General features: G+C 38.1%; 102 protein-coding genes, 3 tRNA genes and 2 rRNA genes (1 of these 107 running past the window's edge). 48 read left to right on the forward strand and 59 right to left on the reverse strand.

The window, feature by feature from the left end; all coding sequences use genetic code 11:
* The 4 genes from P256_RS06490 to P256_RS06505 all read right to left on the reverse strand — a co-directional run.
* Positions 1-2004: ribosomal RNA gene (locus P256_RS06490) — 23S ribosomal RNA — on the reverse strand; the annotation flags it as partial.
* 371 nt (positions 2005-2375) lie between these two features.
* Positions 2376-2451: transfer RNA gene (locus P256_RS06495), tRNA-Ala, on the reverse strand.
* A gap of 41 nt (positions 2452-2492) precedes the next feature.
* Positions 2493-2569 (reverse strand) — tRNA-Ile (locus P256_RS06500).
* A 59-nt stretch (positions 2570-2628) separates the two neighbouring features.
* A 16S ribosomal RNA gene (locus P256_RS06505) occupies positions 2629-4165 on the reverse strand.
* 559 nt (positions 4166-4724) lie between these two features.
* Here P256_RS06505 and P256_RS06510 point away from each other — a divergent pair.
* The 6 genes from P256_RS06510 to polA all read left to right on the forward strand — a co-directional run bounded on the left by P256_RS06510 (position 4725) and on the right by polA (position 12095).
* On the forward strand, positions 4725-5606 hold the full coding sequence (locus P256_RS06510) for an MlaA family lipoprotein (RefSeq protein WP_023272890.1): 882 nt from the start codon (positions 4725-4727) through the stop codon (positions 5604-5606).
* Positions 5607-5712: 106 nt separating this feature from the next.
* Positions 5713-6681 carry an RsbU family protein phosphatase GigA gene (gigA, locus tag P256_RS06515; RefSeq protein WP_023272891.1) on the forward strand — a complete coding sequence of 323 codons (969 nt, stop codon included), beginning with the start codon at positions 5713-5715 and terminating at the stop codon, positions 6679-6681.
* A gap of 117 nt (positions 6682-6798) precedes the next feature.
* The gene (gene gigB, locus P256_RS06520) at positions 6799-7302 is read left to right on the forward strand and encodes an anti-anti-sigma factor GigB (protein WP_023272892.1); all 504 of its coding nucleotides are present in this window, start codon (positions 6799-6801) and stop codon (positions 7300-7302) included.
* Positions 7303-7546: 244 nt separating this feature from the next.
* Positions 7547-8368, forward strand: a complete 822-nt coding sequence (locus P256_RS06525; RefSeq protein WP_023272893.1) for a hypothetical protein — start codon at positions 7547-7549, stop codon at positions 8366-8368.
* Between the two features lie 8 nt (positions 8369-8376).
* A complete protein-coding gene (locus P256_RS06530; protein ID WP_023272894.1) occupies positions 8377-9255 on the forward strand; it encodes a mechanosensitive ion channel family protein in 879 nt (292 codons plus the stop codon).
* 77 nt (positions 9256-9332) lie between these two features.
* A complete protein-coding gene (gene polA, locus P256_RS06535; RefSeq protein WP_040331982.1) occupies positions 9333-12095 on the forward strand; it encodes a DNA polymerase I in 2763 nt (920 codons plus the stop codon).
* A gap of 188 nt (positions 12096-12283) precedes the next feature.
* Here the strand turns inward: polA and P256_RS06540 are convergent, their stop codons facing one another.
* Positions 12284-13300 (reverse strand): metallophosphoesterase, encoded by a 1017-nt coding sequence (locus tag P256_RS06540; protein ID WP_023272896.1) that lies wholly within the window; start codon positions 13298-13300, stop codon positions 12284-12286.
* A gap of 81 nt (positions 13301-13381) precedes the next feature.
* Here P256_RS06540 and P256_RS06545 point away from each other — a divergent pair, with 81 nt between their 5' ends.
* Positions 13382-15001 carry a phospholipase D-like domain-containing protein gene (locus P256_RS06545; RefSeq protein ID WP_040331931.1) on the forward strand — a complete coding sequence of 540 codons (1620 nt, stop codon included), beginning with the start codon at positions 13382-13384 and terminating at the stop codon, positions 14999-15001.
* A gap of 7 nt (positions 15002-15008) precedes the next feature.
* On the opposite strand, the gene P256_RS06550 is transcribed toward P256_RS06545, so the two are convergent.
* Positions 15009-15815 (reverse strand): lysophospholipid acyltransferase family protein, encoded by an 807-nt coding sequence (locus P256_RS06550; RefSeq protein WP_040331983.1) that lies wholly within the window; start codon positions 15813-15815, stop codon positions 15009-15011.
* Between the two features lie 173 nt (positions 15816-15988).
* On the opposite strand from P256_RS06550, the gene P256_RS13235 reads away from it, so the two are divergent.
* Together P256_RS13235 and hflX are read left to right on the forward strand one after the other, a co-directional pair.
* A complete protein-coding gene (locus P256_RS13235; RefSeq protein ID WP_023272899.1) occupies positions 15989-16126 on the forward strand; it encodes a hypothetical protein in 138 nt (45 codons plus the stop codon).
* Between the two features lie 80 nt (positions 16127-16206).
* A complete protein-coding gene (gene hflX / locus P256_RS06555) occupies positions 16207-17541 on the forward strand; it encodes a ribosome rescue GTPase HflX (RefSeq protein WP_023272900.1) in 1335 nt (444 codons plus the stop codon).
* 27 nt (positions 17542-17568) lie between these two features.
* Here the strand turns inward: hflX and P256_RS06560 are convergent, their stop codons facing one another.
* The 3 genes from P256_RS06560 to pdxA are packed head-to-tail and all read right to left on the reverse strand — an operon-like array spanning position 17569 to position 20229.
* Positions 17569-18414, reverse strand: a complete 846-nt coding sequence (locus tag P256_RS06560) for a symmetrical bis(5'-nucleosyl)-tetraphosphatase (RefSeq protein ID WP_023272901.1) — start codon at positions 18412-18414, stop codon at positions 17569-17571.
* Position 18415: 1 nt separating this feature from the next.
* A complete protein-coding gene (gene rsmA / locus P256_RS06565) occupies positions 18416-19228 on the reverse strand; it encodes a 16S rRNA (adenine(1518)-N(6)/adenine(1519)-N(6))-dimethyltransferase RsmA (RefSeq protein ID WP_023272902.1) in 813 nt (270 codons plus the stop codon).
* Positions 19229-19245: 17 nt separating this feature from the next.
* A complete protein-coding gene (gene pdxA / locus P256_RS06570; protein ID WP_023272903.1) occupies positions 19246-20229 on the reverse strand; it encodes a 4-hydroxythreonine-4-phosphate dehydrogenase PdxA in 984 nt (327 codons plus the stop codon).
* 260 nt (positions 20230-20489) lie between these two features.
* Here pdxA and rplM point away from each other — a divergent pair, with 260 nt between their 5' ends.
* From rplM to P256_RS06590, 4 genes are all read left to right on the forward strand, one after another.
* Complete coding sequence (gene rplM, locus P256_RS06575; RefSeq protein ID WP_023272904.1) at positions 20490-20918, forward strand: 50S ribosomal protein L13; 429 nt, start codon at positions 20490-20492, stop codon at positions 20916-20918.
* 12 nt (positions 20919-20930) lie between these two features.
* Positions 20931-21317, forward strand: coding sequence for a 30S ribosomal protein S9 (gene rpsI / locus P256_RS06580; protein ID WP_023272905.1), 387 nt, complete (start codon positions 20931-20933; stop codon positions 21315-21317).
* Positions 21318-21478: 161 nt separating this feature from the next.
* The gene (locus P256_RS06585; RefSeq protein WP_023272906.1) at positions 21479-22150 is read left to right on the forward strand and encodes a glutathione S-transferase N-terminal domain-containing protein; all 672 of its coding nucleotides are present in this window, start codon (positions 21479-21481) and stop codon (positions 22148-22150) included.
* Complete coding sequence (locus P256_RS06590; protein ID WP_023272907.1) at positions 22143-22571, forward strand: ClpXP protease specificity-enhancing factor; 429 nt, start codon at positions 22143-22145, stop codon at positions 22569-22571. The genes P256_RS06585 and P256_RS06590 overlap by 8 nt, the downstream gene beginning before the upstream one ends.
* A gap of 93 nt (positions 22572-22664) precedes the next feature.
* Here P256_RS06590 and P256_RS06595 read toward each other — a convergent pair whose 3' ends face one another.
* The 3 genes from P256_RS06595 to dxs all read right to left on the reverse strand — a co-directional run bounded on the left by P256_RS06595 (position 22665) and on the right by dxs (position 27741).
* The gene (locus P256_RS06595) at positions 22665-24482 is read right to left on the reverse strand and encodes a DEAD/DEAH box helicase (RefSeq protein WP_023272908.1); all 1818 of its coding nucleotides are present in this window, start codon (positions 24480-24482) and stop codon (positions 22665-22667) included.
* Positions 24483-24874: 392 nt separating this feature from the next.
* Positions 24875-25705: an inositol monophosphatase family protein gene (locus tag P256_RS06600; RefSeq protein WP_040331933.1), complete on the reverse strand. Its 831-nt coding sequence runs from the start codon at positions 25703-25705 to the stop codon at positions 24875-24877.
* Between the two features lie 116 nt (positions 25706-25821).
* On the reverse strand, positions 25822-27741 hold the full coding sequence (gene dxs, locus P256_RS06605; protein WP_023272910.1) for a 1-deoxy-D-xylulose-5-phosphate synthase: 1920 nt from the start codon (positions 27739-27741) through the stop codon (positions 25822-25824).
* A gap of 297 nt (positions 27742-28038) precedes the next feature.
* Here dxs and ribA point away from each other — a divergent pair, with 297 nt between their 5' ends.
* Together ribA and hemF are read left to right on the forward strand one after the other, a co-directional pair.
* The gene (ribA, locus tag P256_RS06610; protein WP_023272911.1) at positions 28039-28647 is read left to right on the forward strand and encodes a GTP cyclohydrolase II; all 609 of its coding nucleotides are present in this window, start codon (positions 28039-28041) and stop codon (positions 28645-28647) included.
* A 103-nt stretch (positions 28648-28750) separates the two neighbouring features.
* The gene (gene hemF, locus P256_RS06615) at positions 28751-29689 is read left to right on the forward strand and encodes an oxygen-dependent coproporphyrinogen oxidase (protein WP_023272912.1); all 939 of its coding nucleotides are present in this window, start codon (positions 28751-28753) and stop codon (positions 29687-29689) included.
* A 483-nt stretch (positions 29690-30172) separates the two neighbouring features.
* Here the strand turns inward: hemF and P256_RS06620 are convergent, their stop codons facing one another.
* The gene (locus tag P256_RS06620; protein ID WP_023272913.1) at positions 30173-31672 is read right to left on the reverse strand and encodes an OmpA family protein; all 1500 of its coding nucleotides are present in this window, start codon (positions 31670-31672) and stop codon (positions 30173-30175) included.
* Between the two features lie 271 nt (positions 31673-31943).
* Here P256_RS06620 and aroE point away from each other — a divergent pair, with 271 nt between their 5' ends.
* Positions 31944-32741 (forward strand): shikimate dehydrogenase, encoded by a 798-nt coding sequence (aroE, locus tag P256_RS06625; protein ID WP_023272914.1) that lies wholly within the window; start codon positions 31944-31946, stop codon positions 32739-32741.
* Between the two features lie 48 nt (positions 32742-32789).
* Here the strand turns inward: aroE and P256_RS06630 are convergent, their stop codons facing one another.
* Positions 32790-33707 carry a Dyp-type peroxidase gene (locus tag P256_RS06630; protein ID WP_023272915.1) on the reverse strand — a complete coding sequence of 306 codons (918 nt, stop codon included), beginning with the start codon at positions 33705-33707 and terminating at the stop codon, positions 32790-32792.
* 178 nt (positions 33708-33885) lie between these two features.
* Positions 33886-35043 carry a radical SAM family heme chaperone HemW gene (hemW, locus tag P256_RS06635; RefSeq protein WP_040331985.1) on the reverse strand — a complete coding sequence of 386 codons (1158 nt, stop codon included), beginning with the start codon at positions 35041-35043 and terminating at the stop codon, positions 33886-33888.
* A gap of 246 nt (positions 35044-35289) precedes the next feature.
* On the opposite strand from hemW, the gene P256_RS06640 reads away from it, so the two are divergent.
* A complete protein-coding gene (locus P256_RS06640) occupies positions 35290-36642 on the forward strand; it encodes an MATE family efflux transporter (protein WP_023272917.1) in 1353 nt (450 codons plus the stop codon).
* Positions 36643-36670: 28 nt separating this feature from the next.
* Here P256_RS06640 and coaBC read toward each other — a convergent pair whose 3' ends face one another.
* Positions 36671-37927, reverse strand: a complete 1257-nt coding sequence (gene coaBC / locus P256_RS06645; protein ID WP_023272918.1) for a bifunctional phosphopantothenoylcysteine decarboxylase/phosphopantothenate--cysteine ligase CoaBC — start codon at positions 37925-37927, stop codon at positions 36671-36673.
* Positions 37928-38003: 76 nt separating this feature from the next.
* Here coaBC and radC point away from each other — a divergent pair, with 76 nt between their 5' ends.
* Positions 38004-38696: a RadC family protein gene (gene radC / locus P256_RS06650; protein WP_023272919.1), complete on the forward strand. Its 693-nt coding sequence runs from the start codon at positions 38004-38006 to the stop codon at positions 38694-38696.
* 63 nt (positions 38697-38759) lie between these two features.
* Positions 38760-39671, forward strand: a complete 912-nt coding sequence (locus P256_RS06655; protein ID WP_023272920.1) for a bestrophin family protein — start codon at positions 38760-38762, stop codon at positions 39669-39671.
* Between the two features lie 5 nt (positions 39672-39676).
* Here the strand turns inward: P256_RS06655 and P256_RS06660 are convergent, their stop codons facing one another.
* On the reverse strand, positions 39677-40528 hold the full coding sequence (locus tag P256_RS06660; RefSeq protein WP_023272921.1) for a PHP domain-containing protein: 852 nt from the start codon (positions 40526-40528) through the stop codon (positions 39677-39679).
* A 44-nt stretch (positions 40529-40572) separates the two neighbouring features.
* Between P256_RS06660 and P256_RS06665 the strand changes: the two genes are divergently transcribed.
* The 4 genes from P256_RS06665 to P256_RS06680 are packed head-to-tail and all read left to right on the forward strand — an operon-like array spanning position 40573 to position 43895.
* On the forward strand, positions 40573-41184 hold the full coding sequence (locus P256_RS06665) for a septation protein IspZ (RefSeq protein WP_023272922.1): 612 nt from the start codon (positions 40573-40575) through the stop codon (positions 41182-41184).
* Between the two features lie 35 nt (positions 41185-41219).
* Complete coding sequence (locus P256_RS06670; protein WP_023272923.1) at positions 41220-41522, forward strand: YciI family protein; 303 nt, start codon at positions 41220-41222, stop codon at positions 41520-41522.
* Between the two features lie 6 nt (positions 41523-41528).
* Positions 41529-42023, forward strand: coding sequence for an SH3 domain-containing protein (locus tag P256_RS06675; protein ID WP_023272924.1), 495 nt, complete (start codon positions 41529-41531; stop codon positions 42021-42023).
* A 15-nt stretch (positions 42024-42038) separates the two neighbouring features.
* Complete coding sequence (locus tag P256_RS06680) at positions 42039-43895, forward strand: bifunctional tRNA (5-methylaminomethyl-2-thiouridine)(34)-methyltransferase MnmD/FAD-dependent 5-carboxymethylaminomethyl-2-thiouridine(34) oxidoreductase MnmC (protein WP_023272925.1); 1857 nt, start codon at positions 42039-42041, stop codon at positions 43893-43895.
* A 9-nt stretch (positions 43896-43904) separates the two neighbouring features.
* On the opposite strand, the gene P256_RS06685 is transcribed toward P256_RS06680, so the two are convergent.
* On the reverse strand, positions 43905-44210 hold the full coding sequence (locus tag P256_RS06685; RefSeq protein ID WP_023272926.1) for a rhodanese-like domain-containing protein: 306 nt from the start codon (positions 44208-44210) through the stop codon (positions 43905-43907).
* Between the two features lie 91 nt (positions 44211-44301).
* On the opposite strand from P256_RS06685, the gene P256_RS06690 reads away from it, so the two are divergent.
* Positions 44302-44790 (forward strand): YajQ family cyclic di-GMP-binding protein, encoded by a 489-nt coding sequence (locus P256_RS06690; protein ID WP_023272927.1) that lies wholly within the window; start codon positions 44302-44304, stop codon positions 44788-44790.
* Positions 44791-44848: 58 nt separating this feature from the next.
* Here the strand turns inward: P256_RS06690 and trpB are convergent, their stop codons facing one another.
* Both trpB and P256_RS06700 read right to left on the reverse strand, forming a co-directional pair.
* Positions 44849-46075: a tryptophan synthase subunit beta gene (gene trpB, locus P256_RS06695; RefSeq protein ID WP_023272928.1), complete on the reverse strand. Its 1227-nt coding sequence runs from the start codon at positions 46073-46075 to the stop codon at positions 44849-44851.
* A complete protein-coding gene (locus tag P256_RS06700) occupies positions 46059-46700 on the reverse strand; it encodes a phosphoribosylanthranilate isomerase (protein WP_023272929.1) in 642 nt (213 codons plus the stop codon). Before P256_RS06700 ends, trpB begins: the two co-directional genes overlap by 17 nt.
* Positions 46701-46852: 152 nt before the next feature.
* Between P256_RS06700 and P256_RS06705 the strand changes: the two genes are divergently transcribed.
* Complete coding sequence (locus tag P256_RS06705; RefSeq protein ID WP_023272930.1) at positions 46853-47566, forward strand: glycerophosphodiester phosphodiesterase; 714 nt, start codon at positions 46853-46855, stop codon at positions 47564-47566.
* A gap of 168 nt (positions 47567-47734) precedes the next feature.
* Positions 47735-48910 (forward strand): acyl-CoA desaturase, encoded by a 1176-nt coding sequence (locus P256_RS06710; protein WP_023272931.1) that lies wholly within the window; start codon positions 47735-47737, stop codon positions 48908-48910.
* A gap of 200 nt (positions 48911-49110) precedes the next feature.
* Here P256_RS06710 and P256_RS06715 read toward each other — a convergent pair whose 3' ends face one another.
* Positions 49111-49305 carry a hypothetical protein gene (locus P256_RS06715; protein ID WP_040331935.1) on the reverse strand — a complete coding sequence of 65 codons (195 nt, stop codon included), beginning with the start codon at positions 49303-49305 and terminating at the stop codon, positions 49111-49113.
* A 251-nt stretch (positions 49306-49556) separates the two neighbouring features.
* On the opposite strand from P256_RS06715, the gene P256_RS06720 reads away from it, so the two are divergent.
* On the forward strand, positions 49557-50999 hold the full coding sequence (locus P256_RS06720) for a protein adenylyltransferase SelO (protein ID WP_023272934.1): 1443 nt from the start codon (positions 49557-49559) through the stop codon (positions 50997-50999).
* A gap of 1 nt (position 51000) precedes the next feature.
* Here the strand turns inward: P256_RS06720 and P256_RS06725 are convergent, their stop codons facing one another.
* Both P256_RS06725 and baeS read right to left on the reverse strand, forming a co-directional pair.
* Positions 51001-51690 carry a response regulator gene (locus P256_RS06725; protein ID WP_023272935.1) on the reverse strand — a complete coding sequence of 230 codons (690 nt, stop codon included), beginning with the start codon at positions 51688-51690 and terminating at the stop codon, positions 51001-51003.
* A gap of 12 nt (positions 51691-51702) precedes the next feature.
* The gene (gene baeS, locus P256_RS06730) at positions 51703-53448 is read right to left on the reverse strand and encodes a sensor histidine kinase efflux regulator BaeS (RefSeq protein ID WP_023272936.1); all 1746 of its coding nucleotides are present in this window, start codon (positions 53446-53448) and stop codon (positions 51703-51705) included.
* Positions 53449-53643: 195 nt separating this feature from the next.
* Between baeS and P256_RS06735 the strand changes: the two genes are divergently transcribed.
* On the forward strand, positions 53644-54126 hold the full coding sequence (locus P256_RS06735; protein ID WP_023272937.1) for a phosphate-starvation-inducible protein PsiE: 483 nt from the start codon (positions 53644-53646) through the stop codon (positions 54124-54126).
* Positions 54127-54172: 46 nt separating this feature from the next.
* Here the strand turns inward: P256_RS06735 and P256_RS06740 are convergent, their stop codons facing one another.
* The gene (locus P256_RS06740) at positions 54173-55636 is read right to left on the reverse strand and encodes a phospholipase D-like domain-containing protein (protein ID WP_023272938.1); all 1464 of its coding nucleotides are present in this window, start codon (positions 55634-55636) and stop codon (positions 54173-54175) included.
* 73 nt (positions 55637-55709) lie between these two features.
* Positions 55710-57761, reverse strand: a complete 2052-nt coding sequence (znuD, locus tag P256_RS06745) for a zinc piracy TonB-dependent receptor ZnuD (RefSeq protein ID WP_023272939.1) — start codon at positions 57759-57761, stop codon at positions 55710-55712.
* Between the two features lie 424 nt (positions 57762-58185).
* Here znuD and P256_RS06750 point away from each other — a divergent pair, with 424 nt between their 5' ends.
* From P256_RS06750 to P256_RS06780, 6 genes are all read left to right on the forward strand, one after another.
* Positions 58186-58419 (forward strand): hypothetical protein, encoded by a 234-nt coding sequence (locus P256_RS06750; RefSeq protein WP_023272940.1) that lies wholly within the window; start codon positions 58186-58188, stop codon positions 58417-58419.
* Between the two features lie 320 nt (positions 58420-58739).
* Positions 58740-60518: an aspartate--tRNA ligase gene (gene aspS / locus P256_RS06760; RefSeq protein WP_023272941.1), complete on the forward strand. Its 1779-nt coding sequence runs from the start codon at positions 58740-58742 to the stop codon at positions 60516-60518.
* A 100-nt stretch (positions 60519-60618) separates the two neighbouring features.
* Positions 60619-60843 (forward strand): hypothetical protein, encoded by a 225-nt coding sequence (locus P256_RS06765; RefSeq protein ID WP_023272942.1) that lies wholly within the window; start codon positions 60619-60621, stop codon positions 60841-60843.
* 103 nt (positions 60844-60946) lie between these two features.
* On the forward strand, positions 60947-61813 hold the full coding sequence (locus P256_RS06770; protein WP_023272943.1) for a lysophospholipid acyltransferase family protein: 867 nt from the start codon (positions 60947-60949) through the stop codon (positions 61811-61813).
* A gap of 100 nt (positions 61814-61913) precedes the next feature.
* A complete protein-coding gene (locus tag P256_RS06775) occupies positions 61914-62633 on the forward strand; it encodes a glycosyltransferase (RefSeq protein WP_023272944.1) in 720 nt (239 codons plus the stop codon).
* 87 nt (positions 62634-62720) lie between these two features.
* A complete protein-coding gene (locus P256_RS06780) occupies positions 62721-63482 on the forward strand; it encodes a glycosyltransferase family 25 protein (RefSeq protein ID WP_023272945.1) in 762 nt (253 codons plus the stop codon).
* A 98-nt stretch (positions 63483-63580) separates the two neighbouring features.
* Here the strand turns inward: P256_RS06780 and P256_RS06785 are convergent, their stop codons facing one another.
* The 10 genes from P256_RS06785 to P256_RS06830 form a co-directional block, all read right to left on the reverse strand.
* Positions 63581-64498 (reverse strand): glycosyltransferase family 8 protein, encoded by a 918-nt coding sequence (locus tag P256_RS06785; protein ID WP_023272946.1) that lies wholly within the window; start codon positions 64496-64498, stop codon positions 63581-63583.
* A 30-nt stretch (positions 64499-64528) separates the two neighbouring features.
* On the reverse strand, positions 64529-65302 hold the full coding sequence (locus P256_RS06790) for a glycosyltransferase family 25 protein (protein ID WP_023272947.1): 774 nt from the start codon (positions 65300-65302) through the stop codon (positions 64529-64531).
* A gap of 18 nt (positions 65303-65320) precedes the next feature.
* Positions 65321-66130, reverse strand: coding sequence for a glycosyltransferase family 25 protein (locus P256_RS06795; RefSeq protein ID WP_023272948.1), 810 nt, complete (start codon positions 66128-66130; stop codon positions 65321-65323).
* Between the two features lie 5 nt (positions 66131-66135).
* The gene (locus tag P256_RS06800; protein WP_023272949.1) at positions 66136-67764 is read right to left on the reverse strand and encodes a glycosyltransferase family 2 protein; all 1629 of its coding nucleotides are present in this window, start codon (positions 67762-67764) and stop codon (positions 66136-66138) included.
* Positions 67764-68522 (reverse strand): hypothetical protein, encoded by a 759-nt coding sequence (locus P256_RS06805; protein ID WP_023272950.1) that lies wholly within the window; start codon positions 68520-68522, stop codon positions 67764-67766. Before P256_RS06805 ends, P256_RS06800 begins: the two co-directional genes overlap by 1 nt.
* A 120-nt stretch (positions 68523-68642) precedes the next feature.
* Positions 68643-69569: a branched-chain amino acid transaminase gene (locus tag P256_RS06810; protein ID WP_023272951.1), complete on the reverse strand. Its 927-nt coding sequence runs from the start codon at positions 69567-69569 to the stop codon at positions 68643-68645.
* Between the two features lie 26 nt (positions 69570-69595).
* On the reverse strand, positions 69596-72346 hold the full coding sequence (gene glnE / locus P256_RS06815; protein ID WP_023272952.1) for a bifunctional [glutamate--ammonia ligase]-adenylyl-L-tyrosine phosphorylase/[glutamate--ammonia-ligase] adenylyltransferase: 2751 nt from the start codon (positions 72344-72346) through the stop codon (positions 69596-69598).
* Positions 72347-72427: 81 nt separating this feature from the next.
* Positions 72428-73696, reverse strand: coding sequence for a sensor histidine kinase (locus tag P256_RS06820; RefSeq protein WP_023272953.1), 1269 nt, complete (start codon positions 73694-73696; stop codon positions 72428-72430).
* Positions 73697-73893: 197 nt separating this feature from the next.
* Positions 73894-74403 (reverse strand): GNAT family N-acetyltransferase, encoded by a 510-nt coding sequence (locus P256_RS06825; protein ID WP_023272954.1) that lies wholly within the window; start codon positions 74401-74403, stop codon positions 73894-73896.
* 84 nt (positions 74404-74487) lie between these two features.
* Complete coding sequence (locus tag P256_RS06830) at positions 74488-74955, reverse strand: helix-turn-helix domain-containing protein (protein WP_023272955.1); 468 nt, start codon at positions 74953-74955, stop codon at positions 74488-74490.
* 235 nt (positions 74956-75190) lie between these two features.
* Here P256_RS06830 and P256_RS06835 point away from each other — a divergent pair, with 235 nt between their 5' ends.
* On the forward strand, positions 75191-76495 hold the full coding sequence (locus P256_RS06835; RefSeq protein ID WP_023272956.1) for an MFS transporter: 1305 nt from the start codon (positions 75191-75193) through the stop codon (positions 76493-76495).
* A 46-nt stretch (positions 76496-76541) separates the two neighbouring features.
* Here the strand turns inward: P256_RS06835 and P256_RS06840 are convergent.
* Positions 76542-76628 (reverse strand) — tRNA-Leu (locus P256_RS06840).
* Between the two features lie 160 nt (positions 76629-76788).
* On the opposite strand from P256_RS06840, the gene queA reads away from it, so the two are divergent.
* The 5 genes from queA (at position 76789) to secF (ending at position 82564) form a co-directional block, all read left to right on the forward strand.
* Positions 76789-77826: a tRNA preQ1(34) S-adenosylmethionine ribosyltransferase-isomerase QueA gene (gene queA / locus P256_RS06845; RefSeq protein WP_040331942.1), complete on the forward strand. Its 1038-nt coding sequence runs from the start codon at positions 76789-76791 to the stop codon at positions 77824-77826.
* 252 nt (positions 77827-78078) lie between these two features.
* Positions 78079-79209 (forward strand): tRNA guanosine(34) transglycosylase Tgt, encoded by a 1131-nt coding sequence (tgt, locus tag P256_RS06850; protein WP_023272958.1) that lies wholly within the window; start codon positions 78079-78081, stop codon positions 79207-79209.
* Between the two features lie 89 nt (positions 79210-79298).
* Positions 79299-79628 (forward strand): preprotein translocase subunit YajC, encoded by a 330-nt coding sequence (yajC, locus tag P256_RS06855; protein ID WP_023272959.1) that lies wholly within the window; start codon positions 79299-79301, stop codon positions 79626-79628.
* Between the two features lie 55 nt (positions 79629-79683).
* Positions 79684-81585: a protein translocase subunit SecD gene (secD, locus tag P256_RS06860; RefSeq protein ID WP_023272960.1), complete on the forward strand. Its 1902-nt coding sequence runs from the start codon at positions 79684-79686 to the stop codon at positions 81583-81585.
* A 10-nt stretch (positions 81586-81595) separates the two neighbouring features.
* On the forward strand, positions 81596-82564 hold the full coding sequence (gene secF, locus P256_RS06865) for a protein translocase subunit SecF (protein WP_023272961.1): 969 nt from the start codon (positions 81596-81598) through the stop codon (positions 82562-82564).
* A gap of 41 nt (positions 82565-82605) precedes the next feature.
* Here the strand turns inward: secF and P256_RS06870 are convergent, their stop codons facing one another.
* The 15 genes from P256_RS06870 to P256_RS06940 all read right to left on the reverse strand — a co-directional run bounded on the left by P256_RS06870 (position 82606) and on the right by P256_RS06940 (position 96775).
* On the reverse strand, positions 82606-83220 hold the full coding sequence (locus tag P256_RS06870) for a 4'-phosphopantetheinyl transferase family protein (RefSeq protein ID WP_023272962.1): 615 nt from the start codon (positions 83218-83220) through the stop codon (positions 82606-82608).
* A 77-nt stretch (positions 83221-83297) separates the two neighbouring features.
* On the reverse strand, positions 83298-84707 hold the full coding sequence (der, locus tag P256_RS06875) for a ribosome biogenesis GTPase Der (protein ID WP_023272963.1): 1410 nt from the start codon (positions 84705-84707) through the stop codon (positions 83298-83300).
* Positions 84708-84710: 3 nt separating this feature from the next.
* Positions 84711-85865 (reverse strand): outer membrane protein assembly factor BamB, encoded by a 1155-nt coding sequence (gene bamB, locus P256_RS06880; RefSeq protein WP_023272964.1) that lies wholly within the window; start codon positions 85863-85865, stop codon positions 84711-84713.
* On the reverse strand, positions 85866-86573 hold the full coding sequence (locus P256_RS06885) for a YfgM family protein (RefSeq protein ID WP_023272965.1): 708 nt from the start codon (positions 86571-86573) through the stop codon (positions 85866-85868).
* 30 nt (positions 86574-86603) lie between these two features.
* On the reverse strand, positions 86604-87893 hold the full coding sequence (gene hisS, locus P256_RS06890) for a histidine--tRNA ligase (protein ID WP_023272966.1): 1290 nt from the start codon (positions 87891-87893) through the stop codon (positions 86604-86606).
* On the reverse strand, positions 87890-89008 hold the full coding sequence (gene ispG, locus P256_RS06895; protein WP_023272967.1) for a flavodoxin-dependent (E)-4-hydroxy-3-methylbut-2-enyl-diphosphate synthase: 1119 nt from the start codon (positions 89006-89008) through the stop codon (positions 87890-87892). Before ispG ends, hisS begins: the two co-directional genes overlap by 4 nt.
* A gap of 23 nt (positions 89009-89031) precedes the next feature.
* A complete protein-coding gene (locus P256_RS06900) occupies positions 89032-89817 on the reverse strand; it encodes a helix-turn-helix domain-containing protein (RefSeq protein ID WP_023272968.1) in 786 nt (261 codons plus the stop codon).
* Positions 89808-90602, reverse strand: coding sequence for a type IV pilus biogenesis/stability protein PilW (gene pilW / locus P256_RS06905; RefSeq protein ID WP_023272969.1), 795 nt, complete (start codon positions 90600-90602; stop codon positions 89808-89810). The genes P256_RS06900 and pilW overlap by 10 nt, the downstream gene beginning before the upstream one ends.
* Positions 90603-90622: 20 nt before the next feature.
* The gene (gene rlmN, locus P256_RS06910; RefSeq protein WP_023272970.1) at positions 90623-91852 is read right to left on the reverse strand and encodes a dual-specificity RNA methyltransferase RlmN; all 1230 of its coding nucleotides are present in this window, start codon (positions 91850-91852) and stop codon (positions 90623-90625) included.
* A 119-nt stretch (positions 91853-91971) separates the two neighbouring features.
* A complete protein-coding gene (gene ndk, locus P256_RS06915; RefSeq protein WP_023272971.1) occupies positions 91972-92403 on the reverse strand; it encodes a nucleoside-diphosphate kinase in 432 nt (143 codons plus the stop codon).
* 104 nt (positions 92404-92507) lie between these two features.
* Positions 92508-92708: a Fe-S cluster assembly protein IscX gene (iscX, locus tag P256_RS06920; RefSeq protein WP_023272972.1), complete on the reverse strand. Its 201-nt coding sequence runs from the start codon at positions 92706-92708 to the stop codon at positions 92508-92510.
* 79 nt (positions 92709-92787) lie between these two features.
* Positions 92788-93339 carry a phosphatase PAP2 family protein gene (locus tag P256_RS06925; protein ID WP_023272973.1) on the reverse strand — a complete coding sequence of 184 codons (552 nt, stop codon included), beginning with the start codon at positions 93337-93339 and terminating at the stop codon, positions 92788-92790.
* 170 nt (positions 93340-93509) lie between these two features.
* Entirely contained in the window at positions 93510-94526 is a 1017-nt protein-coding gene (gene ilvC, locus P256_RS06930; RefSeq protein WP_023272974.1) for a ketol-acid reductoisomerase, read from the reverse strand.
* A gap of 33 nt (positions 94527-94559) precedes the next feature.
* Positions 94560-95051, reverse strand: coding sequence for an acetolactate synthase small subunit (gene ilvN / locus P256_RS06935; RefSeq protein ID WP_023272975.1), 492 nt, complete (start codon positions 95049-95051; stop codon positions 94560-94562).
* Positions 95048-96775 (reverse strand): acetolactate synthase 3 large subunit, encoded by a 1728-nt coding sequence (locus tag P256_RS06940; RefSeq protein WP_023272976.1) that lies wholly within the window; start codon positions 96773-96775, stop codon positions 95048-95050. The genes ilvN and P256_RS06940 overlap by 4 nt, the downstream gene beginning before the upstream one ends.
* 490 nt (positions 96776-97265) lie before the next feature.
* Here P256_RS06940 and P256_RS06945 point away from each other — a divergent pair, with 490 nt between their 5' ends.
* The 7 genes from P256_RS06945 (at position 97266) to P256_RS06975 (ending at position 106707) form a co-directional block, all read left to right on the forward strand.
* Positions 97266-97598: a DUF4124 domain-containing protein gene (locus P256_RS06945; protein ID WP_023272977.1), complete on the forward strand. Its 333-nt coding sequence runs from the start codon at positions 97266-97268 to the stop codon at positions 97596-97598.
* A 131-nt stretch (positions 97599-97729) separates the two neighbouring features.
* Positions 97730-100357, forward strand: a complete 2628-nt coding sequence (gene leuS, locus P256_RS06950) for a leucine--tRNA ligase (protein WP_023272978.1) — start codon at positions 97730-97732, stop codon at positions 100355-100357.
* Between the two features lie 15 nt (positions 100358-100372).
* A complete protein-coding gene (locus tag P256_RS06955; protein WP_023272979.1) occupies positions 100373-100882 on the forward strand; it encodes an LPS-assembly lipoprotein LptE in 510 nt (169 codons plus the stop codon).
* A gap of 13 nt (positions 100883-100895) precedes the next feature.
* Entirely contained in the window at positions 100896-101882 is a 987-nt protein-coding gene (holA, locus tag P256_RS06960; RefSeq protein WP_023272980.1) for a DNA polymerase III subunit delta, read from the forward strand.
* A gap of 113 nt (positions 101883-101995) precedes the next feature.
* Positions 101996-103291 (forward strand): efflux RND transporter periplasmic adaptor subunit, encoded by a 1296-nt coding sequence (locus P256_RS06965; RefSeq protein WP_023272981.1) that lies wholly within the window; start codon positions 101996-101998, stop codon positions 103289-103291.
* Positions 103292-103293: 2 nt separating this feature from the next.
* Positions 103294-105297, forward strand: coding sequence for a MacB family efflux pump subunit (locus P256_RS06970; RefSeq protein ID WP_023272982.1), 2004 nt, complete (start codon positions 103294-103296; stop codon positions 105295-105297).
* Positions 105298-105300: 3 nt separating this feature from the next.
* On the forward strand, positions 105301-106707 hold the full coding sequence (locus P256_RS06975; RefSeq protein ID WP_023272983.1) for an efflux transporter outer membrane subunit: 1407 nt from the start codon (positions 105301-105303) through the stop codon (positions 106705-106707).
* Between the two features lie 45 nt (positions 106708-106752).
* Here the strand turns inward: P256_RS06975 and P256_RS06980 are convergent, their stop codons facing one another.
* The 8 genes from P256_RS06980 to orn all read right to left on the reverse strand — a co-directional run bounded on the left by P256_RS06980 (position 106753) and on the right by orn (position 114325).
* The gene (locus P256_RS06980) at positions 106753-107556 is read right to left on the reverse strand and encodes an enoyl-ACP reductase FabI (protein WP_023272984.1); all 804 of its coding nucleotides are present in this window, start codon (positions 107554-107556) and stop codon (positions 106753-106755) included.
* A gap of 160 nt (positions 107557-107716) precedes the next feature.
* The gene (locus P256_RS06985) at positions 107717-108448 is read right to left on the reverse strand and encodes a Bax inhibitor-1/YccA family protein (protein ID WP_023272985.1); all 732 of its coding nucleotides are present in this window, start codon (positions 108446-108448) and stop codon (positions 107717-107719) included.
* 101 nt (positions 108449-108549) lie between these two features.
* Positions 108550-109431, reverse strand: a complete 882-nt coding sequence (locus P256_RS06990; protein WP_023272986.1) for a metallophosphoesterase — start codon at positions 109429-109431, stop codon at positions 108550-108552.
* 3 nt (positions 109432-109434) lie between these two features.
* On the reverse strand, positions 109435-110259 hold the full coding sequence (locus P256_RS06995; protein ID WP_023272987.1) for a carbohydrate ABC transporter permease: 825 nt from the start codon (positions 110257-110259) through the stop codon (positions 109435-109437).
* Positions 110259-111164, reverse strand: coding sequence for a carbohydrate ABC transporter permease (locus tag P256_RS07000; protein WP_023272988.1), 906 nt, complete (start codon positions 111162-111164; stop codon positions 110259-110261). Before P256_RS07000 ends, P256_RS06995 begins: the two co-directional genes overlap by 1 nt.
* 9 nt (positions 111165-111173) lie before the next feature.
* A complete protein-coding gene (locus P256_RS07005) occupies positions 111174-112442 on the reverse strand; it encodes an ABC transporter substrate-binding protein (protein ID WP_023272989.1) in 1269 nt (422 codons plus the stop codon).
* Positions 112439-113551: an ABC transporter ATP-binding protein gene (locus P256_RS07010; RefSeq protein ID WP_023272990.1), complete on the reverse strand. Its 1113-nt coding sequence runs from the start codon at positions 113549-113551 to the stop codon at positions 112439-112441. Before P256_RS07010 ends, P256_RS07005 begins: the two co-directional genes overlap by 4 nt.
* A 216-nt stretch (positions 113552-113767) precedes the next feature.
* Positions 113768-114325 carry an oligoribonuclease gene (orn, locus tag P256_RS07015; protein WP_023272991.1) on the reverse strand — a complete coding sequence of 186 codons (558 nt, stop codon included), beginning with the start codon at positions 114323-114325 and terminating at the stop codon, positions 113768-113770.
* Positions 114326-114442: 117 nt separating this feature from the next.
* Between orn and rsgA the strand changes: the two genes are divergently transcribed.
* A protein-coding gene (gene rsgA, locus P256_RS07020) for a ribosome small subunit-dependent GTPase A (protein ID WP_023272992.1) crosses the window boundary here: on the forward strand, positions 114443-115343 show its 5' portion. The gene runs 158 nt beyond the window's last position; only the first 901 of its 1059 coding nucleotides appear in the window; the start codon lies at positions 114443-114445; its stop codon lies off the right edge, out of view.

Consider the following 115343-nt stretch of genomic DNA (forward strand, 5'->3'; position numbering starts at 1 on the left):
ATTTCACTGAGCCTCTGCTGGAGACAGCGCCGCCATCATTATGCCATTCGTGCAGGTCGGAACTTACCCGACAAGGAATTTCGCTACCTTAGGACCGTTATAGTTACGGCCGCCGTTTACTGGGGCTTCGATCAAGAGCTTCGCTTACGCTAACCCCATCAATTAACCTTCCAGCACCGGGCAGGCATCACACCCTATACGTCCACTTTCGTGTTTGCAGAGTGCTATGTTTTTAATAAACAGTTGCAGCGGCCTGGTTTCTGAGGCTGCCGACAGCTCAGGAAGCAAGTTCCATCACCATCAGCAGCGTACCTTCTCCCGAAGTTACGGTACCATTTTGCCTAGTTCCTTCAGCAGAGTTCTCTCAAGCGCCTTGGTCTACTCGACCTGACCACCTGTGTCGGTTTCGGGTACGATTCCTGTGTAACTGAAGCTTAGAGACTTTTCTTGGAAGTATGGTATCAGCCACTTCGTAGGTAAACCTACTTGCTATCGACTCTCAGCATAGAGCACCCCGGATTTGCCTAAGATGCATGCCTACTGTCTTCCACCTGGACAACCAACGCCAGGCTGACTTAACCTTCTCCGTCCTCTCATCGCATTACACAGAAGTAATGGAATATTAACCATTTTCCCATCGACTACGCCTTTCGGCCTCGCCTTAGGGGTCGACTCACCCAGCCCCGATTAACGTTGGACTGGAACCCTTGGTCTTTCGGCGAACGGGTTTTTCACCCGTTTTATCGTTACTCACGTCAGCATTCGCACTTCTGATACCTCCAGCATGCTTCTCAACACACCTTCATCGGCTTACAGAACGCTCCCCTACCACTTACGCTAATGCGTAAATCCGCAGCTTCGGCACATAGTTTTAGCCCCGTTACATCTTCCGCGCAGGCCGACTCGACTAGTGAGCTATTACGCTTTCTTTAAATTATGGCTGCTTCTAAGCCAACCTCCTAGCTGTCTATGCCTTCCCACATCGTTTCCCACTTAACTATGATTTTGGGGCCTTAGCTGGCGGTCTGGATTGTTTTCCTCTTGACTACGGACGTTAGCACCCGCAGTCTGTCTCCCGGATAGTACTCATAGGTATTCGGAGTTTGCATCGGTTTGGTAAGTCGGGATGACCCCCTAGCCGAAACAGTGCTCTACCCCCTATGGTATTCGTCCGAGGCGCTACCTAAATAGCTTTCGGGGAGAACCAGCTATCACCAGGCTTGATTAGCCTTTCACCCCTATCCACAAGTCATCCCCTGGCTTTTCAACGACAGTGGGTTCGGTCCTCCAGTTAGTGTTACCCAACCTTCAACCTGCTCATGGATAGATCGCCTGGTTTCGGGTCTATACCCAGCAACTAAACGCCCTATTAAGACTCGATTTCTCTACGGCTCCCCTATACGGTTAACCTCGCTACTGAATATAAGTCGCTGACCCATTATACAAAAGGTACGCAGTCACATAATAAATATGCTCCCACTGCTTGTATGCATGCGGTTTCAGGATCTATTTCACTCCCCTCACAGGGGTTCTTTTCGCCTTTCCCTCACGGTACTGGTTCACTATCGGTCAGTCAGGAGTATTTAGCCTTGGAGGATGGTCCCCCCATATTCAGACAAGGTTTCACGTGCCTCGCCCTACTCGATATCATTATCTAAGCCCTTTCGTGTACGGGACTATCACCCTTTATAGTCACACTTCCCAGAGTGTTCCACTAAAACTTAGATAACTTAATGGGCTGATCCGCGTTCGCTCGCCGCTACTGACGGAATCTCAATTGATTTCTTTTCCTAAGGGTACTGAGATGTTTCACTTCCCCTCGTTCGCCTCAACAACCTATGTATTCAGTTATTGATACCTACCTTATGGTAAGTGGGTTCCCCCATTCAGAAATCTCCGGATCATAGGATATTTGCCGCCTCCCCGGAGCTTATCGCAGGCTATTACGTCTTTCATCGCCTCTGACTGCCAAGGCATCCACCACATGCACTTAATTACTTGACTATACAACCCCAAACAGTCGCTTACGCGAACTTCAAGGTGTACAGCTTCAATCTCATACCAAAACGCTTGATTCAGTTAATTTGCTAGTTCTCATCTCATTTCAAGTTGCTTTAATGTGAAATTAATTAAAATTTCAATTAAAACGCTTCAAAATGTATGAGTGAACAATTTTATTTCAGACTCAAATTGAATAATCTGTTAATGATTTAACATGCCTTCGTCAGGTCATGTACTGTGATTACTCACAGAGGTTAATATCAAGGTGGCGTAGTATACGCAATCTTTCTACTAAACTCTATAAGCAAATAAGCTGTTTGCTTATTTATTAGCTTAACTTTAATTAAATTGAAATATCAATCTGATTAAAATCATGGTGGAGACTAGGAGAGTCGAACTCCTGACCTCCTGCGTGCAAAGCAGGCGCTCTACCAACTAAGCTAAGTCCCCAGCTTAAAATCATTTCGAATTGTACATTATCTTCTAGTCTTTGGTGGGTCTGACAAGACTTGAACTTGTGACCCCACGCTTATCAAGCGTGTGCTCTAACCAACTGAGCTACAGACCCTCAGATAATATACCGAAGAACAACTTGTTGTGGATTCTTACCAAGTCTCACCTTTTCGTTAAGGAGGTGATCCAGCCGCAGGTTCCCCTACGGCTACCTTGTTACGACTTCACCCCAGTCATTGGCCACACCGTGGTAAACGTCCTCCCGAGGGTTAGACTATCTACTTCTGGTGCAACAAACTCCCATGGTGTGACGGGCGGTGTGTACAAGGCCCGGGAACGTATTCACCGCGGCATTCTGATCCGCGATTACTAGCGATTCCGACTTCATGGAGTCGAGTTGCAGACTCCAATCCGGACTACGATCGGCTTTTTGAGATTAGCATCACATCGCTGTGTAGCAACCCTCTGTACCGACCATTGTAGCACGTGTGTAGCCCTGGCCGTAAGGGCCATGATGACTTGACGTCGTCCCCGCCTTCCTCCAGTTTGTCACTGGCAGTATCCTTAAAGTTCCCATCCGAAATGCTGGCAAGTAAGGAAAAGGGTTGCGCTCGTTGCGGGACTTAACCCAACATCTCACGACACGAGCTGACGACAGCCATGCAGCACCTGTATCTAAGTTCCCGAAGGCACCAATCTATCTCTAGAAAGTTCTTAGTATGTCAAGGCCAGGTAAGGTTCTTCGCGTTGCATCGAATTAAACCACATGCTCCACCGCTTGTGCGGGCCCCCGTCAATTCATTTGAGTTTTAGTCTTGCGACCGTACTCCCCAGGCGGTCTACTTATCGCGTTAGCTGCGCCACTAAGTCCTCAAAGGACCCAACGGCTAGTAGACATCGTTTACGGCATGGACTACCAGGGTATCTAATCCTGTTTGCTCCCCATGCTTTCGCACCTCAGTGTCAGTATTAGGCCAGAAGGCTGCCTTCGCCATCGGTATTCCTCCAGATCTCTACGCATTTCACCGCTACACCTGGAATTCTACCTTCCTCTCCTATACTCTAGCCACCCAGTATCGAATGCAATTCCCAAGTTAAGCTCGGGGATTTCACATTTGACTTAAATGGCCACCTACGCGCGCTTTACGCCCAGTAATTCCGATTAACGCTTGCACCCTCTGTATTACCGCGGCTGCTGGCACAGAGTTAGCCGGTGCTTATTCTGCGAGTAACGTCCACTTATCCTAGGTATTATCCAGGTAAGCCTCCTCCTCGCTTAAAGTGCTTTACAACCATAAGGCCTTCTTCACACACGCGGCATGGCTGGATCAGGCTTGCGCCCATTGTCCAATATTCCCCACTGCTGCCTCCCGTAGGAGTCTGGGCCGTGTCTCAGTCCCAGTGTGGCGGATCATCCTCTCAAACCCGCTACAGATCGTCGCCTTGGTAGGCCTTTACCCTACCAACTAGCTAATCCGACTTAGGCTCATCTATTAGCGCAAGGTCCGAAGATCCCCTGCTTTCCCCCGTAGGGCGTATGCGGTATTAGCGCTCCTTTCGGAACGTTGTCCCCCACTAATAGGCAGATTCCTAAGTATTACTCACCCGTCCGCCGCTAGGTCATGTAGCAAGCTACAATCCCCCGCTCGACTTGCATGTGTTAAGCCTGCCGCCAGCGTTCAATCTGAGCCATGATCAAACTCTTCAGTTAAAATCATTAATTCCTTAAGGGAATCAATCTGGCTCATTAATCACTAGCAAAAATATTCGCTCTCAAATAAATTTTCGAGTAAATTTCTACTTTTAATCAATGAATCTTAAATATATTCAGTGATCACTCAGTAAAAATCCACACAAGTTGTTCTTCAATTCTATTAATGATTCGCATCACTGATTCGTCATCAGCAAGCTAGGTCGGCTATATTACTCTCTTTTTAAAGAAAGTCAACTGTAATCTGAAAGATTTTTATCTTCTTAATCAAACCTAACTTTAATCAATCTAAGAACTAAATCTTAAACCAATCAACTAAGTTACTGTTTACTAAGAAGTTTCTTTCAACATCACCGCCGATGGATACGCATTATAGACCAATACATTCCAAACACAACCCCTATTTCCAATTTATTTCCAATTTATTTATCAATAGAATAAAATATAGACAGAATTCTATTTTTCAGCTTATTTAATATGCTATTTTATGTTTTTACCCACATCTTGTTTTGCTTGTTATACACTACCTGTATGTTTATAACGTCTTTCAGGAATTTACATGCATCATAAATCTTATAAATTGTGGGCGTCCTTACTTATATCTATAACAGCATCTTCAACTTTATATGCACAGACCAATGCTGAACAATCACAAAGTTTAACTAAAGATAATAGTAGTACATATTCATCAGAAAGTGACTTCTTCGGTTTTAAGAACCATTTACATCATTTTTCTAAAGATTTGAGAGTTGATGCAAATGCTAATCAACCTGATAGTATTAAAGATCCATTCCAAGGGTTTAATAGAAAGGTTTATGTATTTAATGATTTCCTAGATACACATTTTTTACGCCCGATTGCTGTGCAATACAGTTTAAAAGTACCTGAAACTGTACGTGGATCATATTCGCAGTTTAGAAGTAATTTAAATGAGCCTTGGAATGCTGTTAATCAAACAATTCAGTGGAAACCTATGGTTGCACTAAAAACTCTAGGTCGTTTTGCTTTCAACTCTTTAACGACTTTAGGTCTTGCAGATCCAGCTAGACGAATTAATTTAAATAATAATGAAGAAAGTTTAGGAACTACTTTAGGTTATTATGGCGTACCATCTGGGCCTTATTTAATGTTGCCATTTTTTGGTCCAAGTACTTTGCGAGATGGTGTTGGACTCATTGCAGATAGTCAAGCAAAGTTACAACAATATCTTTTTAAAGATTCAGATCAGTTATTTTGGTCTGATGCTGCACTGGGCGCAATTAATACAAGAAGTAGCTTATTAGACTTAGATAGTACCTTGCAAGGCGATAAATATGCCGCAATTCGTGATTTATATTTACAACGCAAGAAATTTGTCATTGCAGAAAAACAAGGCAAAGCTGATCAAGATGTTTCTTTTGTAAGTGATGATAGCGATTCAAGTACAAATTCAGCGCAATAGTTAATGTAAGTTTCCTATATAGTCAGAGTGATAGGTGTAACATATACTATGTCATGTTGCACCTTTCTTTCCTTTTTATCATTTAGGCATATAATCTTTATTTATTATGTACTTTATTCAACCCACTCGCACTGTATCTCATCTAGAGAGTGTAATTCAGGCATTGCCAGATATACATATGATTCAGGTAGATGAGCTTTCTCAGTATGACGAAAATATTCTTGCCATTGCAGATGTGCAAGATTTTTTAACATATAAATGGAGCTTTCCTACAATTGTTCTTGCCTATGAGCATGAAGGTTCTGCTTTAGCAGAAGCATGGCAAGCTGGTGCTTTAGCCGGTTGGGTATGGCATAAAATACCTAAAGATCCATTAAAACAATTGGGTAAAATTGATGCTCAATATAAAAGGAACCAAGATAGTAGAGACCTCCCCTCCGCAGCTGTTTTACAAAAGAAACTTTTACCTGATGATATTGATGTTCCAAATTATAAAATAGAGTCATTTTTTCAGCCATCCGCATACTTATCTGGTGATTGGTATGATTATTGGAAAATTAATGACCAAGAAATAATGTTTTATCTTGCAGATGTTTCAGGTCATGGTGTTGCAAGTAGTCTATTAACATCATGGATGGCAGCGTTTCATGGGCGCTCTAAAAAACCCCGATCATTAATTAAAAAATTAAATGGGATGCTTGTTCAAGAGAATATTGAAAAACATATTACAATGATTACAGGTATTTTAAATTTTGAAACGCATCAATTGCGTTGGTCTAGTGCAGGACACTACCCACCTGCAATTTTGTTTAATGAAAATGAGCCACCTATCATTTTAAATACAAGTAGCTTTCCACTAGGTTTAACTGAAGATTTAGAAGTTGAAGAGTTCGAATGTACTTTATCTAAAAATGCAAGATTTATGGTTTGCTCTGATGGTGCACTCGAACCATTTGAGGGAGGATTAAATGATCAACTTCAACAACTTATTCAACATCTACAGAATCAAACCTTTGAAGCACCTGAACATGTGGCAGATGATATTGCTATTTTAACATTGCGTAGGAAGAAATAAATTTATTATAAATCAGTAGTATATATTTATAGAATTTTACTTTAGTCGACCTCCCTATTGAGTATCCTTATATGCTATGGGATAATTGGCTAATCCTTCTCAAGAAATGGCATATATATGTCAACAGGTCATGTTGAATATGCAAGTTTGAATGGCACACACTTTTTTAAAATCATTGGTGAAGTGCGCGCGCAATCTTGCATAAGTCTAGACAAACTATTGGGTAAGATTGAAAAACAGTCTACTAATATCGTCAGTGCAGTTGTAGATTTAACCCAAACTACGTTTATCGATAGTACTGTTCTTGGTATTTTAGCAAAGTTAGGGTTAAAGCTTAAACAGATGCATAATATTCAAAGTGTTATGCTATCTACAAACCCAGATATTACAACCCTAGCAAATAGTATGGGGTTAGGTCAGGTATTTGCAATTTTAACATGCAGCGAAGAAACAAAGGTATGTACCAAAGCATTGCCTGATGAAGATGCAAATCAAAAATCAATGTTAACAACTGTATTAGATGCGCATAAAACGCTTTGTAAACTTAACCAAAGTAACCACAATATTTTTGAACCACTCGTAAAACAGCTTGAAAAAGAAAAAGAGCAAGAAAAAGTTTAAGTGCTTTACTAAAAAATCTAAACTAAACCCTATAATTCAACAAAATAATATATTTTTGTAGGGTTTAGCTAAATAAAATCATGAATATCTAAATATAAAACATACAATATTGTTAAATTTAAATAACTGTTCTTTGTAAAGAAATACCATTCTTTTTGACTCATGTTATGCAACAATATCTACTCTTCTAAAATATATTTTCATGATCAAATAAATGGGCTTCAAAAAATTAAAAGGAAATCTTGTGCCAGCCATTTTAGATGAAGCAGAAATCCTTACCCCTGATATCCACTGGTGGGGAGAGTATCAATTTGAGCTTAACCAAGCACGAACATGGCAATTTGGATCATTACTTCTGCGAATTACACGTCATGCACAAGAATGGCGTATGGAATATCACCGACCTATTCGCCAGCAAGATGATGAGCAAACTTGGGGAGAAATTACAGACCCAACATTTTTATTGCCTGAGCCAATACATATAGAACGTTATATGTTTAGAAAAACTCAGGATAAATTTCAGCTCATGCCACGTTTAGCTGATCATTCTGTTGTTATTCGCCCTATAGAACCAATTTATATTCCAGCAGGACAAAAGGGCCTTCTTTATATTAGTACCCCTCTATGGATTGTTGGTTTTGCTGAAGGGCATAAAGAGCCTTTATTTGATATTCCTGTCATTCAACCCAAAGAAACTTGGTTTGGGCCTGATACAAGAACAGGCGAATTATGTTATGCAACAGAAGTGAATGGTCGAACTGAGCTAGAAAGACTACAACCAAAAGCTTTTCGAGCTGTTACTCCTATTGTTTTTCATAATACGAGTCATGAACAATTACGCCTTGATCGTATGAATGTACCTATTGTCGCCTTACCATTATTTTTCAGCGAAAGTACCAATCGACTATGGACATCTCATATCAAAGTTGTTCATGACTCATCAGATCGACCACCACGTATAAAAATAGAAAATAGAACCCCTCCTCGCGCAGGTGAAGTAACTTATATGCATGCACCAAGGTCACCCGGTGGTGTTTTATTTAATATGTTCGACTCATTTTTCTAGGATACCTCATGGATAAGACACAAATTCCTCAGGATATTATTTTAAGTCTTAAAGCAATTTTTACTGCAATTAATCTAGATAGAATTGGCGAACTCTTTATTGCTGCTATTCTTGGACTCATTGGCTTTATTACAGCACGTTTAATATCGAATACGTTTATTCGTACGATTGGTTTACGTTTCAATGCGCATCAAAGAATGGTATGGCGACGCGGTATTTTTTATACAATCTTTATTTTCTTTATTATTGCTGCTTTAAAAGAAGCGGGTTTCAAGGTGAGTATATTTTTAGGTGCAGCAGGCATTTTAACTGTTGCATTAGGTTTTGCATCACAAACATCTGCAACAAACTTAATTAGTGGCTTATTTTTAATTGGTGAAGGTTCATTTGAAATTGGTGATGTGATTCAAATGTCTTTAATACGTGGTCAAATTATTGAAGGTGAAGTCATTTCTATTGATTTACTTTCAGTAAAATTACTGACTATGGATAATACTTATATTCGCGTCCCAAATGAACAACTTATTCGAACACCTGTATATAACCTTTCCAAATATCCTATTCGAAGAATTCCTGTCACACTGCCTGTTACATTCCACGAAGACTTATCCAAAGTTAGAAAAGTGCTAACTCAGACAGCGCAGTATCATACACTTATTTTAGATGACCCTAAACCACATGTCGCTGTAACAGAGTTTGCAGAGTCATCCATTGAACTTACTTTTACAGTTTGGTGTCATCAATCTCACTATGTTCAAGTAAAAGATGAAATCTTAGAACGGATTCGTAATAGCTTCATTGAGCACCAAATTGAAATTCCTGTGCCTAAAATGGGCTTTGTTAATGAAGCTGAATTAGCAGCTACAAATTTACGCGCCGACCTTTAAGTATTAATTCGAGATATCCCCTGCATCATTAAACTTTTTCACGTAAAATATAATGAGATTTTATTGAGGAAGTTATGATGCCACCTTTTGTTTTGGTTGATGGGTCTTATTTTTTATTTCGAGCATATCATGCTATTCCTCCTCTTACGACATCGACAGGACTGCACACCAATGCGATTCGAGGAGCGATTGCTGCGATTCAAAAATTAATGCGCCGCATTGAGCCAACGCATATGGCTGTCATTTTTGATACTCCTGAACCAACATTTCGCCATCAACTTTCTCCTATTTATAAAGGTGATCGTCCTGCAATGCCTGATGACTTATCAGAGCAAATTCCATATTTACATGCGCTCATTCGTGCTTTAGGTATTCCTTTATATTCTCTTGCAGGTGCAGAAGCCGATGATGTCATTGGAACCCTAACCAAACATGCTGAAAAAGAAGGTCATAATGTGCTTATCTCTACAGGAGATAAAGATATGGCACAGCTTGTCAATGAACGTGTTAAACTTGAAGACAGTTTTAAAGAGCGTGTTCTTGATGTAGACGGCGTATTTGAAAAATTTGGCGTATGGCCACATCAAATCATCGATTATTTAACGCTTATGGGTGATGCATCTGATGGGATTTTGGGTGTGCCTGGTGTTGGCGCAAAAACCGCTGCGAAGCTACTCAATGAATACGAATGCTTAGGACGTATTTTAGAAAATGTAGATAATATTAAAGGTCGAGTTGGAAAAAATCTAAAAGAGCATGTAGAAACAATTGCTATTGACCATCAACTCGCAAGCATTGTTTGCGATTTAGATTTATCATTAGAATGGAATGACTTAGAACTTCAGAACCCAAATACCAATGAGTTACGTAAGCTTTATACCGAATTAGAGTTTCGTAATCAGCTGCAATCTTTAGATCATCCCAACAATCCAAATAGCAAAACCTATAAACAAAATACTCAAGCCATTGTAAAACAAGATGCAGTCACAACTCAGAATGATATAGACCAAGCAACTGCAACAAGTCAAGATGACCAACTAGGGCAATCAACTTACCATACAGTGCTGACCCAAGATGACTGGAACCCCCTACTCACACGCATGCAAAATGCTGAGAAGTTCGCAATTGATACAGAAACGACTCATCTAGATTATCGTTTTGCAGAAATGGTTGGTTTTTCAATCGCATTTGATTCAAAAGATGCCTACTATGTTCCTTTTGTACATGATTACGAAAATGCACCGATGCAGTTAGACCGAGATCGGATACTGCAAGAAATTAAACCGATTATTGAAAACCCAAACATTAAAAAAATTGGTCATCACCTAAAATATGATGCTCATATATTTTCTAACCATGGTATCCATTTACAAGGTTGGTATTTTGATACCATGCTTGCATCTTATGTGTTTAATTCAACAGCAACACGTCATGGTATGGATGACGTTGCTCGTTTGTACTTGAGTCACTTAAATACAACTTTTGAGCAAATTGCAGGTAAAGGTGCAAAGCAAAAAACATTTAATCAAATCGAATTAAGTATTGCTGGACACTATGCAGCTGAAGATGCACACGTAACATGGCGTTTATATGAAGTGCTCAATGAAAAGCTAAAGGACTCTCCCGAACTTCTGAATATTTTACACAATGTAGAAATGCCTGTTGCTTCAATACTTACGCAAATGGAAGAAGTAGGTATTCAACTTGACCCTGATTTTCTAAGTAAATTAAGTGGTGAGTTTTCCATTACCATGCAGTCTCTAGAAGAAAAAGCCATAGAAATTGCTGGAGAAAGCTTCAATATTTCCTCACCAAAACAAGTTGGAGAGGTCATCTTCGATAAGCTTGGTGTAAAAGGTGGGAAAAAAACAGCGTCAGGGCAATATAGTACAAGTGAAAGTGTTTTAGAAAAATTAGAGCACCCTATCGCAGAAATTATATTAGAGCATCGGGGATTAGCCAAACTCAAAAGTACTTATACAGATCGTTTAGTTGAACAAGCAAATAAAGATACCATGCGTGTTCATACAAGCTATCACCAAGCGAATACAGCAACTGGTCGCCTTTCATCATCAGATCCTAACTTACAAAATATTCCCATTCGTGGAGAAATTGGTCGACAAATCCGTAAAGCATTCATTGCACCTCAAGGAAAAGTCATTCTTGCTGCCGATTATTCACAAATAGAATTACGTCTAATGGCTCATTTTTCACAAGATGAAGCACTGATAGATGCTTTTAACAATGGACAGGATATTCACCAACGTACTGCGGCCGAAGTTTTAGGTATTGCTCTAGATGAGGTTACATCTGATCAGCGCCGTCAAGCTAAAGCTGTTAATTTTGGACTTCTCTACGGCATGTCAGAATTTGGGTTGACACGTCAACTCGGCTTTACGCGTGAAGAATCCCGCGCATATATCAAACAATACTTTCACCGCTATCCAGGTATTTATGAATATATGCAAAGTACAAGACAAGTCGCTTTAGAACAAGGCTTTGTTGAAACTGTACTGGGACGTAGACTCTATACACCTGATATTAATGCTAGAAATGTCATGGTGCGAAAAGGGGCTGAACGTGCTGCCATTAATGCACCATTACAAGGAAGCGCTGCCGACATCATCAAACTTGCAATGATTGAAGTAGATAAAAACATTCCTAAAGAACAAGCAACGCTACTTTTACAAGTACACGATGAACTCGTATTTGAAGCAGACCCTGCATATGTCGATCAGCTTATCCCACAAATTAAAGAAGTCATGTCGTCTGTACTAAAACTTTCTGTACCTCTAGATGTAGAGGTTGGCTTGGGCAATAACTGGGATGAAGCACATTAAGCAGATTTTAATGCAACAAAACATTGCACAAATAATCAGCTTATCTATTCCTATGTTAGGATAAATGATATAGCACAGTTGCTGTGCTATATCTCAGCCTTGAGTGAAACAGCTTATTGAGTAAATCTCCAGTCAATAAGTTTATACTGTATGGTCTTTCTTCTTTCTGAAGTTAGACCTTTTTTTATTTATACAAGCTGAATAATATCGATCGTTGGTCTTACACGAAAACGGAATGGTACACCAACCATACCCGTACCCACAGTCACATAAACATCTGCATTTCTATGCCGATACAAACCACGCTTATGTCCTAAAATAGATGCCTTCTTCATCATATAATTCGTAAACCATGGCAATTCGACTTGCCCACCATGTGTATGCCCTGCAAGCATTAATGGCTTTATCGGAAGCTGAGGTACCATTTCTACAGTATCAGGGTTATGTGAAAGAATAATCCATGGTTTATCTTGTGGTAAATCTGGCATGAAGCGCATCTCTGATTTACCAGCCCATAAATCACCAATACCAATGAGTCTAAACTGATCAAACTCAATGATTTTTCCTTCAATATCCATCACCTCATTATGATAAAGTGCATGACTTAGAAGCTGTTGAATTGGTGGCCCTGGGTATTCCTCATCATGATTGCCACAAACAGAGTAAACAGGTGCCTCAATATTTTTAAGAATATTTAACTCTTCTTTTAAACTACTTTCAGGCTCATATGTCCAATCGCCTGCAACAACAACAATGTCAGGTTTTTCAATATTAATTTTTTGAACAATTTTACGTAGCTGTGCCTCATGACCTGAAAATAACCCTATATGTAAATCTGCAATCAATGCAATTTTAAAAGGCTTCTTTTCATGTTTATCGTTATCGTCATTAAAAGCATACGTTGTATGCTTAACACACAACCAGTTTGGCTCAATAAAGCGTGCATAAATTAATATACCAATTAGCACTATAGATATTAAAGCCGTTGCAATTGAAATACTACCTAGATAAAAAGTAGAAAACACCCATAATAGGAGTGGAAAAAGTAAATATGACTGATAAAAAACTGATAAATGTATAAAAGCTTTAAATGGATGAATTGTTTCTGTTTTTGCTTGGCTTCTCCAAGCCTGAATCACTGCCCATACAGCAACAATCACAAAAATAATATTCAAAAAATCATGAATTGAATTAGAATTCCACATATATACTCTCAGATCAGCTCACTTTAAGTGCTTTTCGCTATAATGAACAGACCCACTGATTAATAACTACTTACTGATATCATGCCCAAACAAATAAAAAAATACTCAACCCATATCTGCCTATTCAAATCAAATCATATAAAAACAATGATTATGGGTTTAAGTATCTTATTTGGTCTCAATGCATGTAGCACCTTACCACCACTCAAAGCAACACAGCCAACATATAGTCGTAGCTTTGATACATCAAATACCGCGTTGGCAAAACTTATAACACCACTACGTCAAGAAAACCCTGGTCTCACAGGCTATCATGTTTTATTTGACCCACTAGAAGCAATTGCTGCACGTTTAAGCCTCATCAATAAAGCACAGAAAACTTTAGATATTCAGTACTATATTTGGGACAATGATAAAATAGGTGCACTCGCATTATACGATATTATTAAAGCTGCCGACCGCGGTGTTAAAGTTCGCTTACTCATAGATGACAATAATGCAAAAAAAATGGAAGGTATTTTTCTTGCGCTAGATCAGCACGTAAATATTCAAGTCAAACTTTATAATCCATATAAATACCGTAATTTTCGCCCTTTAGATATGCTACTCGATTTAAAAAGAATTAATCGTCGCATGCATATTAAAAGTTTCGTCGTAGATAACCAAATTGCTTTAATTGGTGGGCGAAACATGAGTAATCAATATTATTTTACAAGTGATACTTATCAGTTTTCAGATATTGATGTCATGCTTGTCGGACAATCGGTTGATAATATTTCTCATACTTTTGATGAATATTGGAATGATTCATATGCCTACCCTGTTCGGCAATTAGTTAATCCCCAACAACATAGCCTCAGGTATGACAGTTTAAAAAGTCAACTTACCAATTACTACAAACAAGTCTCGGTACAAAACTATTTAAACCTTGCCAACCATTCTGATGATTTTGACTATTGGCTGCATAATGAATTAAATTTTGATTGGGTAAAGGCAGAGGTTGTAAGCGATGCGCCAAGTAAAATTCATGGTACAGCACAGCCCAATGAATATTTACAAACTCAACTTAGCCACTACCTCAAACAACCCAAAAAACATTTAGATATTGTATCTGCCTACTTTGTTCCTGAACAAAAAGGAACAGATATGCTAAGTAAAATGTCTAAAGAAGGCGTACAGGTACGTGTACTCACAAACTCATTTAAAGCTAATGATGTTTGGCTTGTTCATGCTTTTTACTCTAAATATAGACAAGAACTACTCAAAAATGGTGTTCAACTCTATGAGTTTCTTCCTGTTCTAAACTATAAAGACCTTAAACCATATACAAGAAGCTTATCTAGAGAAGCAAAAATTAGTTTAAAAAGCTTAAGCCGTTCTAGCCTACATGCAAAGATGATGGCAGTTGATGACCAAGTCTTTATAGGCTCATTTAATTTAGACCCTCGATCTGCCAAATTAAATTCTGAAATAGGGGTATTACTCAATAGCCCAACACTTGCAAATGAAATTCATGAAACCCTATCACAAAATATTGATGCCTATAGCTATCAACTCAAACTTACACCTGATAATAAAATTACATGGACAAAGCAAATACCAACAGGTTCAATCATATTTACCAAAGAACCTAAAATGTCTTGGTGGCAGCATGATGGGCTTCAAATGATTTCATGGCTGCCAATAGAAGGCATGATGTAACATAGAATTACTTTTTTAAGACCTGTTGATGTAAGTGTAAAAGTCCCTCTTTCATCACAACCTGCACTTTCTTTGTAAGCGTTTCAACAGTATGGCCTGCTACATCAATTTCAGGTAAAAACATCACATGTGCAGTAACTTTAGGCATTTCAACAACTTTTTTGAGATGCTCTGCAAGTGAAATTTTACCAACATAAGGTGTCGTTTTGTCTAGTGTTCCATCCTGATTCACATAACAAATAAGAGCAACTTGAATAGGTTTCTGCGCATCAACTGCTGCACCTAAAATACGACCATGAATACGCTGAATATGTGTACCATCTGATGTCGTTGCTTCAGGAAAGAATAAAACAGGAACATCATTTTTTAAGAAATCGGTAATTTGCTCTTTAATTTTAGATGAATCTCCAGAGCCTCTCTTAATAAAAAGTGTTCCTCCACTTTTCGCCAACTTTCCAAAAATTGGCCATTGTTCAATCTCTGCTTTTGCAAGAAAAAATACGCGTGCACTTGAGCCTAAAACAGGAATATCTAACCAAGAAACATGATTACTTGCCCATAGTGCTGCATGATGCTGTTGTTCACCATGTACTTGTACATCAACATTAAATACTTTGCACATTCTGCGACAGAACCATTGCACATACTGTGTATTTTCTGGGTTATTCGGTGACTTATAAAGCTGATTTTTATAAACAACATAAAAGCCTTCACCGATTGCAGATACACCACTACCTATTTTTTTTGCATAATGGAATGCTTGCCCTAAACGTGACTTACTAGACTTTATTACTGTATTAATCTTTTGTTCCATAATCATCGTTAACTATTCATAAAATCTAAGCCATTATAAAGTACAGATGGTCTACACTGTAAAAAACTTAGTCCTGTCATCTAAGAAATCGAATAAAGCTATTATATTTTACAATTTCATTTATTTTACCAATTGAAATAAAATTATCCTATAAAATTCAGGAGACATGGGCAATGAATACAATCAATCAAGCAGAGTTTAAAACTAAACCTAAACAAGCATTTTATCAACTTAGAATTATTGCAGGCTGTTCAATCTTATATTTTGGTTCATTTCTACTGGTATGTAAGTTTTTTTCATCAGTCTTGTAAGTACGTTCTGAATGATGCTAATGTTACATTCACATGTCAAAAACATTGTCATTAAACTCATTTCGTAGGTAATTATATAAGTGGAATATTTTGATCGTCATCAAGGCGGTGAGCGCGCCATACTCGTCCATGTAACAGTACAAATGCTTAGAGATCTTGATGCCGAGGAATTTCAGTTACTTGCCAAGTCAGCAGGTGCTGACATTCTAGAAAATGTGACTGCCCAACGTCAAAGACCCGACCCCAAGCTATTTATTGGCTCAGGTAAAGCTGAAGAATTGGCAGCACTTGTTGAAGAGCGAGAAGCTGAGCTTGTCATTTTCGATCATTCACTTTCACCGGGACAAGAACGCAACCTAGAAAAAATCTTGAAATGCCGTGTCATTGACCGCACAGGACTTATTCTAGACATCTTTGCACAGCGTGCACGTACCCATGAAGGTAAATTACAAGTTGAACTCGCTCAACTTGAGCACCTCTCTACCCGTTTAGTACGTGGTTGGACTCACTTAGAACGTCAAAAAGGTGGTATTGGTTTACGTGGTCCGGGTGAATCACAACTTGAAACCGATAGACGGCTGTTACGTGTAAGAATGGGACAGCTTAAAGATAAACTTGAAAAAGTAAGACAAACTCGTATTCAAGGTCGAGCTGCACGCCAGAAAGCGGCTATCCCAACTGTATCGTTAGTGGGTTATACCAATGCAGGAAAGTCGACACTGTTTAATATTCTTGCAAACAGCGAGGTTTATGCAGCCGACCAACTCTTTGCAACCTTAGACCCAACACTACGCCGTTTAAACTGGGATGGTATTGGCTCATTGGTTCTTGCAGATACCGTTGGATTTGTAAGAGACCTTCCCCATTCATTGGTTGAATCATTTAAAGCAACATTAGAAGAAACGCTAGAAGCTACACTTTTACTCCATGTTATCGACAGCAGTAGTCCTGACATGATGGAGCAAATTGATGCGGTAGAAGATGTTTTAAAAGAGATTGGTGCAGATGTACCTATTCTTAGGGTATATAACAAAATTGACCAATCTGGTGAAGAGGCAAAAATTATTTATGCTTCACCAAATATACCAGAGCGTGTCTATGTCTCTGCACATACACAACAAGGCTTAGACTTGTTAAAACAAGCTGTGCAAGAAAGCCTTTTAGGACAAATTCAAAGCTTTGAACTCATTCTAAAGCCCGCTTACGGTAAGCTACGTACAGCACTCTATAACTTAAATGTTATACAATCTGAAGACTACAACGACAGTGGTGATTTACTGCTTAAAGTCATCATTGCGCCCAATAAGCTTGAGCAGACCATTAAACAATTGCACTTACCTATTGATGAAATCTTAGGTCAAGCTGCACAACAGTTTAAACGTCCATTAGAAGCTTTTGAGCTTGAACATCATTAATAAAAAAGAGGAGTAATCTCCTCTTTTTTATTCTATAGGATTATCTACTTTAAATTTTTTCTGATCTTCTAAACGATAAGCAATCATTTGCCCACCCCATACACAACCACCATCTACATTATGAACCATCTTATGATGGGTCTTACCCTCTAATGCAGCCCAATGACCAAAGAAAATTTGATGCGTTTTTTCTACTTTCCCTTGAATATGAAACCATGGGGCAAAACCTTTAGGCATTGGGTCTGTTAAACCCTCTTTAAAATGAAACTCTAACTGCCCATCAGTTCCAATCAAACGCATTCGGGTAAGGTAGTTCACAATCACTCTTAAACGTGCATAGCCTGTTAATTCATCTGACCATGTATCTGGCTGATTCGAATACATTTCTTTTAAAAATAAATCTAATTTATTCAAATCTTTATGATGAAGTAATTGTTCAACTTCCAAAGCATATTTTTGTACTTGTTCTATATCCCAAATATGTGGAATACCTGCATGTGTCATTACTGACTTGTTATTCAGCACTAAATACAAAGGCTGATTCCTCAACCAATCAATCAACTCAGCACAATCATCTGCTGCTAAAATAGCATCGATATAGTCTTTGCTTTTTGCTTTTTTAATACCGCGTGCACATGCAATTAATGTTAAGTCATGGTTACCTAGTACTGTTGCTGCACAGCCTGTTTCAACCATTTTTTTTATAAAACGAAGCGTCTCTAGAGAGTTTTCACCACGTGCAACAAGATCACCTGCAAACCAAATGAAATCTTTTTTTTCATCAAATTGAATCGTTTGCAATAAGTTCTTTAATGCACTAAAACACCCTTGAACATCACCAATAACATAATGAAAACGCTTCGTTTTACTCATCTTATGCCACCGTGTGATCAGCCAATGCAACAAACTCTGCAAGAGTCAAAGTTTCAGGACGCGCCATAGGATTAATACCTACTTTTTCAAAAGCATCATCACTTAACATGCCTTTTAAACTATTTCGCAAAGTTTTACGACGTTGCGTAAATACATGGCTCACCAGTCTTGAAAGCGCTTTTTCATCTTTTGCAATAATGGGTTTCTGAGCATAAGGCTCTAAACGAAATACAGCACTTGTTACTTTTGGCGGTGGGTTAAATGAACCCGCAGGCACTTCAAACAAAAAAGTTGCTGAACAATAATACTGAATCATCACAGACAAACGACCATACTCTTTTGTATTTGGTTTTGCTGTAATACGATCAACCACTTCCTTCTGCAGCATAAAGTGCATATCTTTGACTTTACCACCGAACTCCAAGAGGTGGAAAAGTAGTGGTGTAGAAATATTATATGGAAGGTTACCTACAATACGTAATGGCTTATCATCTTTTAAAAGTTGATTAAAATCATATTTCAAAGCATCTGCTTCTACTATTGTTAAGCGTTCAGGATATGGAACACGCTCAGGCAATCCAGCAGCCAAATCTCTGTCTAATTCAACAACAGTCAGTGCATCACACTCACCAATAAGTGGCGAGGTAAGCGCAGCTAAACCAGGACCAATTTCTACAAGGTTATCGCCTGTTCGTGGGTTCACGGCACGAACAATTTTCGCAATTACACGTTGATCATGTAAGAAGTTTTGCCCAAAACGCTTACGTGCCTTATGCCCCTCTTCTTTTGGGTTTAAGGCATTAATTTGATACATACACTCATTCCGACAAATTATTTTGAAGATGCTAACTGTAAAGCAAGGTCTACAGCTACATGTAAACTCGAAGCTTTTGCCTGACCTGTGCCTGCCAATGTCAGTGCAGTACCATGGTCAACAGAAGTACGAATAAAAGGAAGCCCTAACGTAATATTAATCGCTTCACCAAAACCTTGTGATTTTAACACAGGTAAGCCTTGATCATGGTACATTGCCAAAACAGCATCTGCATTTTTTAAGTGTGATGGTGTAAATAATGTATCTGCAGGCAAAGTTAAGCTAATTTTTTCACCTTTTTCTTGATAGCTTTTTAATACAGGATCAATCACCTCAATTTCTTCTGTACCCAGATATCCTCCCTCTCCTGCATGTGGATTTAAGCCACAAACCAAAATACGAGGCGCATTAATTTTGAATTTTTCTTTTAAATCTTGAATTAAAATATCAATTACTTGCGTTAAACGTGTGGCTGTAATGGCACTTGCAACATCTTTTAAAGGTAAGTGTGTCGTCACCAATGCCACTCTAAGTTGTTTAGTTGCAAGCATCATCACAACACGCTCAACACCTGCTATTTCTTGGTAGTATTCCGTATGCCCACTAAACACAATACCTGCATCATTAATCACAGATTTTTGAACTGGGGCTGTTGCAACACCAACACTCTTTTTCTCTAGTGCATATACTGCTGAGCGTTTCAGTTGCTCTATGACATATGCCGCATTCTTAGGATTTAACTGTCCATCAACCACAGGCTCTGTGAGTGCGATATGTTCAACATATAGTTCATTTTCTTCAGATGGGCTTGTTTGACCCACATATAAAGTGAGTTTGACATTTATATTGAGTTTTTCAGCACGCGCTTCTAACAAGAAAATATCTGCAAATACAACCACTGGTCGCTCATCTATACGTTTTGCTAACGTAAGGCAAATATCAGGGCCTATTCCCGCAGGCTCACCACTCGTGACATATAATGGTTTTAGATGATTATTCACCTGCTTCGAACTCCCAATATTGATATACATTTACCATATTATACGAAGATATTATTTTCAATAAATTGACCTATGAATTTATATAAATAAAACTCAAGTTTTTTGTTCAAATAACTTTCTAAAAAACTTTACTTCGGGTAGAATATGCGCTCAATTTTATATTGATGATGTTGTCGATCTAGACTGTTTCATATAGAATCGCGACTCTTTTTCGTTTGGACACTTTCACGTTCAAACCAACTATAATAGGTATGTAGTAGATGAAAACTCTCAGCGCAAAGCCTGCTGAAACGCAACACGACTGGTTCGTTGTTGATGCTTCTGGCAAAACTCTTGGTCGTTTAGCGACTGAAATCGCTCGTCGTTTACGCGGTAAGCACAAAACTTCTTATACTCCTCACGTTGACACAGGCGATTACATCGTTGTAATTAACGCTGAACAAGTTCAAGTAACTGGTAAGAAGTCTTTAAACAAGAAATACTATCGCCACACTGAATTCCCAGGCGGTTTAAAAGAAACTAATTTTGAAAAATTAGTTGCTCACAAACCTGAAGAAATCTTCCAACGCGCTGTTAAAGGCATGTTGCCAAAAGGCCCTCTTGGTTATGCAATGATCAAGAAGATGAAAGTGTACGCTGGTAGCGAGCATCCTCATACTGCTCAACAGCCACAAGTTTTGGACATCTAAGGGATACAGCACATGGCTACAAACTATGGTACAGGTCGCCGTAAGACCGCAACTTCACGTGTTTTCCTATCTGCTGGTACAGGGAAAATCGTTATTAACAACCGTTCAATCGAACAGTATTTCGGTCGCGAAACAGCACGTATGGTTGTTCGTCAACCATTAGAGCTTTTAGAAGCTACTGAGAAATATGACCTTTACATCACTGTTAAAGGTGGTGGTATTGGTGGTCAAGCTGGTGCGATCCGTCACGGTATCACTCGCGCACTTATCGCTTCTGACGAATCTTTAAAATCTGCTCTTCGTCAAGCTGGTTTCGTTACTCGTGATGCTCGTGAAGTTGAACGTAAGAAACTTGGCTTACGTAAAGCTCGTAAGCGTCCTCAATTCTCTAAACGTTAATTCGTTTACGAATTGGACAAAAAACCTCGGATTTTCCGAGGTTTTTTTATGCTATATCAAATATCGTCTTTTATATCTTAAAACGCTTCAGCCAACTTCTTCGTGCGCTTGAAACATATTTTTAGTATGCTAGTTTATTCATTTGAGGTTACATCTTTTTCATGGCATTAGAAATCTCTGAAAATCAAGGAATCACGTTACTCAGTCATGCCGATGACTTCCGTTCACACTGGATTCGCTTTATTCTTACAGAAAAAGAAATTAAACACCAGTTGGTGTTAACAGACTATGAAGATGAAGATCTTGCATCACTCAACCCTTATAACACTCTCCCTATTTTATTAGATCAAGGTTTAAAGTTATTTAATCCAATGATTATTTCAGAATATCTAGATGATCGTTATCGACAGAATAAACTATTTATGGATAACCCAATTCAACGTGCTGAACAACGTCAGTACCTTTGGAGGTTTGAAAAAGACTGGTTTAAACTGGCAGATATCATGCTATTACACCCTGATAGCTTAAACGAAAAAGATAAGAAACGTGCTCAAGTAGAACTTCGCAATACGCTTATTTCTCTTACACCACTCTTTCAACATTTTCCTTTTTTTATGTCTGAGACCTTCTCAATACTTGATTGCATGATTGCGCCGATGCTATTACGATTAAATAGCATGGGAATAAGTTTACCCACACAACAATGTCGGGCGATTTTTCTATATTGTCAACGCATCTTTAATCGTACTGGTTTTATTAAATCAATGACTTTACAAGAGAAAAACCGCTACAATCATCTTTTGAAAAATTTTGAGAGTCAATCACATGTCTGAACAAGAGCCTCAACTCACACCCACTCGTCCATACTTAGCACGTGGTATCTATGAGTGGATTTGTGATAATAACCTCACACCATACCTTCTTGTAGATGCAACTCAACCTAATACTGATGTACCTTTACAATTTGTTAAAGATGGACAGATTGTACTAAATACTGCACCACATGCAGTGCATCAACTTTATATGAGTAACGATGCGATTACCTTCTCTGCACGATTTGGCGGTGTTTCTAAAAATATATTTGTGCCTTTTTATGCATTAATTGGCATTTATGCAAAAGAAAATGGTCAAGGACTTTTCTTTGATCCAAATGAATATGACAATATAAATTTAGACCAAACACATAAACCTAAAGAAGTAGAAGAAAAACCTGAACCACAAAAGAAAAAGCCAAGTCTAAAAATAGTTGAATAATTTGAGAAATTTAGGGTATTACTCTCAAATTATTCCTACTCACCCATATAAAAAAAGCCAGTATAAATACTGGCTTTTTTTATAAATATTTAATTAGTCGTTAAATTTACGACGACGATCTGATGAACGTCCACGATCATCTGAACCGCGCTCACTGTTTCCACGGAATGAACGTGGTTTGTAATCTGCACGATTACCACGATTGTCATCATTCATGTCGAAACGTGGCTTATCGTTAAAACCTTCACGCTTTGGACGGTCTGAATTAAATTCACGACGTGGGCGATCAGAGTTAAACTCGCGCTTTGGACGGTCTGAACCAAACTCACGCTTTGGACGGTCTGAACCAAACTCACGCTTTGGACGGTCTGAATTAAATTCACGACGTGGGCTATCTGAGTTAAATTCACGTTTTGGACGATCTGAACCAAATTCACGCTTTGAACGATCTGAACCAAACTCACGTTTTGGACGATCTGAGTTAAATTCGCGACGTGGACGGTCAGAACCAAATTCACGTTTTGGACGATCTGAATTAAATTCGCGACGTGGACGGTCTTCAAAGCTACCTTCTTTACGCGGTTTATCATCAAAACGACGACGATCACCACCATCACGGTCATTGTTACGCTTGAATCGGCCTTCGCCTTCAAAACGACGACCGCCACCGAAGCCACCGCCACCACGACGACCATCACGCTTACCATTACCACGACCACCATCGCGACCTGAACGTGCAGGAGGTGGAGATGGCTCTAGACCTTCAATTTCAGAAACATTTAAACGCGCTTCTAAATAATCTTCTAATGCACGGATTTTGCCACGTTCACGGTAAGTTGCAAGTGTAACTGCTTGACCAGTACGACCAGCACGACCAGTACGACCTACACGGTGTACATAATCTTCATGTTTCATTGGTAAACCAAAGTTAATTACATGAGAGATTGTCGGAACATCTAGACCACGTGCAGCAACATCTGTTGCAACCAAGATACGTGCACGACCTTCACGAATACTACGTAAACGACGGTTACGTACTGTTTGTGGCATTGCACCATGTAATGCAACAACAGAGTGACCCGCTTCAGCTAGCTCTTCAGCCAACATATCAGTGTCTTCTTGTGTGCTTGCAAATACAACAGCTTGATCTAATTTTTCATCACTTAACCAATGTGTAAGCAATTTTTTCTTATGCTCAAAACCATCAGTCCAATGAAGTGTTTGTGTAACATCTGTATTTGTTGAATGACCAGTTTCAATCGCGATACGCTGTGGATCATTCATCATGCGTTCAGCTAAGCTGATAATACGACCTGCAAATGTTGCAGAGAACATAAGTGTTTGCTTACGGTTTGCAGCAAAATCACTGATTGCTTCTAAGTCCTCAGAGAAACCAAGGTCAAGCATACGGTCAGCTTCATCAACAATTAAAGCATCAACTTGATCTAATTTAATTTGACGACGGTTAACCAAGTCAAGTAAACGACCTGGTGTTGCCACAACAACCTGAGCGCCTTTAAGTTGTTGAATTTGCTTACCAAAAGGCATACCACCCATAACCGCAGCAATACGTACACCTTTCATATGGCGAACGAATGCAATCGCGTCTTGGCTTACTTGCTGAGCAAGTTCACGCGTTGGGCATAATACAAGAATATTTGGTTGTGTAACTGCACGCATACGTTCTTTGAAAGGAACAAATACATCACTTTCAGCAAGTGTATTTAATGTTGGCAATAAGAATGCCGCTGTTTTACCAGAACCTGTCTGGCTAGAAACTAGTAAATCTTTTCCTTCTAACGCTGCTGGAATTGCTTGCTCTTGAACCGGTGTTGGGCTTGTAAAATTTAACGCCTCTAATGCTTGTGTAAGAGACTCATGTAATGAAAAATCGGCAAAAGTTTTGCTCATAGAGAATTCCACCCCAATAGGGTGCTCCATTTAATAATAAAAAATAACATCGGCAAAAGCGGCAAGGCAACAAAAGCTGAAATCTAAAGTTCAGCAGCGATCCGAAATATAACGATGTGAATATTACGCACGCATGAGTACGGTAGTAACCTGAAGAATCGCTTTTAGCGATTGGGGGCGCGAGAATTCGTCCTCTATGGACCGCACGCGCATACACAATAATAAGAGAGAAATGTTCAGGTAATGAACGGAAATGAAGTGCGTTTTCGCAATTATATCAGGTTAATTTAAAAAGTCACTCTCTTTTTATAAAATTCTTTATCTATTTTCATATTACTGAAATAAAAACAAAAAAGAGTGACTTTTGTCACTCTTCTCGCTTTTTCTACTAATTATTTAATTGCATTTGCCCAAGCAGGAATCACCGCTTGCATAAATGGTTTTAACATTTTCATTGAACATGCAATGACTTGTCCATTTTCCATAGACTCTGAACCACCACGGCCATCTACAACAATACCGCCTGCTTCTTTTACAATCAGTTCACCTGCTGCAATATCCCATGGTTTTAAGCCTAGCTCAAAGAAACCATCAAAACGACCTGCTGCAACATATGCAAGGTCAAGTGCAGCCGATCCACCACGGCGGAATTGAGAACCTGCTTCTGTAATTGCAAGCATTGCATCAAAGTGTTGTTTTGCATATGACACTATTTCACCGTTACGTTTTGCACGGTAAGCATGTCCTACAGAGATAAATGTATTCTCTAAACTATCACGCGTATTTACACGAATACGGCGCTGGTTCATCATTGCACCACGACCACGACTCGCAGAAAAAAGCTCATCACGCACAGGGTCATAAATCACACCATGCTGTGTAACACCTTTATGCTGTACTGCGATAGAAATACAAAAATGAGGTAGGCCATTTACAAAGTTTAATGTGCCATCTAAAGGGTCAATAATCCAACACCAATCAGCATCATGACCTGTACCTTCTTGTAGGCCAAACTCTTCGCCTAAGAAGCTATGATTTTTATAACTTTTACGTAATGTATCAATTGCAAGTTGCTCTAAGTAACGATCTACACGTGTTACAGGGCCATCTATACCTTTTTCTTCAACTTGTAGGTCCAACTTATGACGATTTTTATGTGCCTTTAAAAGCTCTTGACCAACTAATTGTGCTGCACGCGCAGCCATCACCACCATAGGTTCCATTGAACACCCACACTAAAATATTGAAGATTTTGACAAAGAATAATGCATAAAAGCATGGCTATTCTAACAAATAGACATGCTTTTTAATAGAATTTATTAAAAATAATTAAATCTGTTTAACAAAGTACCAAGCTTTTTTTCCATGCCCGTACAATTGAATCAGAGATGCCCTCTGCATCTAATCCACAATCATGTAGCATTTGTTTATGATCTGCTTGTGGTAAAAACTCATCTGGTAAACCAATATTTAATATAGGTTTTAAAATCTGAGCTTGTGCCAAATATTCATTCACACTACTGCCTGCTCCTGCCATAACAGCATGCTCTTCAACAGTCACAAACATGGTTGTCTTCAGATTCAGCTCATGAATCATTTGCGTATCAAGTGGTTTAATAAAACGCATATTTACAACACAAATGCCAACATCTAACTGCTGTGAAAGCTTTTTTGCAGCTTGTATAGCAGGCGCCACACGGCTACCGAAAGCTAAAATTGTAATATGCTCATCATATTGAGCATCTACTGGTAGTACAATCTCAGACTTACCTATTTCAAGTGCCGTCAGCTCTTGGGTAACATCAACTCCCTCACCTACACCACGTGGGTAACGTACCGCTGCAGGGCCTGAATACTGATATGCTGTATGTAGCATTTGACGACATTCATTTTCATCTTTAGGTGCCATCAATACCAAGTTCGGAATTGTACGCATATATGCGTAATCATAAGCACCTGCATGTGTTGGCCCATCTTCACCAACTAGTCCGGCACGATCAATACCAAAAGTGACATCTAGGTTCTGTAGTGCAACATCATGAACAAGTTGATCATAGCCTCTTTGTAAAAATGTCGAGTAAATTGCAACAACCGGTTTTAAACCTTCACATGCCATTCCTGCTGCAAGCGTTACAGCATGTTGTTCTGCAATTGCAACATCGAAGAAACGGTCTGGGTATTTTTGTGCAAACTCTACCATTCCTGAGCCTTCACACATTGCAGGTGTAATTGCTAGTAAACGAGAATCTCTCTCCGCTTCATCACATAACCATTGACCAAAAATTGCAGAGTATTTTGGTGCAGATTTTTTAGAACTTAATGTTTGAGGAACAATTGATGGTATTTTTGCAATCGCGTGGTATTTAATAGGATCTTTTTCGGCAGGAGAAAAACCCTTACCTTTTTTTGTATAAATGTGAATTAAACGTGGCCCGCTACGTTTTTTTAGAGATTCAAAAACATGCACAAGCTGATCGATATCATGCCCATCAAATGGCCCATAATATTCAAAACCAATCGCCTTAAATAAATTATCTGCTTCATTGGTTGCAGCTTCATGCAACCGCGATGTGTAAGACCAATTTGGATAAGGTTCTACAATAGCATCGCCCGTTTCAGTAATATTTACAAAATGGCCCTTTTCCCAAATAGCTGCCAAGTGCTTTGCAAAACCACCTGTACTGCAAGAAATAGACATATCATTGTCATTGAGTACAACCATTAAATCTGCTTGATGTGCAACGGCATCATTCATCGCTTCAAATGCCATACCTGCAGTCATTGCACCATCACCTACAATTGCAACAACCTCACATGGGTCTTTTTGATAACGACGTGCCAAAGACATGCCTAAACCTGCTGAAATAGCAGTAGATGAATGCCCAACACCAAATGTATCGAATTCCGACTCTTCTCTTGCAGGAAAAGCTGCTAAGCCATTCTTAGCACGGATTGTTGTAATTTGCTCGCGTCGTCCTGTTAAAATCTTATGCGGATAGGCCTGATGCCCTACATCCCAGATTAAACGATCACGTGGTGTATTGAAACAATAGTGTAATGCTACCGTTAACTCCACGACACCAAGGTTCGCACCAAAGTGCCCACCACTTACGCCTGCGGCATACAAAATGTATTGACGCAACTCATCTGCCACTTGTAAAAGTTGGTTTGAATCAAGTTGACGTAATTGTTTTGGATGATCAATTTCATCTAACAATGGCGTAACAGGACGCTGAGTTGGTATTTTTGTATACAACATATGTGGCAGAGCCTTCTAGAGCCTGGCTAATCCGAAGCTGAGTGATAGTGCGTTAAACCGATAATTTTAACCTATCGGTACTTATTTTCAATGCGCCACATCAAAGATCTGTAGTTTTACATTGTTTGTCTCAGACAAGCATGGAATTATCTAAAAAAATGCTATGAATGATCAACCCTTATCTGCATGTTTCCACAAAAATAAATAGTTTGGCTTAAATTTTGTATATTTAAGCAACTTACAACACATCATTGGGCTATAATTTTACTATTTCTTTTTATATAAACGAGCTCGATTGTGCCGATACAATTTGTCGCAACTTCAAAACTACCCACTGCCTTTGGCGATTTTAACATTAGTGTGTTTCAAGACCCTGAAACAAAAGAGGAGCATGTTGCACTCTCAAAAGGTTTAGACACTCAACCTACCGCACCTGTTTTAGTTCGTATTCATTCTGAATGTTTAACAGGAGATGCTTTTGCCTCACTCAAATGTGACTGTGGGCCACAGTTAAAAGCCACTCAAGAACTTATTAATGAAGCTGGGCAAGGTATCATTCTATATTTGCGCCAAGAAGGTCGTGGTATTGGCTTAACCAATAAAATTCGGGCTTATGCACTACAAGACCAAGGACATGACACTGTAGATGCAAACTTATTACTTAATCTACCTGCGGATGCACGCCGTTATGATATGTGTAAAATCATGCTAGACCATTTTAATGTTCAAGAAATTAAGCTGATTACCAATAACCCATTAAAAGTGAAAGCATTAGAAGCATTGAATATTAATATCGTAGATCGCGTTCCGCTGACAGTTGGATTGAATCCATTCAATGCCTCATATCTAAAAACCAAAGTCAGTCGTATGTCACATCTATATAAAGAAGATGATTTTTCTAAATAAAAAAATCAATCACATTTAGGGATTTTCCCCATACAAAATCCCTTACTTTTTTTATGGTTTTATGTTTTTATAACATTACTTTTATTTTATGTATGAGGCTTTCATGCAGAACCCATCAACAATAGATATTGAACGTGTTAGAAATTTTTTACTCGATTTACAAGCACGTATTTGTACAGCACTTGAACAACAAGAAATAATAGGCGGTGGTCACGAAAAATTTATTATTGATGATTGGGAACGCCCTGAAGGTGGTGGTGGCAGATCAAGAGTCTTACAAAATGGTGAAGTTATTGAGAAAGGGGGCGTTATGTTCTCTCATATCAATATTCGTCAGCTTCCTGCATCAGCAACTGCTCGACACCCTGAAATTGCTGGCGCAAAAGCTCAAGCATTGGGTCTTTCATTAGTTATTCATCCTAAAAACCCAAATGTACCTACGTCCCATGCCAATATCCGATTGTTCGTCGCGGAACCTGAAGGAAAAGATCCAATTTGGTGGTTTGGCGGAGGCTTCGATTTAACACCGTTTTACCCAAATGACGAAGATATTAAACATTGGCATCAAAATGCCTTTGATCTTTGCCAACCTTTTGGCGATGAAGTTTATAAAGAACATAAACAATGGTGTGATGACTATTTTTACTTGAAACATCGTGATGAGCAGCGTGGTGTTGGCGGATTATTTTTCGATGACTTAAATCGTTGGGGCTTTGAAAAGTGCTTTGAATATATGCAAGCTGTGGGTAATGGCTATCTTGATGCGATGCTTCCAATTTTTGAAAGAAATAGAGAAAAACCATATACTCAAGCTCAAAGAGATTTTCAACTCTATCGACGTGGTCGTTACGTCGAATTCAATCTTGTATATGACAGAGGTACAATCTTTGGATTACAAACAGGCGGACGTATAGAATCTATTTTAGTTAGTTTACCAAATCTTGTAAGTTGGTCATACCGCCCAGAGTGGAATGAGAACTCAATTGAGAAGCGACTTACAGACTATTACTTAAAACCAAGAGATTGGCTATCTGAGTTATAAATGATAACTAATATACAAAAGGGCAAATGCTCTTTTGTATAAAAATACATCCCGTTACGTTTCTCAATAAAAAATCTCATATCTTAAGAAAGATTTCATATTATATTGTTAATTACCCTTTACAATACTTGTTGTTTCTTTAATCAACCCAGTAAAGAAAATAGCAGGCTTATACTTTATGTTTAGATTTTTTTTCGAATACAAATGGCTATTTATTATTAGCCTTCTCTCCATCCTTATGTTTAGCTCCATTAGTGTAACCATCAACTACAACAATATACTTTCTGACAGTATCTCTATTGTGACAAGTGTACTGCTCGGTATTTCACTCTTTTTTACTCTCTCATCTTGCCTCGTTGAAAAAGTTCGCGATATTTGCAATCCTTCTTAAACATTCATCATAGACAAGTAAAATGACACACTTATTTTTACCAATAAAAAGCAGCCTATAAAATAGACTGCTTTTTTTATATCAATCGGGCTTTATTGTGTTGTTACATTATGCTGTCCATCAACTACAGTTGTTGCACCATTTGCTGTATTTACAACTTTAAACTCAATACGACGATTACGGAATTTACCTTGTTCAGTCACATTGTCAGCAATTGGGTTTTCTGCACCATACCCTACAGCTGTAAGCTGATCTCTATTTACACCTTGTTCAACTAAGTAATCTAAAACAGATTGTGCACGGCGTTTAGACAATGCTTTATTTGCTTCAGGATTTCCTGTTGAATCTGTATAACCTTCAACAATTAATTTTACATTTGGAACACTTTTAATTAATTTTGCTGCTTCATCTAAAATTTCTTTATTTTTTTGCGGTAGAACTTTAGATGCTGTTGGGAAATTAATAATTTGAAGGTTTAAAGCATGTGCAATATCTTCAGGTCGTGCATTTGCTCCCAAAGATGAAAGTGCTTGTTTGCTTTGGTCAATACTATTGCTTACCGATTGATCTTCATTTAAAGGTGCTGCTGTAGAAACTTCTAAGTCAGGTGCCACTGCCTTAATTTTTGTAACTAACTCAGCTGCTGCTTTCGCATCAGGTGCATTTACAGTAACCTGATTCCCTTTCCAATCAATGCTCGCATTCGGTACTGCTTTAATATACTCCAAAATTTCTGAAATTTTCTCAGCTCCAGGCAATGATGTTGCATAACCTTGATCTGTCGTCACATCACACTTTACATTTGTACCAAATACTTTGCTTAAAGCAACTTTCACAGACTCAGTTAATGTTTGATTACCTAGGTTTGCATGACATGCTTGAACATGATTTCCTGTTCCTGAAACAAGATTAAGTTCAGCTTGTGCTGTATTTTTTTGCTCAGAAGATACATCAGAAGCTGCTTGTGGTGCAGGCGTATCTGCACTTTTTGGAACTGGTGTCTCAACTTTATGCTGACATGACTTCCAAAAGAAAATAACCAACAAAGCCAAAATAATCAGTGCAATGATAGGTAAAATCTTTCCAAAGAATCCTGCTTTTTTTTCAGGCTCTTTACTATAAATATGCTGTGAAGATGCCTGAGCACCTAATGCACTGCTTAAACCAAGTGCAGATACTAGACCTGCGCCCCATGCTGGAAAACTGGTTGCAATATCTTTAATATGCGTGGCCAAATATGCCCCAATTTTACCTTCTCCTGCCTCATCTTTCAAAGCTTTCACACTCAGTGGAATCGCTTGGTCAAATAACGAAGTTACTGTATTTTCAGGCAAACTGTGGTGTGCTGAAAAACCTTCAACAAGCTGACGAATTGCTGATGCTTGATTACCAAAAACAGTATTTAAACCATTATTTTCCAAATTAGTACCAGACTGAATACGTTCAGGAAACTTATGAAAAATAGACAATAAAATTGGATAAAACTGTGCTAGCAATGATGCTTTTTTATCTGCATCAATCGCTAATTGTTGTTGACTAATAATTGCTGGTGTGACTTTTTCTTTCAGCAATTCGACAGGGTTTATTGACATGATTAAGCTCCTCATGGGAAATCGTCATTGTTGTTATATCTTTTTAGCGCCACATACATGCTTGTATCGATCTACATTGTTATTTGCTGTGACTATTTTAATGTTTTTGCTAAAAAACTTGGTTCATTTTACTTTTTTTCCCAATATCTTCATATGTTTTTCTGTAAACACACTCCCATGTGTAGTCATACAAAGCTGTATTTCACCATGATATTTCTTGTATATTGCCTATAAGTGCAATCATCATTATAGATAAATATAGAGACGTTCCATGCAACCATCTAAAAATTTTGCAGTCATTGGCAATCCCATTGAACACTCACGCTCGCCTGAACTACATGAAGCATTTGCTCAGAAGACAGGTATCTCTTTAACGTATCGTAGAAGATTGGCTGATATTGGTCAGTTTGAAACAAGTATCAATGCTTTTTTTAACCAAAATGGTGATGGTTTAAATGTGACTGTTCCATTTAAAGAAGATGCGTTTAAATCTTGTGATGTACTCACTGAGCGAGCGAAAATTGCAAAAGCAGTCAATACCTTATGGAAAGAAGATGGCAAACTATATGGTGACAATACCGATGGTCAAGGTCTTGTTAATGCGATAGAGGCAATGGGTTGGTCATTGTCTCATACTAAAATTCTTATTTTAGGCGCAGGTGGTGCAACAAGAGGAGTCATTTACCCTCTTTCACAAGCAGGAGCTCAGGAGATTGTTGTTGCCAACCGTACACATACTCGTGCAACACAACTTGTAAATGATCTTGCTCCTCATATTACAAACCATACTCAACTAAGTACGCTTGCATTAGAGAAACTTACTGGTCACTTCGATATTATTATTAATGCAACATCTGCATCGCTTTCAGGTGATCACTTTTCACTTCCCAAAGAACTCACATTTGACCATGCATATGAAATGGCATATGGGAAGCCCTCTCATTTTCTAGACGAGGCAAAAAAACGTGGTGTTCCTTATGCCGATGGATTTGGCATGTTAGTTGGGCAAGCGATTGAATCTTTTTATATTTGGAATGGTATTAAACCAAACCTAAAAGATTTTTTATAAAATATCTTTCCCCATAAACCAACATAAGCTTATGGGGGAACTCTCTACTTAATCTAATACAGTTTCTAATAGCTCTTCTGATGGTGCAAAATAGTACGCACCATCTACAGGCGTTACAAAGTGCAATAAGCGATCGTGTATACCATCGCCACTTGTACCAAACATACGCTTGAGCATAGCATCTATACGGCTAAGTTCTTTTGTATATGCCACAAAGTACAGTCCTTGTTCACCATGACCATCACCATATGGCAAGCTATGGCGTAAAATTTCTAGCTCTTCACCCTCTTCATCTTCCACAACTGTTCTAGCAATATGTGCATTTTCGGGTTTTATGTCATCATCAAGTTCTATAGACTCTAACTTCGTACGCCCAATTACACGCTCTTGCGCATCTACTTTAAGCTTATGCCATTTTTTTAAGTCATGTACATAACGCTGAGCAAAAATAAATGTGCCATCTGCAAAGATACCGTTATCTTCCGATAACAAAGTGGTTTCTGCACGATCTTCTTTAAACTGAGGGTTTTCCGTACCATCTATAAAACCTGTTAAATCACGACCATCTAGATAACGGAAACATGCTCTTTCTTCTAATACTTCAACCTTCTCATCTACACCACGGAAGAAAGCTTGGCTGAGTGCAAAACAGATATCTGTACGTTGGCTTGCGATATGTATAAAAACATCTCCCGGTACAACAGGCATTTCAAAGTTACCTTGTTGTGCTTCGAGTTGTTTAAAATTTTTAGGCGAACTGTCGTATAGTTTTGTCCACATTTCAGGTCCAAATGCGATACCTATTTTTATTTGATCATTTGGATGTTGCGTCATCAGACGATTTCTTTCAGAAATAAGACTTTTGATTTGATGTTTTAATTCGTCCACAGATAACGTTTTTAGGCGTATTACAATAAAACGCGCATGATCTGATGGAAGTGGCAAAATCACGGATTGAGCAGTCATTCATAACTCCGAAATGCTGTGTAATTTATGGCTAGTTCCTATGTTTAGTTTACATTCAAATGATATAAACTAAATAATTTTATGCAAAATAAATAAGGGTGATTTGATAGGTCACCTAAGATTTTGCTCTAAAATATAAATATATTTTTAGAGCTTACTTTTAGATCATGATAATTTTCTAAAGAAATTTTTCTAAAACGGCATTTAAAAAACGATAACCTTGCTCTGTAGATACCAGTTGTTTTTCATCTTTTAGCAATAACCCTTGCTGACGTAATTGTAATAATGATGGTTGAAGAGCTTCAATGTCTAAACCTGTTCTTTGGGAGTAATAAGGCATAGGTGCACCCTCTTTTAGACGCAATGCATTCATCATGAATTCAAATGGTAATTCATCTTCAGCAACTTTTTCGAAGTTCACCATAGGTGCAGGCGTTTTTTCTAAGTAGTCTTTTGGCAAACGTGTTTTCTGAAAACGATAAACACCATCTTCTTTAGTCACTTTACCATGTGCACCAGCACCAATTGCTAAATAATCGCCAAATTGCCAATAGTTTACATTATGCATAGATGGCTTTTCTTTACGCCATGCGGAAACTTCATAATTGATAAATCCTGCATCAATTAAGTACTGCTCGCCTTGCTCTTGAATATCAGACAAAATATTATCTGATGGTAAAACAGGCTTCGTTCTGAAAAATACAGTATTAGGCTCAATCGTCAGTTGATACCAAGAAATGTGCGTTGCACCCTGTTCAACAGCCAATTTTAAGTCATATAAAGCTTGCTCTAAAGTCTGTTCAGGAAGTCCATGCATAAGGTCAACATTAACCCGTTGAAACCCTGCACTTTTTGCTTGTTGTATTGCCAACATTGCATTGTCTACACTATGAATACGCCCTAATTTTTTTAAATGTTCTGTATTAAATGTTTGTACACCAATGGATAAACGGTTAATCCCTGCTTGTAAATAGTCTTCAAAAGGTTGATGTTCAAGCGTACCCGGATTTGCTTCTAGTGTGATTTCACAATCTTCAATAAATTCGATGTGCTGTTTAAGTTGATGAAATAACCACTGATAGCCTTTAGCTGAAATAAGCGAAGGTGTTCCACCACCAATAAATACACTCGAAATTTTACGTCCTTGGGCCAGATCTATTTGGGTTTTAAAATCTTCAACCAGTGCATATAAATATTCATTTTCAAGTTCTAATGAAAGTTGCTTACCACCCGGTACAGTATGTGAATTAAAGTCACAATATGGGCATTTTCGCACACACCAAGGCATATGAACATATAGCGATAAGGGTATACTTTGTGGCACTAAATCACTCAAGAAATTACTCAACTTTAACATCAAACCGAAGACGCTAATTTTAACACGACTTTGAAATAAAGCTTAAAATTGCAATGCACTTAAATGGTGATTTTAAGTATTTTTCTGCTTTTATTTATTGTACTATCTGATCAAATTTCAATAACTTTATTTTCTAAAAAATGCAGTAAAAAAGGACGTTTCTAAATACATATGGCAACGCTGTCTTATTCATTTTTATAGCACAAATTCTCCGAGTAGTTTTTTATGACAACTGTTGTTTCTTCACGCATTGAGCTTAAACGCTTATTGTCACTTATGATTCCTATACTTATTACGCAGTTTGCTCAAGCAGGTTTAGGACTCATAGATACTATTATGGCTGGACGATTTTCTGCTGTAGATTTGGCTGCTATTGCTGTAGGTGTAGGTATTTGGATACCTGTAATGCTCCTATTTACAGGTATTTTACTTGCAACAACGCCCTTAGTTGCTGAAGCAGTGGGTGCACATAACCGTAATCAGGTTGGACATATTGTACGCCAATCATTATGGATGGCAGCTATATTGGGCATATTCGCTTTAATACTATTACAGTTTATGCCTTACTTACTGCCACTTTTTAAAGTTCCTGCCGACCTACAACCCAAAGCTGCTTTATTTTTGCATGCTATTGGTCTAGGTATGCCTGCAGTTTGTCTCTATACCTCTCTACGTTGCTACTCTGAGGCCATTGGTAATCCAAGACCTGTTACTGTCATTAGTTTACTGTCTTTACTTGTACTCATTCCATTAAACTACTTATTTATGTATGGCTATGGTCCTATTCCACGTATGGGAAGTGCAGGATGTGGTTTTGCCACAGCAACACTACAATGGCTCATGCTTTTTAGTCTCATTTTTTATATTTCTAAAGCCAAAATTTATAAGAAAGATCTTTTGTTTTCAGGTTTTGAAAAGTTAAACACTCAACTTGCTAAAAAGTTACTGCTCTTAGGTTTTCCTATTGGTTTAGCAATATTCTTTGAAGTAAGTGTTTTTTCAACAGCCGCCATTATTTTAAGTACTTTAGGTGATACCGTTGTTGCCGCACATCAGGTTGCTATATCTGTTACCTCACAGCTTTTTATGTTGCCAATGTCTTTAGCCATTGCTCTCACTATACGTGTAGGCACCTATTACGGCGAAAAAAACTGGGAAGCTATGCGAAAAGTGCAGAAAGTTGGTCTAATGACTGCAACTGTAATGGCATGCTTAACCATGGCATTCATTGCTCTTTTTCGTCAAGACATTATTGGATTTTATACTCAAGATCCACATGTTGCTCAAATTGCAACTTACTTATTACAGTTTTGTATTGCTTACCAACTGATGGATGCATGGCAAGTCAGTGCAGCAGGCTGTTTACGAGGTATGCAAGATACTCAAGCACCAATGTGGGCAACTATGCTTGCCTATTGGGCAATTACCCTACCGCTGAGTATTTACTGGATACGCTATGCGTCAATGGGGCCTCAAGCCATTTGGATTAGCTTAATTATTGGACTGAGTGTTGCATGTACCTTATTGCTCTCTAGGCTTTACCTAAATAATAAAAGACTCGCTAAAAACTCTTATTAAATTAAAAAAGGGAGCGATGCTCCCTTTTTTAATTTTTAGTACTTAAAGCATCAGACATTGCTTCAACCAACTGTTCACCAATTTTAAGTTTTGATGCTTTTTCTAAATCACGTTGGTTAAACCCATATTTTTTGGCAAAAAATACCGTCATTGCATTTTCATCTGCCCCAAAACCGATGTCTTGTCTCGATACATCATTACAAGCAATCATATCTAGTTTTTTAGCAATAAGTTTTCCATTTGCATATTCTTCAACATTTTGAGTTTCAGCAGCAAACCCCACCATAAACGGTCTTTTTTCTTGCTGTGCAATTGTTGCTACAATATCAGGATTCTTAACCAATGCTATTTCTAACTCATCACCTGCTTTCTTAATTTTATGTGGTGCAATCTCAGCCACTCTATAATCTGCTACCGCTGCTGTTGCAATAAAAATATCACAACCATCTGCAAGCATTTGCATACTTTCATCAAGCATTTGCTGTGCAGAAGTTACATTACGACGTGCAACACCATACGGCGTGGCAAGGCTTACAGGACCTGAAATGAGCGTAACCTCAGCCCCAGCCGCATAGCATGCACTCGCTAAAGCAAAGCCCATTTTTCCTGTACTGTGGTTAGAAATATAACGCACAGGATCTATTGCCTCACGTGTTGGCCCTGCGGTAATCGTGACTTTTTTTCCTGCAAGTAAACCGAACTGCTGCGTTTGTATACGCTCTTGTGTTTTAAAAAACTCAAATACTTGCGCTGCCAATGCTTCAGGCTCAGGCATACGACCTCGCCCAACATCGCCACATGCTTGTTCACCTGAGTCAGGAATGATGACATGTACACCATCATCTATCAGCGTTTGTAAATTACGCTGAGTTGCTTTTGCTGCCCACATTTGCTGATTCATGGCAGGTGCTACCCACACAGGTGCTTTTGTTGCAAGGTATATTGTACTTAGCAAATCGTCTGCTAGACCTTGTGCAAATTTTGCTAAAACATCACAACTCGCAGGTGCAACTAAAAGTAAGTCTGCCCAACGTGCCAACTCAATATGCCCCATACCTGCTTCTGCTTCAGGGTCTAACAATGTGGTATGTACAGCATTTGATGATAAAGCTTGAAAAGTGAGTGGCGTAATAAAAGCTTGCGCCCCTTTTGTCATCACAACACGCACATGAAAACCATAGTCTTTTAGGCGACGGACTAAAACGGCACTTTTATATGCTGCAATTCCTCCTGTTACCGCCAAGATAATGTTTTTATTTAAATTTATATTGACATTCGAACTCACAGATAGAACACTCTTTACCTTGCAGTGATGCTCACAATAGCACTAAACCTATATTCTCCCAAACTTAAATCTCTACATGAAAGAAGACCATTTATCTATTAAGTCTTGGCCTACTCAAGAACGCCCACGCGAACGCCTCATCCAACAAGGTGCAAAAAGCCTATCAGATGCAGAACTATTGGCAATTTTTCTAAGATCAGGTTCAAAACAATATTCTGCTGTCGAGCTATCACGCCGTCTAATTTTACACTTTGGCGGTCTTACTCCCATTTTTGATTGTTCACTTGAAGAATTAACTGCTTTTCATGGCATTGGTGAAACTAAATATGCACAATTGATGGCAGTGAAAGAACTAGGTAGACGCTATGTCGACAACTCTTACCTACAACAGCAAAATGCTTTCGACAGCTCAAAAAAAGTCATTGATTTCTTACGCTACCAGTTGCAAGGTGAAAGACAAGAAGTCTTTGCAGTGCTATGTTTAGATACAGATTTATGCAAACTTAATTTTAAAAAACTATTTTTTGGCTCAATAAATACATGCACCATTTCTATTAATCAAATGATACGCCATGTCATTCAACAGCATGCTTCTCAAATTATTATTTGTCATACGCACCCTTTTGGGCAAGCAATACCTTCCTCAGCAGATCATATCCTTACCGAAAAAGTTAAACAGGCCTGTGAACTGATTGAAGTCAAGCTCATTGATCATTGCATTATTTCCCCAACAGGTTCATTCTCTTTTGCAGAGAACCACTTTATATAAATTGTTAAGCCACTTTCCTAAATACCTATGGCTTCATTATTAAATTAATAAGATATAACAGTTATGATTATTCGAGATAAAAGTAATATTTTTCAAATTTTATTCGCATGGCGAGGTACAGTTTTACCAAGAGTCTTACCTGAGCTCATTGCACTTATTTTTATTTCTACCCTCATTAGCTTTCTCGCCTATCATCATATTGTCTATATCCCTCAAGTCCCTGCAATAGGGTTTACAATTTTCGGGGTCATTCTGTCTATTTTCTTAGGCTTTAGAAACAATACCTGCTATGCGCGTTGGTGGGAAGGGCGGAAACTATGGGGTGCACTTATTGCAAGCTCTAGACACATAGATCGGGACAGTAGAGTACTTTCAAATGCACGCCGAGAACGAGTATTAAACCATGTTATGGTCTTTACAAGTACACTGCGTGATCGTTTACGTCACCAAACTGCCAATCTGGAACAGTTTATAGATACTGTCGATTTAGATGAGCAGTCTGTACAACACTTAAATAATCAGCTCAATGCCCCACAGTACATGCTTAGTTTAATTCAATGGGAGTTACTACAAGCATATAAAGAAAAAGAAATTACAGACATTTTATATACTCAAGTCAATAACCATACAATTGAGCTAGGTGCAGTACAAGCAGGTTGTGACCGTATTGCAAGCACACCACTACCTTATGCGTATTCTGTCTTACTCAACCGTGCTGTCTATTGCTTTTGCTTTTTACTGCCTTTTAGTCTAGGTTCTACGCTTGGGCTTTGGACACCTTTTCTTGTTGGCCTAATTGCCTACATGTTTTTAGGCTTAGATAAATTGAGTGCTGAACTTGAAGAACCTTTTGGTACACAAAATAATGATTTACCGCTCGACTCTATTGTACGTCTCATAGAGCGTGAACTTCTCAGCTCACTTGGTAAACCACTTCCACCTGCAATTGCAATAAAGAACCATAACTTATCTTAAAGTTGCTAAATAAAGCTTTCCCATACGCCCTGCTGTCCTTCTTTTACAGCAGGCACACGCCCTAAATGTAACCATGGCATATGCTCACCATGAAAGTCACTACCTATAGACACTTTTAGCCCATGCTCTGCAATTAAACGATCAATCATTTGACGGGTAGATGCAGTCTCAGATGGCGGTGGCAACTCAACTGCATCTCCACCATACTTTGCAAAAATTTCAATTAAATAACGCGTATTTGTCGCTGACAAATCATATTTCGTCGGATGAGCAAGAACAGCAATGCCTTGCGCATCTTGAATAGCTTGAATTGTTTTTTCGAGAGATAACCACTCAAAAGAAACAAACGCAGGCTTGCCTGTCTTTAAAAAGCGGTCAAAAGCTTGCTGTAAACGGGTTACCACACGTTTTTCAAGCAAAACTTGTGCAATATGGCTACGTGTCACTCTGTCAGCTACACCATCTACTTTTGCAAGTACATCAGGATAAAAATCCTGCTTGAGTATCTTTTCAAGCTTATGACAAATTTCTATTGCACGTTGTGCCCTCACTTGCTTTTGTTCAACCAATACTTGCTCTAAACGGTCACGATCTTTTATATTCAAACCGACAATATGTACACCATAACTTTTTTTTGTCGATGGTCTTGACCACTGACTTGATATCTCTACCCCAGAAATAAGTCTTATCTGCTTTTCATCTGCAACTATTTCAGCTCTTTTTAAGCCATCCATTGAATCATGGTCAGTTAATGCTAAAGTATGGATACCTGACTCAACTGCCTTGTGCACTAAATCCTCTGGTGTTAACGCACCATCAGAAATATTGCTATGTGTATGTAAATCTATACCCTGCATATTTTATAATGAACCATTCGCGAGATAGGATTAAACACTTTAACATGAAAGCACTTTTGGACTTTATCCCTCTTATCATCTTTTTCTATTTTTATAAAACAGTTGATCCTACAAATAATCATCATCCGATCTTAAACCTTATTGGTTCTTCTGGTGGTGTAGATAACAATAATACTCTTGTTGCAACTGCAGCACTTATTATTTCAATGATTGTTGTTTATGGTGCAATCTTTGTCTTTCAAAAGTTTCGTTTAGACAAACAACAATGGTTAATTTTATTTATGACTGTTGTTTTTGGTGGTATTACACTGCTACTACACGATGACTTTTATATTAAACTCAAAGCCGCTCTCTTAAACTTTCTTTTTGCTATAGCTTTCTTGCTCTCACCTATTTTTACTAAAGACAAAAGCCCTCTTATTAAAAAAATGTTTGGCACAGTACTCGAACTTACTCCAAAAGGCTGGCTTAATTTAAACATTGCATGGGTAGGTATGTTCATGCTGATGTCATTCCTACATGTGTTCTTTGCATTTTTATTTATGCATGGCAAATACTGGGGAGAATTTACATTATTTGGTGACATGATCATCATGTTCTCATTTATTATTATCCAATTTGTTATTCTAAGAAAACATTTTAAAGCTTCTGAATAACAAGAATATTTTTTTATATAAAACAAGAGTAGACTATGGCTTTATTTATTATTACTTGCACAGATAAAGAAGGAACTTTAGCGGCAAGACTTGCTGCCCGTCCCGCTCATTTAGCACGCCTTGAGAAATTAGATGCCGAGGGCCGTTTAATTACTGCAGGCCCTATGCCAAAAGAACAAGGAAACCCCGAAGCAGGTTTTTATGGAAGTACCATAATCGCTGACTTCGATACACGAGCAGCATTAGATGCATGGCTATCAGATGAGCCTTATCTTGCAGCAGGTGTATATAGCCATATTGATGTAAAGCCATTTATTAAAGCTTTTCCTAAAGGATAAAAGATTATGCAACGTGTTGTATCTCGTACATTTGGCTTGATTTTAGTGTTGTCATCACCTGCATGGGCGGTTGAACCGACTTCACAGATAACACCAATACCTCAGACACAGCCTGTTGCAAACTCAATAAAACCTGCCCCCAATAGTTCAACAACACCAACACCGCAAGCAATAAAAACAAATGAAAGTGCGCCGTTGGTAGAACCCAACTCGCCTGCTCAGCTTGCACAAAAGAAAGCAGAAGATGATTTAAAAATGAAAACATTGGTAAAGAACCAAGAAGTTCGAATGCAGCAACTCGAAAAAGCAAACTTAGATGCTTTGGCACATAATCAAGCATTACAGCTTAAAAATGATAATTTGGGTGTCCAAGTTCAAGTTCTTCAAAGTGAACGCACAGCACAGCTCTTTATGTATGGTGCAGCAACACTTGCAATTGGTGTCATCTTAGGCTTTGTACTTGCTGGATACATTTATACAAAACGTCGTCGTCAGTGGTAAATAAAGGGTTAAAGATTGTTTGGTAAAATTCAAACGGCCGAGCTTACATGGCAACAGGTCGATGGTATTGATATTCCTGTTTCAACACAGTTTGGAGATGTCTACTTTTCTAAAGACAATGGCTTGCTCGAAACACGCCATGTCTTTTTAAATGGAAATGATTTATCGACCAGACTCTCTAAACTTAAAAGTTATGAATACTTTTGTGTAGGTGAAACAGGCTTTGGTACGGGTTTAAATATTTTAGCGTTGTGGCAACTTTGGCAAGATGTGCAACCTCAAAACCAGAGCCACTTACATGTTGTGACTGTTGAGAAATTCCCTCTCTCAAAAGAAGATTTAGTGCGTGCCTTAAAAGCATGGCCTGAGCTTCAACCTTTGGCAGAACAGCTAATTTCACAATATCCTGCCCCTATTTCAGGCTGTCATAGACTGAATTTTCCAAATGCACGCTTTAGTATAGATTTATGGCTAGGTGATGCTGAAGATATTTTTCCTATCATTCCTAAAACAGGTGTTGTAAATGCTTGGTTTTTAGATGGGTTTGCGCCATCTTGCAACCCTGAACTATGGCAACAAAATGTCCTTGAACATATTGTTCGACTCTCTGCACCTAGCACAACTTTTGCATCATTTAGTGTCGCAGGAATAATTAAACGTGGGCTTAAAGCACATGGTATCGAAATTTCAAGACCCAAAGGCTTTGGCCATAAACGAGAAATGCTCAAAGCAATTTGGCCAACTTTAGAGACTGAGCATACAAAACACCTTCATACACCACTTAATATTGCTATTATTGGCGCAGGAATTGCGGGGTTAAGCCATGCTTGGGCATTTGCAAACCGTGGGCACCACATTAAAGTTTACGACCGTATAGGCGTAGTTTCAGGGGCTTCAGGCAATCCACTTGCATTACTTAACCCGAAACTTTGTCCTGCCACACAAAACCATGAACATTTAATGAGTTTAAGTTGGCAATATGCATGCTCATATTATCGGCAGTTCAAAGCATTTCATAAAATCGCTGTCCAACAAACCGATATTAAAAAAAATGGGGAACTTGAAAAACTCATAAACGATTACCCTGAAGGTGAAATCAGTCAGACCACGTCTTCTTTTCTAAAATCGGAATATGAGTCTATACAATTAAAAAATGCAGGTGCTGTTATTCCTCAGACACTGGCTGAAGAAATCTTAAGCCATCCGCTTATTCAGCTCATTGCAACTGAAATTACCCATATTGAAGAAGATGCTGAACAGGTTTACCTTACCGACATATCTCAACAAAAGTTTTCTGCTGACCTCGTCATTGTATGTACAGCCAAAGATAGTCATCTGCTTATTCCTAATTTACCTAAGCTGAAACCTATTCGTGGACAAGTCAGTTGGTTCAACAACGAAAATAGCCCTTTACCACAAAATCTCGCATTGAGTTATGGTGGCTATGCCATGCAGCTCAATACGACACATCTTATTTTAGGTGCATCTTTTCACCCACAAAGAGATGATGATGACGTTCTTAAAGAAGATCATGTGCATAACCTTGCGCTCATGCAAAAAATCTATCCTGAATACGCCAACACATTAGAAAACCTAGAGGCTTGGGAAGGTCGTGCATCTATACGTGCACAAAGCGCCGATTACTTTCCACTCCTTGGAGCATGTAAAGAAGAAACAAAAATATATACCTGTTCAGGATTAGGCTCTAAGGGCTTCTTATTTGCACCACTATGTAGTGAAATTGTAGCAGCTCAAGTACTTCATGAGGTTTGCCCTGTACCTATGAGTGTTTTAGATAAACTCAGTCCCCAAAGGTTTATTAAAAAAGTTAAACCTAAAAAACCTTATTATCAGAATAAAAAAGCGCCCTAAGGCGCTTTTTTATTCTATTGGTAATCCTGCTGTTTTCGCTGCACGCGTGCCTCCCATAAGCACCACGTACTCTCTACTACTATCAAAACCTTCTAGTTTCTCAGCAGCTCTAGGTGCTTTACTGCCACCACCACATAAAATATAAATCGGTTGATCTGCCGCAACTTCTGCTAATGCATTTTCATTGATATGGTCAATCGGCTGATTGACCGCACCTTTTAAATGTGCCTCTGCATAGGCATTTTCATCTCTAACATCCCAAATAACAGCATTATCTGGGAATTCAAATGTTGTAATTTCTTGTTTACGGATCATTGTGTCCTCCTTTTATATAAACAACACTTGGCAAATCAAGAAAACCCTCTTAGCATCTCAGATATTTCATCCACTTGTAAAGGTGCTAGATATGCCTTCTTTTGATATCGTTTCCGAACTTGAGACTTTTGAAGTCAACCACGCTGTACAAAATACACAGAAAGAGATCGCAACACGTTTTGATTTTCGTGGTCAAGATGTAACTGTTGAACTCAACGAGAAATCAAAAGAGATTAAAATCTCTACAGAAAATGATTTCCAATGTGAACAAGTTTACAGCATGCTCGAAAATCATTTCTTTAAACGTAAAATTGATATTCAAGCAATGGACCCACAAAAAGCATCTGCTTCAGGTAAACACTTTGTTCAGGTCATTAAACTCAAAGATGGTTTAGATGCCGACACTGCTAAAAAAGTAAATAAAGCCATTAAAGAAAGTGGTATCAAAGTTCAATCCTCTATTCAAGGGGATAAAATTCGTGTCAGCGATAAAAAGCGCGATACCCTACAAAAACTGATGGCTTTCTTACGTGAAGAACAGTTTGGTATTCCATTACAGTTTAATAACTTCAAAGACTAAGCAAGAATCAGACCATAAAAAAGGCGCATAAGATGCGCCTTTTTTATAATGCTATTCTTTACATATCAACCATTTCTATGCCATCTAAACGTGCGACAGTCATCAAATCTTTATCGCCACGTCCTGAAACTGTTGCAATAAGTATTTGATCTTTCGACATCGTTGGTGCAAGTTTAGAAACATATGCCATTGCATGCGCACTTTCTAGTGCAGGAATAATCCCTTCGATTTTCGTTAAATCACGAAAACCTTGTAATGCTTCGTCATCTGTAATTGGAACATATTGAACACGTTTCATATCTTTTAAGAAACTATGCTCAGGGCCTACACCCGGATAATCTAATCCCGCAGAAATACTATGTGTTTCAATAATCTGACCTTGTGGATCACTCATTAAATAAGTTCTATTGCCATGTAGCACACCCACATGACCTGCATTAAGCGGTGCCGAATGTTTACCAGTTTCCACACCTAAACCTGCTGCTTCAACACCATACATTGCAACATCGGTATCATTTAAGAATGGATAAAATAAGCCCATTGCATTTGACCCACCACCAACACATGCTACTAACGCATCAGGCAAACGACCTGCTTGGTCTTGAATTTGCTGACGAGCCTCACGACCAATAATCGACTGAAAGTCACGTACCAACTGTGGATATGGATGTGGGCCTGCAACCGTTCCAATCACATAGTAAGTACTGTCTACATTACTTACCCAGTCACGCATGGCTTCATTCATGGCATCTTTTAGCGTACGAGAACCACTTGTCACAGGAACAACTTTTGCACCGAGTAATCGCATACGGTATACATTCATTGCCTGACGTTTTACATCGTCTGCACCCATATATACAACGCATTCAATGCCCAAACGAGCTGCAATTGTTGCTGTTGCTACGCCATGCTGACCTGCACCTGTTTCAGCAATAATCCGTTTTTTGCCTGAAAGCTTGGCTAAAAGCGCTTGCCCAATCGTATTGTTTACTTTATGCGAGCCTGTATGGTTTAAGTCTTCACGCTTTAAATAAATTTGTGCGCCACCAAGATGTTTCGACCATCGCTCAGCATAATAAAGAGGACTTGGACGGCCAACGTAATAGGCCAAATCACGGTCGAATTCTGCAAGAAACTGGGCATCATTTTTCATTCTCTCATAAAGAGATTCTAAGTCTTCTAATGCTGCCATTAATGTTTCTGACACAAATCGTCCGCCATGAATACCAAAATGCCCTTTTGCATCTGGATATTGTGTGTAGTCAATCTTATTTTGCTGATCCACAATGGACTCCTTGCATAAATTTTTCTATCAGTTGATGGTCTTTTATTCCTTTACTTACTTCTACTCCACCACTTACATCAACTGCAAATGTCTGAGTAGTTTCAATTGCCTCTGTAACATTCTCAGGTGTTAAACCACCTGCCAATATCAAAGGAATATCTAAGCGAGGAAATTGAGACCAGTCAAATTGCAACCCTGTTCCCCCTTTGAGTTCAGGATGCCAAGCATCAAGTAAAATAGCACTTGCGCCTGCTTTTTGATAACGCTTTATTTCAGCAATTAAGTCTAGCTCAGGCTTAACTTGAATTGCTTTATACCACCGTTTACCAAATTGTTGAGCAATAGATACACATTGCTCTGGTGTTTCATGACCATGAAACTGCAAAACATCTAAAGTAACATGATGAAGTATGTTTCTTATTTCATCAATTTCTGCATTTACAAATAATCCCACAATTTGTACATAAGGTGGAATCATTTTTGCGATTTTTTCAGCTTGAGATACAGCAACATACCGTGGACTTGGTTCATAAAATACCAAGCCAATTGCATCTGCACCTGCATTTACCACCGCTTGAGCATCTTCTAAACGCGTAATTCCACAAATCTTCGCACGAGTTCGCATAAGTTCTTTTTCTTGCCCCAAATGATGATTGATCAAGCATAATACAAAAATGTTTCTATTGTTATTTTTAGCAAAACAATACCGAATTGCAAACGTTTTGACACCTCAAGCTCATATAATCTTTTTATCTTTGTTTTTAGACGACTCTAACAATGCAAATTATTGGTCATCGTGGTGCAAGAAACGAAGCACCTGAAAATACACTTGGTGGGTTTCGGTACTTAAAAGAAATTGGTATTACAGCTGTTGAATTTGATGTTAGACAGCTTAACGATGGGACATTGGTTGTCATTCATGATGAAAGTTTAGAACGAACTTCGGGTCAAACCCAGTCTATTTATACATCGACTTTGGCTGATTTAAAATCGCATGACCATCGCTTGAAATGGAAAGATTGGCAACAGGCTGAACCCACGCCAACGCTCGCTGAAACACTCCAAATTATTCAAGAATTCACACATATTGAAGTTGAAGTCAAAGCAGTTAGTTCCATTAATGAAGCAGAACGACTGTGCCAAAGCCTACTTAAATTACTCAATGGTTTTGAACAGCAAGTCACTATTACCAGTTTTGATGAAAAAATTCTTCGAGTACTACAACAAGAAAAATGTCATTTTAAGCGTGGATTGCTTATTGAAGAAGACACTAAAAAAGAAGCTATTGAAAAAGCACTATCTTTAAAATGTAATCGTATTGGATGGATGGATGCTCTCACAACCCAAGACATCATTGAACAAACGCATCAAGCTGGACTAAATGTCAGTGTTTGGACAGTTAATAATATTCAACGTGCACAAGAATTGAAACAATTTGGTATAGAAGGACTCATTACAGATATTCCAATGCGGATGAAAAGTGCGCTATAGTATTCGAAGCATAAATATTTAAATTAAAAGATTTTTATATTTATATTTGCCCTAATATACAAGTGTATTCTATTATATATACTCATATTTGGCGTTTAACCTTTGCGCACTGTATTTTCAAAGGAATGCTTTGGAATTTACCATCTTCTCACTTTGGGAGCGTCTCTTATGACTCCTTCGTCCCAAACGCTTAAAGCTCCGATCAATTGGACAGCCGCAATTACATTGCTCGGTACACCGATTCTGTCTATGATTGCCATACCGCTTTATGCGTATCATCATGATTTTTCATTGTCAGCATGGATTAGCCTTTTCTTCTTATTGGCTTTTAGCAGTTTAAGTATTACAGCAGGTTATCACCGCTTATGGGCACACCGTGCTTATGAAGCATCTTTACCATTAAAAATTATTTTAATGATTGGCGGTACATTTGCTATTCAAAATAGTATTTTATATTGGGCATCAGGTCATAGAACACACCATCGTCACGTAGATGATGTTGAAAAAGACCCCTACTCTATTAAAAAAGGTTTTTGGTACGCACATTTAGGTTGGATGATTCGTGATTATCCAGCAGCAGAAGCTAACTATAAAAATGCGCCTGACCTTATGAATGATAAATTGGTGATGTTTCAGCATAAATACTATGTTCCGCTTGTCATTGCTGTACACAGTATCATTTTACTGAGTGTTGGTTGGGCAGTGGGTGACATTTGGGGCGTCATTCTACTTGGTGGTTTATTGCGGCTTGTTCTTAGCCATCATGTTACCTTTTTCATTAATTCACTCTGCCATATGTTTGGTAAACGTCCTTATACCGATGAAAATACAGCACGCGATAACTTTTGGTTAGCAATTGCTACATGGGGTGAGGGATATCATAACTACCATCATATTTTCCAGTATGACTATCGCAACGGCGTAAAATGGTGGCAATATGACCCAACAAAATGGCTCATTTGGACATGTTCAAGATTTGGACTCGCGAGAAATCTCAGAAGAATTCCAAGCTTAAATATTAAAAAAGCTGAACTTGCCATGAAATTTAAATATGCCGAACAAGATCTTGCAATTTATGGACATCATGTCAGCGAAGACTTCCATAATATGAAGCACCGTATTGCACAAGAGTATGAAGCATTTACACATACACTCAATGATATGGCAAAGCTAAAAGAGCAAGAAATGCTTGCTAAAAAGCAACGTATGACTGAAAAATTGCACCAGATGGATGATAAATTAAAACTTGAGTTTCAACTCATAGAACAGCGTTTACAGCACCATAGAGCACGTTTAGAGATTATGGTAAAGAGCTTACCAAAAGCCACCCCGCCTTCAGCATAAATAAAAAGGCTGAACTTTTATAAGTTCAGCCTTTTTACATCGGCATATAAATATATTTATATGCTTAACAAAAATAATTTAAATTATTTTTGTTTTTTAAGTTCTTTTTGCAATTTTTTTACTTTGCTTTCGTGTTTAGCAATTTTTGCAAGACGTGCTTTAAGTTCTTTTTTCAAAGTTTTAACTTGTTTAGACATAAGTTACTCCTCGTTATGCATATCCGTTGACTGATGTTTTTTAATAAAACTACGGATAAATTTTCTCAATTCGCGTGCTGCACTTGTATCCAACTCATCGCATAAATCAATAAATTGATCTCGTTCAGCACTATTAATACGAATTAAAAGCTGACTGTCTTTTTTACTAGCTTTTTTTCGTTGGGGTTGATCAGTCATTGCGTATTTACCCCTAAAGCCAACAAAAAACGTATATACAATATATATACTCTGTCTATGCATGTCAAGCCTAGCATATTTTCACCTAGTCTCACGCACAACCACTCCACTATAAACAAGTGGGGTATATTAATCGATTATTACAAAAAGACGTTAGCAAATATGCTTTCTTTTATTCAGTATAAAACCTAAGAAATCGCATGAATGTGACACTTTTGTTATAGTAATAAAATGACCTAAAGGATAATTCCATGCACCTGAATTCACGTTACCCACAGCTCAATAGCAAGCTGTATCATCACCAAATGCCATCTCCCTTAAAAGGTGCGAAAGCAGGACATTTCAATGAAACTCTTGCAGATGAATTACAGTGGAGTAACGAAGAAAAACAAAATTGGGTTGCACTATGTAGTGGACAGCAAACATTTTCATCATTCCAACCACTTGCTATGGCATATGCAGGACACCAATTTGGGCATTGGGCAGGTGCTCTTGGCGATGGACGTGGCTTGCTCATTGCACAAGTTTTTAATACAAAAAAGCAGACTATAGACTTACATTTAAAAGGTGCAGGAGAAACACCTTACTCGCGTATGGGAGATGGTCGCGCAGTATTACGTTCTGTTATTCGAGAATATTTAGCAGGACATGCACTCAATGCTTTAGGAGTTCCCTCAAGTAACGCTGTCGGTTTTACAAGCTCACTTCAAGGTGTACAACGTGAAAAATTAGAACCGGGCGCAATGTTACTGCGCAGTGCCGATAGCCATATTCGTTTGGGTCACTTTGAATGGATCAATCAATATGCACCTGATTTACTTTCAGACTTTACTCAACACTGTATTTCTTGGCACTACCCTGAATGTTTAGAGGAAAGTACTCCAATTCTCGCATTTGCAAAAGCAGTCATTCAAAAAACTGCAACCCTTGTTGCACATTGGCAATTGGTTGGCTTTGCACATGGAGTGATGAATACCGACAACCTCAATATTACGGGCTCTACATTAGATTTCGGCCCTTATGGTTTCTTAGAAAGATTTCGCCCTAATTGGATTAACAACCATTCAGACCATCAAGGACGCTATACCTATGAAAAACAACCAAGTATTGCGCATTGGAATTTATGGGTATGGCTCAATCAGCTGATTCCTCTTGCCCCTGAAGGAAATAAAGAAAAATTTAAAGCTGAGTTAGCAGAATGTCTAAAAATATTTGAACCCACATTTTTAGAGGCATATAAAAAAGGCTTGGCACACAAAATGGGCTTACCTACATTTCATAAAGACAGCTTTGAATGTAGTTTAGATTTTTTAAGAATATTACAACAAGCACAGCTCGACTACACACAGAGCTTTATTGCATTACAAGAGCACAGATATAGAGATATCCGCGATGAATGCATAGATATTACAAGTTTTGACCTGTTCTTAAATAAATATCATCAGATTCGTGAACATCAAGATACTGAGCTACTCGACCAAACGATGCAACAACATAACCCTCACTACATCTTGCGCAACCATATGGCACAAGATGCAATTGAAGCCGCAGAGCGTGATGATTTTTCAGAAGTAGATCGTTTATTTAAGCTGCTTGCAAAACCTTTTACAAAGCAGCCTCATCTTGAAAAAACGTCAGACCTCACACCACCTGCAAGTGATGCACCTGAAATTTCAATCAGTTGTTCATCTTAAACTACATCTTTTCAGGATATTCAAAACGGTAGCCCACACCATACACAGCTTGAATCCATTCATGCTGTGTATCCACTTGTGTGACATCAGTGATCTTACGGCGTAAGTTTTTAATATGACTGTCAATTACTCGGTCAGCAACATCAAAACTATCAGGATTAATATGATCGAGTAACTGAGAACGAGAATATACTTGTCCCAAATGCTCTAAAAAGAGTTCAAATAAACGAAACTCTGTCGGCGTTAAATTAAGTGCTTTTTGCTTATACCAAATCCGTTGCTGTGAGGCATCTATGGTAAAAAGACCATTATCTTCAGGCTCATCTTTACGTGCTAAACGACGTAGTACCGCTTGAACACGCGCAACCAACTCTTTCGGACTAAATGGTTTACAAACATAGTCATCTGCACCCATGTTTAAACCTAAAACACGATCAATTTCTTCTGTGCGCGCAGTTACCATAATAATTGGTAAATCGGACTGTTCACGTACTTTACGACAAATGGTTAAACCATCCATCTTCGGTACCATTAAATCAAGAATCATTAAACTAGGTTTTCTTTGTAAAAAGCTTTGATAAGCCTCTTGCCCATCATGGAAAACGCTTACCTCAAAACCTGCTGCTTCTAAATAGTCTTTAACTAAACTTGCGAGTTCTACTTCATCTTCAACTAAAAAAATATGTCTCATTTATATCTTTTCCTAATCTAACTTTTTATTTAAAAAGGTTAAGGTACAGCGTAAACCTCCTAGGGGAGAATGATCAAAAGAAAGCTCACCACCAAGGGCTTGTATAATTTTTGCAGAGAGTGCTAGTCCTAAGCCAGTCCCCCCTGTTGCCCGAGTTCGCGAATCATCTACACGATAAAACCGCTCACCTAACCGTTTTAATTGATCATCTGTTAATCCTAATGGGCTATCATCTACAATCACACTCCAATATGTATCTGTCTGATGTGTATGTATATATATTTCTCCATATTGTTCGGTATAACGCACACTATTACTTAATAAGTTCACAATGACTTGCTTAAACCGATCATGATCAAGCATTAAAACTGTATGCATACCTTCAGTACGAATACGTAGATTTGCTTGCTCAAACTTGGGTCTAAAACTTTCGATCTCTTGTAATATAATTTTCCACGGATCAACTTCAGAGAAATAGCACTTCAACTGCTGTGCCTCAACTTGCGCTAAATCCGATAAATCTTGGGTAAGTTTCTTTAAACTTGAAACCTGACTCATCATGGCAGTTAAATGTGTTGGTGTGGCTTGACGAATACCATCTTGCATTGCCTCAATCTGCGCTTGTAGTACAGCAAGTGGCGTTTTTAACTCATGTGAGGTATCTGCAACCCACTGTTTTCTAGAGTTCTCATGCTGATTTAAAATAGAAGCTAAACGATTAATTTGAGTTGATAAATCTCCTAGCTCATCATTTCGTTGTACTTTTACTTTATGCTGATAATTGCCTTTGGTAAGTTCTCGAGTCGCTTGTAAAAGCTGTTGAATTGGTTTTTTAAAATAGGTCGCAAGCAATAAAGCCAACAACAAGCTAGCAAAGAAAGTGACAGCATAAATTAAAAGAAGAACTCTTTTTTGTGTACTAAAAAAACTTAAACTTAAAATATCATCCTGATCAAGTACAGGTCGTAATCCAAGATAGCCAACAATGACATCATTCACATAGATTGGTCGATATGACACAGGACCTTGTGGTGGCTGTCCAACAACAAATCTTTTTTTAGCATCGTATAAAGATAATCGAGAACTTAAACCAAAGCGGTCAGGCATTGGAATAAATTTCTTAGTCATTGGCTCATCATTGAGTAAATCTTCTTTTGTATCTGGAGTTTGGTCTTGAATACCACGATCGCCACTATCATCTACATTTGGTGGGACATACTTCGGTCGACTAAACAGGGCAAAATTGTCTTGTAAAGGAAATTTTAACCCCTCAAAAGGTTGATATTCCGAGGGAAGATTTTCTTGCATTTGTCGAATTTCACTTTCAGTTAATGCCTGTTTTTTTATATGCGGGGCTTTTTGCTCTAATCCTGTTGGAATATTTAAAATTGTATTTTCTTTAAAGTAACGTTGCTGAAAAGCAATATCATACTGCCTTCTTAGCCATGTACGTGATAGCCGATCAAAGTCATCTGGCGCAGGGTGTCCCTCAACTTGTAAAATCTGTGCTTGTATTGCATTTCCCCAGTCATGATAAATGCTATAAATACCTGCTAAATTTTCAATTAAGTGATCAAGTTTCTGCATTTCTACGTCAGCAACGTACTTGGCAAAGTTCTGCTTCATTGTCCACTGAAAGACACCTAAACTTACAGTCGTTATAATCACTGTTGTTAGCAGTACCGTTGAAAACAAACGTAAAGCTATTGGAATACGTCTATTTCTTAACGATTTTTTAGTATTTTCTTTCTTTACCATGACTATGCGCGAACACCTACATCAACAGTCTTTATCTTATTAATATCTTAATTATAACTTATAAAATTGCGCTTAATATGAAGCTCATCTGCTATTTCACCAAGATAGCAAATAAATTAATATTTTAAATATTAGGCAAGTGTAAAAAATTTACTTATGCTATAGCCAGAAAGATCAAAATGAGAGAATTCACCCATGAGTGATCAAATACCTAATCGGCATCGTATAGAAACAAAGTTAGATAAAATTGGAAATTTTGCAGTTGAGTTATTTCATTATCTTGCCTTATTTATTATCGGCTGCCTTATCGCATGGTCAGCCGTACATACAACCATTAATATATTTACAGAAAAGCCATATGCATCTATAGATGATATATTGTTACTTTTCATATACTTAGAGCTAGGGGCAATGGTGGGAATTTACTTTAAAACCAACCATATGCCAGTACGTTTTCTTATTTATATTGCAATTACCGCACTCACTCGATTACTCATTTCCGTTATTCAACATGACCATCAGGCAGATTTCGGATTGCTCATCGTTTCAGGTGCTATTCTCATTTTGGCAATTGCCATATTTATTGTGCGCTACGCATCTTGGCACTATCCTTCTATCATTAAAGAGAAAAACTCTGCACCACGCCATTTAAATCCTGAAGACGATGAACTTGCATAAAATCAGACAAATCAAAAAAGCGGTAAAAATACCGCTTTTTTATGCTTTAAAATGTAGAAATACCTGACCACTCTAAGAAACGATATAGCCAATACTTCAACTTCGATGAGTCTTGATAGGTTTCATAGCCAACACTCATTTGTTGACCATTTAGATTTGACCACTCAGTATTAAAGTAGTTTTCCGCATCTTTAAAAACTTGAAGCTCATTTGAACCAACGACTCTTAAATCAGTTTCTAAATTATAGTTCTTTAAATTACGTGCTGTGAAATTTGCCGACCCTAAAATCATTTCACTTTGCGTCGTACCTTGTTTAATAATGAGCTTACTATGACATTGCTCGCCATGCGTATCACACCATCGAATATCAATACCTGCATCATGCAATTCCATTGCGACTTGACGGTTTGGCATTCCCGCTTTTTGATGTCCAAAAGCATCTTTATTCGGATCTAATAAAATACTTAAATGAACACCGCGCTGATGCGCTGCCTTCAATGCATCAATTACCTGACGTTCAGATAAATAGAACATTGCCATTTGAATCGTATCGCCCCGTTGGCTTTCATTAATAAGATGAAGAACAGCATCGTAGATTGCTTTTTCTGTAAGCACTTGCGCCTGAGGTAAATTAGGATTGTTATTTTCACCACCTATAAGCACAGCAGGTAATGTACCACCAGACATTTGTGCAACTGGCTGCTCTGTATTTAATACATCCACAGCACTTGCTCCTTTAACAACAAGTGCAACATTATCATGTCTTGAACTTCCCGCATGAATATTTTGCGATGTTACCAAAGCCTGCCATCCTTCTGGCGTATCTACAACTAAGGTTTTTCGATGATTTGCCTTAAAGTTAAATAGATCAAGGTAACTACGTACAGTCACCTTTTCTTGAGTGAAGGGGCTAGACAACCACCCTTTTTGATTATTATTTCCTAAATTCTGACAACATAGATACCAAAGTCCCGACCAAGCAGGATTAGAAGCCCGTAAAGGTGTCAAATTTGTTTCAATTAAATCGACTCCTGCACGGCGTAACTTTACATATTGTTCTGGTAAAAAACCGCCATACATCGAGTTAATTGGATCTGTCAGTATCGTAATTGAACTATTTGGTTGTAAAGCTCGCTTCCTCACCAAAGCATCAACCAGTTCTTGCGTAAGCGCTCGTTGCTTCTCTTTAGACTCACCAACCTCATCATTCAACAAAAACATATCAAGGACAATTGTTGTTTTTGCACTATTAATCATTTTTAACATTTCATCAAAAACTTGATGCTTTTGTTCTTGCTTCCCCTGTGCATTTATATATGTCTGATCAGATAAGAACTGTACGTCGGTATGGCGTAAAGCCCCTGTATAATCTAATCCATTAGGCATCGGTTTTACAGTATGATAAACAGCAGATAAGACATAACCCACCAATAAAATACCTGCAATCAATAATGTATACTGCTTTTTAGAAAAATGAAGTTTATGATGAATTCTTTGTAAAATACGCATATTAAAAAACCTAACCTTATGTTTTTAGGCTAGGTTTTCTAATCATTTTTTTCAAGCTTATTTTCGTGAAATTTTAGAAGCTAAAATCTACACCAACTGTAAAGTTGCGGCCAATTTGAGGTACATTCGCAATAAATGACTCATGTTGGTAAATTTTGCTATCTAACAAGTTGTTTGCTTTAGCATATAATCGATACCCTGTATTTTTTGGTAACGCGCCACTGTATGCAAAACCTAAATTAAGCATATTATAGCTTTGCCCATCTGTTTCATAGCTTGCAATATCATCTTGCTTAAACACATGGTAGTACTCCGCCGAACCTGTATATCCATCGCCAAAGTCTGCATTTACACGTGCGCCCAAACGACCACCAGGTATACGTGGTGCATTACCTGCATCATCTAACTTACCACGTACATAATCCCCAAACAAACCAACAGTATAACGAGGTGAAAGCATATAACTAATATCACCATCTACACCATAGAAGCGTGCTTGTGACTGTGTATATTGAATTAAGCGAAAATCTTGATAACGATCTAACGTATTGGCATAAATAAAGTTATCGAACCAATTATGGAATACACTTACATTATATTTTAAACGGTCATTGTCAAAGTGAAAACCAAGCTCAACATTATTTGATTTTTCTGTGTCTAAATTATCACTACCTAGCTCATAGGTATTGGTCGCCATATGTTTACCATTAGAGTATAACTCTTGTGCCATAGGTAAACGTTCTTGATGCGATGCTGTTAAAGACAATTTATAGTTTGGAATAAACTCCCAATCTGTTGAACCTGCAACCGAATATGCAGTCCCTTCAAAGTTTTTTGCATCAGGATTAATACTTGCACGCTTCACATCAATATTCTGATGGTCTATGCGAGAAGAAACTTGGAAATGAAGTTCATTCCATTGCTTTTGCTGTAGCGCAAATAAGCTATAACGTTTGGTATTGGTCGGATCCATTAACGCTTCATCACCACCAATCGTGAGCTTTTGCTGCGTATACTGTGTACCAAACTGCCCTTTCCAACCTGCCCATGCTTCATTGTCTAATGTTATGCGCGCATCCGTACCACGGCTTTTAAATGTGGTATCAGGTGTATCACCATCCATTTCTTGATGTTGGTAATCTGTATAAGTCGCTTGTGCTGCAAGTTTAGAAAAGCCTGCAAATGGGTTATTAAGTTCTGTCTTAAAGCTATAACGTTTCTCTTTTAAGTTAATCCATGACAATGCACCATCATCATCTTCAGCAGCATGCCCACAAGAGTCTGCTGTAAAGCCTGTTTTAGCTGCATTTATCTCGCATGCACCATATGCTGCATTATCCCCCGGAATGCCATAGCGGTCATGACGCTCACTATAAGAAATACCTGTAAAGCCACGATCATAAATCCAAGATAACCCCGCATTATAATCATGTGATTTTGCAAATGTACTGTCTTCGCGGCGGTCTGTACTTTGTAAATCTTGCGGTAAAATATAGTTATTCGCATTGCGTGTTAAACCGCCCACACGTAATGCAACTTGGCTCCCCAAGCCAATTGTTGCATTACCTGAGTACAGCATATCGTCACTTCCTGTGTTATAACGTGCCCCCACACGCCCCTCATATCCTTTTTCAGGCATTTGTGTTGGTATTTTATTATCTACAACATTAATCAAACCGCCCACAGAGCCTGCACCATACAATAATGCTTCTGGGCCTTTTAGAATTTGAATTTCCTGAGCTGAATTTGGATCGACAGTAACAGCATGGTCTGGAGAAACTGAAGATACATCTAAAGCATCACCACCATTTTCTGTAATTTTTACACGTGCACCATCTAATCCACGAATTACAGGACGGCTTACGCCTCCCGTATACTGTGCAGAATAAACACCTGATTGACCATTAAGTGCATTACCAATAGTAGTCGCACCTTCTAAAAGCTGTTTTTGCTGAACGATATGGTCACCCGCAGTCGTATCTAAAAGTGAACTAGGTGTTTTTTCAGCTTTTAACTCAATAGATGGCAGTTTATCTACCGCAGCATTATTAATTTGTTCTGCCATAACAGTTTGTACTGCAATAGACAAAAAGGAAAATACAAATAGACGACCTTTTAAATACATAACCACTATCCAGTTTATTTTCTGTTATGTTATAACATATTTTAGCAATTACAAGGTATTTTTCACGGAAGTTTTTGTTTTTACTGAAATAATATATTTTTAAATAAAATATATATAATAAATATAATGTGAATTGTTTATTATCTGAAACATGATTAAATCTCTATTGAGTTTGATTTTTTTAAAGAATATACTTTTAGATATATTCAAAAGATAAACACCAATCAAAAAATTAAATTATCTTTTTTTTAAAAAAATGTGACATATATCAATATACCATTCAATTACAACAATAAAATTCCAATTCGTAAAAGAAAAAACCTATAAAATTACTATTGTTTTATCGGCTATTTCATTGTAAAAATAGAGAGCAATAAGTAACACTTTGATGTCTAAAACAAACACAAAAAGGCATAGTGATAATATGAAAACGATAGCTATACACTTAAGTACAAATCCGACTTTTGTTACCGACGAGGTTGCTTATATTCAAGCAGTTGGTGGAGAGTTTCTATTTGTATTTTCTGAAAAAAGACCCACGAACTTAAACCCTAAAGATGCTCACTTAGATACCAAGGTATATGTAGATGGCAAACTTGGAAAATTATGGGCATGGAAAAAATACTCATGGAAAACGAAACTCATTGTCTCCACATAAAAATTTACAGTGCAAATATTATTGAATTATTTTAATAATTATAACCAACATAAAGCATTTAAAACGATTTATAAACTGATTAACTTAAATTGTACTCTTTACAGACGGTCACATATGAAGTACATCATAAATTATTACTAGCAACACATAAATGTATAACCAAATAACTTGTGCTGATGAAACTAACATGAGGTTTTTTGCCTACCCCCTTGAGCCAACGGCTTGAAGTGGGCATAATTGAGTGTTTCCAAGTAGTAAGTGTTAACTTACTTAAATAATTTTCACAAGTTTTAAATAATAGAAGTTGGACTAAGTACGCCATGATGCGAACTCATTACTGCGGCTCACTCACAGAAGCCCAAATTGATCAAACAGTTACACTATGCGGTTGGGTACACCGTCGCCGCGATCATGGCGGTGTCATCTTTCTTGATATGCGAGATCGTGATGGTCTTGTACAAGTTGTTATTGACCCTGATACCCCAGAAGCATTTGCCACAGCAGATAAAGCACGTTCAGAATTTGTATTAAAAATTACAGGTCGTGTTCGCCGTCGCTATGAAGGTACAGAAAATGCCAATATGGTGAGTGGTCAAATTGAAGTTTTAGGTAAAGAGATTGAAGTTTTATCTGCTTCTGAAACACCTCCATTCCCATTAAATGATGAAAACATCACTGTTTCAGAAGATGTTCGTCTAAAATACCGTTTCTTAGATATTCGTCGTCCTGAAATGCTTGAACGATTACGTTTCCGTTCAAAAGTGACGAACCTCATTCGTAACTATCTAGATAACCATGGCTTTTTAGATGTAGAAACACCAATTCTAACTAAAGCAACACCTGAAGGTGCACGTGACTACCTCGTTCCAAGTCGTGTATCTAATGGTAGTTTCTATGCCTTGCCACAATCACCTCAGCTATTTAAGCAATTACTCATGGTTGGTGGTATAGACCGCTACTATCAAATTGCTAAATGCTTCCGTGATGAAGACTTACGTGCAGACCGTCAGCCTGAATTTACCCAAATCGATGTTGAAACATCATTCTTAAATGATGATGAGATCATGGATTTAATGGAAGGCATGACTGTTAAAATGTTTAAAGAGCTACTAAATGTTGAATTTAGTAAGTTCCAACGCATGCCATACAGCGAAGCAATGCGCGATTATGCTTCAGATAAACCAGATTTACGTATTCCGTTAAAACTGGTTGATGTTGCTGACTTAATGCAAGAAGTAGAATTCAAAGTATTTGCAGGGCCTGCAAAAGACCCTAAAGGTCGTGTTGTTGCACTACGTGTACCAAATGCAGGCTCACTCTCTCGTAGCCAAATCGATGAATACACGAAATTCGTTGGTATTTATGGTGCAAGAGGTCTTGCGTACATTAAAGTTAATGAAATTGAGAAAGGCATTGATGGTCTTCAATCTCCTATCGTTAAATTCATTGAACCAATTGTAATGCAACTTCTAGAACGCGTTGGCGCAGAGAATGGTGATATCGTATTCTTTGGTGCAGATAAGGCAAAAGTTGTAAATGATGCAATGGGTGCGTTACGTGTTAAAATTGGTCATGATCTAAATCTTAAAACATGTGAATGGGCACCTCTTTGGGTGGTTGACTTCCCTATGTTTGAAGAAACTGATGATGGTAAATGGACATCTGTTCACCACCCATTTACATTGCCAAAAAGCAGTGTAGAAGACGTTAAAAATAACCCAGGTGAAGCATTATCTGTTGCTTACGATATGGTTCTAAACGGTACAGAAATTGGTGGTGGATCTTTACGTATTCACACTCTAGAAATGCAAAAAGCTATCTTTGAAGCATTAGGCATTTCTGATGAAGAAGCAGAAGATAAATTCAGCTTCTTATTAAATGCGCTTAAATTTGGTGCGCCTCCACATGGTGGTTTAGCATTTGGTTTAGACCGTCTTGTTATGCTAATGACAGGTGCAAGTTCTATCCGCGATGTCATCGCATTCCCTAAAACAAAAACAGCTGAATGTCCACTAACAGAAGCACCTGCTCCTGTTGAAGCAACACAGCTTCGAGACTTAGGTATTCGCTTACGTGAACAACCTAAAAAAGAGTCTTAAAAAGTAAATAAAAAACCCTGCTTTGCAGGGTTTTTTATTAATTGTGCTTCATCTTTCTGAGTGGCATAATATCTAACTCAATTAATAGGGAGCTCATTCTATGGCTATGCGCCCAGCAGTACGTCGTCGTGCATTGGTCATCATTGTATTTTCTCTAGTACAGTGGTGTATTATGAACTATATTATTCATAATGAATTATTCAATATGACCACTTACCAACGCATTCTATATTTCTGTGTAAGTAGCTTATCGGCAGCTTTACTCATTTTTGTTTCCTTTATCTATATGGTATTAAAAGGAAATGCAGATATCCATAAAAACTAAATAGATGTCATATCTGTATTAAAAGTAATTTCTAAAAGCAACTATCAAATAAATCCTTTTATTCACATAGTTTGCTTTTCTACTTTATAGACTATCAACCTGCATGCAACCACTAAAAATCTTTCGTTACCTCCCACTTTCATTACTACAAAGTGTTGCACGTGCTTGTGCATGGTGGATTAATAAAACACCTGAAAAGGGAATGCTTCGTAAAGTTCTCATTAATTTAAAACTTGCATATCCACAACTCAGTGAGGGTGAGCGCGAACAGCTTGCAAAAAGAAGTGTCATTAAACAATGCTTATCTTATGCTGAGTTTATGAAGTGCTGGGCAATGCCTCCTCAGTGGAGTGTCGACCAAGTAAAAAAAGTTCATCATTCAGATGTACTAAAAAAGGCGCTTGCCGACCCAAGAGGAGCTCTGATTATTACTCCTCATTTAGGAACATGGGAAATCATGAATGCATGGGTACACCAATATGGTGAACCTACTATTATGTACAAGCCAATTAAAGAAAAAATAATGAATGACTTTGTGCTTCATTCACGAGAAGCATTAAAGTCCAAACTTGTACCCACGGATGCAACAGGGGTAAAGCTTCTTTTTAAAAACCTGAAACAAGGCGGATTTAGTGTCATTCTACCAGATCATGTCCCTCATCCTTCTGGTGGTGTCATTGTTCCATTTTTTGGCATACATACACTCACAAGTACACTCGCAAGTAAAATGGCACAAAAAACACAATGCCGTTTGGTTGGACTAAGTTGTTTTCGTATGGATAATGAAGAAGGATTTGAAGTATATTGCGATGCGCTTGACGCTCCTGATCTTTATAATAAAAATATTGATATCGCAACAACAGCAATGAATACAGCTATTGAGGAAATGATTAACCGCTCACCGAGTGATTATATGTGGGGTTATAAGCGTTTTCGCCATGTGCCTGATATTAAGGATGTTTACAAGTAGATAAAAGCAAAGCTTGATTACCCATTCACTATATACAATAATAATATATTTAAAGCACTATTTAGCTTTATTTTATGTCAGTGATATGGGGAATCCAACTGTGGATACATCGAACATTACCTTATGCTTAACTATAGGCAGGCGACCAGAGCTACTACAGCAAACTTTGGTAAGTCTTTTTAAACATGCGTATTTCAAACATATTATTGCAATTAATGACTTTGGCGATAGAGAAACAAATGATGTTTTTAAAGCATTATGCCCTCATGGCCAGCTTATCTGTTTAGAAAAGCAATTAGGTCATCATAAAGCCGTAGACTATATGTACAGTCATGTAAAAACTGATTATATTTTTCATTGTGAAGATGATTGGCATTTCAATCAGCTCCCCGATTTATCTAAAATTTTAAATACCTTAGATATCTATTCAGATATGGCAGGCATCTGTTTACGTCATTATAATGATATGTATATTCCTTCCGAACGAAAACATCTTATCAACTATAGAGAAAATTTTGGTGTAAAACTCTGTACTTTAAAAAATGTCCATCCAAAATGGTATGGTTATAGTTTTAACCCACACCTTGTTAAAACCAGTTTATGGCAAGATATTGCTGGCAAGTTTCAAAAATTTAGAAAAGAAAGAAATATTTCAGTTTATTTAAGAAAAAAAAATCGGTTTATGTTTTACCTTACAGAAGGTGGATGTCATCATATTGGACATGATCATAGTCTTGTAAATCCAAAAACAAAACAGAATAAATTTAGTTGGCTATTGAAATTGAAGTTTAAAAAACTATCCTTCGACAATTCACTCTAAGCTATAAACAACACTCAACTTTATAGCACATTCAAAATAATGTAAGATCAGCTCAGGCATAACATGATCTAAATAACTGCTAGTTATATGAAAAAGTACTTAATTACCATTGAAGAAACCAACAGTCCTCGTTTAAAACAATTTTTTGCTCAATCATGTTTTAATCAACTACAAAATGATTTTTCTTCATTTGGTATTATTGGAAACAACTTAACTGTTAAAGAGTATTTTAGTCGTGCCGTTAGCAATCGCATTTGTCCTCTCACTCCTGGTGAACTTGGCTGTGCTCTTTCTCATCTGTCCGCACTACAAGACTTCTTAGAGTCAGATGATGAGTATGCTGTCATATTTGAAGATGATGTAATTGAGACCCTGACACTAAATTTGGATGAACTTGAAAAGAAAGTTAAAGCATTAGATTTAAGCTCAGGCTTTTTACTCAGCTTGGGTGGTATACAAATGGGTATTTGTTATAAAGTTAGAGGAAAGCTACTTCAAAAGAAGCTATACGAAAAAAATATATTAAAAGTTGATCCTGACTTTTTACAGTATTTGGTTTATGCCTATGCTTATATTGTTGATAAAAAAATGGCTCAACTGCTGCTCCAACATCATGGTGAACAACCCAAAATTTATGACCACTGGTATCCTATTTTAAAATTAGATCCAACCGTAAATTTCTATGGTACATTCTTATTCGATCATCCTAAAATGTCTGATGATATTATTTCTAAAAGTTACCTTGAGCAAGAACGCCTACAAGTCTATAAAAGAAAAAGGCCTCGTCAAAAGTTTTTTCAATACATCCGTAGAAAACTCAAACGCTATACCCTAGATAAGTTTAAATAAACCTACTGAAATCAGGATAAATTCATACTATGACGTTTATGACGCAGTGCAAATATAAACCCTAAAAAATCATATGTATGAATCCTTCACAGTATCACTCAGCTTACTTTAGACTTTCTTAGTAGATATATAAAAAACCACTTTATAGCTCCGATTGGGTGATGTGTTTTCCATAAAATACGTGCATATTTTCTTGCTGGCTTATATCCTAAGGAAGGTTTCAAATTTAGATCTGCCCATGGAGAAGCCCAAAGATATTTTATATAATTTATATTAAAATCATGCGCTAAATGCCATGGCTTTACAGCACCCGTATAGTGAATAAAAACCTTCCCTTCATCTTCAGCATTTACATAGTTAAACTTATTATTTAAAAATAAGACTTTGTTATTAAAAATAATATTTAAAACATCCTGATCAGGATATTTATAATCATCCTTATAAATTAACTGCATAAATTGCTTAAATGTATTTTCTTTTTGCCAATTTCTTATATTTATGAGCATAACACCAGAGTCAAAATAGCCAGTATTATTTAGATCTAGCCCAATATTTTTTAAACATTCTTCACTTTTAATATCTTTGACCGTAGCAATACAATAACGACTAATATCTATTGTCAATAACTCATCTATTTTACCAGTACATAAGATATCCGCATCAAGATAAAGTACGCTATCAAGTGTTTTACTTAATATTTCGACAATAGATAACCGATAATAAATGGCATCATTAAAGTGTTGTTTGACTTGGCAACGCTTATATATGTCTTTATTCAGGATATAAAAATCAATCGATATATTAGGATAAGATTTTTCTAAATCAGTAAACTTTTCCTTACCAATAATATCTTTATCACTTGTAAACACATGAAATCTAATATTCATATGACTATTATTTTTAATAATAGAGTATATCGTAACACCACAATAATTAAGATACTGACCATCCACAGCAAATGCAATATCTATACTCGGATGATGAATAGACCTCTGAGATGATATCTGTTCCAGCAAAAAACTTATTCATTCCTCAAAAAATATGAATTACTTAAAATCTACTTTTCGTGCAAAAAGAAAGTTGTGCAGTTGTAAAGGTAATCGTGCAACCTCTTTTTTTATTTTTGCAAAACCTTTAGCTTTATATGTCTTCATACGACTATGACGCTCATCTAAAAGTGAGCTTTTTAAACAGCATTCATTATTCTTTATTTTATTCAGCTCTAGCTCTTGAATACACAAAGCAGGTACCAACTGACACACAGCCTGAGGATTTTCTTTTAAGTACAACTCAAATATCATATGATCAAGCGGTAATATTTTATGATAGTTTTGGACAAATGCTAAAAGAGATTTAGCCCCTGCCAATGAAAGAATATAGCCTGCTGCGCCTAAATTAATGCCTTTCAAATAGAATAAATCCCTACTATCTAACGGTTTAACTTGAGCACCAAGAACAACTTTAGGCGTAAATGCTTCAAGTTTAATCACTTCTAGTTTTTCGGGAATCCACTCATAACGTGTTAGAAATTGTGCTGAATCTTTACCTAAGAAAATATCATCTTCAAAAATAGTAATATATGGTAAGTCTAGATCAATCGCTTGTTGCCACAAATTAAGATGACTCATAAAACATGCAACTTCACCTGCTGTTAGAAGCTGCTCATCTATTTTCAAACCCATTTTTTTTGCTTGTATCACAGCAAGATCAGGTGTAATTGCATTAAAGAACTCAAAAGGTATTTTTTGCTTTGAAAACTCTGCAGTGATATGTTCACGGCGCTTCTGCTCCGTTTGCAAACTAATGACATAATTATTCATTACCAATTACCTTATGAATCAATCTAACTTAAAGCGATCTTTATCTAACATAATCTCTCTGCGCTTAAACTTTAAAATGCCAGCGAGTTGATGAATACCCAAATATAGTTGTTGCATCACTCTATTTTTTTTATATTTCAATCGAGATGTAAAGGAAGCAGCATCCTGCTTAACATGATTATTTTTAATGAGTCCAATCACTGAACCATGCATAACACCAACATCAACCCCATACATGTCTGCTTTATCACTTTGGATTAAAGCAGCGGGCTCAATTTGATATGCGTTTAAGGTATAACAGCTATAAATAAACTCATCAGCCAATTTTGGATAAGAGGCTTCTAAATAATTTAATAATTTCTGAGCACCACTTGGAAATAAAATATAGCCGCCTGTTCCACTGCGGTCTTGATACAATTCAAACAATTGATAATCCGTTGCAACAATTGCGAACTTTTCTTTTGCAACCATCTTTTTACGCCCATGTACTTCTAAGTTCACAAAATCAATATGATGAAGCTGTGCAATATCATCAATAATTTGTTTTAAATCACGAACAAGTACAGCATCATCTTCTAAAATAACGCAAGGCTTTCCTAACTCAATGACCGCTTGCCAAGCTTTTTTATGACTCAAAAAACAAGCCAACTCAGACTGCTTCATTGGACGTTGACCATTAAAAGCCAATCTTTCATAATCTTGTGTGGAAATTTCTTGAATAGAAACAGCAGGCAATCTTTCAAAGGTTAAACCCAACTTAGTAAACTGCTGTTGTTGTTGCTCTAGACGGTCTTCGCACTGATCTAAATTAATAATTAAAATATTCAATGAAATTACTCCACACCATCTTTATCATTTTGCTCGTGCCACAACATAAGATACTTATCTAGTGTATAGCCCATCGTTGCAATGGCAAAAATAAGCCCATAACCTTTAGTACGGTATGCAGAACGAAAAATATACTCTCTGCAAAATGAAACAAATGCCCTTAAAAATGCACTGATAAGCCAAATTGATTTTTTTCGAGCAGCATTTTGCTGTGCCCATTGATGACTATAATGAATATTCTTAAGTAAAAAGTGATACAAGCTATCATTGGTATGGTGATACAAAATACCTTCTAATACTTCTCTTCTCGCAGATTTTCGGTCTAATGACTCATGTACCTCTGCAGGACTAAATTCAAATTCAGTACGTGCATACAAACGGTCGTAAGCATCAAAGTATCCTTGACGAACCACTCGACCACAAAAGTAATCTCTTCTATTGAGTGCATAGACAATACCTGTTTCTACAGGTTGCTGTAATACATTTAAAACAGCTTGTCTTAAATCATTATCTAAGCGCTCATCTGCATCTAATACAAGAATATAATCAGAGGTTGCATAAGATTGTGCAATTTGGCGTTGCTTCCCAAAACCGTGCCAATCTCTATTTTCATACCACTTCGCACCATAACCTTGTGCAATTTCTTGCGTATTATCTGTACTGCCTGAATCAAGTAAGATAATTTCATCGACTAAATCTTTGACTGTATCCAAACACGCCGCGAGATGTCGTGCTTCATTTTTCACAATCATTACTAAAGATACTGTCGATTGCTTTACCTGCGTATCTAAAACTGTTTGTTGTTCAGTTTCAATCCGTGACTGTTTAAAGGCTTGCTCTGCCTTATTTTCGGCAAGATCATATAAAATGGCATATTTATTAAAAGTATACTGAGAAAATAAGGCAGCATAAAACAGCCCATATTTACCCATTAGAAAACGACCATCTACAATATACTGTTTAAAAAAAGCCCAAAAAGAACGAATAAATATAGATGATACAGATACGCTTTTTCCTTTTGGAAAGCGATCTTCTGCCCAAGCCTTCGCATAAGAGAGTCTTTTATCTAACCAGAATAATGGTGTATCTGCTGTGTGATGTAATAAAAACCCTTCTAGCTTTTTACACACGGCATTGTTGAGCTCTACAGACTCATGTACAAGATTATCATTATATTGGAAGCTTTTAGGATATAAACGCCAGTGTGCTTTTAACGGCCAATATGGGTTATCTATCTTATGCCCAAAAATACAGTCAATACGTTTAATACCATAAACTACATGTTCGGGTGGATTATGTATTGCTTTTAAAATACTATCTCGCAAATCAGGTGTAATTTCTTCATCTGCATCTAAAGCGAGAATCCAATCTCCTGTCGCATATTGTTGTGCAATTTGGCGTTGCTTCCCGAAGCCCGGCCAGTTGGCATTACAATACCACTTCCCACCTGCTTGCATTACAAGCTGCTCACTATGATCTGTGCTGCCTGAGTCGAGTACAATCAACTCATCAATCCAACCATAAAGTGCAGGTAGACTTTTTTCTAAATTTTTAGCTTCATTTTTTACAATCATGACCACACTTAAACGGTATGGTCGAGATTGCTGATTGATTGCAGTGATTGAGTCCTTCATTACTGCCACGCGTCTTTAATCCAATCTGATGGTAAAACATAGCGATACCACTTCCCACCCGTTCCATTAATCGCATCAGGTGGATTAATTTCCCCATGAAAAATAATTACTTTTACACCCGTAGGTTTAATGGGTGGCTTAAAATAAGCAAAGGGTATTTTATGTAGGCAATGATATTTATAGCTTTTACACCAACTATCAGGCCAATACGTTAACGTACCATGCTGATCGATAAACCATGATAGATAAGCCTGTTCATTACGGAACTTCTGTCTAATTTCATCAAAGTTTTTTCTAAAATAAGGTAAAATTTCTGGAAATGCACCGATTTTAAAACGATAAACTGAGCTATTTCCTGTAATACGCCAAGGTCGTTTCCAATCATGAATAATTAGAAAATCACCTTCTTGTTGAAAAAAGCAATCGATATTGTCGACAATAACCACATCTAAATCTAAGAATAGTGCATTACCTTTTAAACCATATAAATCAGGCTCAAATGTAGAAAGTTTATTCCAACCACGTTCAGGGCTACCTTCAGGTAAATCTAAAGGTGGGATTGGGTAACACTCTACTTCAGGTAAGATGCCTTCAGAAATATCTGTCAGACAAACCATTTTAAATGGCAAGGTTAAATGGCGTTTCACCATGTTATATAAACGATTCACATATTCAGCACCATATTTTGTGCCCCATTTCATACACAAAATGATATTTTCTGGCACTTCCTGTGCATCTGACTTTTGAGAATCTAACATGTTACGCTACCTATTGTTCATAGCCAGTCATCTGACGACAACGCGATTTTAGCATAAAGCCCATAAGGCAGATATAAAAAAGGCGAACTTCATCGTTCGCCTTTTTTCCAAACATTCAAATTAGTTCACATAAGTTAACCAATGTTCATATTTTGGATTTTTACCTTGTACTGCATCAAAGAAAGTTTTTTGCAATTCAGTTGTAATAGGACCACGCTTACCTTCACCAATTTGACGGTCATCATATTCACGAATTGGTGTTACTTCTGCCGCCGTTCCTGTAAAGAATGCTTCATCTGCAATATAGAATTCATCACGTGTAATACGGCGCTCTACAACTTCATACCCTAGATCTTTAGCAATCGTAATGATTGTCTGACGAGTAATTCCTTCAAGTGCACCGCCTGCCAAATCTGGTGTATGTAATACACCATCTTTAATGAGGAATACATTTTCACCTGAACCTTGGCATACAAATCCTTGCGGATCCATCAGCATTGCTTCGTCATAACCAGCTTGAGCAACTTCTTGGTGTGCCAAAATAGATACAGTGTAGTTACCACAAGCCTTTGCTTTACACATCGTCACGTTTGGATGGTGATGTGTAAATGAAGAAGTTTTAACACGAATACCTTGTGCCATTGCTTCTTCACCTAAATATGCACCCCAACCCCATGCAGCAACAGCAGCATGAATTGAGTTATCTGTCGAAGCAATACCTAGCTTTTCAGAGCCAATCCAAATAAATGGACGTAAGTAACATGAATTGAGTTTGTTCTCACGTACGACATCAATTTGAGCTTGTTCTAAAGTCGCTTGGTCATAAGTAACTTTCATCTGATAAATCTTTGCAGAGTTCAGTAAGCGTTTAGTATGATCTTTTAAACGAAAAATTGCTGGACCTTTTGGCGTTTCATAAGCACGTACACCCTCAAAGACACCCATACTGTAGTGTAGTGTATGTGTAAGGACGTGAACTTTTGCATCACGCCAATCAATTAACTTTCCATCTTGCCAAATAAAACCATCACGATCAGCCAAATTCATGGCACACACTCCAAATTTCTACATTATTATTGACTGTCCAACGCATTTCCTGCAGTTGGATCAATTAGTTTTTGCCACAATTTGCAAACGATCTCGCGGGTGTCTTGCCAATCCGTTGCTTGAACTTGCATGTTTTTATTTGCAAGGGCTAAACGGTGGCTTTCGGCTCGTTCGCTCAGGTAAGCTTGAATCAAAGCCTGCGCTTCGGCATTGGATAAATTGCCAAGTCTTGCAGCATCTTCTAAGATTCGAACATTGTCAGAGTAGCGGGCGAGATCGGGTTTCGTCCCACTCCATGCCAACACCATATACTGTGCCATAAATTCAATATCAACGATACCACCTGCATCCTGTTTTAAATGAAAAATACCAGATTTTTTTTCTGTCTCATTTGAACCAAGATGGTCTTTCATCTTTTGGCGCATCTTTAATACTTCATCTTGAACAACTTTTGTGTCTCGCACTTGGGTTAATACTTGACTACGGATCACTTCAAAGGCCTTTCGTAATACTTCATCGCCTGCGATAGAGCGTGCTCGTACCAATGCCTGATGTTCCCATAACCACGCACTTTTTTCCTGATACAAACCATAGGCACGTAAACTCGTCACCAATACACCGGCTTCTCCCGAAGGACGAAGACGCGTATCAATTTCATAAGCTCGCCCATCTAAAGTTTGCGTAGTCATAAGTGACATAAACTTTTGTGCAACTTTTAAAGCAAATTCAAAACCTGTAATTTGTTTTAAACCATTGGTATCTGTTTGCTCTTCTAAGTCATGAATAAATACAAGATCTAAATCTGAGCCATAACCCAACTCAATACCACCAAGCTTGCCATAGCCAATAACAATGAATCCTTTGGTATCCAAAGTACATCGCTGTCCATTTTTAAGAACAGGAAAACCAAACCGATCTGCCACTGCGCGATATGCCAAATGCAATGTAGTATCAACACTCACTTCTGCAATATCCGTCAGTGCATCAGACACCTTCATTAAAGGACTTTCAGCCAAGACATCACTTGCTGCCACAGCCAATACATGGCTTTTTTTAAATAAACGAAGCACACGCATTTGATCTTCAATCTGATCCGCTTCTACACGTAAAAGTTGGTGTCGCATCGCATCTTGTAAATCGAGCCGAGTTGGTAGCTCAAAATCCATTGAGAGAAAATCATCCAACAGTACAGGGTATTGTGTTAACTCCTCACAAATCCAAGGACTGACCACAGCCATTTTAATCAGTCGCTGCAATGCGCCTTTACTCTCTACAAGCATAACTAAATATACCGTACGTCTCAGAACAGACTCAATAAGTGGCATTAAACGCAACAATGCACTTTGTGGTTTTTCTGACTGTAAAACAAGCTCAATAAAAGTTGGCCAAAATGCTTTTAAACGGTCCAATGCTTGAGCAGGTAATTTCTTTACGGCATTACTTGACCAAAACTCATGAACAAGTTGTCGTGCAGATTCATCTAAATGTTCATTTAAATGTTGCTGTAGATTTTCTTGATTTGTCACCGTTTCAGTATCTATATTTTCCTGAATCAGTAATTTAAACTGTGCTTTCACAATATGCCGATGTGTATCTAAGTCATCAATAAACTCAGACCACGTGCCATAGCCTAAAGCAATGCGTAGGCGCACTCTTAAATCATCCGTCACCGGTAAAGACTGTGTTTGTTGATCATTAAGTGCTTGGATGGCATGTTCAACACGTCTTAGAAAAAGATATGCATCTTTCAGTTGTTTCACAACAGATGTAGTTAAGAATTCCATCTCAGCCAGATGTGCTAAGCTCACTAAACATTGCCGATCTTGTAGCTCTAACTTTGCCCCGCCATAAATTAGCTGAAAGACCTGCACAATAAACTCAATTTCTCGAATACCACCTGCACCCAACTTAATATCATCTTGCAAATGACGGCGTACTACCTCTTTTTCTATCATGCTTTTCATATCACGCATGGCAGCAAAAGCGGTATAGTCAACATAACGGCGGAACACAAAAGGGCGTGTCATGGCAAGAAGCTCTTGCCCTTTTTCTATACCAGTAATCACTCTCGCTTTAATCCAAGCATAGCGCTCCCACTCTCGCCCATGTTGAATCAAATATTTTTCCAGTGCAGCATAGCTGAGTGCCAATGGAGAACCATCTCCCCAAGGGCGTAAACGCATATCTACCCGAAAAACAAACCCATCTGCCGTAATATGGTCAAGCAAATAAATGAGCTTCTGTCCCCATAAAATACAAAATTGTTGTACATCAATGACTTTCTTACCATTGGTCTCACCTTGCTCATCAAATGCAAAAATGAGGTCAATATCACTCGACAAATTCAGTTCTTGTGCACCGAGTTTCCCCATACCAATAACAATTAGATCTTGTACTGAACCATCTACACCAATCGGTTCACCATATTTCTGTAACAGTGGTTTTTGCGCAAAGTCTTTTGCCTCACTTATACATATATCGGCAAAGTCAGAAAGCTCTTTTGTCAGTTGTACCACATTGGTGAGTTTATTAACGTCTTGCCATATCCAACGAAACATCAACCTTGCACGTAAAATACGCAACAACTTCATCCATTGCTGCTCATCTTCTACTTCTTGCAAAGTCTTTTGCGTTATTCTTACAATTTCTTGCCGTGATAGTCCACTTAAATACTGATCTAAATTATAATCTTCTTCAATCTGCTCACGATAAATAGAAAATACTTTCTCAGCATATACACTTGCGCTTAACGTTTTTTCTAATTGTTCGCCATTCATGCTCTAACCTGCATTTTCTGCCAATATACAAGCTAAACATAGAATAATTTAAATGCTTTGTCTTTAATTAAGTGGTTTAATTTACACAGCGATTTTCTCAACACGCTGTTTTACATTATATTCTTTTTGCACATTGGGTAATAAAATCTCAAATGTTGTACCTAAACCTTTTTTAGAATTTACTGTAATTTCACCATGATTTAAATCGACAAATCGCTTACATAAAACCAATCCAAGACCTGTACCTTTCTCGCCTGCTGTACCTGTAAGAGAGGTTTTTATTTTCGGCTGAAAGATTTCACGCTGTTGCTGGTCATCCATTCCCAATCCTGTATCCGTAATCGAAATACGTACATTGTCCTGATCATTCTCAGCAAAAATAATGACCTTACCTGAACCATCTGTTGGTGTAAATTTCAGTGCATTCGATACAAGGTTTTGTAAGATCGAAGTCACCATATTAATATCGGCATATACTTCGAGTTGATCTGGTATTTGGTCAACCAATTCAATTTTCTTATTCATTGCCAAGCTGTTCAATACACCTGTTACAATATGGCTCGAACGCTGTAAACAAAATGCTTTAGGGTGATACACAAACTGTCCACCTTCTGCCATTGCCCAATTCAGTAAGTTTTCTAGTAAATGATAAGTAGACTGTGCAGTATCATTTAAATAACTGGCAATACGCTGTAGGCTGTCTCCATCTAAAGTCGAAATTTCATCTGCCAATACCTCAGAAAAACCAAGTAACCCATGAAATGGTGCGCGTAAGTCATGCGCTATAACTTGGAAGAATTTGGTTTGACTATACGTTAAAGCTGCAAAGTCATCATTTATTTCTTTCAACTCTGCATTTGACTGTTTTAACGCTATATATTCACCCAAATCTATACATAGCTCGCTTACCTCTTCAATAACATCGGTATCTATCGTTATTTTTTTCTCATCAGAAAGTACCACAAAACCAATAGGTGCATTATTCATTTCAATCTTACAAATAAACATGCTTTCTATATTGGAGAAATGCTTTGCTAAATGTGCTTTTAGCTCTTCGTAAGAAGGCTCATTGGTATCAATATACTGCTTATTTTGTAGATGAGTCACAAGCAACTGAGCTACTGACTTAGATATCTGCTGTGTTTCTAAACCATTCTCAGGATGATCTGAGTACTTCCATAAATATGGTTCATCTTTAAATATACAAATACTATGTTTAAACTGTGTCTGTTTTTTTGCACGGCGCAAAAACCGCATTAACTTGTTATTTTTTGCAGATGGATCGAGCAGAAGTGCAAAATGACACGCACTGAGCTGCTCAATATGATCTATATATGATGATATTGCCATGGTGTCCCTCTCATATCATTGTTTTCTAGTTTTCACTACGGAGAAACCTTACTTAGACAGTGTTAATGCTTTTTACAAAAAAATCAAATAATGAATAGAAGTGTTACATTTAATTAATTTATTTTTAATCTACTGTGAACAAAAATAAACTCATCCACAGTTTAATCTAGTTTTTGTTAACTACATAACACTTTATTTTAATGTGACAAAATAATCTGATAAAAAGCTAAATCAAGCCAGCGATCAAACTTGAATCCAACCTCAGGTAACGTACCTACCAAACGAAAGCCAAGCTTTTCATGTAAGCGTATACTGCCTTCGTTCTGAGCATCTATACCGCCAATCATAGTATGAATACCGTTTTTCTTCGCTGCTTGAATGATTTCTTGCATCAGTTTAAAACCAAGCCCCAAACCACGATAATCTTTATGAATGTAAACAGAATGCTCTACCGTATAAGCATTTGCAGGAAAGTTTCGAAATGCACCATAAGTCACAAACCCCATCAATACACCTTGTGCATTCTCAAAGCCAATAACAGGAAAACTACCCTCTTCTTTTACTTTAAACCACTGTTCAACCTTGGCTAAGGTTCTTTCTTCATATTCATATAAAGCCGTTGAATTTAGAATGGCATCATTAAAGATTTCTAAAATACGCTCGCCATGTTTTTCAAAGCAACAACCTACAACATTAAATTCATTCATTTTTATCAAACTACTATTATCGTATAAAAATATTGTAAGTATTTTACACCTCTTTTAAACCCGCTAGCTAAACCTATATTTCTATTATTTTCTTAATAATTTCTGAACTCGCATTTTCTGCCATTGCATTAGTTTTTGGGAAAAAATAAATAAACGTAACCACACGATAAACAAGTACAACCCCCATGTTGCAATAGGCCAAATTACCCATAATTTATGAGGTGTAAAAATAAAATTTAATAGGCCAAGTATTGAACATACAAGAACATAAGATGCCAGTGCAGTATAAAAGTGAATTTCTTGCTTAACACGACTTTCAGCCTCTAAAATTTTTGAGTCCATAGCATCCTCTGTACCTATACTTTCATCAGAAATATCATGCACACTTATCTGAAATACAGCAGCTAATGCACTCAATGTTTCTAAACTTGCCCTCTCTCCATTTTCTACACGTTGAATGGTTCGAACGCTCAGCGCACTTAATGCTGCAAGTTGCTCTTGTGACCATCCATTTTTTAAACGGTATGCTCGTACTTTACTGTGGTATTCCATAATACTTTCCAAATAAAAACTTTCAGAACAATTATGCTATTTATCTATAAAAATCAACATGACAACAACCTGACAGGATACCGACATTTACCTGACAATAAGGTGACATCATCACATTCACTCAGCTTATTTGCACATACTGCTCAAACCTTAAAAATATCAAGAATGCTTTAAGGTTTAATGATGTATTTATCGTTAAACTTGTTTTGTATGTTTTTTAACCTCAAATGTTAATATGCTCTATATTTTAAAAAATCAGCAATATCGGAACTTATTTCTTGCACAGGTCATTGCTTTAGTCGGTACAGGAATCATTACAATTGCCTTGGCATTGCAGGCATATCATTTTTCCACAGGTCATTCGACAGAAATTTTAGGCATAATTCTCGCAATTAAAATGCTTGCCTATATTTTTATAGGCCCCTTTTTTTCAGCATATATTGAAAAATTTTCGAAGAAAACTGCACTTATTATTTTAGATAGTATTCGAGCAAGCTGCGTCATTGCACTACCATTTGTTTCAGAACTATGGCAAGTTTATCTGCTTGTATTCACTCTACAATCTGCATCTGCCGTCTTTACACCAACATTTCAAGCCATTATTCCAAGCATTTTACCGCAGGAAAAAGACTATATACGTGCACTATCGTTATCACGATTTGCTTATGACTTAGAAAATATTGTTAGTCCAATTTTAACAGGTCTTCTGCTTGCTATAATGAGCTATCATCAACTTTTTTTAGTGGCCGTTATTGGTTTCTTAGGTTCAATTTTCTTCGTATGGCACACAGCTATTCCTACGATTAAATACCGACAACAATCACCCTTTAAACGTATGCAGCAAGGGGCAAAGATATACTTCAAAACACCTCAACTACGTGGCTTAATTCTACTTAATTTAGCAATTGCTGCCGCAAGCGCTATAGTCATTGTAACGACAGTCAGTATCGTCAAATCTCATTTTTCTATGAATACCCAAGCAATTACATGGGCATATACTGCTTTTGGATTGGGCTCAATGCTTGCTGCTTTTTCACTTCCCTCTATTCTTGAAAAATATAAAGATAGAAATGTCATGTGTATTGGTGCAGCCCTACTTACATTAAGTTTATTTATAGGAGAATTTATTCAAAGTTATAGAGAGCTTCTATGCTTATGGTTTATTTTAGGAGTTAGCCTATCCATTACAGAGACCCCTATAGGCAATATTATTAATCGCTCAAGCACAGATCAAACACGCCCAACTTTATTCAGTGCACAGTTTGCTTTTTCTCATGCATGTTGGCTAATTTGCTATCCACTAGTTGGTTATAGCAGTCATTTGGGAATGTCTTTTTGTTTTTTAATGATGTCAGTTATCGCACTCGGCTCGCTCATCACCACACTCATATTTTGGAAAAGTGAAAAAATTGCTATTGAACACAAACATGATGATTTAGCACCTGATCATCCACACCTCGTAATGCATTGTCAGCATGGTGTGCATAAACATGAAATTCAAATTGACGAATATCATCAAGAATGGTTTAAAAAGGGATAAGAGTTGTATGTAAGTATTTTATAAGAAGACTTACGAATGTAAGACTTGGTCCCGAGGGTCGGACTCGAACCGACACATCATCTCTGATAGTGGATTTTGAATCCACCGCGTCTACCAATTTCACCACCTCGGGAAGAGTATGGGTTTGTGTTGTTGTATATTACGCACTTTCTTTACATTGTCAATAAAATCATGTTCGAGTTGTTGCTTTTTAAAGCAAATACAATTTAAAGCCTTTGTATGCTTAAAACAGAAAATGTTTATAATAGATAAAATTTGCTTTAATGATGACTATGCAGCTTTCTGACTTTAACTTTGACCTTCCCGATGAACTTATTGCACGCTACCCACTCGAACAACGTAGTGCTTCACGTCTTTTACATATCGATGCAACAGGTGCATATCATGATCACCAATTCACTGACATTGTAGACTTACTCAATGAAGGTGACTTATTGGTACTCAATGACACTAAGGTAATGAAAGCGCGCTTGAAGGGGAAACGTGAAAGTGGTGGTGCTGTCGAAGTTTTAGTAGAACGTATGCAAGATCAATTCATTGCCTACTGTCATATTAAAGCAAGTAACTCACCAAAACCTGAAACCACCTTATTCATTGGCAAAGATGCTGTGCCTGTAACAGTCAAAGGTCGCCATGAGAACCTTTATATTGTCGAATTTTCACAGCCTATTTTGACTGTACTCGATTTATATGGTCAGCTTCCAATTCCTCCGTACTTCAACAGAGAAGCCGAAGACATTGATACCGAGCGCTATCAAACAGTTTTCAATGACCCAACAAAACTTGCAAGTGTTGCCGCACCTACCGCTAGTCTTCACTTTGATGATGCACTACTCAAAAAACTCGAACAAAAAGGTATCCAAAAAACATTTGTGACATTACATGTCGGTGCAGGTACTTTTTTACCTGTTCGTACCACTGACATTGAAAATCATATTATGCACAGTGAATGGTGTCATGTTCCATCGGAAACAGTCGATTTAATTCAAGCAACCAAAGCACGAGGCAATAAGGTTATTTCAGTCGGTACAACAGCAACACGTGCCGTAGAAAGTGCTGCTCAAGCCCATCAAGGAAAACTTCAAGCATGGACAGGCGATACACAAATATTCATTTATCCAGGATATAAATTTTGTGTAGTCGATCGCTTAATTACAAACTTCCACCTTCCAGAATCAACATTACTGATGCTAGTTTCAGCCCTTTCTAATCGTGAAAATATTCTAAAAGCATACCAACATGCTGTAGCAGAAAAATATCGTTTCTTTAGTTATGGCGATGCCATGCTTATTGACCAAGCAGCCGTATAAATATAAGGCGATACCAACATAGGTATCGCCTTCTTGTATCATCATTCAGCATTTTGTCATTCATTTGAAATAGTCATATTTTTTATAAAATAATAAAAAATAAATCTTGGAAAAAAACATAGACTTCCTTACAAAACACCTGAATAAAAGGTGGCATCTCTACGCATAATTTAGGAAAATAGAACACTTTTAAAGAAGTGCTTATGCACTCAGCATCAGCGAACTGTTTTTTCGCCTTGATTCGGATGACATATGAAGTTTGAAAAGTTAGGTCAGTCTGGTCGTGCCCGTCGTGGCCGCTTAACACTTGAACATGGTGTGGTTGAAACACCTGTATTTATGCCAGTTGGTACATATGGCACAGTAAAAGGCATGCTTCCTCGTGATATCGAAGACATTAATGCCCAAATTATTCTAGGGAATACATTCCACCTTTACTTACGCCCTGGTCTAGAGGTCATTAAAGAACACGGTGGCCTACATGAGTTTATGAAATGGAATAAACCCATTTTAACAGATTCAGGCGGCTTCCAAGTTTTTAGCTTAGGCGCAATGCGTAAGATTAAAGAAGAAGGGGTTACCTTTAGATCGCCTATCGATGGTTCTAAAGTCTTCTTATCACCTGAAATTTCTATGGAAATTCAGCAAACACTCAATTCAGATATCGTGATGATTTTTGATGAGTGCACGCCCTATCCTGCTACCCATGAGCAAGCACAGCAGTCATTACAACTCAGCCTACGTTGGGCAAAACGTTGTAAAACAGCACATACCAATAACGGCAACCCTAACGCACTCTTTGGAATTATCCAAGGTGGTATGTATGAAGACTTACGTGATGAATCTTTAAAAGGTCTTCTTGATATTGGCTTCGATGGCTATGCCATTGGTGGTCTATCTGTTGGTGAACCAAAAGATGAAATGATTAAAGTCTTAGACTACCTACCAAACAAAATGCCAGAAGACAAACCACGTTATTTAATGGGTGTTGGAAAACCAGAAGATATCGTCGAGGCAGTTCGTCGTGGTGTAGACATGTTCGACTGTGTTATGCCAACACGTAATGCACGTAATGGACATTTCTTTGTTACGGATGGTTTAGTACGTATCCGTAACAGTAAATACCGCCATGACCAAGGTCCATTAGACCCGCATTGTGATTGCTATACTTGCAAAAACTTTACACGTGCATATTTATACCATTTAGAGAAGTGTGGCGAAATGTTGGCTTCTATGCTAGGTACAATACATAACTTACGTTATTACTTACGCCTCACAGAAACGATGCGCCATGCACTTGATGAAGGAACATTTGATGCCTTTGTAGAAGACTTCTATACCCGCCGTGGTTTAGAAGTACCACCTTGCCCTGCTGATGAGTAATCTGCATACATTTGCGCTCACTGCCAAGACAAGGTACATTGCTCAAGTAATCAAGTATCTTTTTTGATTTTATTATTTAGGAAATTTAAATGAGCCTGTTTATTTCTACTGCTCACGCCGCTGAAGGCGCTGCACAGCAACCAAGCATGATTGCCAATATTGGTATGATTGTTGTTTTCGTTGCTATTTTTTACTTTTTAATTTGGCGCCCACAATCTAAACGTGCCAAAGAGCATCGTACCCTCATTGAGAGCTTAGGTGAAGGAAGTGAAGTGGTGTTTGCAGGCGGTCTAATGGGTCGTATTAAAAAAATTGAGGGTGACTATGCAGTTGTTGAACTGAGTCGCGGTGTAGAAATCAAAATTCAACGTTCAAGCGTTGTTTCTGTACTACCAGAAGGCACTCTAAATAGTCTTTAATTTTTTATTTCAAGTCGTGCAAATGCACGACTTTCTCATATTAAGAAGATAGCAAATGCGTTACCCAGCATGGAAATATTTACTAATCATTTTTGTTCTTGTGATTAGTACATTATACGCACTGCCAAGTTTGTACCCAGATGAACCTGCTGTTCAGATCTCGGGAGCCAAGGCTGGTACAACGATTGACCAGTCTATCTTACAAAAAGCAGAGCAAATTTTACAAAGCGAACAAATTGCAAGTCACAACAATAGCTTTACAAATAATGCTGCGTTACTACGCGTAAGTAACTCTAGCACACAATTAAAAGCTCAAGATGCTTTACGTCGCGGTCTTGGTGACAACTATGTTGTTGCATTAAACCTTGCACCAACTACACCACTATGGCTACAAAAAATTGGTGCTAAACCAATGAAGCTTGGCCTTGACTTACGTGGTGGTGTTCATTTTCTACTCGAAGTAGATATGGACAAAGCAATTGCGCAACGCATGGAAACATCTACGACAGATTTACGTCGTCAGTTCCGTGATAATAATATTAAATTTAATAATATAAGTTTAAATAATAATATTATTACTGTGCAGTTTGCAGACAACAATGATCGTGATAATGCGATGGGGTTCTTACGTCGTAATGGCAATGAGTTTTCTCAACAAGCACTTGCAACCGATACAGGGCCAACTTTACGCCTAAACTATACAGATACACGACGTCAGGAAATTCAATCATACGCTGTTAACCAAAACTTAACGACACTTCGTAACCGTATTAACGAGTTAGGTGTTGCTGAGGCTGTTGTACAAACAGAAGGTAGTAACCGTATTGTTGTTGAATTACCGGGTGTACAAGATACTGCGGAAGCAAAACGTGTCCTTGGTCGTACAGCAAACTTAGAGTTCCGCTTAGTTGCAAACCAAAATGATCAATATATCGACCCTTATACAGGTAAATATAACGGACAACCTTTGCCTGCAGGTACTGAACTGTTTGCGTATCAATCACTTAATAGTGGTCGTCAAATCTTACTACAGCGTAACCGCATTTTAACGGGTGAACGTGTTCAGAATGCATCTTCAGGTTTAAGCCAAGACTCTGGCGGTGCTGAAGTAAACATCACACTTGACAGTGCTGGTGGTAAACTGATGTCAGATGCGACACGTAGTGCTGTTGGCAAACGTATGGCTGTATTATTTATTGAAAATAAACAGCGTATTACCTACGTTACCGACCCACATACAGGCGCTCAAACAGAAGTCCGTACACCTTATACAGAATCTGTAGTCATTAATGCAGCAACGATTCAGCAAATGCTCGGTTCACAGTTCCGTATTACTGGTTTAAGTTCACCTCAAGAGGCTGCTGAGCTATCGCTCATGTTACGTTCAGGTGCACTTGCTGCGCCAATGTACTTTGTTGAAGAGCGTGTAGTTGGCCCTAGTCTTGGTCAAGAAAACATCGACAAAGGTATTTTATCTACCGAAGTTGGCTTTATTCTTGTTGCACTATGGATGATTGTCTTCTTCCGCTTATTTGGTTTGATTGCAAACTTTGCATTGGTATTTAACCTCGCAATGATTCTAACCATTATGTCTTGGATTGGTGCATCTCTTACCCTACCCGGTATCGCAGGTATTGTTATTACCATTGGTATGGCAGTCGATGCAAACGTTCTAATTTGTGAGCGTATCCGAGAAGAAATGAAGTGGGGAGCATCGCCAAAACAAGCGATTGTTGCAGGTTATGATCGTGCCTATAACACCATTTTCGACTCGAATTTAACAACATTTATTGTTGCTTTCATTCTATTTGCAATTGGTTCAGGCCCTATTAAAGGATTTGCCGTCACACTTATGATTGGTATTATTTGTTCAATGTTTACAGCAATTACTGTAACTCGTGCAATTGTCCAACTTATTTATGGCAAGCGTCGTAACTTACAAAAGTTGAGTATCTAAGGAGATTAATATGACCAAAGTAACTCAACCAGAGAAGCAATACGGCCGCCCAGATAACGAACGTATTATTCACTTTATGAAGATTGCTAAACCAGCAGCAATCATCTCTGTGCTTATTACGCTTGCAAGTATCTTTTTCATTTGTACCAAAGGTTTAAACCTCGGTTTAGACTTTACAGGTGGTATTGCTGCAGAAGTAACGTATCAAAGGGGTGTCGATCAAGACCAAGTTGTTCAATCTCTTGAAACATCTGGTTTTAAACATAGTGTTGTACAAACATTAGGAAGCAATACCGATTTGCTCATCCGCATGCCTGTACAAGACATGAAAGTTGAAGATCTCAATGCAGCACTCACGAAAGCAGTACAAGTGCCAAATAATGTTGCAACATTACATAAAGTTGACTCTGTGGGTGGTCAAGTCGGAAATGAGCTTTATGTACGCTCTGCGGGTGCTGTAGCACTTGCACTGTTACTCATGCTTATTTATGTAACAATCCGATTTGAGTTTAAAATTGCGATGGGTGCAATCTTATCGTTATTCCACGATATCATTGCAATCTTAGGTGTTTTTGCCTTAATGCAATGGCCTTTCGACCTCACAGTTTTAGCTGCTGTGCTTGCTGTAATCGGGTTCTCACTGAACGATAATATTGTGGTCTCTGACCGTATTCGTGAAAACTTCCGTAAAATTCGTGGTGCATCGCCACGCGAAGTCATTGATATTGCACTGACAGAAACTTTACGTCGTACCATACATACATCTATGACATTAACTTTAGTTGTCGTGTCTATGATGTTACTCGGTGGTGATGGCTTACATTGGTTCTCTGTTGCAATGTTTGTGGGTATTTTTGTTGGTACTTATTCATCTATTTATATTGGTACAGCATTTGCGCTTTGGAGAGGCTTAAACCGCCAAGACTTCATTGTACAAGTCAAACCTGAATTTGATGAAGAACATCACAATATTCCATAATTCTTAATGATAAAAAAACAGCACCATATGAGGTGCTGTTTTTATTTAAAAAAAATTTCTGCATCCATACCTAAATCCTGATAAGCAATAGTCATCATAGAAGATTTCATGTCAAAGCATTGGTAACGAAATCGTCCGAGCTGTTCATGTCTTACGATACCCATGTTAGTTTTATCATCGATATTTGTATTTAACGTTTTTAGACTGAGTCGAATACCTAAACCATGTGCTTTAAGCACAGCTTCTTTAATCGTCCAAATTTTTAACCAAATTTTTTTACTTTTCCCCATTTCTTCCCATTTTCGTACTTCTTCTATATGGAAATATCTTTTAGCTAAAGCATCCATGTGAATACTTCTTGAAAAGTCTTCTATATCAACACCGACGTGAACATTCTGCTTGTTATATACCAATGCATAGAAAGATTGACTATGTGATTGGTTAAAGCATAAATGAGGATAATCAATCGCATAGGGTTTACCATACCGATCTTCTGTAATATTTATTGGCTTATCTGTGTGTAAAAATTCTTTTAAATAAAAATTACGTTGATTTTGAATATTTTTCTTTTCTATTTTAGTCAGTACTTTTTTATTTGTGGAACTCTCTGTATTCAACAGTTTTTCTAAGCAAAGATAGTGAACAAATATTTTCATAGATATATTTCTAAGCAAGTGGTTTACATGAAAAAGCCAAGCATCAAGATGCTTGGCTTTTTTATATTTAAGCAATATTAGCGCTTATACTTTTTCTCAGCTTTCTTGAATTTTTGCACATAACGACGGCGACGTGCAGCAGTACGCTCATCTAATTGTGACTTACGACCTTCAAATGGATTCTCTGAAGTCTTAAATTCAATTCTCACTGGTGTTCCTTCAAGCTTATAGACTTTACGGAAAATATTTTCTAAATAACGACGGTAATCAGCAGGTGTTTTATCTACTTTATTACCATGAATCACAATCGTTGGTGGGTTTTGTCCACCCATATGCGCATAACGCATTTTAATACGACGACCTTGAATTTGTGGTGGCTGATGCTGATCTGTTGCATCATTCAAAATTTGAGTTAATTTTGATGGTGATACTTTTAAGTTTGCTGACTCATATGCACGATGGATCGATGGGTAAAGTTCCCCGACACCTGTGCCATGTAAAGCAGAAATAAGATGAATCTTCGCCCATGGAATAAAGTCAAAACGTCTTTCTACATCTAACTTCACTTGCTTACGATCATATTCGGACATATTGTCCCATTTATTAATCGCAATTACTAAAGCTCGACCTGCTTGTAAAGCATAGCCAATTAGATGTAAATCTTGCTCAACAATACCTTCACGCGCATCAATCACAGCAACAATGACATGTGCATCTTTAATCGCTTGTAAAGTTTTAACAATTGAGAACTTCTCAATCGTTTCATCTACCTTACCTTTACGTCGCACACCCGCTGTATCAATCAGTGTGTATTTACGTTCGTTACGCTCGTAAGGAATATAAACAGAGTCTCGTGTTGTACCCGGCATATCATAAACGACAACACGCTCTTCACCCAAAAGACGATTCACAAGTGTTGATTTACCAACATTTGGACGACCGATGACAGCAAGACGTAAACCTGTAAGTTTATCTAATGTCTCTGGATTCTCATCTTCTGGCACATCAATTAAGATGTCTTCAAGCATTTGCGCAACGCCACGACCATGACTTGCTGCAACATGCATTGGCTCGCCGAGGCCAAGTTTATAAAACTCCACAACAGCAGCTTCAGCATGAACACCATCAACTTTATTGGCAACTAAGAAAACTTTTTTTCCAAGAGCACGTAAATCTCTTGCAATCTGTTCATCTGAAGCCAATAAACCCGCACGCGCATCTACGACAAAAACAATCATATCAGCTTCATGGATTGCAGTTTTAGACTGCTCAGCCATATAGCTATCTATGCCTTGTTCACTTTCACCAATACCACCAGTATCCACCACAATAAATGATTTATTTTGATACACAGCATCACCATATTTACGGTCACGTGTTAGACCAGCAAAGTCAGCAACAAGTGCATCACGGCTTTTAGTGATTTGGTTAAATAATGTCGATTTTCCGACATTTGGACGCCCAATGAGCGCAATTACGGGTTTCATAAATTAACGATTCTGCCAAACGCTTAACGCGCCTTTTTGAGTTGAAACATAGAGTTGGTTATCAACAACACGTAATGAAGTTACATCACCTTTTGTCATTGAACGACCAATAATTTTACCAGTACTCGGATCAAGTAAGCTTAATGCACCGTCAAAATCACCAACGACAAGATCTGAGCCAAGTAATACAGGATTACTTAAGTTACGGTGTAGAAGTTGATCATTTTCCCACAACTTCTCCCCTGTCAACAAGCCATAAGCAATAATTTTACCATCCATTGTCGTAATATACACAGCATCTTGTGTCACTTCTGGACGTTTATTGCTACTTGCGTTATCACTCCAAACAACTTGTTGCTGCTGTAGATCTGTCACAGTGACTTGTCCTTGATAACTTGTTGTTACCATGAACTGTCCCATCATCACAGGATCACCATCAATATCATTAAGACGTTGAACATCAGTTGAACCTTCAGCAACCGCAACACGGCGCTGTAGTCGTGGCATACCACTCACGACATCTATGCCATAAACATAAGCGTTTGCTGTGCCAATAAGCACTGTATTTGGATCTAATTGTGTTGGTGCAGCTTGACCACGTAAGCTAAGAGCTACAGTTGGTAAACGGTATGTCCACAGCTGTTGCCCCGAACTTACGTCATGTGCATACACATTACCATCATTGGTGACAGTGATTACTCGACCTTGCTGAATATAAGATGGTGTAATAATTGGGCCAGACAATTGACTTGTCCATTTTACTGCACCTGTCGCTTCATCTAATCCGAACAGTTGACCCTTTTGATTACCCACAATAACCATGCCATTGCCTGCAACTGCGCCTGCACTCAATGTTTCATGCTTAGAAATGCGTGTTGCCCAAAGACGTTTATTGCCCTGAAAAGCTTCAACCGTATCTTTTTTAGGATCAATAAAAAATAACGTGCCATTATCTACCGCAATTTGTAGACGTAATGGATCATTTTTATTGGTTGCAGAAACATGCTCAGAAAAAACTTGTTGTAGGGTTTTAGCTTGAACAAGTTTTGGTAATGGATTTGGTTTAATTTTTTCAACTTTTGGCTTATTACTTGAGCAGCCCACTAAAGCAGCAGCAACAAGAGTCAACACAAAAGGTATTTTAAATCTTTTATTCATTTAAGAGTCATCCGCTTGTGTTTTCAAAATTGGACTTTCAATGTCTGGATCATTTACCAAAATACCAACACTTTCAAGTTTGGTTCGTAAAATTTGTGGTTGCTGCTTATGCTCAACAGCCTCTTTCCATGCATTTTGATAAGCTGTACGTGCATTCGTAACATCATTTTTATACACAAAAATGTCACCACGTGCTTCATCTACTGTTGCTTTAAATGAAGGTAACTTAATTAAATCAAGTGTTTTCACTGCTTCATCATATTTCTTTTCAGCAATTTGTACATATGCAAGATGTAAATTCACCAGTGCAATTAAGCCCTCATCACTGACTTTAGACCCTTGCACTTTCATTAAAGCACGCTCTGCCGAAGCATAATCACCACGATCGGAATATGCTTTTGCAACCACCAACTCTGCTTGTATTGCTTGTGCTGTATCTGTGCCATTACTTACAATAGCATCTGCTGATGTGACTAAACCAATCATCGCATTTTTATCAGACATAGAAGCTGACTGTGCTTGATCCATCAATTGCTGCACACGAGCAGTTTCATTTTGCCCTGTTACAAGCTGCTTCTTTTGCCAATAGTTCCAACCAAAAAAAGCAATTAACGCAATGAGTACACCACTAACAATTGCCGAGCCATACTTCTTTGTCAGTGATTTTAAATTGTCGAGTTGCTCTTCTTCTGTTAGTGCACTACTCATCTGACGATCCCTTTTGCTAAATTAGATAAATTAAGAAAACTGTTGCAATAAAAATGAAGTGATTTCTGAAATGGCAACTTCAGTTTGCTCTGCATTTGCAAGCGTTTTAAAACCAACTTGCTGTGCTTCATATTCACGCTCACCAAGAATCATTGCAAATGTCGCACCAGATTGGTCTGCTTTCTTCATTTGACTCTTCATACTGCCTTGTGAGCCGACTTTTAGTCGAATTTTAGAATCTGCACTTTCAAGTTCATTTCTTATTTTTTCTGCTAAAACAAGTGCTTTACCTTGATAGCTTGGATCTGCAACTAAAAAGACCTCACAGTCACAAATAGGCTGTGCTTCTTCAACTTGTTCTAATAATAAAAGTAAACGCTCCATACCCATTGCAAAACCAACAGCAGGGACAGACTGATTTGCTTTACCTTTTAACTGGCCAACCAAACCATCGTAACGACCACCTGCACATACCGTTCCTTGTGAACCCAATGCCGTAGTTGTCCACTCAAATACTGTTTTGTTGTAATAGTCTAAGCCACGTACAAGCTTTTGATTCACTACAAAAGCAATACCTGCATCTGTAAGATACTGTTTTAGTTGCTCAAAATGCGCCATGCTTTCTTCTTGCATGAAGTCATGCAATTTTGGTGCATTTTCTAGAATCTTCTGCGTTTTTTCATCTTTAGAATCTAAAATACGTAAAGGATTTGTTGTCAAACGGCGCTGAGAATCCTCATCAAGATCATTCTTATGTTCTGTTAAAAACTCAACTAAAGCATTACGGTAAGCTGTACGCTCATCCATTTCACCCAATGTATTTAGCTCAAGCTGAACCTTGTCTAAAACACCCATTTGTTTCCACAAGCGTGCTGTCATTAGAATAAGTTCTGCTTCGATATCTGGTGTTGCTACACCAAATGTTTCTACACCAAACTGATGAAATTGACGATAGCGTCCTTTTTGAGGCTTTTCATAACGAAACATTGGGCCTACATACCATACACGAGGCGTTGCCCCACGCAATAAGTTATGCTCGAGCATGGCACGAACACAGCCTGCTGTACCTTCTGGACGTAATGTTAAAGACTCTGGCGGATTACCTTTATCTAAAAAGGTATACATCTCTTTTTCAACAATATCTGTTGCATCACCAATTGCACGTTTAAATAATCCTGTTTGCTCAACGATTGGCAAACGAATTTGCTGGTAGCCGTATGCATCCATTAATGATGCTAAGTGATGCTCCAAACGTCGCCATGCAGGCGTTTGTGTTGGAAGAATATCGTTAAAACCTTTAATTGCAACAATTGAACTCATGATGATGAACTACGAATAATTTCTTTTGACTTTGCTTTTTCAAGCTCTTTGACACGCTGACGAACCATCGTTTCGATTTCGTCAACCAATTGATCGGTATCGATAAGATGACTTTTATCGCCATTACGATAAACAAGCGAACGCGGGCTTGCACCAACCACCCCAATATCTGCTTCTTTTGCTTCACCTGGGCCATTTACTTTACAGCCAATCACAGATACATCCATTGGTGTACGGATATCTTCTAAACGCTCTTCAAGAGATTGCATTACTTTAATCACGTTAAACTCTTGGCGTGAGCAACTTGGGCAAGCAATAAAGTTAATCCCGTTTGAGCGCAAAGTAAGGGATTTAAGAATATCAAAACCAATTTTGATTTCTTCTTCAGGCTCTGCCGCTAAAGAAATACGCATGGTATCGCCAATACCATCGAGTAATAACCCACCCAGTGCGATTGCAGATTTAACAGTACCTGTACGGTAAATACCTGCTTCAGTCACACCCAAATGTAATGGGTTATCAATTTGCTTCGAAAGTAAACGATAAGCATCAAGTGTTAAAAATACATTAGATGCTTTTACACTCACTTTAAACTCATGGAAATTTAGACGATCTAAAATATCAATATGACGTAAAGCAGATTCAAGTAAGGCTTCACCTGTCGGCTCACCATATTTTTTTTGTAAATCTTTTTCGAGTGAACCTGCATTCACACCAATACGCATAGAAATATCGTTGTGCTTAGCTGCTGCAACCACTTCTCGAATTTTTTGTTCAGAACCGATGTTACCCGGATTAATTCTTAAACAATCCACACCATAATCGGCAACAGCAAGTGCAATCTTATAATCGAAATGAATGTCAGCAACCAAAGGGACATCTACTTGCTTTCTAATTTCGGCAAAAGCACGAGCAGCATCCATAGAAGGTACAGATACACGCATAATGTCTGCGCCTGCTTGTACACAACGTTGAATTTGTGCAACAGTTGCATCAACATCACATGTCTCTGTATTGGTCATACTTTGGACACTAATTGGTGCATCACCACCAACATAGACAGAACCAACACGAATTTTTCGTGTTGGACGACGCTTAATCGGGTTTACTATCATTATTACTGCTCAACTTTGTCTTTTTAACGTGATAAACGGAAATCAGCTTTGCCGTTTACTGTATATGGAGACAATGAAATAGACTCACCATTTAACTTTAATGACACAGCGCCAGCATCGTTTAAACGAATTTGAAAAGGTGTTTGACCATTAAGTGTTAAATTTTCAGCCTGACGACCCGTTGCCAAAACTTTACCTGTTGAATCAACAATATTCAGTGATGTTGGACGAGAGATATGAAGCTCAAGTTTATCACCAGATACAGGTTGACTTTGATCTACAGAAAGTACTTGTACATTTGATTGTGCATTTGCAGGTTGTGCTTGTTTTTTCTTAGACATCCAACTTTGAATACCTGCAACAACTAGCCATATGACCAAAAGCGCAACTACAATAATCATAATTCGCTTCAGCCATTTACGACTTTTTTCACGACTTGAGCCCGAAAGTTTTCCCATTATTTTAATTGGAGAATCTTTTAAGCCATGATTTGCCTGCATACCCGTATCATTCTGATAGATTTCATCAAATCTTTGAATAATTGTAGAAGCATCTACATCTAAATGCTTGGCATAGCTCCGATAATATCCCTTAATAAAAGCCGCTTCTGGCAACGATTTATAATCATCTTTTTCTAAAGCTTCAATGGTACGCAGTGGAATATTGAGTGCCTCAGCAACAGTTGATAAATCATATTTTTTATTTAGGCGAACATGGCGTAAATACTCACCAGGACGTTGAACATTACCTAATGTATTCGGAGTCGATTGCTTACCCGCCGTTTGTTGTGAATTTGGATTTACTTCCATACCGCCTCAGTACTGTACTGTAATTGCAAATAACGCTGATATTCTTGGCTATCTGGATATAGCGCGCGTAACTGATTAACCAAGACCTGCATACTCATATTATCACCATTCGCACGCGCAATGCGAATCCCAACCCAAAGTGCTTGAGCACTTTGGTTTTTACTGCCAACAACACGTACATACCCCTCATAAAATTGAGCTGCTGCATTATATTGTTGACGTTGGTACGAAATTTCTGCCAACTCTATCATCGAAACAGATGAATCCTGATCAACACGCAAAGCGTTTAAAAATGCCTGTTCTGCATTTGTTGTATTTCCTAGGCGCAAATATGTTTGACCTAGATTTTCTAAAGCCATTGCACGTTGATCATAACCTAATGTAGAGCCAGCAATTTGTAGCTGTTTTTCTGCATCATTATAACGTCCAATCTGATATAGATAACGTCCATAGTTATTTCTGACTTGGGCATCTGCAGAGTTTAGTGAAATCGCTCGTTTAAAGTAACGATCCGCTTTCACTAAATTATTTGGGCTACCTTCTTGTTGTAATAACACACCCATCATCATATTTGCAGTTGCATCACGGTCATCTTTTTGTAATGCTTCGTCAAGAGAGCGCTTCGCAGCGTCTAAATCTCCAGAGCGAATGTATTCTGCCGCAATTTGTGTTCTTACCTCAGCAGACTTCTTTGGGTTCTGCTTTAACGCTTGAGTTGTTTCGCACCCTTGTAGTGCTAAACTCAATATTAAACCTACAACTGCATATGATGCTATTTTTTTCACGCACTTGCCTCTACATTATTTTATCCTTGAGATCGAATAATTTCGCCTTGTTGCGCAACTTTCTTTTTCCATTGCTCAGCACGACGTGTTCGATCGGCGACTTGTCCAACGAGTTGTCCACATGCAGCATCAATATCATCACCACGTGTCTGACGAATTGTACAAACAAAACCGGCATCTGATAAAGCTTTTTGAAATGCAATAATACGGTTTCTACTAGAACGACCGTAAGGCGCATGTGGAAATGGGTTAAATGGAATTAAATTAATTTTACTTGGTAAATCTTTCAATAGCTTAATAAGCTGCTGTGAATGTTCAGCTTGATCATTTACACCATCTAACATGACATACTCAATCGTGACATGTTTACGTGCACTTTCATTACCATCTTTACGAATATAACGCTGAGCTGCTGCAATAAGTTGTTCTAATGGATACTTTTTATTGATTGGTACAAGTTCGTTACGAAGTGCATCATTTGGCGCATGTAATGAGATAGCAAGTGCTACATCTAGTTCTTCAGACAACTTATCCATCATAGGTACAACACCCGATGTAGATAAAGTCACACGGCGTTTAGACATACCATAAGCAAAGTCATCCAACATTAAAGACATTGCTTTAACTACAGGTTTAAAATTAAGTAATGGTTCACCCATTCCCATCATGACTACATTGGTTACAGAACGAGTTCTTTCTGCAATCTCAACATCTTCCATATAGGATTGGTTAGCTACCCACAATTGACCAATAATTTCATCTGACGTTAAATCACGCTGAAAGCCTTGTTTACCTGTAGAACAAAAAGAGCAATCTAACGCACAACCGACTTGAGATGAAATACAAAGTGTCTTACGTGCACCTGTCTTATCATCTGCGGGAATAAGTACAGTTTCAACCAATGACCCTGCGCCATCACCAACACGAAAGACCCATTTACGTGTGCCATCTTTAGAATAATTACGATGCACAACTTCAGGGGCTTTAATTTCACTAATACGTTCTAATTTTTCACGCAACTTCGCTGAGATATTTGTCATCTCGGCAAAGTCTGTTACAAAATATTGGTGAATCCACTTCATCACCTGCCCAGCACGAAATTTTTTCTCGCCAAGCCCTTCAAAAAACACCTCTAATTCTGCCCGCGACATGCCCATTAAATTTGCTTTGGGTGTTGTATTCTCAGGCTGAGCTGTGGCGTTATGGTGTTCACCTGTGACAGACGATGAACTAACTGCTTCATGAGCCATGTGTATTACCTAATAATGTCGAAAGAAGAAAAATAGAGGCTGCTTTTCAAATAAAAATGTAAAGCATAAAAAACCAGATAAGCATTATAACACTTATCTGGTTTGAAGTGGCCGACGAATTAACGTGTACGTGGGCAAACTTCTGTTTGTGCGAAGAAGTAAGAAACTTCACGCGCAGCAGATTCTACAGAGTCAGAACCGTGAGCAGCATTTTCATCGATGCTTACAGCGAAGTCTGCACGGATTGTACCAGGAGCTGCTTCTTTAGGGTTTGTTGCACCTAGAATATCACGGTGAGCCAATACAGCATTTTCACCTTCAAGAACAGATACAACAACAGGACCTGAAGTCATAAATGCAACTAAATCAGCAAAGAAACCACGTTCTTTGTGTTCAGCATAAAAGCCTTCAGCTTCAGCTTTAGACAAATGCTTCATTTTAGTTGCAACAACTTTAAGACCAGATTTTTCGAAGCGAGCAAAAATATCACCAATGTGGTTTTTTGCAACAGCATCAGGTTTTACAATCGATAATGTACGTTCAATCGCCATGATTGGCTCCTTAAACAAGAGTGAGAAAAATTTTCCGCATTATAGCGGTGTAAGCCGAAATAATCAGCTTTGAATCTATAAAAGTCTAGTTTTTTATGTGTTTTTTAGTCTGCTTCATCAATCCAAGCCATTTGAATTGCTTCAAGCAACCCTTCTGTCGACTTATTTGGATCATCACCAAACTCAGGTAAGGCACAAATCCATGCATGCAGATCGGTAAATCGTACCCATTGTGGGTCGACATCTGGATGTGCTTCTGAAAGCTCAATCGCAATATCAATGGTATCTGTCCAACGTAAAGCCATACCTATTCCTTATATTTGTGCCACACATTAGACAGTACTTTAACAAAAAAATAAGGGAAATTTATTACTGTATATCTTTCTATAACAAAATATTAAAATAAAATGAAAGATTAATGACCAATGCTGCCATTGTTGCTCCTAAAATTGCACCAACAAGCACATCACTTGGATAATGTAAGCCCAATACCATACGGGAAAGTGCAACGCACAATGTAAATGGAATCATAATCACCAATAAAACTGGCTGAATATAACCAAGTACGATTGTAGATAAAACCGCATGTAAAGTATGACCCGATGGAAAACTAAAATGATCGAGCGGGCGTTCTCCAAGTACAATCACTTGATGCACTTGATAAGGTCTTGGTCGCGTTGTTTTATGCTTGAGTAGTTTATAAAGCAAAGTTGCGCAACTACTCGCAATCATTAAATAAATAATTTGTCGGTAATAACTATTTTTATGCATGAGCCATGTGGTCAACATCATGGCATACCAAAATGTGCCATCTCCTAAACGGCTGACAACTTTAAAAAAACGTGCAACAAGCTTTACCTTTGAAAATCGATTTAAGTAAATGCAACCTTTTAAATCGAGGGCGAGCATTCTTATTTTTAACTCTTGTAGCATCATCTTATGCCCCTTCACTTTTCTTACTCTTTGGCCGCAAGCTCATAGTAAGACGAATTGTTTTTTTTCAGACACTTTTTCTAAACGTATATTATAATTAAAGCATGACACCACTATGAATACCATAAAAAAAGCCCCACGGTCAAAGTGAGGCTTTATATTAAAAAGATAAATTAGTTTTTATCTTTATCAATAATTTTGTTTGCTTTAATCCATGGCATCATTGCACGTAGTTGTCCACCTGTTACCTCAATACCATGTGCAGCATTTTGGCGACGGCGTGCAGTCATAGATGGGTAGTTTAACGCACCCTCTTGAATAAACATTTTTGCATATTCACCAGACTGAATACGTTTCAGTGCATTGCGCATTGCTTCGCGTGATTGGTCATTAATCACTTCAGGGCCTGTTACATACTCGCCATACTCAGCATTGTTTGAAACTGAGTAGTTCATGTCTGCAATACCACCTTCAAACATTAAATCTACAATCAACTTCAACTCATGTAAGCATTCAAAGTATGCCATTTCTGGCGCATAACCTGCCTCTACAAGAGTTTCAAAACCTGCTTTTACAAGTTCAACTGCACCACCACAAAGTACTGCTTGCTCACCAAAAAGGTCAGTTTCAGTTTCTTCACGGAATGAAGTTTCAATAATACCTGTACGACCACCACCTACACCTGAAGCATAAGAAAGTGCAACGTTACGTGCATTACCAGAAGCATCTTGATGGATAGCGATTAGGTCAGGTACACCTGAACCACGTTGGAATTCTGAACGTACAGTATGACCTGGTGCTTTTGGCGCAATCATAATTACGTCTAGGTCTTTACGTGGTACAACTTGGTTATACAACACAGCAAAACCATGTGCAAATGCAAGTGTTGCACCTTCTTTAATATTTGGTTCAATCACGTCACGGTAAAGCTGAGATTGAAACTCATCTGGTGTTAAGATCATTACAAGATCTGCACCTTTTACAGCCTCTGGTACTTCAGCAACATTTAAGCCAGCACCTTCTGCTTTTTTCCATGATGCAGAGTTCACACGCAAACCTACAGTAACTTCTACACCTGAGTCTTTAAGGTTTAGAGCATGCGCATGACCTTGTGAACCATATCCAATAATCGCTACTTTTTTGCTTTTAATGATCGACAAGTCACAGTCTTTATCATAAAAAATTTGCATTTGTTATCTCCAGTAAAAATCTTTTTAATTTAATTAAACACTTAAAACTTTTTCGCCACGTGCAATTCCAGATACTCCAGAACGCACGACTTCTAAAATTGTATTTTCTGCCAAAGCATCCATGAAGCCATCGAGCTTTTCGGCTGTACCTGCAATTTGCACGGTATATGTTGTGGGTGTGACATCAATAATGCTTGCACGAAAGATGTCTGCTGTACGCTTAATCTCATCACGCACAGCACCTGATGCTTTTACTTTAATAAGCATAAGCTCACGTTCGATATGTGCACTCTCGCTTAATGCCACAACCTTCACAACTTCAATCAGTTTATTCAACTGCTTTGTAATTTGTTCAATCTTATGATCATCGCCATACGTTGTAAGTGTAAGACGCGATAATGTTTCATCTTCTGTAGGTGCAACATTTAAAGTTTCAATGTTGTAGCCACGTTGGCTAAATAAACCCACTAGGCGAGAAAGCGCACCTGATTCATTTTCCATTAATACCGAAATGATGTGTCTCATGACGTACGCTCTCCTTTTGCCAACCACATGTCTTTCATCGCTTGGCCCGGAATCTGCATTGGATATACATGTTCTGAATGCTCTACCATGACATTAATGAATACACATTTATCATTAATAGCCATTGCTTCTGCTAGCTTTTCTTCAAGCTCATCCGCATGATTAATCGTAATCGCAACATGACCATATGCTTCCATCAACTTTGTAAAGTCAGGCAAAGACTCAACATATGATTGAGAGTGACGACCCTCATAGTTCATATCTTGCCACTGACGCACCATGCCCAATGAACCATTATTCAAGCACAATATTTTTACATTGAGGTCATACTGCTTACATGTAGACAATTCTTGAATACACATCTGAATAGAACCATCGCCTGTTACACAAACTACTTGTTGGTCTGGATGTGCAAGCTTTGCACCCATTGCATAAGGTAAGCCTACGCCCATGGTACCTAAACCACCTGAGTTTACCCACTGACGTGGACGCTTATACTTATAGTACATTGCGCTAAACATTTGGTGCTGACCAACATCAGATGTAATAATGGCATCACCATTGGTTACTTTATATAATGCTTCAATCGCTTGTTGTGGCTTAATGAGATTATTCGCCGCAGGCGCATATTGCAGCCCGTGATAAGTACGCCACTCATCAATTTGTTTCCACCAACCTGAAATTGTTTCTTCATTTGGTTTCGACACATCTAATTGCTTCAACTGAGCCAACATTTCCTGCAATACAGGCTCTACAGCACCTACAATTGGAATATGTGCCAAAATCGTTTTGGAAATTGATGCTGGGTCAATATCAATATGAATAATCTTCGCATTTGGACAGAATCTTGCAGGACTATTGGTCACACGGTCATCAAAACGTGCACCAATTGCAAAAATTACATCCGCATTATGCATTGCCATATTGGCTTCATATGTCCCATGCATTCCTAACATGCCTAGGAACTGCGCATCTGTCCCATCAAAACCACCAAGTCCCATCAACGTACTGGTTACTGGGTAGTTTAAAAGGTGTGCAATTTCAGTAAGTAGCTCAGAACCATTACCTTGAACCAAACCACCGCCTGTATAAATTACAGGGCGCTTTGCTGTAATAAGCTCATCTACAGCCTTACGAATTTGACCAGCATGACCACGACTTGGTGGTTGATAAGAGCGCATTTTCACTTTATCAGGGTATTCGTAAGCGAACTTATCTACAGGGTTCGTTGCATCTTTTGGAATATCAATAACAACAGGGCCCGGGCGTCCACTTGAAGCAATATAAAAAGCTTTCTTAATAATTTCAGGTATTTCACTTGCATGACGTACTTGAAAGCTATGCTTCACAATTGGTCTAGACACACCCACCATATCTGTTTCTTGGAAGGCATCTTCACCAATAAGGTGCGATGCAACCTGACCAGATAGAACAACCATTGGAATCGAATCCATATATGCAGTTGCAATTGGTGTAACAGTATTCGTTGCGCCTGGTCCAGATGTCACAAGTACAACACCTGTTTTACCCGTCACTCGAGCGTATGCATCGGCCATATGCCCTGCTGCTTGCTCATGACGAACCAAGTAATGCTGAATTTTGTCTTGTCTAAAAAGTGCATCATAGATATGCAGTACGGCACCGCCAGGGTAACCAAAAACCTGCTCAACACCCTCGTCCGCAAGTGCACGAACGAGCATTTCACCACCAGAAAGAAGTTCCAACGTGATTCACCCTATTGTTTTTCGCACCATATGGGAGACATATAGTACTTTTAATTTTTACAGTTGCTCTGCTTCTTTATAGCACAGCTTTAACGATTAATCTTGCAATAGGAAAAAAGAAGATTCAATGTGCTTTTTTACACACAAAACCTGACAAAACATGCTGGGATAAACATCGTTTTTTCTAAACATAACAACTCGGCTAGAGCGCATGCCCATTGCTGCCATTTTAAATTTGAAGGGTGGTCAAATAAAATGGATATACTAAGCATTCTTGTTTTTTCGGCATAAAAAGTCAAGGCTTCTGCTCTTTTTTCGTAATTCTTATCTAAGAATCTGCAATATGGAGAAAAAGGCGTCTATTCAGCTATAGTTTCAAAAAAAAATTACGACTTTTTACTTAAAATAGAAATATAAAAGAAATTTTTTCCCATTGTCATACATTCTATTTATATTAATATTAAAATTTCATCAACAAATGGCGTAAAAAATGTTACTAGCTCTCAAAAAAATATCTTTATTGGTATTAATACCATTATCTATTTCATCTATTGCATATGCTCAAGATTTTTATAAATGGACAGATTCAACTGGTTCAACCCACTATACAACCACACCACCACCAAAACAAAAAGGTATTGCAGCACATGGTTTAGTGAAAACATACAATAGTCCACTCAATGGCAATGGTGCAACAGGAAGTACAACTAGTAGTAATGAATCAAATTTTCCTCAGTCACCTAGTAACAGCAATGTTATGCCAATGACTCAACCTATTCCACAAAATGATGAACCACAATACGTTCCAGACCCACAAAAGTAAGACATTTTTAACCCCTATCTAAATAAGATGGGCAAACAATATAGAATTTATATTGCAAAATTCACTTTTATAGTGTTTTTGCGATATGCTGTATCAACTTTTAACTCTAATCCGTCATCGATTAAATTTTTATGGCTACATCACATATCGACCCTGAATATCAAGCAAATGCGATTGAACCTAATGTTCAACAAGATTGGGAAAATCGCAAAGTTTTTAAAGTTGCCGACACTGTAGAAGGTAAACATCGTTACATTCTGTCTATGTTTCCATATCCTAGCGGTAAACTGCATATGGGGCATGTGCGTAACTATACAATTGGCGATGTGATTAGTCGTTTTCACCGACTGAAAGGTGAGACAGTTTTACAACCTATGGGTTGGGACGCATTCGGTCTACCTGCAGAAAATGCAGCCATTGCACATAAAGTTGCACCTGCAAAATGGACATTTGAAAATATTGATTATATGCGTAATCAGCTTAAAAGCTTAGGTCTTGCAATTGACTGGGATCGCGAAGTTGCAACATGTACACCTGAATACTATCGTTGGGAACAATGGTTATTTGTTCAACTTTATAAAAAAGGTCTTATTTACCGTAAACTTTCAACTGTAAACTGGGATCCTGTAGACCAAACTGTACTTGCAAATGAGCAAGTTGTTGATGGTCGTGGTTGGCGCTCAGGTGCATTGGTTGAAAAACGCGATATTCCAATGTACTACTTCCGCATTACAGACTATGCACAAGAACTCCTTGATGATTTAGAACAACTAAAAGATGGTTGGCCTCAGCAAGTTCTGACAATGCAACGCAACTGGATTGGTCGTTCGGAAGGTATGGATATTACATTCCCATCAGCTGACACAAGCATTTATGCAGATGAATTGACGGTTTATACCACACGACCAGATACGCTAATGGGTGTAACTTATGTTGCAATTGCAGCAGAACACCCTATGGCAAAAAAAGCGGCTGAGCTACGCCCTGAACTCAATGCATTTATTGAAGAATGTCGTCATGGTTCTGTATCTGAAGCTGATGTTGCAACTGCTGAAAAGAAAGGTATGGCAACTGGACTTTATGTAAAACACCCAATTACTGGTGAAAACGTAGAGGTTTGGATTGCAAACTATGTACTCATGAGTTATGGCTCTGGTGCAGTTATGGCTGTACCTGCGCATGATGAACGTGATTTCGAATTTGCCAATAAATTCGGTTTACCAATCAAGCAAGTAATTGATGCACAAGGTGCAAAAGACAACGCTTACGATGCAACAACATGGCAAGACTGGTATGGCAGCAAAGAAGGTAAACTTGTTAACTCTGCACAGTTTGATGGTTTAAAATTCCAAGATGCGTTTGATGCATTTATTGAGCTTCTAGCACCTAAAAATCTTGCAAGTAAAAAAGTACAATTCCGTTTACGTGATTGGGGTGTTTCACGCCAACGCTATTGGGGTTGTCCAATTCCAATGATTAACTGTGAATCATGTGGTCAAGTTCCTGTACCTGAAGACCAATTACCTGTAGAACTTCCAACAGATGTTGTTCCAGATGGTTCGGGTAACCCACTTGCGAAAATGCCTGAGTTTTATGAAACCACATGCCCTCATTGTGGTGGCGCTGCAAAACGTGAAACAGATACCCTCGATACTTTTGTTGAGTCTTCTTGGTACTATGCACGTTATGCATCACCAGACTTTACAGATGGTATGATCAAGCCTGAAGCCGCTCAAACATGGTTACCTGTAAACCAATACATTGGTGGTGTAGAACATGCTATTTTACACTTACTCTATGCACGTTTTTTCCATAAGCTCATGCGCGATGAAGGCGTTGTTCAAGGCAATGAACCTTTTGCGAACCTACTTACTCAGGGCATGGTACTTGCTGACACATTCTACCGCGAAGAGGAAAGTGGTAAGAAAACATGGTTCAACCCAGCAGATGTCGAACTTACTCGCGATGAAAAAGGTCGTATTACTGCTGCTGTCTGCAAGATAGATGGTCAACCTGTCATTATTGGTGGACAAGAAAAAATGTCTAAGTCCAAAAATAACGGTGTCGACCCTCAAGCAATTATTAACCAATACGGTGCAGATACTGCACGTGTATTTACAATGTTTGCAGCACCACCAGATCAGTCACTCGAATGGTCAGATGCAGGTGTTGAAGGTTCAAACCGATTCTTAAAACGTGTATGGCGCTTAAGTACGAGCTTCTTAGAAAAATCGGCAAATAAGTCTCTTCACTTAGACAAAGCCACTTTATCTAAAGATGCACAAGATCTACGTCGTAAAACACATGAAACTATTGCTAAAGTAGGTGATGATATTGAACGTCGTCATGCATTTAACACCGCCATTGCTGCACAAATGGAACTGTTAAATACAATTACGAAGTTCACAACAACATCTGACAACGAGTTAGCTGTTGAGCAGGAATCAATCATTGCTTTACTGACTATGCTTGCGCCTTTTGCACCACACTTAAGCCAAAAGCTATTGGCTCAATTTGGTATCGACTTAACAGAAGCACGCTTCCCTATGGTTGATGAATCAGCACTTACACGCAATACGCAAACCATTGTTGTTCAAGTTAATGGTAAACTTCGTGGTAAACTTGAAGTTGCAACTAATCTGTCGAAAGATGAGATTCTTGCTCAAGCGAAAGCATTACCAGAAGTACAACAATTCTTAACTGGGCCAACAAAGAAAGAAATTGTTGTTCCAAATAAGCTCGTAAACCTAGTGGTTTAAGGAAGAGGAAAAAGCATGCACTTAGTCCAACGTCTCTCAGCAGTTATTTTAACTTTAGGTCTAAGTGTAAGCTTAGTGGGATGTGGCTTTCATCTTGTTGGCCACGGCCCCAATGCAACACCACTCGTATATCAGCATATGAAACTTGATTTACCATCCAATACAGCCAACTTAGGTGAAAAACTTAAAGTTTATCTGATTGGTAATGGTGCAACGTTTGACCAAGACCCAAATGCATACACACTACATGTGCTCGACTATCAATATCGTCGTCAAAAACTTAGTGGTCGTATAGCTGAAGTGATTTTACATTTAGATGTTACATTCCAAATTGAAGACCGCAACGGTTCTCCAATTACAGAACCTCGTACCATTTCAAGTGTAAAAAGCTATCAATACAATGTTGCAACCGTAAACGTCGATGATAACGAAGAATCTTATTTAAACGATATGCTTGTTGATGATGTTGCACAGCAAATGGCTCGTCAGATTTCAACAAATCGTTTACCAACCCTTTCAAAATAACTAATTATTTTGTATGAAAATTGACTACATCCAAGCACTAAAACGCACACAAAATGCCTCAGGTGCTTGGCTTATGCATGGCCAAGAACCATTACTTGAACAAAATTTATTAGATCAATTTCGCAAAGAATGGTCATCTAAAGATATAGAACGACAACGTTACGACATTCAAAGTGTGAGTGACTGGAAGAATGTCTTTAATGCATTAAATAGTCTTTCTCTTTTTTCGCAACAGCTTGCAATAGAAGCACATGGCAATATTAAGCCTGATGCAAGCGGTCTTAAAATGCTTAAGGCATTTCTTCAGCATAATGAGCAAAACCTGCTTGTTATTGTTATGCCAAAGCAAGATGGACAGAGCCTAAAAAGTAGTTTTATACAGACTGTCGAAGCCAATGGGACACTCGTTACTCTAAATGCACCCTACCCCAAAGACAGACAACAAATCTTAGAAGTTGAAGCAAAAAAACTCTCTATTCAGTTAGAAAATGATGCTTGGACATGGTTACTTGAACACCATGAACACAACTTGCTGGCTGCAAAGAATAGTCTCATTCGTGTAAATGATACTTTTCCTGATATAAAACATATTGGAATTAAAGAACTACAAAGTTGCCTACAAGACCAATCTCGCTATTCAACCTATGACTTAAGTGATAGTTTACTTACAGGAAATTTTGAGCAATCGATTAAAATTTATCAATATTTGATTGCAACAGGTGAGCCAATGACGTTCATACTGTGGGTTATTAGCAAAGAAATGCGCTTGCTTATGCAACTCTTTGAACAGCCTCAAAATGGATTACAACTTGGTATATGGAAAACCAAATTACACCTATACCAAAATGCGTTACGTCGCTTTCAGCCACAACAATTCCTCACATGGCCTCACCTATTACTAGAAATTGACCTTGCGATTAAAGGTAACTCACAACAAAAACCAGAGCTGCTGATATTGCAAGCAATTGGTCAATTATGTGGTAAAGTACTCTTTAAATAAATTCGTATTGGTCAAAAGCTCGCTTAAAACTGTTTTAGACTAATAAATATGATAGCACAGCACTGTCATATTACTTTTACAAGCCCTTTCAGATACAGCTACGTAGCTTCTATATGTTAAAAAAAATTAAATCCCTTAAATTATTAGTTGTACTTTTTATTATTCTTGTCATTAGCTTTTTTATTTGGCAATCCTCTAAGCCAAAAGCTGAACAACCTCAGTATATTACAGAAGCTGTGACTAAAGGCGACTTAGAAAGTACAGTACTTGCCACAGGAACATTAAGTGCAAGTAAAATGCTCAGTGTAGGTGCTCAGGTATCTGGCCAAGTTAAACATATGTATGTTCATCTCGGTGACCAAGTAAAAACAGGTCAAGTCATTGCTAAAATTGACTCAGAAACCCAAGAAAATACTTTACAAAATACAGCAGCGAACATTCGTAGCCTACAAGCACAGCATTTACAGCAAGATGCGAAATTGCATGAAGCAACACTCGAATACAACCGACAAAAAGCAATGCTTGCACAAAATGCGACACCACGTGCTAGCTTCGAAGCTGCTGAAGCAAATTATAAAACAGCATCTGCACAAATTAAGGTACTTGATGCTCAAATTGAACAAGCGCGCTTATCCGAATCAACAGCCAGAACCAACGTTGGTTATACACGCATTATTGCGCCTATCGATGGAACAGTTGTTGCTATTGTGACCGATGAAGGCCAAACAGTAAACTCAAACCAAACAACACCAACCATTGTAAAACTTGCACAGCTTGGACAAATGACTGTAAAAGCACAGGTCAGCGAAGCTGATGTGATGAAAATTGCAAAAGGTCAACAGGTCTATTTTACAACTCTTGGCGATGACCAAAAGCGTTACGCTACATTACGTCAAATTGAACCTGCCCCAGACTCAATTGCAAGTGATTCTAGCTCGACCAACAGCGCGGTTTACTACAATGCGCTATTTGATGTTCCCAACCTCGATGGCAAGTTACGTATTAATATGACTGCACAAGTTTATATTGTACTTAACTCAGTAAAAGATGCTGTTTTAGTACCATCTTCTGCATTAAGTAGTTCTAAAATTGTGCTTTCATCAAATGGTATGGCATCAGCAAATCAGCAAAACACATCACCTCAAGCACGTAAGTTAAACCTGACCAATGAGCAAAAAGAACTCATCAAAGACGGCAAAGCAAGTCTAAACTGTGTACGTATTTATGATGGTGGAGATGTTTACCCTCAACAAGTCCTTGTTGGCATTAATAACCGCGTTAATGCTCAGGTCTTGGCTGGATTAAAAGAAGGTCAACAAGTTGTTATTGCAGACAGCAATGATGCCTCTGCTGCTGATGCTAAATCAAATAATAGCCGTAAACGTAATGGCCCACCAATGGGAATGTAATCATGACAAAGCAAGTATTGCTTGAGGTCAAAAACCTTGTTCGTGAGTTTCCCGCAGGTGAGTCGACTATTCAAGTTTTAAAAAATATTAACCTAAAAATTCATGAGGGTGAGTTCATTGCTATTGTGGGTCAATCGGGCTCAGGCAAATCGACTCTCATGAATATTCTTGGCTGTTTAGATCAACCTACCAGTGGTACATATACCGTAAAGGGTCAAGAAACAGGAAGCTTAGCAGCCGATGATTTAGCACAACTGCGTAGAGAGTATTTTGGCTTTATTTTTCAGCGCTATCAGCTTCTTAATGACCTAACTGCAAAAGAAAATGTAGAGGTTCCTGCCATTTATGCAGGTGTTGAAACAACTGAAAGACAAGAACGCGCTAAAGACTTATTAACTGAACTAGGCTTAGAAGAAAAGTTAGGAAATAAACCCAACCAACTCTCTGGCGGACAGCAGCAGCGTGTTTCAATTGCACGCGCACTCATGAATGGTGGCGATGTTATTCTTGCCGATGAACCAACAGGTGCACTCGACTCTGCCAGTGGCTTAGAAGTTATACGCATTTTACGAGAGTTAAATGTATCAGGTCATACTGTCATTTTAGTCACCCATGACATGGAAGTGGCTAAAAATGCGACGCGTATTATTGAGATCAAAGATGGTCAAATTATTAATGACCAAGCCAATACACCATCTCATCAAGACATAACAACAACTCAAGTAACCAAACACCCAGAACAAACAACAGCGCTCACCCATAATGAAGATAAAAGCACAAAATCTTCTGCTTTATTTTCAATATTAGACCGCTTGAATGAAGCATTCCATATGGCACTCATTGCAATGAATGCTCATCGAATGCGTACATTTCTCACCATGCTTGGCATTATTATTGGTATTGCCTCCGTGGTAACGGTTGTGGCTCTTGGTAAAGGTTCACAAGAACAGATTTTAAAAGACATTAGTAGTTTGGGTACAAATACCATTACTATTTTCCAAGGTAAAAGCTTTGGTGACAACTCGAAACTTGCCAATGTAAAAACACTTATTCCAAGTGATGCAAATGCACTTGCAAGTCAGCCTTATGTAAGTGCTGTTAGCCCTGTGGTAAATACTTCTAAAACATTACGTTTTGAAGAAACTGAGGCTACTGCAAGCATTAACGGTGTCAATGAAGACTTCTTTTTAGTAAAAGGTCTAAAATTTACAGAAGGTCAGAGTTTTGATAACGCAAGTGTTCATTCACGCTCGCAAGATGTTGTCATCGACACCAATACACAACAGAAATTTTTTGGTCGCCTAAATAGTCCGATTGGACAAGTTATTCTTCTAGGCAGCGTACCTGCCCGCATTATTGGCGTTGTTGAGTCTCAAAATACAGCCATGGCATCAAGTGATACATTAAATGTCTACATGCCTTATACTACTGTGATGAGCCGTATGCTTGGACAAACCAATGTACGTAATATTATTGTGCTTGTGAATGATAAGTACTCTACAAGTGCCGCAGACAATGCGATTGTGAACTTACTTTCATTACGTCATGGTGCACAAGATATCTATACCATGAACAGCGATAGTATTCGACAAACTATTGAAAAAACAACAAATACAATGACTTTACTGGTCTCTGCAATTGCTGTGATTTCTTTAATTGTTGGTGGGATTGGTGTCATGAACATCATGCTTGTTTCTGTGACAGAACGTACCCAAGAAATTGGCGTACGCATGGCTGTAGGTGCACGCCAAAGTGATATTTTGCAACAGTTTTTAATTGAAGCTGTTTTAGTTTGCTTACTTGGTGGTGTACTTGGTATTTTTCTGTCTATTGGTCTAGGTCAGCTTATTGCACATGTTGCAAACGATGCCTTTACCCTATCTTATTCAACGGTATCTATTGTTGCAGCCTTCATCTGTTCTACGCTTATTGGTATTGTATTTGGCTTCTTGCCTGCAAAAAATGCAGCCAAACTAGATCCTGTTGCTGCACTTGCAAGAGAGTAAATAATGAATACCTATATTACAAAAACGATTATTCCAATTTCAGTCTGTGCTCTTGTACTGAGTGGTTGTAGTGCTCTCATTAAAACACCTTACCAAGCACCTCAAGTCAATATTCCTGCAACCTTTCAAAAAAGTCAGCCCAATAATAAGCAAATTTCCATAGATACCTATGCAGATTGCTGGTGGACTTTATTTGGTGATAAGCATTTAGACCAACTTGTACAACAAGTACTTACACGCAATAATAACCTTGCTGTTGCAGGTCTTACCTTAAAACAAGCACGCTTAAAAGCAGGACTTGCAGAAAACCAACAAGGACTTCGTGTCAATGCATCTACATCTGTAGGTCATACCATTAATCTAAATAATGGTAGTGAACAATCTCAAGGCATGTCTATAAGTACAGGAGTTAGTTATCAAATTGACCTCTTTGGGCAACTTGCACGACAAACTGAAAGTTCAAAATGGGAAGCTTTAGCAACTGAGCAAGACTTACAAGCAACAGCTCAAGCACTTGTTGCAACAACAGCCAAACTTTATTGGCAACTTGCCTACTTACATGAAAGCAAAACAACGGCCGAAGAAAGTTTAAATAACTCTCAAAAGCTTTATAAACTTGTACATATACAATATACCGCAGGTGCTGTTTCCGATGTCGATTTAACTCAAGCAGCACAAGCCGTACAAAGCCAACAAGCCAATTTAAGCCGTATTGCACAAAGTCTTGTAGAAACACGTACGGCTATTGCAGTTTTACTTCATATTCCTGTACAGCAGTTAGATATTACTGAACCATCTCGCCTGCCTCAAATTCGTCTTCCCCAAATATCTTCGGGTTTACCAGCCGATATTTTATCGAGACGACCTGACTTAAAAGCGGCTGAATTAAGATTGCGTGAAGCTTTAGCCAATAAAGATGCTGTCAAAGCCAGTTTCTATCCTGCAATGAGTCTAACAAGTGGACTTGGTGCAAGTAGTACTTCTCTTACACAGCTTATAAAAAATCCTGTCCTAACTTTAGGGGCAAACTTAAGCTTACCTTTCATACAGTACAATGATATGAAAAAGAGTATTGCTGTGAGTCAACTTGACTATGAGAAAGCAATTTTGCAGTATCGCCAAACGCTCTACCAAGCATTTGCAGATGTTGAAAATGCACTATCTAACCGTACAGAACTTGATTATCAAGTGACAGCCCAAGCCAAAAACTTAGCTCTATCACAAAAAGCCGAACGACTCGTGCTTGTACAATATAAATATGGTGCTGTTGCATTAAAGAATCTGTTAGATCAGCAAGAAAACACTCGCGCAGCTCAACTGAGCTTAGTGAATACCAAACAGAGCCAATACAATGCTTATGTCACACTCATGCAAGCATTAGGTGGTAGTCCAATCACACAACTGCCATAAATAAAAAAGGCGACTTAATAGTCGCCTTTTTTACATGAATAATGATTATTCATCATCCATAATTGCTGGGCTCATACCTACAGTATTGAAGCCTGCATCTACATACATAATTTCACCAGTAATGCCTGATGCCCATGGAGAACATAGGAACAATGCAGCATTACCCACTTCTTCAATCGTTACATTGCGTTTAAGTGGTGAGATTTTTTCGTTTGCATCAAGCATTTTACGGAAAGATTTAATGCCTGAAGCTGCAAGTGTACGAATTGGACCTGCTGAAATTGCATTTACACGAATACCATCTTGACCTAGGCTAGATGCTAAGTAACGAACACCCGCTTCTAAAGATGCTTTTGCCATACCCATAACATTGTAGTTCGGCATTACACGCTCAGAACCCTGATACGTCAATGTTAATAAGCAGCCTTGACGTGCTTGTAATAGTGGTTTTGCAGCACGTGCCATTGCAACAAAGCTATATGCGCTAATATCATGTGCAACTTTAAAACCTTCACGGTCAGTCACATCTGTAAAGTCACCATCTAACGTATGAGCAGGTGCAAAACCAATTGAGTGAACAACCCCGTCTAAACCATCCCAATGTTTTGCTAGTTCAGAAAAAGCTGTTTCAATTTCTGCATCAACAGCAACATCGCAAGGGAAAACAAGTGTAGAGCCAAACTTTTCAGCGAACTCATCAACACGTTTTTTGAGCTTTTCATTTGGATATGTGAATGCTAACTCTGCCCCTTCACGGTGTAATGCTTGTGCAATACCATACGCAATAGATAACTTACTTGCTACACCAGCGATTAAAAAACGCTTACCTGTTAATAGTCCTTGTGCCATTTTATATTCTCTCGTTAAAAGCTATTCGTGAAATAATGCCTATTTTGGACATTTTTAGAAATTGCATAAAGCATCTTTTTTCATTTTTTTGGTCTTTTCATATAAAAAGTCGCCTTTGCAGTTACAAAGACGACCTCATAAAATCATTTAGAAGAATGAATTAGTCATTCGACAAAAGACCAATTAAACGTAAGAATGAAATATACATCCATACCAATGTTGCAAGTAATGAAATTGCACATGTCCATTCAAATGACTGTGGCGCACGTTGCGCTGCTGCATTTTCAATTAAGTCAAAATCTAGAATAAGATTTAATGATGCAATCACTGCAACAAATGCGGCAAAACCTATGCCTAACCAGTTACTTTGGAATACATATGGAATCGATGAGCTAAAAATAAGCCCCATGACCATTTGTACAACAAATACAAGTGCAATTGCTAAAGTTGCCGACATCACAACAGCTTTAAACTTTTCAGTCGCACGAATAATTTGGAACTTATACAGACCAAATAATGCAAGTGTCGTTACAAATGTTGCAAGCAGTGCTTGTAACGGTGCACCCGGATACTTCATTTGAAAAACAAATGAAACGCCACCTAAAAAAGCACCTTCAAATAATGCATAAGGTACTGCAAGCATTGGGGCTGTATTGGGTTTAAACACTGTAACTAATGCAAGAATCATTGCACCAATTGCACCGACCAAACTTGCTGCACCTGCAATCGCAGTATTGATTGTAAGTGCACAATAAAAGAAAATGGCTAACCCGACTGCTGCTGCAATACCTGTTAGAAGAACTGACTTACCAATAGTCCCTTGAATGGTCATTGGCTTTTGATAATCGGCGTAAGTTTCAACGCGCGTTAAAATAGGATTATTACTTTGCATTGTTTAACTCTAATTTCTAAAGATTATTGAGATATACGTATTAGTTTAATGCTTTTCAAGGCGTCATCATATATTGCATCATGTGTTTTTGTAACTTCATTTTATTTTTTTATAAGATAATGTCTTTCTATGGACAATTCACCGACTTTAGATATTTCTAAAATAATTAACGGCGCAATATAAGGGTCCGCCACAATACCAGGTACGGTATAAAAAAGTGTTTCACCCAATACATATTGAGCACCACAATGATTATGACCATTGAGGCTCACTTTCACCCCATACTTATATAATAGCACAGTAATCTCTTCACAATTCCATAAATTATGTGCATTCAAGTTTGGATCTAAAGCATAATGACCAACCACAACAACCTGCTGTTGCACTTGTTGGGCTTCAATCAGTTGTTCTTCTAACCATTCAAGTTGACTTGGACTTAAAGCACCATTCCAAGACTTTGCATATTGCTTTTTTTCTTGAGCCAAATGACTTAACTGCAGTTTTGCATCTAAATATTCTTGCGCACTTGAGTGATATGCATGCAAACTCCGATCATTACCATCAATCATAATGAAACGAAAGTGACCTAAAGACCATGAGTGATAACGAATAGGAACATGATAGTTAGGGTCTACTTGAAATTGTGAGAACATCGCTTTTGCATCATGATTCCCCAAAACAAACAAATGAGGATGACATAGATCCTCATAAGGTTTTATAACAGCAGGATAGTCCTGCCATGCACGATCGACAATATCACCCAATGTAACGACTAAATCTAATGATCGCTGATTTAAAAAGTGCATGACTTTCGTCATTTTCTTGGGCATTACTCGAAAGTAGCAACGCTCCTCTAAATCATCTTCTAAGTTGGCATATTGTGGGTCTGCCAAAAATGCAATCCGAAATTTATCTTCATGTTTTAAGCTAAATTCTGGATAGTTTAATAGCTTCTCTAAAATAGCCTCATCAGAAAATTGCATTATTTATCGAATTCCTGCTCGCATAAATGATTGTACAAACTGCTTTTGGAAGAAAATAAATAGTACAAGTAATGGTAAAGATGTCATGAGTGTCGCAGCACTTACCAATGCCCATTGAACACCCTGCTCAGGTGCAGAAAATAATTGTAAGCCAACCGTTAGTGGCCTCACATCTACAGAGTCTGTAATCACAAGCGGCCATAAAAAGTCATTCCAGTGAAAACTTACCGACACCAAGATAAAAGCAACATATACAGGGAATGCAAGTGGTACATAAACTTTCCATAAGATTCCCCAATGGCTTGCACCTTCAATCATTGCAGCTTCTTCTAAAACAACAGGAATACTTTTAAAAGTTTGACGCAATAAGAAGATAGCAAACGCAGAGCAGAAATATGGTAATGCGATACCAACCAATGTATTACGTAAACCTAAAGAACCAATCGTTTGGTAATTCTGTAGAATAAGTACATCAGGGCTAATCATAAGCTGCAATAAAATCAGCGAAAATAATAATCCTTTTCCCTTTAAAGGAAATCGAACCAAAGCATAAGCAGCCAAAGTCGCAAGCACAAGTTGTACACAAACAATTAAAATTACCAACAGCGAGGTATTTAAAAAGTATTTTGCAAAGGGTGCTGCATGCCACGCTTGAATAAAGTTATCTACAGTTACAGGAGAAAATAAAACAAACTGCCCTTGTAGTTCGACAGGATGAAATGCCGTCCATACGGCCAATAGCAAAGGTAATAGCCACAACAATGCACCACCCCAAACGAGTGTCCAAAGAACAGATGGAATAACCTTATCTTTAAAGAAATTTGGCATTATTGGTACCATGTCTTTTTATCTAAGAAATAAAACTTTAGCCATGCCAAAGTTGCCAACATCACCAATAAAACAATTGTCATTGCAGATGCAGATGCTGTATCCCAATAACTAAATGCAGTTTGATAAATATAAAACAGTAATAATGTTGTGCTGTTATCTGGCCCACCATTAGTCATTGCAATAATGACATCTGCTAAACGAAAAGCATTTAATGTTGCATTAATTAAAATGAAAATAGTGGTTGGCATAAGTAAAGGCCACTGTACTTTCCAAAAGAAGTGAGATGCAGATGCACCTTCTACCCTTGCCGCTTCATATAACTTTGTATCTTGCTGTTGTAATGCTGCAAGATAAAAAATCATAAAGAAACCAGCTTCTCTCCATACAGTTACAGCCATTAAACTGTAAAGCGAAACATGTGGGTCGCCTAACCAGTTAATAGAAGAAAAACCCAAACTATTTAACCAGTGGTTAAGTACCCCAGTTTGTGGGCTATAGAAGAACAACCATAGATTTGCAATCGCAATCATTGGCAACAATGATGGTAAAAAAAAGGCACTTCGCAGTAATCCTCGCCCCTTACAAGGACGATTAACTGCAAGTGCCATAAGTAAAGCTAAGCCACAAGATAATGGAATCGTGATTAGTGCATAAAATAATGTATTTTTTACAGATTGAATAAATACAGGATCTTGCATAATACTTTGATAATTTTGAAGCCCTGCAAATTTAGCAGGACTCCCACCATGGCCAGCAAGTAAACTTTGCCAAAATGTTGCAATGACTGGATAGTGTGTAAATGCAACCAAGAAAACCAATGCAGGTAATAGCAACAAATACCCATAAACTTGCTTTGACAATATGCTTGGTCGCATTGTTACAGCAGGACTTACTCCAGACATTTTAACCTCTTACTGATAAGGTTTTAATAAACGATCTGCTTGCGACTGTGCACTCTTCAATGCATTATCTGCCGAGTCACGACCTGTTACTGTTGCTTCGATTGCACGGTTAAGTAATTCTTTAACTTGTAAACTGCGATACGTAGAAAGTTCAGGTTGTGAATATTTCAACTGCTCACGTGCAACCAATGCTTGTGGATATTGTTTCGCATATGCTTGCATAGATTTGGTTTCCCATGCAGCAGGTGATGTTGCGATGTATCCTGTTGCAATACTCCAACGTGCTGCCTGCTCAGGTTCAGATAACCAACGAACCAATTTTAATGCTGCTTTTTGTTGATCTGGTGTCATCCCACTAAACATATAAAGACTACCACCACCTGTTGGACTACCACGTTGTGTCTTCTCAGGAATCATACTTACACCAAATGGAAACTTCGCTTTTTGACGAATTTCACCTAGGTTACCTGTCGATAAGAAAACCATTGCCGATTTACCATCAATAAAGTCTTGTGGCGTCGTACTGTCAGCAATAACACCTTTTGGAGAAACATTATACTTCACAGATAGATCATGTAAAAAGCTTAAAGCCTCCACAGTCTTAGGCGTGTAATATGTGACTGCTGTGCCTTTACCATTATCTAAATGTCCACCATTTGATGCGACAAATGCTTGGTAGGGCCAATAACCATTTGGCGTATTTGAAGGAACTTCAACACCCCATTGAGTGACTGTATTTCCTTGACGAATCGTAAGTTTTTTACCGTACTCGGCAAGTTCTTGCCACGTTTGTGGTGGATGCTCAGGATTTAAACCAGCTTTTTTAAATGCTTCTTTATTCCAATACATAACATTGGTAGAACGTTGGAAAGGCACACTCCATACTTTTCCATCAATATGACGGATAAAAGCAGGATAAAAATGGCTTAACCACTTTTGCCCTTCAGGGTCATTCTTTACTAAATCAGAAACAGGAATAATTGCACCCGCATCTTTTAAAGAATAAACCTCAATATCGCCCATTACAGCAACTTGTGGCGCATTATGACCACGATATGCGGTTAATGCTTTTGTCACGGTTGTCACATAATCACCTGTATAAACAGGGCTAATTTTAATATCTGGATTTTGTTTCATGAAATCATTTACAAGCCCTTCAATTGTGCCTTGCACTTTTCCACCAACAACAATTGGATAGTACATTTGCAAAGTGACTGGTGCTGCAAAACTTGCCGAGCCTACTGCCAATAACAACATTGCTCCAAGACGTTTAATCATGAAACTTTCTCCTGAGATGATAATGATATATTTGTATTTTGTTCTAAAGACTTTAAGTAATAGCGATTTAACGCCTTCCCCGTAAAAATATATTGAGCCTCTTGATCCCAATCTAAACCAACAGTTTGACCTACCGAATATTGGTGTAATCCAGTAAGTTTGACCGTAACTTGGCTTTGAGGCTGTGCATCAAGCTCACACAATAAAAGTGTATCTGCACCTAAATATTCATAGCTGATTACCGTTGCCGTCATCTTTCCTTGCGTCGCTGAAATAATCTTAATTGCTTCAGCACGAAGCCCCATTGAAATTTCTTTTTCATCAATATGTGGAATAAATGCTTTTCCACCAACACCATAACCGTGACTAACTGAATTTAAGGGGAAGATATTCATCGCAGGTGCACCAATGAACTGTGCGACAAAACCATTGCATGGATCATTGTATAATTCTGTTGGATGACCAATTTGTTCAATATGACCGCTGTTCATCAGTACAATACGATCAGCCATAGTCATGGCTTCAGTTTGGTCATGTGTTACATAAATAAGAGTTAAACCCAATTGTTGTTGGAGCTGTCTAATTTCTCTACGCATAGTTTGGCGTAGTCTTGCATCTAAGTTAGATAAAGGCTCATCCATTAAACATAATGGTCTTTTCGAAATAACTGCTCTGCCAAGGGCAACACGCTGTTGTTGTCCACCTGAAAGCTGTGCAGGTAAACGATCTAATAATGCGTCTAACTCTAATAATTTTGCGGTTTCATTTAATCTTTTTTCAAAAGTCGATTTATCTTCTTTTCTTGCTTTTAAACCAAATAATAGATTTTCACGAATCGTTAAATGTGGAAATAATGCGTAAGATTGAAATACCATCGATAAATGGCGATCTGCAGGGCCTAAATTATTCACATTTTTTTCTTTTAATAATATTTCACCTGCATCGGCATACTCTAAACCTGCAATTGTTCTGAGTAATGTGGTCTTTCCACAGCCTGATGGACCAAGTAATGCAATAAATTCACCAGCCTGAACCTGAAAACTAATTTCATCCAGTGCAACTTTATTGCCCCAGCTTTTTTTAATTCTATTTAAGGTAAGGTGACTCATAATTTATCTAGACTATTCTTATTAAAGAGCAATAAGAATGAATAAATAAAAAGACATTTTTATGACAGAAAAGTGACCTTTTAATGATAATAAATAATCACCATTAAAATAAAAATTAAATATCAGAAAATTTTAAATATTCAATAATTGTATTATGTTATAAAAAAAGCCCTTAATATGATTAAGGGCTTTTAAATTTTCATTACTTAAATGAAATTAATCATCATTGGTAATAAAGAAATATTCACGATAATATTTTAACTCACGAATTGAATCACGAATATCATCCAAGGCCAAATGAGAAGCTTCCTTTTTAAGCCCGCTCATAATTTCAGGACGCCAGCGTTTTGCAAGCTCTTTCACAGAAGATACATCTAAATTACGATAGTGGAAAAACTGCTCAAGCTCAGGCATTAAACGGTGCATAAAACGACGGTCTTGGCAAATCGAGTTCCCACACATTGGCGAAGACTTTGGAGAAACCCATTTCTTTAAAAATGCAATGGTTTGCTCTTCTGCGTCGCGTACAGTCAATTGACTACGACGCACACGCCCGATCAAACCTGACTGTCCATGCTGGCGTGTATTCCACTCATCCATACCATTTAAAATTTGGTCAGACTGATGAATTGCCAATACAGGCCCTTCAGCAAGCACATTTAAATTATCATCAGTTACAATGGTTGCAATCTCAATAATCTTATCATTATCAGTATCTAAACCTGTCATTTCGAGGTCAATCCAAATTAACCGTGTATCTACTGTGCTGCTCATGAAATCAGTTCTTATCAACTTAAAACATGAATAGTAGCAAATTTATTGCTTCTTGGCTGTAATTGAACCGTGCTTCATGCTATTTTTGCCGTCTCTTAACTGGTTTTTAATATGTGAATGGCTCTTATCCGTAAACGTCGTTTGACAGAGCAACAAAAGCGTCGAATTCAAAAGCAACATCAATCTCGTCAAGATGACATTGATACCTCCAATGACCTTGAAGGTTTAGTCGTACAACACTATGGCCGACAACTTGAAGTTAAAGCATTGTCTGTTCCTGAGAGTCACCCTGAAAAGCCAATTGTCGTTTCAGGAGAGCCTGAACCATTTTGGAAACCCATTGAAATGGGCAGTGTTTGGCGTTGCCATACACGTACCAACTTAGAGCTATTGGTCACAGGAGACCGCGTAAAATGGCAAGCCGATCCTAATACTGGTTTAGGCATTATTACTGCAATTCATGACCGCAGCTCTTTACTTACACGCCCTGACCGATACCACAAAGTAAAACCTGTCGCTGCCAATATTAGCCTTATTGTCATTGTATTTGCACCACTTCCTGAGCCTGCACCTATGCTCATAGACCGCTACTTAGTGGCTTGTGAAGATGCAAATATTCCTACACTATTGGTATTGAATAAAATTGACTTAATTAAAGAAAATGATTCCATTCATACTCTAGTCAATGAATACAAAGCGCTTGGCTATGAAATTATGCTGACACAGTCCGATGGTGACTTAGAACCACTTAAAGCACGCTTAGATGGTGAAACCGTTGCGTTTGTTGGTCAATCAGGTGTCGGTAAAAGCTCTATTATTAATACCATTGTTCCAAATGCATCACAAAAGACCAATATCATTTCCGAGAACTCCGCACTGGGTCAACACACCACAACCTCAACACGCTTAATTAGTTTTGGAGAAAATGGGGCACTGATTGACTCTCCCGGCATTCGCGAGTTTGGACTTTGGCACCTTACAGAAAATGCGGTATATCATGGTTTCCCTGAAATATCGC

Origin of the sequence: Acinetobacter nectaris CIP 110549 (assembly GCF_000488215.1) — a bacterium.
Classification (GTDB): Bacteria; Pseudomonadota; Gammaproteobacteria; order Pseudomonadales; family Moraxellaceae; genus Acinetobacter; species Acinetobacter nectaris.

Coding starts and splice junctions, on each gene's coding strand:
- queA (WP_040331942.1), top strand. CDS start 76,789: ATGCAGCTTTCTGACTTTAACTTTGACCTTCCCGATGAACTTATTGCA.
- holA (WP_023272980.1), top strand. CDS start 100,896: ATGAAAATTGACTACATCCAAGCACTAAAACGCACACAAAATGCCTCA.
- yajC (WP_023272959.1), top strand. CDS start 79,299: ATGAGCCTGTTTATTTCTACTGCTCACGCCGCTGAAGGCGCTGCACAG.
- P256_RS06805 (WP_023272950.1), bottom strand. CDS start 68,522: ATGTTAGATTCTCAAAAGTCAGATGCACAGGAAGTGCCAGAAAATATC.
- P256_RS06655 (WP_023272920.1), top strand. CDS start 38,760: ATGATTATTCGAGATAAAAGTAATATTTTTCAAATTTTATTCGCATGG.
- P256_RS06685 (WP_023272926.1), bottom strand. CDS start 44,210: ATGATCCGTAAACAAGAAATTACAACATTTGAATTCCCAGATAATGCT.
- P256_RS06660 (WP_023272921.1), bottom strand. CDS start 40,528: ATGCAGGGTATAGATTTACATACACATAGCAATATTTCTGATGGTGCG.
- P256_RS06945 (WP_023272977.1), top strand. CDS start 97,266: ATGTTACTAGCTCTCAAAAAAATATCTTTATTGGTATTAATACCATTA.
- P256_RS06925 (WP_023272973.1), bottom strand. CDS start 93,339: ATGATGCTACAAGAGTTAAAAATAAGAATGCTCGCCCTCGATTTAAAA.
- P256_RS06540 (WP_023272896.1), bottom strand. CDS start 13,300: ATGTGGAATTCTAATTCAATTCATGATTTTTTGAATATTATTTTTGTG.
- P256_RS06810 (WP_023272951.1), bottom strand. CDS start 69,569: ATGAATTTGGCTGATCGTGATGGTTTTATTTGGCAAGATGGAAAGTTA.
- rsmA (WP_023272902.1), bottom strand. CDS start 19,228: ATGTATCAAATTAATGCCTTAAACCCAAAAGAAGAGGGGCATAAGGCA.
- der (WP_023272963.1), bottom strand. CDS start 84,707: ATGAAACCCGTAATTGCGCTCATTGGGCGTCCAAATGTCGGAAAATCG.
- rlmN (WP_023272970.1), bottom strand. CDS start 91,852: ATGGCTCATGAAGCAGTTAGTTCATCGTCTGTCACAGGTGAACACCAT.
- hisS (WP_023272966.1), bottom strand. CDS start 87,893: ATGAGTTCAATTGTTGCAATTAAAGGTTTTAACGATATTCTTCCAACA.
- rpsI (WP_023272905.1), top strand. CDS start 20,931: ATGGCTACAAACTATGGTACAGGTCGCCGTAAGACCGCAACTTCACGT.
- P256_RS06965 (WP_023272981.1), top strand. CDS start 101,996: ATGTTAAAAAAAATTAAATCCCTTAAATTATTAGTTGTACTTTTTATT.
- P256_RS06870 (WP_023272962.1), bottom strand. CDS start 83,220: ATGAAAATATTTGTTCACTATCTTTGCTTAGAAAAACTGTTGAATACA.
- ndk (WP_023272971.1), bottom strand. CDS start 92,403: ATGGCGATTGAACGTACATTATCGATTGTAAAACCTGATGCTGTTGCA.
- P256_RS06600 (WP_040331933.1), bottom strand. CDS start 25,705: ATGGAACCTATGGTGGTGATGGCTGCGCGTGCAGCACAATTAGTTGGT.
- P256_RS06750 (WP_023272940.1), top strand. CDS start 58,186: ATGAAAACGATAGCTATACACTTAAGTACAAATCCGACTTTTGTTACC.
- P256_RS06770 (WP_023272943.1), top strand. CDS start 60,947: ATGCAACCACTAAAAATCTTTCGTTACCTCCCACTTTCATTACTACAA.
- secD (WP_023272960.1), top strand. CDS start 79,684: ATGCGTTACCCAGCATGGAAATATTTACTAATCATTTTTGTTCTTGTG.
- P256_RS06530 (WP_023272894.1), top strand. CDS start 8,377: ATGGATAAGACACAAATTCCTCAGGATATTATTTTAAGTCTTAAAGCA.
- P256_RS13235 (WP_023272899.1), top strand. CDS start 15,989: ATGAATACAATCAATCAAGCAGAGTTTAAAACTAAACCTAAACAAGCA.
- P256_RS06665 (WP_023272922.1), top strand. CDS start 40,573: ATGAAAGCACTTTTGGACTTTATCCCTCTTATCATCTTTTTCTATTTT.
- aroE (WP_023272914.1), top strand. CDS start 31,944: ATGCAACCATCTAAAAATTTTGCAGTCATTGGCAATCCCATTGAACAC.
- P256_RS06630 (WP_023272915.1), bottom strand. CDS start 33,707: ATGACTGCTCAATCCGTGATTTTGCCACTTCCATCAGATCATGCGCGT.
- baeS (WP_023272936.1), bottom strand. CDS start 53,448: ATGGTAAAGAAAGAAAATACTAAAAAATCGTTAAGAAATAGACGTATT.
- secF (WP_023272961.1), top strand. CDS start 81,596: ATGACCAAAGTAACTCAACCAGAGAAGCAATACGGCCGCCCAGATAAC.
- P256_RS06725 (WP_023272935.1), bottom strand. CDS start 51,690: ATGAGACATATTTTTTTAGTTGAAGATGAAGTAGAACTCGCAAGTTTA.
- P256_RS06970 (WP_023272982.1), top strand. CDS start 103,294: ATGACAAAGCAAGTATTGCTTGAGGTCAAAAACCTTGTTCGTGAGTTT.
- P256_RS06825 (WP_023272954.1), bottom strand. CDS start 74,403: ATGAATGAATTTAATGTTGTAGGTTGTTGCTTTGAAAAACATGGCGAG.
- P256_RS06720 (WP_023272934.1), top strand. CDS start 49,557: ATGCACCTGAATTCACGTTACCCACAGCTCAATAGCAAGCTGTATCAT.
- P256_RS06590 (WP_023272907.1), top strand. CDS start 22,143: ATGTCTGAACAAGAGCCTCAACTCACACCCACTCGTCCATACTTAGCA.
- P256_RS06715 (WP_040331935.1), bottom strand. CDS start 49,305: ATGACTGATCAACCCCAACGAAAAAAAGCTAGTAAAAAAGACAGTCAG.
- P256_RS06985 (WP_023272985.1), bottom strand. CDS start 108,448: ATGCAAAGTAATAATCCTATTTTAACGCGCGTTGAAACTTACGCCGAT.
- leuS (WP_023272978.1), top strand. CDS start 97,730: ATGGCTACATCACATATCGACCCTGAATATCAAGCAAATGCGATTGAA.
- P256_RS07000 (WP_023272988.1), bottom strand. CDS start 111,164: ATGTCTGGAGTAAGTCCTGCTGTAACAATGCGACCAAGCATATTGTCA.
- iscX (WP_023272972.1), bottom strand. CDS start 92,708: ATGGCTTTACGTTGGACAGATACCATTGATATTGCGATTGAGCTTTCA.
- gigB (WP_023272892.1), top strand. CDS start 6,799: ATGTCAACAGGTCATGTTGAATATGCAAGTTTGAATGGCACACACTTT.
- znuD (WP_023272939.1), bottom strand. CDS start 57,761: ATGTATTTAAAAGGTCGTCTATTTGTATTTTCCTTTTTGTCTATTGCA.
- P256_RS06765 (WP_023272942.1), top strand. CDS start 60,619: ATGGCTATGCGCCCAGCAGTACGTCGTCGTGCATTGGTCATCATTGTA.
- aspS (WP_023272941.1), top strand. CDS start 58,740: ATGATGCGAACTCATTACTGCGGCTCACTCACAGAAGCCCAAATTGAT.
- P256_RS06510 (WP_023272890.1), top strand. CDS start 4,725: ATGCATCATAAATCTTATAAATTGTGGGCGTCCTTACTTATATCTATA.
- P256_RS06705 (WP_023272930.1), top strand. CDS start 46,853: ATGCAAATTATTGGTCATCGTGGTGCAAGAAACGAAGCACCTGAAAAT.
- bamB (WP_023272964.1), bottom strand. CDS start 85,865: ATGAATAAAAGATTTAAAATACCTTTTGTGTTGACTCTTGTTGCTGCT.
- P256_RS06670 (WP_023272923.1), top strand. CDS start 41,220: ATGGCTTTATTTATTATTACTTGCACAGATAAAGAAGGAACTTTAGCG.
- P256_RS07005 (WP_023272989.1), bottom strand. CDS start 112,442: ATGATTAAACGTCTTGGAGCAATGTTGTTATTGGCAGTAGGCTCGGCA.
- glnE (WP_023272952.1), bottom strand. CDS start 72,346: ATGAATGGCGAACAATTAGAAAAAACGTTAAGCGCAAGTGTATATGCT.
- radC (WP_023272919.1), top strand. CDS start 38,004: ATGAAAGAAGACCATTTATCTATTAAGTCTTGGCCTACTCAAGAACGC.
- P256_RS06690 (WP_023272927.1), top strand. CDS start 44,302: ATGCCTTCTTTTGATATCGTTTCCGAACTTGAGACTTTTGAAGTCAAC.
- P256_RS06710 (WP_023272931.1), top strand. CDS start 47,735: ATGACTCCTTCGTCCCAAACGCTTAAAGCTCCGATCAATTGGACAGCC.
- P256_RS07010 (WP_023272990.1), bottom strand. CDS start 113,551: ATGAGTCACCTTACCTTAAATAGAATTAAAAAAAGCTGGGGCAATAAA.
- P256_RS06675 (WP_023272924.1), top strand. CDS start 41,529: ATGCAACGTGTTGTATCTCGTACATTTGGCTTGATTTTAGTGTTGTCA.
- P256_RS06620 (WP_023272913.1), bottom strand. CDS start 31,672: ATGTCAATAAACCCTGTCGAATTGCTGAAAGAAAAAGTCACACCAGCA.
- P256_RS06820 (WP_023272953.1), bottom strand. CDS start 73,696: ATGGCAATATCATCATATATAGATCATATTGAGCAGCTCAGTGCGTGT.
- hemF (WP_023272912.1), top strand. CDS start 28,751: ATGCAGAACCCATCAACAATAGATATTGAACGTGTTAGAAATTTTTTA.
- P256_RS06640 (WP_023272917.1), top strand. CDS start 35,290: ATGACAACTGTTGTTTCTTCACGCATTGAGCTTAAACGCTTATTGTCA.
- P256_RS06990 (WP_023272986.1), bottom strand. CDS start 109,431: ATGCAATTTTCTGATGAGGCTATTTTAGAGAAGCTATTAAACTATCCA.
- P256_RS06560 (WP_023272901.1), bottom strand. CDS start 18,414: ATGAGTAAAACGAAGCGTTTTCATTATGTTATTGGTGATGTTCAAGGG.
- P256_RS06790 (WP_023272947.1), bottom strand. CDS start 65,302: ATGAATAATTATGTCATTAGTTTGCAAACGGAGCAGAAGCGCCGTGAA.
- P256_RS06595 (WP_023272908.1), bottom strand. CDS start 24,482: ATGAGCAAAACTTTTGCCGATTTTTCATTACATGAGTCTCTTACACAA.
- P256_RS06740 (WP_023272938.1), bottom strand. CDS start 55,636: ATGCGTATTTTACAAAGAATTCATCATAAACTTCATTTTTCTAAAAAG.
- P256_RS06800 (WP_023272949.1), bottom strand. CDS start 67,764: ATGAAGGACTCAATCACTGCAATCAATCAGCAATCTCGACCATACCGT.
- P256_RS06735 (WP_023272937.1), top strand. CDS start 53,644: ATGAGTGATCAAATACCTAATCGGCATCGTATAGAAACAAAGTTAGAT.
- polA (WP_040331982.1), top strand. CDS start 9,333: ATGCCACCTTTTGTTTTGGTTGATGGGTCTTATTTTTTATTTCGAGCA.
- P256_RS06545 (WP_040331931.1), top strand. CDS start 13,382: ATGCCCAAACAAATAAAAAAATACTCAACCCATATCTGCCTATTCAAA.
- P256_RS06980 (WP_023272984.1), bottom strand. CDS start 107,556: ATGGCACAAGGACTATTAACAGGTAAGCGTTTTTTAATCGCTGGTGTA.
- ispG (WP_023272967.1), bottom strand. CDS start 89,008: ATGATAGTAAACCCGATTAAGCGTCGTCCAACACGAAAAATTCGTGTT.
- dxs (WP_023272910.1), bottom strand. CDS start 27,741: ATGTTGTATACAAAAATACCAACTCAGCGTCCTGTTACGCCATTGTTA.
- P256_RS06830 (WP_023272955.1), bottom strand. CDS start 74,955: ATGGAATACCACAGTAAAGTACGAGCATACCGTTTAAAAAATGGATGG.
- P256_RS06955 (WP_023272979.1), top strand. CDS start 100,373: ATGCACTTAGTCCAACGTCTCTCAGCAGTTATTTTAACTTTAGGTCTA.
- P256_RS06900 (WP_023272968.1), bottom strand. CDS start 89,817: ATGGAAGTAAATCCAAATTCACAACAAACGGCGGGTAAGCAATCGACT.
- ilvC (WP_023272974.1), bottom strand. CDS start 94,526: ATGCAAATTTTTTATGATAAAGACTGTGACTTGTCGATCATTAAAAGC.
- ilvN (WP_023272975.1), bottom strand. CDS start 95,051: ATGAGACACATCATTTCGGTATTAATGGAAAATGAATCAGGTGCGCTT.
- P256_RS06550 (WP_040331983.1), bottom strand. CDS start 15,815: ATGGAACAAAAGATTAATACAGTAATAAAGTCTAGTAAGTCACGTTTA.
- P256_RS06700 (WP_023272929.1), bottom strand. CDS start 46,700: ATGCGAACTCGTGCGAAGATTTGTGGAATTACGCGTTTAGAAGATGCT.
- P256_RS06835 (WP_023272956.1), top strand. CDS start 75,191: ATGCTCTATATTTTAAAAAATCAGCAATATCGGAACTTATTTCTTGCA.
- P256_RS06780 (WP_023272945.1), top strand. CDS start 62,721: ATGAAAAAGTACTTAATTACCATTGAAGAAACCAACAGTCCTCGTTTA.
- tgt (WP_023272958.1), top strand. CDS start 78,079: ATGAAGTTTGAAAAGTTAGGTCAGTCTGGTCGTGCCCGTCGTGGCCGC.
- P256_RS06585 (WP_023272906.1), top strand. CDS start 21,479: ATGGCATTAGAAATCTCTGAAAATCAAGGAATCACGTTACTCAGTCAT.
- gigA (WP_023272891.1), top strand. CDS start 5,713: ATGTACTTTATTCAACCCACTCGCACTGTATCTCATCTAGAGAGTGTA.
- rplM (WP_023272904.1), top strand. CDS start 20,490: ATGAAAACTCTCAGCGCAAAGCCTGCTGAAACGCAACACGACTGGTTC.
- P256_RS06975 (WP_023272983.1), top strand. CDS start 105,301: ATGAATACCTATATTACAAAAACGATTATTCCAATTTCAGTCTGTGCT.
- P256_RS06885 (WP_023272965.1), bottom strand. CDS start 86,573: ATGAGTAGTGCACTAACAGAAGAAGAGCAACTCGACAATTTAAAATCA.
- P256_RS06995 (WP_023272987.1), bottom strand. CDS start 110,259: ATGCCAAATTTCTTTAAAGATAAGGTTATTCCATCTGTTCTTTGGACA.
- orn (WP_023272991.1), bottom strand. CDS start 114,325: ATGAGCAGCACAGTAGATACACGGTTAATTTGGATTGACCTCGAAATG.